The organism is Exiguobacterium sp. EA-TM-5 (assembly GCF_053878415.1).
Genome location: NZ_CM132670.1, coordinates 2104035 through 2214853 on the forward strand (window position 1 = coordinate 2104035; position 110819 = coordinate 2214853).

Annotated in this window: 138 protein-coding genes, 1 pseudogene and 1 other annotated feature (2 of these 140 cut by a window edge); of the genes and pseudogenes, 55 read left to right on the top strand and 84 right to left on the bottom strand. The window is 44.7% G+C overall.

Annotation, left to right across the window (positions count from 1 at the left end; genetic code table 11):
• Positions 1–328, bottom strand: partial view of a hypothetical protein gene (locus tag ACV3PA_RS10990; protein WP_456124724.1) — the 5' portion only. It extends 131 nt beyond the left edge of the window; 328 of the gene's 459 nt are visible here — the first part of the coding sequence; its start codon is at positions 326–328; the stop codon falls past the left edge of the window.
• A gap of 27 nt (positions 329–355) precedes the next feature.
• Positions 356–484 carry a hypothetical protein gene (locus ACV3PA_RS10995; protein ID WP_456124725.1) on the bottom strand — a complete coding sequence of 43 codons (129 nt, stop codon included), beginning with the start codon at positions 482–484 and terminating at the stop codon, positions 356–358.
• A gap of 133 nt (positions 485–617) precedes the next feature.
• Here ACV3PA_RS10995 and ACV3PA_RS11000 point away from each other — a divergent pair, with 133 nt between their 5' ends.
• The gene (locus ACV3PA_RS11000; RefSeq protein ID WP_456124726.1) at positions 618–1121 is read left to right on the top strand and encodes a DUF2199 domain-containing protein; all 504 of its coding nucleotides are present in this window, start codon (positions 618–620) and stop codon (positions 1119–1121) included.
• Between the two features lie 35 nt (positions 1122–1156).
• Here the strand turns inward: ACV3PA_RS11000 and ACV3PA_RS11005 are convergent, their stop codons facing one another.
• The 21 genes from ACV3PA_RS11005 to ACV3PA_RS11105 form a co-directional block, all read right to left on the bottom strand.
• Positions 1157–1591 carry a hypothetical protein gene (locus tag ACV3PA_RS11005; protein WP_456124727.1) on the bottom strand — a complete coding sequence of 145 codons (435 nt, stop codon included), beginning with the start codon at positions 1589–1591 and terminating at the stop codon, positions 1157–1159.
• 30 nt (positions 1592–1621) lie between these two features.
• Complete coding sequence (locus tag ACV3PA_RS11010) at positions 1622–2374, bottom strand: hypothetical protein (RefSeq protein ID WP_456124728.1); 753 nt, start codon at positions 2372–2374, stop codon at positions 1622–1624.
• 7 nt (positions 2375–2381) lie between these two features.
• Positions 2382–2549, bottom strand: coding sequence for a hypothetical protein (locus ACV3PA_RS11015; protein ID WP_456124729.1), 168 nt, complete (start codon positions 2547–2549; stop codon positions 2382–2384).
• 14 nt (positions 2550–2563) lie between these two features.
• Entirely contained in the window at positions 2564–3568 is a 1005-nt protein-coding gene (locus tag ACV3PA_RS11020) for a DUF2716 domain-containing protein (protein ID WP_456124730.1), read from the bottom strand.
• Between the two features lie 21 nt (positions 3569–3589).
• Positions 3590–3976, bottom strand: coding sequence for a hypothetical protein (locus ACV3PA_RS11025; protein ID WP_456124731.1), 387 nt, complete (start codon positions 3974–3976; stop codon positions 3590–3592).
• Positions 3977–4062: 86 nt separating this feature from the next.
• Complete coding sequence (locus tag ACV3PA_RS11030) at positions 4063–4545, bottom strand: DUF2691 family protein (protein ID WP_456124732.1); 483 nt, start codon at positions 4543–4545, stop codon at positions 4063–4065.
• 22 nt (positions 4546–4567) lie between these two features.
• Positions 4568–5200 carry a hypothetical protein gene (locus tag ACV3PA_RS11035; protein WP_456124733.1) on the bottom strand — a complete coding sequence of 211 codons (633 nt, stop codon included), beginning with the start codon at positions 5198–5200 and terminating at the stop codon, positions 4568–4570.
• Between the two features lie 15 nt (positions 5201–5215).
• Positions 5216–5695, bottom strand: a complete 480-nt coding sequence (locus ACV3PA_RS11040; RefSeq protein ID WP_456124734.1) for a hypothetical protein — start codon at positions 5693–5695, stop codon at positions 5216–5218.
• A gap of 10 nt (positions 5696–5705) precedes the next feature.
• A complete protein-coding gene (locus tag ACV3PA_RS11045) occupies positions 5706–6878 on the bottom strand; it encodes an SMI1/KNR4 family protein (protein WP_456124735.1) in 1173 nt (390 codons plus the stop codon).
• A gap of 51 nt (positions 6879–6929) precedes the next feature.
• On the bottom strand, positions 6930–7412 hold the full coding sequence (locus ACV3PA_RS11050) for a DUF4304 domain-containing protein (RefSeq protein ID WP_456124736.1): 483 nt from the start codon (positions 7410–7412) through the stop codon (positions 6930–6932).
• A gap of 56 nt (positions 7413–7468) precedes the next feature.
• On the bottom strand, positions 7469–8014 hold the full coding sequence (locus ACV3PA_RS11055) for a hypothetical protein (protein ID WP_456124737.1): 546 nt from the start codon (positions 8012–8014) through the stop codon (positions 7469–7471).
• A 133-nt stretch (positions 8015–8147) separates the two neighbouring features.
• Positions 8148–8726 carry a hypothetical protein gene (locus tag ACV3PA_RS11060; protein WP_456124738.1) on the bottom strand — a complete coding sequence of 193 codons (579 nt, stop codon included), beginning with the start codon at positions 8724–8726 and terminating at the stop codon, positions 8148–8150.
• A 1-nt stretch (position 8727) separates the two neighbouring features.
• A complete protein-coding gene (locus tag ACV3PA_RS11065) occupies positions 8728–9450 on the bottom strand; it encodes a DUF2750 domain-containing protein (RefSeq protein WP_456124739.1) in 723 nt (240 codons plus the stop codon).
• 30 nt (positions 9451–9480) lie between these two features.
• Entirely contained in the window at positions 9481–10137 is a 657-nt protein-coding gene (locus ACV3PA_RS11070; RefSeq protein WP_456124740.1) for a hypothetical protein, read from the bottom strand.
• Positions 10138–10166: 29 nt separating this feature from the next.
• Entirely contained in the window at positions 10167–10706 is a 540-nt protein-coding gene (locus tag ACV3PA_RS11075; protein WP_456124741.1) for a hypothetical protein, read from the bottom strand.
• 943 nt (positions 10707–11649) lie between these two features.
• Positions 11650–12432 (bottom strand): ankyrin repeat domain-containing protein, encoded by a 783-nt coding sequence (locus ACV3PA_RS11080; protein ID WP_456124742.1) that lies wholly within the window; start codon positions 12430–12432, stop codon positions 11650–11652.
• Positions 12433–12466: 34 nt separating this feature from the next.
• On the bottom strand, positions 12467–13018 hold the full coding sequence (locus ACV3PA_RS11085) for a hypothetical protein (protein WP_456124743.1): 552 nt from the start codon (positions 13016–13018) through the stop codon (positions 12467–12469).
• A gap of 179 nt (positions 13019–13197) precedes the next feature.
• Positions 13198–13818 (bottom strand): hypothetical protein, encoded by a 621-nt coding sequence (locus ACV3PA_RS11090; protein ID WP_456124744.1) that lies wholly within the window; start codon positions 13816–13818, stop codon positions 13198–13200.
• A gap of 565 nt (positions 13819–14383) precedes the next feature.
• The gene (locus tag ACV3PA_RS11095; protein WP_456124745.1) at positions 14384–14932 is read right to left on the bottom strand and encodes a hypothetical protein; all 549 of its coding nucleotides are present in this window, start codon (positions 14930–14932) and stop codon (positions 14384–14386) included.
• A 98-nt stretch (positions 14933–15030) separates the two neighbouring features.
• Positions 15031–15531 carry a hypothetical protein gene (locus ACV3PA_RS11100; protein WP_456124746.1) on the bottom strand — a complete coding sequence of 167 codons (501 nt, stop codon included), beginning with the start codon at positions 15529–15531 and terminating at the stop codon, positions 15031–15033.
• 47 nt (positions 15532–15578) lie between these two features.
• Positions 15579–15857, bottom strand: a complete 279-nt coding sequence (locus ACV3PA_RS11105; protein ID WP_456124747.1) for a hypothetical protein — start codon at positions 15855–15857, stop codon at positions 15579–15581.
• A gap of 395 nt (positions 15858–16252) precedes the next feature.
• Between ACV3PA_RS11105 and ACV3PA_RS11110 the strand changes: the two genes are divergently transcribed.
• A complete protein-coding gene (locus tag ACV3PA_RS11110; protein WP_294741609.1) occupies positions 16253–16495 on the top strand; it encodes a hypothetical protein in 243 nt (80 codons plus the stop codon).
• A gap of 277 nt (positions 16496–16772) precedes the next feature.
• On the opposite strand, the gene ACV3PA_RS11115 is transcribed toward ACV3PA_RS11110, so the two are convergent.
• Positions 16773–17750 carry a DUF2268 domain-containing putative Zn-dependent protease gene (locus ACV3PA_RS11115; RefSeq protein WP_456124748.1) on the bottom strand — a complete coding sequence of 326 codons (978 nt, stop codon included), beginning with the start codon at positions 17748–17750 and terminating at the stop codon, positions 16773–16775.
• A gap of 386 nt (positions 17751–18136) precedes the next feature.
• On the opposite strand from ACV3PA_RS11115, the gene ACV3PA_RS11120 reads away from it, so the two are divergent.
• Positions 18137–19951, top strand: a complete 1815-nt coding sequence (locus ACV3PA_RS11120; RefSeq protein WP_456124749.1) for a DNA/RNA helicase domain-containing protein — start codon at positions 18137–18139, stop codon at positions 19949–19951.
• 92 nt (positions 19952–20043) lie between these two features.
• Here ACV3PA_RS11120 and ACV3PA_RS11125 read toward each other — a convergent pair whose 3' ends face one another.
• From ACV3PA_RS11125 to ACV3PA_RS11150, 6 genes are all read right to left on the bottom strand, one after another.
• A complete protein-coding gene (locus ACV3PA_RS11125; RefSeq protein ID WP_456124750.1) occupies positions 20044–20892 on the bottom strand; it encodes an HNH endonuclease in 849 nt (282 codons plus the stop codon).
• 72 nt (positions 20893–20964) lie between these two features.
• Entirely contained in the window at positions 20965–21693 is a 729-nt protein-coding gene (locus ACV3PA_RS11130) for a GntR family transcriptional regulator (RefSeq protein ID WP_323679404.1), read from the bottom strand.
• 82 nt (positions 21694–21775) lie between these two features.
• On the bottom strand, positions 21776–23197 hold the full coding sequence (locus ACV3PA_RS11135) for a glycoside hydrolase family 1 protein (RefSeq protein ID WP_456124751.1): 1422 nt from the start codon (positions 23195–23197) through the stop codon (positions 21776–21778).
• Positions 23198–23241: 44 nt separating this feature from the next.
• Complete coding sequence (gene celB, locus ACV3PA_RS11140; protein WP_456124752.1) at positions 23242–24579, bottom strand: PTS cellobiose transporter subunit IIC; 1338 nt, start codon at positions 24577–24579, stop codon at positions 23242–23244.
• 15 nt (positions 24580–24594) lie between these two features.
• A complete protein-coding gene (locus ACV3PA_RS11145; protein WP_456124753.1) occupies positions 24595–24924 on the bottom strand; it encodes a PTS sugar transporter subunit IIA in 330 nt (109 codons plus the stop codon).
• 5 nt (positions 24925–24929) lie between these two features.
• Positions 24930–25226, bottom strand: a complete 297-nt coding sequence (locus tag ACV3PA_RS11150) for a PTS sugar transporter subunit IIB (protein WP_053453284.1) — start codon at positions 25224–25226, stop codon at positions 24930–24932.
• A gap of 147 nt (positions 25227–25373) precedes the next feature.
• Here ACV3PA_RS11150 and ACV3PA_RS11155 point away from each other — a divergent pair, with 147 nt between their 5' ends.
• Entirely contained in the window at positions 25374–27173 is a 1800-nt protein-coding gene (locus ACV3PA_RS11155; RefSeq protein ID WP_456124754.1) for a type I phosphomannose isomerase catalytic subunit, read from the top strand.
• Positions 27174–27536: 363 nt separating this feature from the next.
• Here ACV3PA_RS11155 and ACV3PA_RS11160 read toward each other — a convergent pair whose 3' ends face one another.
• The 4 genes from ACV3PA_RS11160 to ACV3PA_RS11175 form a co-directional block, all read right to left on the bottom strand.
• Positions 27537–27764: a hypothetical protein gene (locus ACV3PA_RS11160; protein WP_456124755.1), complete on the bottom strand. Its 228-nt coding sequence runs from the start codon at positions 27762–27764 to the stop codon at positions 27537–27539.
• Between the two features lie 213 nt (positions 27765–27977).
• The gene (locus ACV3PA_RS11165; protein ID WP_456124756.1) at positions 27978–28529 is read right to left on the bottom strand and encodes a hypothetical protein; all 552 of its coding nucleotides are present in this window, start codon (positions 28527–28529) and stop codon (positions 27978–27980) included.
• Positions 28530–28929: 400 nt separating this feature from the next.
• Complete coding sequence (locus tag ACV3PA_RS11170) at positions 28930–29214, bottom strand: hypothetical protein (protein WP_456124757.1); 285 nt, start codon at positions 29212–29214, stop codon at positions 28930–28932.
• Positions 29211–29513 (bottom strand): DUF2089 family protein, encoded by a 303-nt coding sequence (locus tag ACV3PA_RS11175; RefSeq protein ID WP_456124758.1) that lies wholly within the window; start codon positions 29511–29513, stop codon positions 29211–29213. The genes ACV3PA_RS11170 and ACV3PA_RS11175 overlap by 4 nt, the downstream gene beginning before the upstream one ends.
• Before the next feature lie 187 nt (positions 29514–29700).
• Here ACV3PA_RS11175 and ACV3PA_RS11180 point away from each other — a divergent pair, with 187 nt between their 5' ends.
• The 3 genes from ACV3PA_RS11180 to ACV3PA_RS11190 are packed head-to-tail and all read left to right on the top strand — an operon-like array spanning position 29701 to position 31761.
• Entirely contained in the window at positions 29701–30114 is a 414-nt protein-coding gene (locus ACV3PA_RS11180) for a DUF4064 domain-containing protein (protein ID WP_456124759.1), read from the top strand.
• Between the two features lie 28 nt (positions 30115–30142).
• On the top strand, positions 30143–30832 hold the full coding sequence (locus ACV3PA_RS11185) for an ABC transporter permease (protein WP_456124760.1): 690 nt from the start codon (positions 30143–30145) through the stop codon (positions 30830–30832).
• Positions 30832–31761: an ABC transporter ATP-binding protein gene (locus ACV3PA_RS11190; protein WP_456124761.1), complete on the top strand. Its 930-nt coding sequence runs from the start codon at positions 30832–30834 to the stop codon at positions 31759–31761. Before ACV3PA_RS11185 ends, ACV3PA_RS11190 begins: the two co-directional genes overlap by 1 nt.
• A gap of 224 nt (positions 31762–31985) precedes the next feature.
• On the opposite strand, the gene ACV3PA_RS11195 is transcribed toward ACV3PA_RS11190, so the two are convergent.
• Positions 31986–33671, bottom strand: a complete 1686-nt coding sequence (locus ACV3PA_RS11195) for a GIY-YIG nuclease family protein (protein ID WP_456124762.1) — start codon at positions 33669–33671, stop codon at positions 31986–31988.
• 258 nt (positions 33672–33929) lie between these two features.
• On the opposite strand from ACV3PA_RS11195, the gene ACV3PA_RS11200 reads away from it, so the two are divergent.
• Positions 33930–34148: an ATP-binding protein DrrA1-3 family domain-containing protein gene (locus tag ACV3PA_RS11200; protein ID WP_456124763.1), complete on the top strand. Its 219-nt coding sequence runs from the start codon at positions 33930–33932 to the stop codon at positions 34146–34148.
• Positions 34149–34266: 118 nt separating this feature from the next.
• Here ACV3PA_RS11200 and ACV3PA_RS11205 read toward each other — a convergent pair whose 3' ends face one another.
• Positions 34267–34596, bottom strand: a complete 330-nt coding sequence (locus ACV3PA_RS11205; RefSeq protein ID WP_456124764.1) for a hypothetical protein — start codon at positions 34594–34596, stop codon at positions 34267–34269.
• Positions 34597–34671: 75 nt separating this feature from the next.
• On the opposite strand from ACV3PA_RS11205, the gene ACV3PA_RS11210 reads away from it, so the two are divergent.
• Positions 34672–35247 (top strand): hypothetical protein, encoded by a 576-nt coding sequence (locus tag ACV3PA_RS11210; protein ID WP_456124765.1) that lies wholly within the window; start codon positions 34672–34674, stop codon positions 35245–35247.
• Between the two features lie 107 nt (positions 35248–35354).
• Here the strand turns inward: ACV3PA_RS11210 and ACV3PA_RS11215 are convergent, their stop codons facing one another.
• The 3 genes from ACV3PA_RS11215 to ACV3PA_RS11225 are packed head-to-tail and all read right to left on the bottom strand — an operon-like array spanning position 35355 to position 38282.
• Positions 35355–36314, bottom strand: coding sequence for a FecCD family ABC transporter permease (locus ACV3PA_RS11215; RefSeq protein ID WP_456125966.1), 960 nt, complete (start codon positions 36312–36314; stop codon positions 35355–35357).
• A gap of 5 nt (positions 36315–36319) precedes the next feature.
• A complete protein-coding gene (locus ACV3PA_RS11220; protein ID WP_456124766.1) occupies positions 36320–37303 on the bottom strand; it encodes a FecCD family ABC transporter permease in 984 nt (327 codons plus the stop codon).
• 58 nt (positions 37304–37361) lie between these two features.
• Positions 37362–38282, bottom strand: coding sequence for an ABC transporter substrate-binding protein (locus tag ACV3PA_RS11225; protein WP_456124767.1), 921 nt, complete (start codon positions 38280–38282; stop codon positions 37362–37364).
• 182 nt (positions 38283–38464) lie between these two features.
• On the opposite strand from ACV3PA_RS11225, the gene ACV3PA_RS11230 reads away from it, so the two are divergent.
• Both ACV3PA_RS11230 and ACV3PA_RS11235 read left to right on the top strand, forming a co-directional pair.
• Complete coding sequence (locus ACV3PA_RS11230) at positions 38465–39211, top strand: arylamine N-acetyltransferase family protein (RefSeq protein ID WP_456124768.1); 747 nt, start codon at positions 38465–38467, stop codon at positions 39209–39211.
• 1 nt (position 39212) lies between these two features.
• Positions 39213–39683 carry an NUDIX hydrolase gene (locus ACV3PA_RS11235; RefSeq protein ID WP_456124769.1) on the top strand — a complete coding sequence of 157 codons (471 nt, stop codon included), beginning with the start codon at positions 39213–39215 and terminating at the stop codon, positions 39681–39683.
• A 41-nt stretch (positions 39684–39724) separates the two neighbouring features.
• Here ACV3PA_RS11235 and ACV3PA_RS11240 read toward each other — a convergent pair whose 3' ends face one another.
• From ACV3PA_RS11240 to ACV3PA_RS11255, 4 genes are all read right to left on the bottom strand, one after another.
• Positions 39725–40429, bottom strand: a complete 705-nt coding sequence (locus tag ACV3PA_RS11240; RefSeq protein ID WP_035408116.1) for a DUF554 domain-containing protein — start codon at positions 40427–40429, stop codon at positions 39725–39727.
• 16 nt (positions 40430–40445) lie between these two features.
• On the bottom strand, positions 40446–41378 hold the full coding sequence (locus ACV3PA_RS11245) for a DMT family transporter (protein ID WP_456124770.1): 933 nt from the start codon (positions 41376–41378) through the stop codon (positions 40446–40448).
• Positions 41378–42046 carry a GntR family transcriptional regulator gene (locus tag ACV3PA_RS11250; RefSeq protein ID WP_456124771.1) on the bottom strand — a complete coding sequence of 223 codons (669 nt, stop codon included), beginning with the start codon at positions 42044–42046 and terminating at the stop codon, positions 41378–41380. The genes ACV3PA_RS11245 and ACV3PA_RS11250 overlap by 1 nt, the downstream gene beginning before the upstream one ends.
• 81 nt (positions 42047–42127) lie before the next feature.
• On the bottom strand, positions 42128–42898 hold the full coding sequence (locus ACV3PA_RS11255; protein ID WP_456124772.1) for a CPBP family intramembrane glutamic endopeptidase: 771 nt from the start codon (positions 42896–42898) through the stop codon (positions 42128–42130).
• A gap of 159 nt (positions 42899–43057) precedes the next feature.
• Between ACV3PA_RS11255 and ACV3PA_RS11260 the strand changes: the two genes are divergently transcribed.
• Both ACV3PA_RS11260 and ACV3PA_RS11265 read left to right on the top strand, forming a co-directional pair.
• Complete coding sequence (locus tag ACV3PA_RS11260; RefSeq protein ID WP_456124773.1) at positions 43058–43381, top strand: PadR family transcriptional regulator; 324 nt, start codon at positions 43058–43060, stop codon at positions 43379–43381.
• Between the two features lies 1 nt (position 43382).
• A complete protein-coding gene (locus ACV3PA_RS11265; RefSeq protein ID WP_456124774.1) occupies positions 43383–44129 on the top strand; it encodes a hypothetical protein in 747 nt (248 codons plus the stop codon).
• A 415-nt stretch (positions 44130–44544) separates the two neighbouring features.
• Here the strand turns inward: ACV3PA_RS11265 and ACV3PA_RS11270 are convergent, their stop codons facing one another.
• The 3 genes from ACV3PA_RS11270 to ACV3PA_RS11280 form a co-directional block, all read right to left on the bottom strand.
• The gene (locus ACV3PA_RS11270) at positions 44545–44772 is read right to left on the bottom strand and encodes a helix-turn-helix transcriptional regulator (RefSeq protein ID WP_456125967.1); all 228 of its coding nucleotides are present in this window, start codon (positions 44770–44772) and stop codon (positions 44545–44547) included.
• A 160-nt stretch (positions 44773–44932) separates the two neighbouring features.
• Entirely contained in the window at positions 44933–45505 is a 573-nt protein-coding gene (locus ACV3PA_RS11275; protein WP_456124775.1) for a GNAT family N-acetyltransferase, read from the bottom strand.
• Positions 45506–45520: 15 nt separating this feature from the next.
• Positions 45521–46756 (bottom strand): MDR family MFS transporter, encoded by a 1236-nt coding sequence (locus ACV3PA_RS11280; protein WP_456124776.1) that lies wholly within the window; start codon positions 46754–46756, stop codon positions 45521–45523.
• 102 nt (positions 46757–46858) lie between these two features.
• Between ACV3PA_RS11280 and ACV3PA_RS11285 the strand changes: the two genes are divergently transcribed.
• Complete coding sequence (locus tag ACV3PA_RS11285) at positions 46859–48490, top strand: ABC transporter substrate-binding protein (RefSeq protein ID WP_456124777.1); 1632 nt, start codon at positions 46859–46861, stop codon at positions 48488–48490.
• A 139-nt stretch (positions 48491–48629) separates the two neighbouring features.
• Entirely contained in the window at positions 48630–49769 is a 1140-nt protein-coding gene (locus ACV3PA_RS11290; RefSeq protein ID WP_456124778.1) for a globin domain-containing protein, read from the top strand.
• A gap of 49 nt (positions 49770–49818) precedes the next feature.
• On the opposite strand, the gene ACV3PA_RS11295 is transcribed toward ACV3PA_RS11290, so the two are convergent.
• Positions 49819–50559 (bottom strand): sugar nucleotide-binding protein, encoded by a 741-nt coding sequence (locus tag ACV3PA_RS11295; protein WP_456124779.1) that lies wholly within the window; start codon positions 50557–50559, stop codon positions 49819–49821.
• A gap of 398 nt (positions 50560–50957) precedes the next feature.
• Positions 50958–52157, bottom strand: a complete 1200-nt coding sequence (locus ACV3PA_RS11300; protein ID WP_456124780.1) for an MFS transporter — start codon at positions 52155–52157, stop codon at positions 50958–50960.
• Positions 52158–52331: 174 nt separating this feature from the next.
• Here ACV3PA_RS11300 and ACV3PA_RS11305 point away from each other — a divergent pair, with 174 nt between their 5' ends.
• Positions 52332–52649, top strand: a complete 318-nt coding sequence (locus ACV3PA_RS11305) for a hypothetical protein (protein ID WP_023468204.1) — start codon at positions 52332–52334, stop codon at positions 52647–52649.
• 46 nt (positions 52650–52695) lie between these two features.
• Here the strand turns inward: ACV3PA_RS11305 and ACV3PA_RS11310 are convergent, their stop codons facing one another.
• The 3 genes from ACV3PA_RS11310 to ACV3PA_RS11320 form a co-directional block, all read right to left on the bottom strand.
• A complete protein-coding gene (locus ACV3PA_RS11310; protein ID WP_456124781.1) occupies positions 52696–53631 on the bottom strand; it encodes a cation diffusion facilitator family transporter in 936 nt (311 codons plus the stop codon).
• Between the two features lie 75 nt (positions 53632–53706).
• A complete protein-coding gene (locus ACV3PA_RS11315) occupies positions 53707–54327 on the bottom strand; it encodes a class I SAM-dependent methyltransferase (protein ID WP_456124782.1) in 621 nt (206 codons plus the stop codon).
• Positions 54328–54443: 116 nt separating this feature from the next.
• Positions 54444–55349 (bottom strand): methyl-accepting chemotaxis protein, encoded by a 906-nt coding sequence (locus ACV3PA_RS11320; RefSeq protein WP_456124783.1) that lies wholly within the window; start codon positions 55347–55349, stop codon positions 54444–54446.
• Between the two features lie 339 nt (positions 55350–55688).
• Here ACV3PA_RS11320 and ACV3PA_RS11325 point away from each other — a divergent pair, with 339 nt between their 5' ends.
• On the top strand, positions 55689–56264 hold the full coding sequence (locus ACV3PA_RS11325; protein ID WP_456124784.1) for a hypothetical protein: 576 nt from the start codon (positions 55689–55691) through the stop codon (positions 56262–56264).
• 25 nt (positions 56265–56289) lie between these two features.
• Here the strand turns inward: ACV3PA_RS11325 and ACV3PA_RS11330 are convergent, their stop codons facing one another.
• On the bottom strand, positions 56290–56484 hold the full coding sequence (locus ACV3PA_RS11330) for a hypothetical protein (RefSeq protein WP_456124785.1): 195 nt from the start codon (positions 56482–56484) through the stop codon (positions 56290–56292).
• Positions 56485–56935: 451 nt separating this feature from the next.
• Between ACV3PA_RS11330 and ACV3PA_RS11335 the strand changes: the two genes are divergently transcribed.
• From ACV3PA_RS11335 to ACV3PA_RS11345, 3 genes are read left to right on the top strand one after another with little or no spacing between them, the layout of a single operon-like run.
• On the top strand, positions 56936–58915 hold the full coding sequence (locus ACV3PA_RS11335; protein ID WP_456124786.1) for a hypothetical protein: 1980 nt from the start codon (positions 56936–56938) through the stop codon (positions 58913–58915).
• Between the two features lie 12 nt (positions 58916–58927).
• Positions 58928–59788 (top strand): ABC transporter ATP-binding protein, encoded by an 861-nt coding sequence (locus ACV3PA_RS11340; protein ID WP_456124787.1) that lies wholly within the window; start codon positions 58928–58930, stop codon positions 59786–59788.
• Positions 59785–60405, top strand: a complete 621-nt coding sequence (locus ACV3PA_RS11345) for a hypothetical protein (RefSeq protein ID WP_456124788.1) — start codon at positions 59785–59787, stop codon at positions 60403–60405. The genes ACV3PA_RS11340 and ACV3PA_RS11345 overlap by 4 nt, the downstream gene beginning before the upstream one ends.
• Before the next feature lie 85 nt (positions 60406–60490).
• Here the strand turns inward: ACV3PA_RS11345 and ACV3PA_RS11350 are convergent, their stop codons facing one another.
• The 4 genes from ACV3PA_RS11350 to ACV3PA_RS11365 form a co-directional block, all read right to left on the bottom strand.
• The gene (locus ACV3PA_RS11350; protein WP_456124789.1) at positions 60491–60739 is read right to left on the bottom strand and encodes a hypothetical protein; all 249 of its coding nucleotides are present in this window, start codon (positions 60737–60739) and stop codon (positions 60491–60493) included.
• Between the two features lie 35 nt (positions 60740–60774).
• Positions 60775–60951, bottom strand: coding sequence for a hypothetical protein (locus tag ACV3PA_RS11355; protein ID WP_456124790.1), 177 nt, complete (start codon positions 60949–60951; stop codon positions 60775–60777).
• A 37-nt stretch (positions 60952–60988) separates the two neighbouring features.
• A complete protein-coding gene (locus tag ACV3PA_RS11360) occupies positions 60989–61330 on the bottom strand; it encodes a DUF3139 domain-containing protein (protein ID WP_456124791.1) in 342 nt (113 codons plus the stop codon).
• A gap of 505 nt (positions 61331–61835) precedes the next feature.
• Positions 61836–62585, bottom strand: a complete 750-nt coding sequence (locus tag ACV3PA_RS11365; protein WP_456124792.1) for an SDR family NAD(P)-dependent oxidoreductase — start codon at positions 62583–62585, stop codon at positions 61836–61838.
• A gap of 82 nt (positions 62586–62667) precedes the next feature.
• On the opposite strand from ACV3PA_RS11365, the gene ACV3PA_RS11370 reads away from it, so the two are divergent.
• Positions 62668–63075, top strand: coding sequence for a MerR family transcriptional regulator (locus tag ACV3PA_RS11370; RefSeq protein ID WP_456124793.1), 408 nt, complete (start codon positions 62668–62670; stop codon positions 63073–63075).
• Here ACV3PA_RS11370 and ACV3PA_RS11375 read toward each other — a convergent pair.
• Positions 63045–64118 carry a threonine aldolase family protein gene (locus ACV3PA_RS11375; protein WP_456124794.1) on the bottom strand — a complete coding sequence of 358 codons (1074 nt, stop codon included), beginning with the start codon at positions 64116–64118 and terminating at the stop codon, positions 63045–63047. The two genes, ACV3PA_RS11370 and ACV3PA_RS11375, sit on opposite strands and share 31 nt — an antisense overlap.
• A gap of 124 nt (positions 64119–64242) precedes the next feature.
• Here ACV3PA_RS11375 and ACV3PA_RS11380 point away from each other — a divergent pair, with 124 nt between their 5' ends.
• Positions 64243–64920 (top strand): hypothetical protein, encoded by a 678-nt coding sequence (locus ACV3PA_RS11380; protein ID WP_456124795.1) that lies wholly within the window; start codon positions 64243–64245, stop codon positions 64918–64920.
• A gap of 198 nt (positions 64921–65118) precedes the next feature.
• A complete protein-coding gene (locus ACV3PA_RS11385; RefSeq protein WP_456124796.1) occupies positions 65119–65412 on the top strand; it encodes a hypothetical protein in 294 nt (97 codons plus the stop codon).
• Between the two features lie 53 nt (positions 65413–65465).
• On the opposite strand, the gene ACV3PA_RS11390 is transcribed toward ACV3PA_RS11385, so the two are convergent.
• The 5 genes from ACV3PA_RS11390 to ACV3PA_RS11410 form a co-directional block, all read right to left on the bottom strand.
• Positions 65466–65999 carry an Imm64 family immunity protein gene (locus ACV3PA_RS11390; RefSeq protein WP_456124797.1) on the bottom strand — a complete coding sequence of 178 codons (534 nt, stop codon included), beginning with the start codon at positions 65997–65999 and terminating at the stop codon, positions 65466–65468.
• A gap of 27 nt (positions 66000–66026) precedes the next feature.
• On the bottom strand, positions 66027–67163 hold the full coding sequence (locus ACV3PA_RS11395; protein ID WP_456124798.1) for a GGDEF domain-containing protein: 1137 nt from the start codon (positions 67161–67163) through the stop codon (positions 66027–66029).
• Between the two features lie 134 nt (positions 67164–67297).
• Positions 67298–67576, bottom strand: a complete 279-nt coding sequence (locus ACV3PA_RS11400) for a phage holin (RefSeq protein WP_456124799.1) — start codon at positions 67574–67576, stop codon at positions 67298–67300.
• Positions 67546–68181 (bottom strand): M15 family metallopeptidase, encoded by a 636-nt coding sequence (locus tag ACV3PA_RS11405; protein ID WP_456124800.1) that lies wholly within the window; start codon positions 68179–68181, stop codon positions 67546–67548. Before ACV3PA_RS11405 ends, ACV3PA_RS11400 begins: the two co-directional genes overlap by 31 nt.
• On the bottom strand, positions 68181–68936 hold the full coding sequence (locus tag ACV3PA_RS11410; RefSeq protein ID WP_456124801.1) for a helix-turn-helix domain-containing protein: 756 nt from the start codon (positions 68934–68936) through the stop codon (positions 68181–68183). Before ACV3PA_RS11410 ends, ACV3PA_RS11405 begins: the two co-directional genes overlap by 1 nt.
• Positions 68937–69024: 88 nt before the next feature.
• Here ACV3PA_RS11410 and ACV3PA_RS11415 point away from each other — a divergent pair, with 88 nt between their 5' ends.
• Positions 69025–69522: a DinB family protein gene (locus ACV3PA_RS11415; protein WP_456124802.1), complete on the top strand. Its 498-nt coding sequence runs from the start codon at positions 69025–69027 to the stop codon at positions 69520–69522.
• Positions 69523–69558: 36 nt separating this feature from the next.
• On the opposite strand, the gene ACV3PA_RS11420 is transcribed toward ACV3PA_RS11415, so the two are convergent.
• Both ACV3PA_RS11420 and ACV3PA_RS11425 read right to left on the bottom strand, forming a co-directional pair.
• On the bottom strand, positions 69559–70044 hold the full coding sequence (locus ACV3PA_RS11420) for an NUDIX hydrolase (RefSeq protein WP_456124803.1): 486 nt from the start codon (positions 70042–70044) through the stop codon (positions 69559–69561).
• A complete protein-coding gene (locus tag ACV3PA_RS11425) occupies positions 70044–70571 on the bottom strand; it encodes a DUF402 domain-containing protein (protein WP_456124804.1) in 528 nt (175 codons plus the stop codon). The genes ACV3PA_RS11420 and ACV3PA_RS11425 overlap by 1 nt, the downstream gene beginning before the upstream one ends.
• Before the next feature lie 157 nt (positions 70572–70728).
• On the opposite strand from ACV3PA_RS11425, the gene ACV3PA_RS11430 reads away from it, so the two are divergent.
• Both ACV3PA_RS11430 and ACV3PA_RS11435 read left to right on the top strand, forming a co-directional pair.
• Positions 70729–71838 carry a GGDEF domain-containing protein gene (locus ACV3PA_RS11430; protein WP_456124805.1) on the top strand — a complete coding sequence of 370 codons (1110 nt, stop codon included), beginning with the start codon at positions 70729–70731 and terminating at the stop codon, positions 71836–71838.
• Between the two features lie 82 nt (positions 71839–71920).
• Positions 71921–72169 carry a hypothetical protein gene (locus ACV3PA_RS11435; protein WP_456124806.1) on the top strand — a complete coding sequence of 83 codons (249 nt, stop codon included), beginning with the start codon at positions 71921–71923 and terminating at the stop codon, positions 72167–72169.
• Between the two features lie 48 nt (positions 72170–72217).
• Here the strand turns inward: ACV3PA_RS11435 and ACV3PA_RS11440 are convergent, their stop codons facing one another.
• From ACV3PA_RS11440 to ACV3PA_RS11450, 3 genes are read right to left on the bottom strand one after another with little or no spacing between them, the layout of a single operon-like run.
• A complete protein-coding gene (locus ACV3PA_RS11440; protein WP_456124807.1) occupies positions 72218–72904 on the bottom strand; it encodes a polysaccharide deacetylase family protein in 687 nt (228 codons plus the stop codon).
• Between the two features lie 15 nt (positions 72905–72919).
• Positions 72920–74047 carry an MGDG synthase family glycosyltransferase gene (locus ACV3PA_RS11445; RefSeq protein ID WP_456124808.1) on the bottom strand — a complete coding sequence of 376 codons (1128 nt, stop codon included), beginning with the start codon at positions 74045–74047 and terminating at the stop codon, positions 72920–72922.
• A gap of 52 nt (positions 74048–74099) precedes the next feature.
• The gene (locus ACV3PA_RS11450; protein WP_456124809.1) at positions 74100–74729 is read right to left on the bottom strand and encodes a DedA family protein; all 630 of its coding nucleotides are present in this window, start codon (positions 74727–74729) and stop codon (positions 74100–74102) included.
• A 215-nt stretch (positions 74730–74944) separates the two neighbouring features.
• On the opposite strand from ACV3PA_RS11450, the gene ACV3PA_RS11455 reads away from it, so the two are divergent.
• The 5 genes from ACV3PA_RS11455 to ACV3PA_RS11475 all read left to right on the top strand — a co-directional run bounded on the left by ACV3PA_RS11455 (position 74945) and on the right by ACV3PA_RS11475 (position 77048).
• On the top strand, positions 74945–75226 hold the full coding sequence (locus ACV3PA_RS11455; protein WP_456124810.1) for a hypothetical protein: 282 nt from the start codon (positions 74945–74947) through the stop codon (positions 75224–75226).
• Positions 75227–75241: 15 nt separating this feature from the next.
• Positions 75242–75487, top strand: coding sequence for a GNAT family N-acetyltransferase (locus ACV3PA_RS11460; RefSeq protein ID WP_456125968.1), 246 nt, complete (start codon positions 75242–75244; stop codon positions 75485–75487).
• A 25-nt stretch (positions 75488–75512) separates the two neighbouring features.
• Positions 75513–76316 carry a hypothetical protein gene (locus ACV3PA_RS11465; protein WP_456124811.1) on the top strand — a complete coding sequence of 268 codons (804 nt, stop codon included), beginning with the start codon at positions 75513–75515 and terminating at the stop codon, positions 76314–76316.
• Positions 76317–76329: 13 nt separating this feature from the next.
• On the top strand, positions 76330–76677 hold the full coding sequence (locus tag ACV3PA_RS11470; protein WP_456124812.1) for a hypothetical protein: 348 nt from the start codon (positions 76330–76332) through the stop codon (positions 76675–76677).
• Between the two features lie 89 nt (positions 76678–76766).
• Positions 76767–77048: a hypothetical protein gene (locus tag ACV3PA_RS11475; protein ID WP_456124813.1), complete on the top strand. Its 282-nt coding sequence runs from the start codon at positions 76767–76769 to the stop codon at positions 77046–77048.
• Positions 77049–77105: 57 nt separating this feature from the next.
• Here the strand turns inward: ACV3PA_RS11475 and ACV3PA_RS11480 are convergent, their stop codons facing one another.
• Both ACV3PA_RS11480 and ACV3PA_RS11485 read right to left on the bottom strand, forming a co-directional pair.
• On the bottom strand, positions 77106–77288 hold the full coding sequence (locus ACV3PA_RS11480) for a hypothetical protein (RefSeq protein ID WP_456124814.1): 183 nt from the start codon (positions 77286–77288) through the stop codon (positions 77106–77108).
• 128 nt (positions 77289–77416) lie between these two features.
• Positions 77417–78052, bottom strand: a complete 636-nt coding sequence (locus ACV3PA_RS11485) for an NAD(P)-dependent oxidoreductase (RefSeq protein WP_456124815.1) — start codon at positions 78050–78052, stop codon at positions 77417–77419.
• A gap of 162 nt (positions 78053–78214) precedes the next feature.
• On the opposite strand from ACV3PA_RS11485, the gene ACV3PA_RS11490 reads away from it, so the two are divergent.
• The 3 genes from ACV3PA_RS11490 to ACV3PA_RS11500 all read left to right on the top strand — a co-directional run bounded on the left by ACV3PA_RS11490 (position 78215) and on the right by ACV3PA_RS11500 (position 79418).
• On the top strand, positions 78215–78646 hold the full coding sequence (locus tag ACV3PA_RS11490; protein WP_456124816.1) for an Rrf2 family transcriptional regulator: 432 nt from the start codon (positions 78215–78217) through the stop codon (positions 78644–78646).
• Between the two features lie 93 nt (positions 78647–78739).
• Positions 78740–78949: a helix-turn-helix transcriptional regulator gene (locus tag ACV3PA_RS11495; RefSeq protein ID WP_394679510.1), complete on the top strand. Its 210-nt coding sequence runs from the start codon at positions 78740–78742 to the stop codon at positions 78947–78949.
• Positions 78942–79418, top strand: a complete 477-nt coding sequence (locus tag ACV3PA_RS11500; protein WP_456124817.1) for a DUF6773 family protein — start codon at positions 78942–78944, stop codon at positions 79416–79418. Before ACV3PA_RS11495 ends, ACV3PA_RS11500 begins: the two co-directional genes overlap by 8 nt.
• Before the next feature lie 53 nt (positions 79419–79471).
• On the opposite strand, the gene ACV3PA_RS11505 is transcribed toward ACV3PA_RS11500, so the two are convergent.
• The 3 genes from ACV3PA_RS11505 to arr all read right to left on the bottom strand — a co-directional run bounded on the left by ACV3PA_RS11505 (position 79472) and on the right by arr (position 80677).
• Positions 79472–79648 (bottom strand): hypothetical protein, encoded by a 177-nt coding sequence (locus ACV3PA_RS11505; protein ID WP_456124818.1) that lies wholly within the window; start codon positions 79646–79648, stop codon positions 79472–79474.
• 104 nt (positions 79649–79752) lie between these two features.
• Positions 79753–80283: a hypothetical protein gene (locus ACV3PA_RS11510; RefSeq protein WP_456124819.1), complete on the bottom strand. Its 531-nt coding sequence runs from the start codon at positions 80281–80283 to the stop codon at positions 79753–79755.
• Positions 80276–80677 carry an NAD(+)--rifampin ADP-ribosyltransferase gene (gene arr / locus ACV3PA_RS11515; RefSeq protein ID WP_456124820.1) on the bottom strand — a complete coding sequence of 134 codons (402 nt, stop codon included), beginning with the start codon at positions 80675–80677 and terminating at the stop codon, positions 80276–80278. Before arr ends, ACV3PA_RS11510 begins: the two co-directional genes overlap by 8 nt.
• Positions 80678–80876: 199 nt before the next feature.
• Here arr and ACV3PA_RS11520 point away from each other — a divergent pair, with 199 nt between their 5' ends.
• From ACV3PA_RS11520 to ACV3PA_RS11545, 6 genes are all read left to right on the top strand, one after another.
• Positions 80877–81407, top strand: a complete 531-nt coding sequence (locus ACV3PA_RS11520; protein WP_456124821.1) for a hypothetical protein — start codon at positions 80877–80879, stop codon at positions 81405–81407.
• A 153-nt stretch (positions 81408–81560) separates the two neighbouring features.
• Positions 81561–81980, top strand: coding sequence for a MarR family winged helix-turn-helix transcriptional regulator (locus ACV3PA_RS11525; RefSeq protein WP_456124822.1), 420 nt, complete (start codon positions 81561–81563; stop codon positions 81978–81980).
• Between the two features lie 19 nt (positions 81981–81999).
• Positions 82000–82422, top strand: a complete 423-nt coding sequence (locus tag ACV3PA_RS11530; protein ID WP_456124823.1) for a MarR family winged helix-turn-helix transcriptional regulator — start codon at positions 82000–82002, stop codon at positions 82420–82422.
• Positions 82423–82507: 85 nt separating this feature from the next.
• A complete protein-coding gene (locus ACV3PA_RS11535; protein ID WP_456124824.1) occupies positions 82508–83284 on the top strand; it encodes a hypothetical protein in 777 nt (258 codons plus the stop codon).
• 213 nt (positions 83285–83497) lie between these two features.
• Complete coding sequence (locus ACV3PA_RS11540) at positions 83498–84028, top strand: PH domain-containing protein (RefSeq protein WP_456124825.1); 531 nt, start codon at positions 83498–83500, stop codon at positions 84026–84028.
• The gene (locus ACV3PA_RS11545) at positions 83997–85451 is read left to right on the top strand and encodes a PH domain-containing protein (protein WP_456124826.1); all 1455 of its coding nucleotides are present in this window, start codon (positions 83997–83999) and stop codon (positions 85449–85451) included. Before ACV3PA_RS11540 ends, ACV3PA_RS11545 begins: the two co-directional genes overlap by 32 nt.
• A 65-nt stretch (positions 85452–85516) precedes the next feature.
• Here ACV3PA_RS11545 and ACV3PA_RS11550 read toward each other — a convergent pair whose 3' ends face one another.
• The 4 genes from ACV3PA_RS11550 to ACV3PA_RS11565 form a co-directional block, all read right to left on the bottom strand.
• Complete coding sequence (locus ACV3PA_RS11550) at positions 85517–86506, bottom strand: DUF2268 domain-containing putative Zn-dependent protease (RefSeq protein ID WP_456124827.1); 990 nt, start codon at positions 86504–86506, stop codon at positions 85517–85519.
• A 148-nt stretch (positions 86507–86654) separates the two neighbouring features.
• Complete coding sequence (locus ACV3PA_RS11555; RefSeq protein ID WP_456124828.1) at positions 86655–87446, bottom strand: ABC transporter permease; 792 nt, start codon at positions 87444–87446, stop codon at positions 86655–86657.
• A complete protein-coding gene (locus ACV3PA_RS11560; RefSeq protein ID WP_456124829.1) occupies positions 87443–88237 on the bottom strand; it encodes an ABC transporter permease in 795 nt (264 codons plus the stop codon). The genes ACV3PA_RS11555 and ACV3PA_RS11560 overlap by 4 nt, the downstream gene beginning before the upstream one ends.
• Complete coding sequence (locus ACV3PA_RS11565; protein WP_456124830.1) at positions 88234–89238, bottom strand: ABC transporter ATP-binding protein; 1005 nt, start codon at positions 89236–89238, stop codon at positions 88234–88236. The genes ACV3PA_RS11560 and ACV3PA_RS11565 overlap by 4 nt, the downstream gene beginning before the upstream one ends.
• Positions 89239–89380: 142 nt before the next feature.
• On the opposite strand from ACV3PA_RS11565, the gene ACV3PA_RS11570 reads away from it, so the two are divergent.
• From ACV3PA_RS11570 to ACV3PA_RS11580, 3 genes are all read left to right on the top strand, one after another.
• Complete coding sequence (locus ACV3PA_RS11570; protein WP_456124831.1) at positions 89381–89764, top strand: hypothetical protein; 384 nt, start codon at positions 89381–89383, stop codon at positions 89762–89764.
• Positions 89765–89921: 157 nt separating this feature from the next.
• Complete coding sequence (locus tag ACV3PA_RS11575; RefSeq protein WP_456124832.1) at positions 89922–91007, top strand: GGDEF domain-containing protein; 1086 nt, start codon at positions 89922–89924, stop codon at positions 91005–91007.
• A 66-nt stretch (positions 91008–91073) separates the two neighbouring features.
• Positions 91074–91685 carry a YdeI/OmpD-associated family protein gene (locus ACV3PA_RS11580; protein ID WP_456124833.1) on the top strand — a complete coding sequence of 204 codons (612 nt, stop codon included), beginning with the start codon at positions 91074–91076 and terminating at the stop codon, positions 91683–91685.
• On the opposite strand, the gene ACV3PA_RS11585 is transcribed toward ACV3PA_RS11580, so the two are convergent.
• Entirely contained in the window at positions 91674–92564 is an 891-nt protein-coding gene (locus ACV3PA_RS11585; RefSeq protein WP_456124834.1) for an ABC transporter ATP-binding protein, read from the bottom strand. The two genes, ACV3PA_RS11580 and ACV3PA_RS11585, sit on opposite strands and share 12 nt — an antisense overlap.
• 1 nt (position 92565) lies before the next feature.
• Positions 92566–93249 carry an ABC transporter permease subunit gene (locus ACV3PA_RS11590; protein WP_456124835.1) on the bottom strand — a complete coding sequence of 228 codons (684 nt, stop codon included), beginning with the start codon at positions 93247–93249 and terminating at the stop codon, positions 92566–92568.
• 249 nt (positions 93250–93498) lie between these two features.
• Here ACV3PA_RS11590 and ACV3PA_RS11595 point away from each other — a divergent pair, with 249 nt between their 5' ends.
• From ACV3PA_RS11595 to ACV3PA_RS11610, 4 genes are all read left to right on the top strand, one after another.
• The gene (locus ACV3PA_RS11595; RefSeq protein WP_456124836.1) at positions 93499–94359 is read left to right on the top strand and encodes an alpha/beta fold hydrolase; all 861 of its coding nucleotides are present in this window, start codon (positions 93499–93501) and stop codon (positions 94357–94359) included.
• Between the two features lie 43 nt (positions 94360–94402).
• On the top strand, positions 94403–94789 hold the full coding sequence (locus ACV3PA_RS11600) for a hypothetical protein (RefSeq protein WP_456124837.1): 387 nt from the start codon (positions 94403–94405) through the stop codon (positions 94787–94789).
• Between the two features lie 163 nt (positions 94790–94952).
• Positions 94953–95615 (top strand): type 1 glutamine amidotransferase domain-containing protein, encoded by a 663-nt coding sequence (locus tag ACV3PA_RS11605; RefSeq protein ID WP_456124838.1) that lies wholly within the window; start codon positions 94953–94955, stop codon positions 95613–95615.
• A 53-nt stretch (positions 95616–95668) separates the two neighbouring features.
• A complete protein-coding gene (locus tag ACV3PA_RS11610) occupies positions 95669–95956 on the top strand; it encodes a putative quinol monooxygenase (RefSeq protein ID WP_456124839.1) in 288 nt (95 codons plus the stop codon).
• A gap of 70 nt (positions 95957–96026) precedes the next feature.
• On the opposite strand, the gene ACV3PA_RS11615 is transcribed toward ACV3PA_RS11610, so the two are convergent.
• From ACV3PA_RS11615 to ACV3PA_RS11630, 4 genes are all read right to left on the bottom strand, one after another.
• Positions 96027–96881, bottom strand: a complete 855-nt coding sequence (locus ACV3PA_RS11615) for a LysR family transcriptional regulator (protein ID WP_456124840.1) — start codon at positions 96879–96881, stop codon at positions 96027–96029.
• Positions 96882–96977: 96 nt separating this feature from the next.
• On the bottom strand, positions 96978–98210 hold the full coding sequence (locus ACV3PA_RS11620) for a chloride channel protein (protein ID WP_456124841.1): 1233 nt from the start codon (positions 98208–98210) through the stop codon (positions 96978–96980).
• Complete coding sequence (locus ACV3PA_RS11625; RefSeq protein WP_410503079.1) at positions 98207–98557, bottom strand: potassium channel family protein; 351 nt, start codon at positions 98555–98557, stop codon at positions 98207–98209. The genes ACV3PA_RS11620 and ACV3PA_RS11625 overlap by 4 nt, the downstream gene beginning before the upstream one ends.
• A gap of 21 nt (positions 98558–98578) precedes the next feature.
• Complete coding sequence (locus tag ACV3PA_RS11630) at positions 98579–99562, bottom strand: DUF389 domain-containing protein (protein ID WP_456124842.1); 984 nt, start codon at positions 99560–99562, stop codon at positions 98579–98581.
• 279 nt (positions 99563–99841) lie between these two features.
• Here ACV3PA_RS11630 and ACV3PA_RS11635 point away from each other — a divergent pair, with 279 nt between their 5' ends.
• On the top strand, positions 99842–100189 hold the full coding sequence (locus tag ACV3PA_RS11635) for a hypothetical protein (RefSeq protein ID WP_456124843.1): 348 nt from the start codon (positions 99842–99844) through the stop codon (positions 100187–100189).
• A gap of 74 nt (positions 100190–100263) precedes the next feature.
• Here ACV3PA_RS11635 and ACV3PA_RS11640 read toward each other — a convergent pair whose 3' ends face one another.
• Complete coding sequence (locus tag ACV3PA_RS11640; protein WP_456124844.1) at positions 100264–101295, bottom strand: zinc-binding dehydrogenase; 1032 nt, start codon at positions 101293–101295, stop codon at positions 100264–100266.
• Between the two features lie 175 nt (positions 101296–101470).
• On the opposite strand from ACV3PA_RS11640, the gene ACV3PA_RS11645 reads away from it, so the two are divergent.
• Together ACV3PA_RS11645 and ACV3PA_RS11650 are read left to right on the top strand one after the other, a co-directional pair.
• Positions 101471–102544: a peptidyl-alpha-hydroxyglycine alpha-amidating lyase family protein gene (locus tag ACV3PA_RS11645; RefSeq protein WP_456124845.1), complete on the top strand. Its 1074-nt coding sequence runs from the start codon at positions 101471–101473 to the stop codon at positions 102542–102544.
• 111 nt (positions 102545–102655) lie between these two features.
• Complete coding sequence (locus ACV3PA_RS11650) at positions 102656–103093, top strand: hypothetical protein (RefSeq protein WP_456124846.1); 438 nt, start codon at positions 102656–102658, stop codon at positions 103091–103093.
• 46 nt (positions 103094–103139) lie between these two features.
• On the opposite strand, the gene ACV3PA_RS11655 is transcribed toward ACV3PA_RS11650, so the two are convergent.
• The gene (locus tag ACV3PA_RS11655) at positions 103140–103619 is read right to left on the bottom strand and encodes a hypothetical protein (RefSeq protein WP_456124847.1); all 480 of its coding nucleotides are present in this window, start codon (positions 103617–103619) and stop codon (positions 103140–103142) included.
• 203 nt (positions 103620–103822) lie between these two features.
• Positions 103823–104078, top strand: a binding site (T-box leader).
• Between the two features lie 63 nt (positions 104079–104141).
• Here ACV3PA_RS11655 and ACV3PA_RS11660 point away from each other — a divergent pair.
• The 5 genes and pseudogenes from ACV3PA_RS11660 to ACV3PA_RS11680 all read left to right on the top strand — a co-directional run.
• Positions 104142–105368: an MFS transporter gene (locus ACV3PA_RS11660; RefSeq protein WP_456124848.1), complete on the top strand. Its 1227-nt coding sequence runs from the start codon at positions 104142–104144 to the stop codon at positions 105366–105368.
• Between the two features lie 15 nt (positions 105369–105383).
• Positions 105384–105905, top strand: coding sequence for a GNAT family N-acetyltransferase (locus ACV3PA_RS11665; protein ID WP_456124849.1), 522 nt, complete (start codon positions 105384–105386; stop codon positions 105903–105905).
• Between the two features lie 207 nt (positions 105906–106112).
• Complete coding sequence (locus tag ACV3PA_RS11670; protein WP_456124850.1) at positions 106113–109331, top strand: ABC transporter permease; 3219 nt, start codon at positions 106113–106115, stop codon at positions 109329–109331.
• Between the two features lie 140 nt (positions 109332–109471).
• Positions 109472–110364, top strand: a pseudogene (locus ACV3PA_RS11675) (DMT family transporter).
• 28 nt (positions 110365–110392) lie between these two features.
• Positions 110393–110819, top strand: the 5' portion of a protein-coding gene (locus ACV3PA_RS11680) for a DUF7878 domain-containing protein (protein WP_456124851.1). It continues 44 nt past the right edge of the window; only the first 427 of its 471 coding nucleotides appear in the window; its start codon is at positions 110393–110395; its stop codon lies off the right edge, out of view.

Genomic DNA, 110819 nt, shown 5'->3' on the forward strand with positions numbered 1-110819 from the left:
CTTTTGTCACACGAATGACTGGAACGATACGTTCTTTTTTGAAAAACCATCCTTTGACCATTTTCCGCTCAAACGTTAGGAGATTCGTAAACGATATGAAATAAAAATCGTTTACTGCCGCATACCAATACGTTTCGTCCAGCAGACGCTCAAGTTCGCTCGCATCGTTCACTTGAACGCTATATAAAGGACTGCTCTTATCTGGTTGAATCTTTGTATAGCATAAGTTTTCCTTCTGAAAAAACGGCTCCACCTCTTCATTGGTAAAACCACCACCGAACGTAACAAATAACGGAAAGCGATTCAGACGCATCAAAAAATGCTTCAAGACTCGATTTGAGTCCCCCTGATAGTCTCATTTCTCTTCATTCGGAATACAGCCCATTGAATAAATCGACTTAATAGAACCTGGTTGATCAATGTCGAGATAACGCTCTTTGATCACTTTTGCATGATTTTGATGTTCTTCGATGTAGATGTGCACGTTAATCCCCTCACTTTCGTTGGATTGTCACGGTCGTGTCAGGATTGTTAGTAAATTGATGCTAGACTATAGTTATGGTCTTTACTTATATTCGACCGCAAGCCATACATAACTCCACTTAGAGGTGATTTTGATGAAACGACTTATGCCGTGCACCATCTGTGGCGAAGGCCACGAAGAACTCCCGACCGAGTATGAAACGCTCGGACCGGTTTACTATGAACAAATGTCTGAGAAAGAAAAAGCGACAAAAAGTGAGATGCACGACTTGTGGTGTGTGCTAGAACTGGATGGTCCGCATTACTTCGTAAAGGGAATTCTTGAACTTCCGATTGCTGGACAAGACGAACCCTTCTGGTGGATCACATGGGTGAGCCTGAGCCCAGACAACTTCGCTCGATTCAACGAGGAGAAACGTCAACGGATTGAAGAGCCGATGTTCGGTTGGTTCTCAAGCGATTTACCGGCTTATCCAGATACCGTTAACTTAAAAGTGATGGTCCATGACGAAGGACCTGATCAACTTCCCTTCTTTGAGCTCGAGCCGACGGATCACCCTTTGTCGATCGAATTCTATTCTGAGATGACACTTGCACAAGTCCATACCATTGCAGATATCGTCTACGCACAAGAGTGAATCATCTAAAACGAAGCCGCTGTGATCAGCGGTTTTTAGTTTTTACTCTGTTTCGTGATTAAAATATGGGTTCTTTCAGGAATCTCAATATCTTCTAACTGATCAAGTTCTAAAGATAGTGTCATACTTTTTACTTTTGGATAGTACTCTTCCCCAATCCAACACGTATACAGTTCGAACGATTCACCCTCATCTAAGAACTCGTTCATGAGCGTAAACAGATAACGTAGCTTTTCCTTTGACTCCATTGAAACTAAGGAATCAAAAGGTTCAATGATCTCGATTCCCCAGTGACTTGAAATTTCATACACATACCATTTATGAAAATGTCTCGTTTTCACTTCATACAGACAGTCTTCATCTGCAAAACACGGTCCTATATAGAAGGGAAGTGCTTCATCTTCATCGTCCAAATTAAGATACTTTTCAGGAATTTGTCTCTCCATACAAATATATGACGCTAAGCTCATTATGCTTCCTCCTTATGTGTGATGTTTCCATCATTTTTTTAAAAATGTCTCTATATCGTCCATCTTTCCAAAATGCGCAATTTTTCCATTCGTACAAAAGTGATCGAGCATGCCAAATCGATCCGTTGCATCACGGGTCACGATGAAGTTGTATGCCATCATTAACGAGAATTCAGATATGAAGTGCTCAAGCGTTTGCTTTGAGGGACGCGAAGACTTCCCTGTCCTCACTTCTTTTCGATTCAGCAAGTATATCAGATGGTCTTCAAATACCGCTTGCCAATTGGTATCGTGCAATGTCATCACGTGAATCGAATCATCATTTTCTAAGACACCTCGACCACAAAAGACAACCTCGACCGGAAACATGGCGCGTGGTAAGATCGCATCGAAAAAATTGTCATATTCTGTACCTGATTCATCAAGCTCCTCATATGCGACTCCATACATCGAGACACAATCGTTCATGACCCGGACGATTCCTTGTCCTTGTTTTTGGATGATGAGCGTCACTTCTGCTTGAGTCTCCATTTCCTGCTGTTCGATGACAAGATGTTCGAGAAATCTGTCAAGCTGCGCGGCGTCGGTCATGATGAAATGGGACTGGACCGTCCAATCCGAAAAATCGCCGATGTTTGGATTCTGCTTGAGTGGTCGTTCTAGTAACTTTACTTCAAACGGATGCGAATGTTGACTTATTTGAAGACGAACGAGTTCTTGCCAATCGTCGCGTGGTAGCAGTTCCCGGAACACATCGATCCATTCGTCTCGTTGAAATCGCATTCTATTCTTATTTTCCATCTTTAATCTGACCTTCTAGTTTGCTACAGAGGTAGCCCACGATATGTTCATGCGTCGTCCGTTCTTCGAGATCATCATTGTCGACTAATTCATTGATTGTCTCCGAGATGACCTGCCATAATGCCGTTCCTTGATACTGGTCGTATGGTGTTCTCACTTTCTATCCTCCTTTTATCCTCTTAGAATTTCATTCATAAAAATCTCTGTTCCTTGGAACGCAGAGATCATGTCTTCTCCAAACAACGTGATACTCCCCTCCCACGGATGACCGAGATATCCCCAGCGGAAGTCGCGAGCGATGAAAAAGGAATAATCGCCATCTGGAACGGCTGGAATCATCCAGTCTCCTTCTTCATTTCGAAGAAACGGACGTCTTGGGTCAATCCAATATCCTTGATGATTCCAATCGAGTGCCATAACGCGTTCTCCGTCAACGGTCAGCTCAGTCAGAATACGTTTTAGCTCCCGCTCGATCTCTTCTCTTTTCTCATAATCCACTTCGTATGTAATGAACGGACTTGGGGCATGGAAGGATGGAAAAACCGTCGTACTAGGCGAGAATTGAAATTGTTGATCGATGACGTGCCATATCTTCTTATCCTCCGCTTGCGTCACCGGAATCCAGCTCCACGGTTTCCCCTCACCAATCAGATCAAATGCTGCTCCTTCAGGATACAGAACGGTGTACACTTCTCCTTCTTGTACTGCAATTTTTGGTTCGTCTTGTATATCGCGTGCTTTCATTTCTTCAAAGATCAGTGCGACTGCTGCCTCGACATCAAGGACATAGTAAAAGATATTTGTCGTACCACTACCAATATCTCCTCCTTCGCAGTATCCGTTCCCCATATGAAGTAGACCATCATTGATTACTTCTTCCATCATGTGACGTCGCTCGAGCGCTGCTTCTTCTTGACCTTTCTCATAAGAAAACTGAACGACCAGTCCCGTATAATCTGTCTCGTTCAGCTCGCGATAGCCTTGACGTTCAAACGCTTCGACCAGCCGCAATATCTGTACACCTAATCGTTTGAAGCGAGAAATGCGCATCTGTTTTACGTCTTCTGCTTTCACCCATGCTCCAACGATTCCTTCGTGCTGCACGATGATGCGTCCCTCGGTATAGATTGTTTGGTAGAGCATAACGGAGCCGTTTTGTTTTATTAGTTGGATCATGATTGGTTTCGCTCCCTTCCATCACAATGCGTGCAAGTCATGATCTTCTATGTAACCTAAAAACGACTCTTGCAATTCACCGTCTGTCTCTACAGTCTCGACCGGATCTCCTGTTCCGTCGACTCGGACAAGTGCCAATTTCGCTTCAAGCTCAGATCCACTTAGTCCTGAACTCCCATCGATGATGCCAAATACATGGGAAACCGTATCGATGATCGTCTGTTCAATCATCTGTCTCATCCGTTTTTGATCCGCTTCGCTCAACTGCTGGTAAAACGCGATACAGGCAGTATAGGCATTAACACTTGGATCGACTTCTTCTTCGTAGATGTCCTTATAGTCCGCCATACCTTCTTTAACAACCGTTCGATAAACTGCTTGAACGAATTCTTCCAACTCTTGATTCATGATTTTCTCTCCTTCATTAATACCCAGCAGTTCATCCCTCTTGTCTTAAACGCTGAGCGTTTACATCTGTTCGTCAGAACTACTTCTTATTCTGACCATACCGACAAACGGGTGCGAGGATCATTGTCATCGGTCACCCACTCGATTCCGGTATATCCACGTTTTACGGCGTTCTCATAGAACGCTTCGGATACGTGCTGTTCCTTACAATAGATATCGACGTATGTACAGTCATAAATCAATATCGCGATGTGACAATTGCTTTCCTGAAACCATTTATAAGTCATTCCCACTTCTTCAGTCTGACCACTTTGAAATGCAAACAATTCAGCAAAGATCAGGTAATTGCTAGGACCCCTTAGCCATTTCGCTAGTTCACGTCCTGTCACGTTCTGATCGACCGAAAACTCTTCTAAACTGTCATACAACTCCCCGTCCATGGTTTGGATTGGAAAATCAAAATTACGAAGAAACCAATCATACGCTTTCATTTCAATCGCACTTAATATGTCGAGTAAGATACGCCCCGGTTCATTCGGGATTTCAAATGACACACCACGCAGACTCATCGAATCCCCTCTTTCTACCTTGTCATAAGAAGGATGCCGTATGAAAACACTGTAGTTCCTGTTCTTCACTCGAACTTCCCCACGTGCAGACGGCGTAACCTTGTGCTGTCAATGTCGTAACCATCTCGACAACTGGTACGTCTCCCCTTTCTGTTAAGCCGATATCGAGCACCTGCGTTAGTAATTCCTGACAATGTAATGGTCGATCATGATTCGCACAAATAATGGTATACCTAGATGGAGAATCACTAATCATTTCAATGGTTCTCGAAAGCTGTTCGAGACCAAATTCAGCGATCTCAACGTAATATGGTTCTTCTCCGACTTGGATCGGCACTTCTATTCGGGAGGTGAAGCCATCGAGCTTCTCTTCTTGTTCGAGCAAACGCCACAGCTTGTAATATTCAAAGATCCTTTTGGACTGGAACTCATTTCCGACACACACTACTACATAAAAGCGATACGTGCTCAGCGCATACTTTTGCGTTAGCTCGTTACGGAACATCTCACTACTGATTTGTTTGAATTGGACGATTTCTTCTGGAAACAAGAGCATCTCACCGACTACACACAGACAGCAAATTGATGAACTCGCATCCGTCAGACAAGGGAAAATACGTGTCGCATCGCTGTGCTCTTCAAGATACGTTTTCATGGAGCATCTCCTTTTTCATTCCCACTGACACGTCACGCTTTGATTGGTTTCAAATCGTAGATGTACGAGTTCATTTGTTTTGAGATTAGACAGTTTCATCGAACTTTGAGCTTCATTCGTATAAGGCAATTCGAATCTGACACCTTCGATTTTTTTCAGTAAAAAGGATGCCCAGTGTCGATTGTATTCATTCTCGGACAGAACATCCCATAACGCATCCTCACAATGATTTTCCTGGTAGATATACAATTTCATGACCGTATTCTCTGCTATCAAATGTAACCCTGCGAATATAGAAGGGTTTGGAATTCGCGGTTTCTGAATAACCAAGGTATAGCCCTCTTTCAGAAGACGAGCCAAATGTTCGCGGTTATCCGGAATTTCCTCTTCGATGACGGAAGCCGGCAGTTCTCTGATGCGGATCGGCAATCCCACCTCATATTCAAAAGGGTCTTCGAGTGCGAGCAAGTCTTCACGGGAATAGATTATTTTCATGAGATTATCCTCACATTCTTTTATGGAGTGCTTTCAGATTACACGCGCGCCACGCATCACGGACGATATCTTGGAAAGTCGTTGCCTTCGGTTTGAGTTTCAACGTTCTATAGTCGAAGCGATAGACGGCTTCGTCCGGACGCTCTTTCAATACCGCATAGTATTCGTCCTGTTTAAACGACGAGCCAAAAAAGAAGTACTTGTCACGGATCGCATCGAACTCGATTAACGCGTATTCATCGAGACTGTCCGAGAGATTGCCTTGGATCTCATGCGATAACCCGTTCCAACTCGTCAACGGAATACCGTTTAAGTTCAACTCTTCGTCAAAACTTACACCGTTACAAACCCGCAAAATATTTTTATACCACTCTGGAATCGCGAAATGATCGGTCTCGAATGCTTGGATGCGGGCTTCTAGACAAGGACTCTCCACGGACACTTGATAGTTTTGAATGGAGGATGAATAATCATACAAATACAGCTTGTGCCCCACCTTCTCATCTTCGATTGGAATACTGTATTTCAAGGATTTTTGATCGTTCACATAAAATAGTCGCATCGCCTGAAGGATATTCGTAAGAAAAACATCGTCTGGTAGAGCAGTGTTCTGATGATTCAGTCGTGGAACTTCGACGTCTTCCAGCGATACTTCTTCCTCGTCATCGTTTTCTTCAAAAGCCTCATGTTCTCCGAGGACGATCGCAATCCCTGTCTCGTTCTCGTCTTCTCGTCGGACGAGGACTTCATAGTGTCCATCCCCCGTTAACTGAACGGCGACACCGAACGGAAACAGGAAGATCTCGTCTTCCATCATTTCATCTGAGATTGCGATATAGAACGGGTCGATTTCTTCGTCGAACTCTAGCGTATTTCGAATCTCCCAATCGATGGCTTCCCGTCTCCCGTAATCCGCTGTGTTCATGACGACGAGCTGCGCTGAATCGACGACGACTAGATCGGATAACGGTTCGAAATCCGATGGAGCCATCTCCGTTTTTTCGTTCACTGTTAGGTAAAGCAAATTGATTGATTCGTACTCATCTTCGTCATAGAAGACCGTCCAAATCGAACCTTGTTCAACTGGAATTGTCACGTTGTATTCTACATCCGGCTCAAGGAAAGCCGGATCCGAGACGATCAGATTCCCTGTGTGACTTGTAAACGTCCCTAGCTTTTTCATGGTGCACCATTCTTTCTTACAGATTTCCATCATACCGGAACGGATAGTCGCTCATTCTTTCTCTTCATCAAACGATTGATAGAGCGCTCTCTGCCATGCGACAGTTCTCTTCATCCAACTCGGATCCTCGATGTTCAGGTAGGTTAATGCGTCTTTCGCCAAGTCCTCATGTTCTTGTTTTGTCGTTAGCCCATTCATCACGAAAGATTTTCCATCACCGTCAGGCGTTTCAACTAAATCAGCTCCGACGACAAACCGTTCTTCTGCTTTTAAATCAGATACTTTCACTTTATTTGGGAGAATCGTGTCCCCTTCAAAATCGACATAACCAGTCAATGGGACGATACTCGTTTCCATATAAAAATCTTCACTGTATTTCGTTATATAGATCATCAAGATTTCCTGAAAGGAGTCTTGTTTACGTCTAAAATGAGGATAGCTTCCTTTGAATCCATGTGCTCGTAAGTACGGCACCATGATCGTTTTCATCGCTTGTATCATCATCTGCCGATTTCCGAGAGTAATTAATCCCACGCGTTTCCGCCCTTTCTAAACAGCTGAGGTCATTGCATTGTTGTAACTCAACCCTTTTATTCTTGTTGCATCCGCCACTCCATGAATCCGGTGGTTTGCTCTTGCTCGAAACGAATCCAATCCGTTAAGGTTTGATTCATCTTCTGCCATTCGTTGATACATTCCGATTTCAAAACCGCATCTTCGAGTTGCTCGATTAACAACCAAGCCTCTGTTAAGGTTGCTGCATCCTCTTTTATTTCTCCTAAATACAAGTCTTCATCGAGATGATGGAAAGAATACCAAAGTCCATACAAATGATGATCAATCATCGTCTCGATCGCTAACTGCTCCCGTCTTCCCCCTCGCGTAATCGCTTCTTGTAAGTAGATGTAACGGTCATCTTCATCAATGAAAAGACCATACCAGCGATACAGTCGGACGTCATCCGGCAACTCTTTTATCCACTTCTTCAAAGTCGGTTTTAGAAGACGTTCTTTTAGCGGATGAATCAAGAGGAACGAAGCGTCTGTCTCTCCTTCACAGGTAGATAATAACCAACTCACAAACGTCCGCTGTCGCTCGAAGTTCCACGTATTCGCTTCTTCAATGAATCTATCCATATGTACTAACCACTTTTTGCGTAAGCCACGATTTTTGGCAAGAAGAGCGGTGTGAAGACTTGGTAGATCAGAAACGATAGGGTCTTGTAATAACTTATCCAGAAGCGACATGTTTCATCTCCTTTTAAAAATGTCATTGCTCCACTTTCATTTGTTGTCTCGTTTTTCGAAGATGAAACCATAATAGTATTCCTGTGCCTATCGAAAGAACCGGGAAAAGATACGGGATGTATGATTCCTGCTGATGAATCACGTGCATGAAAAAGTAACTAACGAAGCAGACAATTCGAAGCCATGTAGGAAGATAACCTTTACCGAGAAAAGCTAAAAGCATCAAAGGAATACCCATTCCAAATACTACAATTGGTAAGACAGAGAACGGTGTCACGAACTGAAACAGACCAAGTCCCATAAGGATATAGGCGAACCAGGACGTCCGTCGTCGAAACTTCTCGCGTTCCTTTCGTCCAGGTTGTATCCCGTAAATATCATCCTGCTTGTATCCTTCCGCTTGTTTCTCGGCAATTAGTTCCTCCATCCGTCGTTTCGCTTGACGCCTCGTCGAGTACTGTTCTTCCTTCTCATCTCTGACATCTTGATCCAACTTCCATTGCTCGGTGACACCGTGATGGATCTGGATTTTTCGACCATCACGATACAAGTACCAAAAGTACGTAATGCCATCCACCTGTTTTCTGAGTGTCTGAATCATGTTAACCCTCCAGATCTGCTAGGACATCTTCTGGATCCAGCTCAAGTCCGACGAGCTCCGGTCCCCAATCCAAGCCACAATACAGTCCGTCGTTAATCATGTTCGGTAACCAGCCATTCATGTACAAATCCAGGTCTAAGCGAATCAGATGATAGTTCGCCCATTCCTTCGTTTGCAGTGCTTTTGCCGCCGCTTCCGTCGAAAAGAATAATAGGACGTCCGTTTCCTCTTGATTCGACGGACAGTACACCCAGCCCGATTGTTCAAACTTCGATAGACCATAGACAGCGCCCGTCTCAAGAACTGTCTGTAAGAAGTCTTCTGCTTGTTCCGCACTCTGCTCCATTTGTTGGTCCTTTTCTACGAACGCATTCAACGTCGGTGCTACCGGGAATAGTTCTTGTTCTTCGTGGTCCCACAAGACGATCGTCTCTGTGTCCGGAAGTTGATATCCGAGTTCGTCACCCGTTCCGTCCGCCGCAATCCGCAAGAACCCTTCTGGATACTCTTCTGCATCTGTCAAATTGACACGAACGAGATCATCCCACGTCCACTTGATATACTGCTCGTCCTTGATCGGATGAAACTCCCATTCTCCGACATTAAACTTGTTTTCGTGCTTGTACCGGTTTCGTAGTTCTTTTGGTAGATCGAAGCCGAGTGCTGTCTCTACCTCTTGTAGTCTCTCTTCTGTAACGCCAGGTAATCCGATTTGATATGTCATTTTATATAACTCCTTTGATCTTCAATTGAATTATTCGAAGGTATTTAGTTCATGATCGATCTGATAATCCGTTGGTAAAATCGCTGTTAGCTGATCGACATTTTGAAAGGCATTTCCATTCGAAAACCACATGAAACCGAGCGCATCATGCGACGGAAGGATGAACGGTAATCCATCACGTGTATCAACTACATGCGTGTATTTCGCTTTTTTAAAGATCCATCTCCTAGAAGTCTTCAACTCAAACGTAGGTCGAGCGAATGTGATGAGGAACGTTTCACTATAAGCAGCCCGAAAGAAAGACTCTTTTAATACGAAATGTAAATCATCCACACTCAACACTTCGATACAACAGTAAAAACTGGTGCGTCGCTGATCGCCTTCGTACCGTTGATGTTCGTGGCATACGAATGGTCGCGATTTCAAACGGTCTAAGAGATCCATCTCATCTTCCATCTTCTCATCAAAATTTGTTGTAATATATACAGGAAATTGATTGAAGCGAACTAACGTGTCATACAATACCTTCTCTGTCAATTCACTTGTAAAGCTACCTATTGTATGGTCATAACACATGGTTTCGTAGATAGTTTGCAGTTGACTAAGCACATTAATTTCATATATCCGAAGCTTTCGCTGAATATATTTTGTCTGAAAGCCTTGTTCAAAGATTGTCAGCTCGTTCATCCTGTCCCTCCTACCTGTGTCGTCATTGCTCAATTTTTTCGGTTAAAGTTTTTTCCTGCCGGACAGAGCCCGGTCAAGCGTCTGCCATAATGAACCTTTGCCTGCCCGATTCGGATCTTCGTCACGCCATACTGTTCCTTAAAATAATCAATGACGGGTTCGACGATCTGAGATGGTTCGAGGACATGAAGGACAAATTCGATTGCCTCTGGACCATAATCATCTTCAAAGAAATAACCGTTGCCGATTTGAAAAAGAAATCCGTTGAAGTCTTCTTCAATGTTCGAACGATGTTCACTAATGAGATCATATTCCTTATCCTGACAAAAGATCTCGACGACAACTTCTTTGTAATCCACTTCTTGAACGACGGAGTATCCGTCTTGTTCTTTTTCAGCTACGAGCTCCCGAATATAGGCATCCAGATTAAAAAAGCGCGAGAACTTCTGCTCGCTCATTGGTTCTTTTAAGTGCTCTCCCATGATGCCGTGAAATATGTAAAGTATCCGTCCATCCTTTTCGAACAACCAAAAATGATTCTGACCATTAATCTGTTTGATGAGTTGCATGACCTTCCTCCCATATTTATAGTTCCGCGAACCTTTTTCTATTTAGCTGCGATTCACTGTATTAGCATTCGTAAACGTTGCATTTTGAAACCGAACCACTTGAATCGCCTGCTCTTCTAATTCTTCGATCTCAAGATGACCATTAATTTCACCGCAGTAGGTTTCTAAATGCTCTATGTAATTTATTTTTTCTCATTTCATGACATAAAAGAAATGCTCTTTTAAAAAATCATCGTCTACCATATATTATATGTTTTATGATACATTTTTGGAATTTTTTATTTAAATATCGATATAATATCTGTCTTCAATTTAGTAAAGAAAATGTTTTATGAATAAATGGTGTTTATCTTCGGGAGGAACACTACTATGTGCTTGATGTGATTAGGAACCCGATACTTTCTGAGTATATCTCCGTATTGAATCTCTTCAAATGTCGTGGCTCTTTTGCGTGAAGAAGGTCGTTTCACATGAATTTACTGGAACAACAAAAGATGACTCCGGTCAAATACCGAAGCCATCTTATAGTAACGTAAAAAAATAAAGGTATTATTATTAGCGTGTCCAATCGTTAGGCAGCATTCACATGTAACGATTTTGTTTGAAGTACTTTCCTTCGATCCATGTCCATACCCGATGTCCTAAGTAAACATCAATTATGCCAATGATTAACGCAACGACAATCATGAGAATACCACTCATATCAAAAGCGATTATAGGGTATAAAATTGTAAATACTACACTCAAAAGAATAGGAATCGTGATCCCCATCCAAACAGCATTAAATACTATTGCCTTCCACACTCAAATCATTCCTTTACTTAGTAATAAATTGCTTAAGTTTAGCATGTGATAAACAGAAGAGGTGAAGTATGTGTCGTTCTCTAATAGTCCAAACGCTTGAACTCAATATATCGTTAAGAGAAGAGGACCTACGAATCCATCAAAGCATTCCATCGAAGAGTTTGAGAATTTTTTTATTTTTATATTCCTTCGCATAATCAATGGCCGTTTTTCCATTGGCATCCTGATGATTCGGATTTGCTCCATGTTGTAGTAATTCGTGAACGACCTTATCGTGATCATAACTAACTGCTAACATCAGCGGCGTCGCGTGACTATCAAACGGGTTTTCAGCTTCCACTTCCGCCTGTCCCTCAATCAGTGCTGTTACGGCTTTTACATGTCCTTCTCCTGCTGCAGTGTGTAACGGTGTGAATCCATGTACCGTGCGTAGATTCACATCTGCCCCGGCTTGAAGTAAGACGTTGATACACTTCACCTTATTTTCTTGTGCCGCATAGTGGAGTGGCGCGTATCCATCTCCACCCCCATCGAATCGATTGATGTATTGTGTTTCGCGAGCGAGCGCCTTAAGGATTTTTGAATTGCCAGTTTTACTCGCAATCACGTGCAACGCATTATACCCACCCGTATCGATCTCAAATGATACTCCTTGCTGAATGATTTCAATCGCAATATCCGTTTGATTATCGAGTAGCGCGATATGTAAGGGTGAGAACCCCTCGCGATTCTGTTTTTCAAGATCTGCGCCGCTCTCAATCAAGAGCCGGACAATTTCCAGATATCCTTCTTGGATTGCCCAGTGTAGCGGACTGTATCCTTCCCCATCCAGCAAATCGATGTCCGCCCCGTCTTTGATCGCTTTTCGAACCTTCTTTAAATCTCCTTGGAAAGCATGGTCATTCAATGCATACCTCGACACGCTTACTCCTCCTTTTAAAACTTATATTCAGCGCTTAGTGTATATTCGATTTTAACGTATATATGTGATTGTCTTTCGGTTGGATTACAATTTTTTTATCGTATAACGCTCCAACCTCGTGAACGGATTGGTTGTCATCGTCATCCACTTCGTCCCATTCCTGTTCTTCTACGTAATAGCTGACCATAAATGCATCCGCATTAAACCATCCGGTCAAGTAGTCAGGCAAAGTCTCTTGAAACGGCTGCAACGCCTTATACTCAAACGGAAACGGTGTCTCATTCGGATTGAGCGAATGCACGTATACGGCATCTAGCGCAGCGTCCTGTTGCGAAATTTCCATCCAAATCTGAAATGGTTGATTCCATTCATGTAGCCTAGCATTCAATTTCATCATTAGATCAAATGACGCTTGAAGGTGAAGCTTTCTGTACCGTATAGATTCATTTCCACGTCCATAAAAATCAAGATGGGTATGCCAAAAATCGAACCAACTATCGTCGCTAAAGTCTAAATTGTGCGTCTCGAATAATGGCTCTTTTTTTAAGTTGCGGAAGTATCTTTTTTTACCTCTGAATTTTTTCATATAAGTGCTCTCCTTTATTCTTAAATTCAAATTCTATCGAATCAATTTTCTAATCTAATGAGACATACGAAAAGAACGTATCCAATTCAATGTCGAAATGGATATGCTCCTCTGTAATCCAATCTTTTCATAACCTGTTTTCTTAAAGGGGGTGATTCGCTCACTTATTCATAGAGTGATTATTTTTCTGTTCCTTCTAACTCTAAAATTATCTCTCGTATAGCTGGGAGTGAGTGGTCGAGGTCGACCCAAACTTGAAAATCATGTTCAAAGTAAACCTTTTCTCTTCTCATTTTTTCGAACGAGTTTTTATTATCAAATTCAATCATCCAGTCCATATTTTTATGAATGTCATCGATTTCATCGACTTCTCCGGCATCCATGTACATCTGGACTTCTTCAAGTGATGAGTTGAGAAGCGCTTCATATTCTTTACTCGCCTCACCAAAACGGCTTTTTACCATTTCAAAAATAGACGGATATTTTCTAAGCGCCTTATTAGAATCAAAATGAGCTTGATTATACCATGTCCAAATCAGCGACCATTTACTTACGAGCTCATCGATTAGATAGTGCCCCATATCAATATCCATTTTGTCGAATTTGAAATGGCATGCATGTGATCCATAGTTAGAGAGTATATCCATGATGACTACGGAGTGATTCACCGTTTCAGGATGTTCAAAAAATAAAATCCCTCTTTCGAATTGGCTTGAAAATTCTTCAATCGATTGGATTCGTCCATCCCGACCTTTGAATTTCAGCTCAAACTTATCAATTTTTAAAACTTGATCATTCACGTAGTTAAAACCTCCATAGTTGGTAAACTGGATCGAATTAATCAATGATCAAATCAATCCCTTTTTTAGATCTATCTTACGTTCTCGAATCACTTTCTTCTTCACTTGAATCGTATTCCTGTTCATTCCATAGACGTTCAAATTGCCTGTTCTACTCGCAACCACGTACAACGCATTGTATCCATCCGAATCAATCTCAAAAGATACTCCATGGTGAATGATTTCAATGGCAATCTCCATTTGATTATCTAAAAGCGCGATATGTAAGAGTGAGAATCTTTCGCGCTTCTGTTTTTTTCAAGATCAGCACCGCTCTCAATCAAAAGCCGGACAATATCCATAAACCCTTTTTGGATCGCTCAGTGAAGCGGGCTGTTTCCTTCCTCATCCAGCAAATCAATGTCCGCCCCGTCTTTGATCGTTGTTCGAACTTTCTTTAGCTCCTCTTGAAAACATGATCATTTAATGCATACTTGGACCTATGCAATGTTTCTTCTAATAGTTATCAAAAAGCGATATCGCCTTATTTAGACCTGCTTCAGCTTATTCTTTTGCTAACGATGTCTTACTTTGAACTGGTTGTTTCGTCTGAAGCAGGTTGACCTACTGTAAGAATCGTCTTATAGATTTCTTCAAAAATGTTCTCTTTTTCTTGTTGGTCTGGTTTCGGGTTATGTATGCCATATTCCCAACTCCTCTCGACTTTTCCCTTTCCATAATAGACCCCTGTGATATAGCTATTGCTACCGGTCTCGATTTCATCTTTATATGATACCTCTGGATTAACGAAAGGCGCATACGATTTTTTACTACCGATGAAGAAAAAAGGAACTCCGGATTTTTTGTAGACAGTCGCATACTCTTTTTCAGACGCTGCTTGTAAGTGCTGCTTGTCTATGAATACCGCATCAAACTTTTGTAGATTACCTTTTAAATCAGTCAGTGATATCTTCTCGACTTTAGGTTCAGTCGTGACTGTCGGAAAACGTCCTACAACAGCAACGTTTAGATCAATTTTTTCATGGATTGGCTTATTCTGAAATTCGCTATGTTCGCTACATGCGGAGAGAAAAATACTTCCGAATAGGAACGAGCCAATTAAGGCTTTATTCATTCCACTCTACGTCTCCTTTATTCAAGCAACTATACAACATCTCGCTTGATTGATTTTAATCTACAAAAAAGAATGCCTATATAGACATTCTTAGTGATTCAAGACCATTTTTCTTCAGCATCCATCCAACAATTGTTTTTTAAATCAAGAGAGTCATCACTATCGTGCAAAGTAAAGTACGATGGAAGATCTAGTGACGCTCCACCAGCTTTTTCCCAACATCTTTTGAACCACTGTGCAAAAACGTTTTGTTCTTTTGAAATTAATATTTCTTCATTTTGCTCATGAAAATCAAAAAAAGTATCGAGTTGATTGTCGTTCATTTGATGATATTCGACTTCTTGTAATACATCTTCGCTCCCAGCAAAAACAGTTGAATCGTTTCCTTCGTTAAATACTTCATTTGCTTCGTTATCCATTGAGAACATGATGACCGAAAGTTCAAATCTAGTCGGTTCAATGAATGCTGTGAAGTCCAGTACTTCGATGTCCTTTGAGAACGGATAAGAAAAGATTTTCTTGAGTTGGTCCACCACTAAACCTGACTGCTTTTCAAGATGGACCTCAATTGAATCAATATAGTTTTCGACTGTAAACACGATAAGTACCTCCAAGCATGAATTTATCAATTTATGTTATTTATTCGTCAGCTTTGCTTAATGTTTTCACTATGTTTCTCTTGAAGTCGTCTCTCTAGAACTAATACGTATATTACAGCAATCAATACTCCTATTATTCCTGGCAAAACTGCAACGATGGGATCCTTCAAATATGCGAATGGAATTAAATACGTAAACAACATCTTGATTCCATATGAAACCAACAAAGATGTCAGTAAAACTAAGGTTGTAGTTCGCTTTTCAATATTCCCAAAAAATTGACGTCTTTGTTTCTCTATCTTATGTATACCGAGCCAAGATAACATCTTCAAATCTCCTTTGTTCGTAGCTAATACTCGACCACCATCACTCTACCATACGACCTTCTATTTGTATTAAAAAGTAAGTTTATTTTAATGATTTTTACCAAAAACTCTTGTCATTATAAAAAGGATGCATAAGGGGATAATGAAATCTGACGCGTTAAGTAACCGAAAAAGAATTTTTTTACGGTGTTTGTTCAAAAAATTTTCTTTTTTGCACAAAAATTTCGACTGGCAATAGGCAGAAATTTATTTCAAATTAGCATCAATAAATTTCTAATACAATAGATAGGAAGACAGACGTCTAGAAGTAAAACATACACTTTTAATTGTTTTAACATCACTCTATTTTTTGTATACTAATAATGGAATTTATACAAATAAAAGGAGGTCTTTTCTTGAGAGCAAAACTCGGCTGGATTTCTATCGGATTAATGATTCTTACTTTCTTGGTACTTTTTACATTCCCGATCAACGGGTTTTGGGGCGACGCCATTCTCATTGGTGGTCTGGTCCTTGCATTATTAGCTGCTATCTTTAGTAATAGAGGTATAGGCAAAGTGTTAGCCTTTATTTTAATGACAGTTCTTTTAATTTTGTTTGTACTATCCGTTTTGAATTTTTTAGGGATATTCGCATAAAATCGTATAGTTCAAACAGGATGTCGAATGTCTATCCTTTTACAAAGATATGACTGTCTAAAAAGAACGTTCCCTCCTAGAATATATGCAAGAGAGAAAACGTTCTTATATATTCAGTAGATCGTCACGCAACCATTTCATCACAACTTTATCTGACCGTACTCTCTTCACATCCCCCATTATATCTTCGATTGCTTTTGGAGTTTTGACCTTTTAGGATCAAAGTGTTTACTATCCACTGCAAAAGTCAGTTTTTTAGAAATCCACCTTCCCATCTTTACTCAAGAGCCGACTTAAATTTTCCTTCATGAATGACATCTGAAACGGGTGTTAATGAAAACTCTTGCAGTGTCTGCTCAGATTTTTTTTGTCGGAAATCTGCCATTAACTCCGTTCCTAAGCTGTAAATTGTCAATCGAGGAATCTCCTTCGCTTCATTTCCAATGCTAAGTTCTTCGTAGCTTAAGGAGTTGTTCTTGACCTGTTCGAGTATCTTCTTTTTATCGCTGGAAGCTATCTTCTCCGTTTCTATAGGGGGCGCTTTAGGATAAAGTACTTGCGCAAACACCTCCGCTTTACCTTCGAATATGAGATAGTCGATAGAACTTGGTTGTCTGATTTCAGGATGTTCGTTCACTACGGAATGATTATACTCATGTGCGATGACGTACTTTAATATCTCATGCGTATACTCTTCGCCTAACATAATCACCATACTACCATCGCTCATCGCAAAACCCATCAGTCCGCTCGTCGCCTTTGCGGCGTATCGATGCTCTTCCGACAATGGTAGCATTAAGATGATCTTATCTTTACCAGGAAGGTGGTCAGCTGATTTTCGGAGTGCCTCATGAACAGATTTCATATTTTCTTTCTCTTCATCCATCAAACGTTTCGTCAATTTTTTTAAATCGCTCAAATAGGAAGTGGCGGTAAACACGTCATTGAACCCCTTAAAATCAAGAAAGATATCCTGCTCTTTCTGAATGCGATCCAGTTCCCGACGGACGGTTTTATCGAAGATTCGCTGTATATCCTCGTCTGTGACATTTGTGTCCTTCATCTTTTTCTGAACTTTTGTGATGTAGTCGATATAGGCTGGGTACAGTGTAATGATTTTTGCATGCTGGTCCTTCGCTAGTTCCACTTCTCGAATAGTGGACTTTGGTTTCTCAGCCGGCTGCGTCGGTTGGGATGTACACCCTGATACAAAACAGATGAGTATTGAAAAAAAGAACGCTATACATATTCTCAAAAATATTTACCTCCTTAAATATAGATTTACTAGGATTGTTCTCTAATCGTTCTGACGCTCGTCAAGAAAATTCACATTTATGTCATAGAAGCATCATCGTACCAAGATCAATTCACGTATTTTTACTTTCAGATCGTGCATTAAACATCATGAAGAAGTGATATCTCATTTTAGTAAGTAGCGGAATGTTTCTCCATTAGTAAAACCCCTTATTATTGAAATGATTTTATCGTATAATGCTTATAAAAGGATTATATAGATTTATTTTCCATATTTCTATAAAAAAATAAGCTAGGGTTCATTAATATCTTCGATTCATCAGGTCGATAGCTATTTTTAATGAACTATTGGTTTTTCTTAATTTAAATCGATTTGGAGTGATAAGTATGACAGTTGGATGGAGTGGTACGATTCAAGAGTTTTTACATACCGATCAACATCAGTTCTCGCAAGCCTTACAGCATTCCATTCCAGATGCTTCAGATAGTCAATTACGCGCTTGGATCGATACGTACCAGTGTCTCGTTGACTTATTTCAAGAAGTACCTGAGCTGAATGCGCAACTCTTATTTGAATACCAACTATTTCGTGGTGGTGGTCGGCGACCTGATATTGTGCTCCTCGTTAATGATCAAGTCCTTATTATCGAATGTAAAAGCTATCATCAAATCTCGGATGGGGAATGCATCCAGACCTCTCTTTACGTTCGCGACTTGGAGCACTATCATTCTGCCATTCAACTGCAACCCGTAACTGTCTCAGGTATATTACTTTTAACAAAGGACAATCGTAATCATGTCCATTTTCATGAATCCTTTAATATTTTCATCGCAGCAAAATATGGCTTATTAAAAATCCTGAGACGGTTAGCAGCCAAACAGCAGTCACCCGTCTTAAGTATCCATGATATGTTACAAGGCTACTATTCTCCATCCCCCTCGATGCTTGAAGCAGCTAGTGCAATTATGAAAAACGAACCGTTACCCCGTGTTCGTGCACTAGATAGTAGTAATTTTGAAGCGATTCTTCACACCCTTCAGCAGATTATTCAGCAAGCTAAGGCTCATGATGAGCATCACCTTGTTCTTGTTACAGGGGAACCCGGCGCAGGTAAAACGTATTTAGGATTACTTTTAGCTCACGAGCATGAGAAGGCCGTATACCTTTCAGGAAATGGACCACTGGTTGATGTACTGCAGCATTCCCTTCAAAACAGTACGTTTGTTCAGCGCTTATACAATTACAAGATGGACTATATCAAACACGGTCGTGTTCCACATGAACAGATTATAATCTTTGATGAAGCACAACGTGCTTGGGATCAAAATCAAGTGAATACATCTTTTGAACGTTCTCCCTATCCAGCACCGAATATGAGCGAACCAGATATCATTATGGAAATCGCGACAAAAAATAAAAAGTGGAGTGTGACGATTGGATTAGTTGGGGAAGGGCAGGAAATTTATAGAGGAGAAGAAGGTGGTATTGCATTATGGAATCATGCGTTAGAAAACAAAAATGTCATCGTTCATGGTAAGTACGAAGCGGCAACTTTTAGACATGCACTGCACGTACGAACAACAGAGACATTACACCTCGATACATCCTTGCGTACACATGCTGCGCAAACCTACAGTCAGTTTGTCATTCAATTTATTCAAGGAGAGATAAAAGCGGCAGCTCGTCTTCTTGAAAATCTTGATTCTTCTCGCTTCCACCTTCGGATTACACGTCATTTAGAAAAAGCGAAGTATGTAGCGCGTCATCTCTATTCAGATGACTCTAAAACGGTCGGTGTCGTATGCGCAGGTGGAGCGGATCATCAAAAACAAATACCGGTCTTACCTAGAAATGAGCGGTACGAACGTCCTTCTAAAATCGCACAATATTTTACCGTTCCTACGTCTGACTATTACTGTAAAACATTACAGTATTCGATTACCGAATTTCAGTCGCAAGGTCTTGAATTAGATTTTGCCATTTTAGAATGGGATAACGATTTTTATTTACAAAATGGAAGCTGGACTGGAAAGCATTTTCAACGATCTGTTAAAGATCCTCTTCAAATTAAGCGCAATGCCTATCGTGTCAATTTGACGAGAGGGCGAGATGGATTGATTATTTATATTCCTGAAAAACCTGAATTAGAAGAAACATGGCATACCCTTAAACACGTGTTACGTATTCAAGAACTGTTATAGTACTAACAAAAAAGTCTTCATCTTGTACAGATGCAGACTTTTTTGATGAAATTTAGGTGTCCTTCAGTTTATCCCTTTCGTTTAAAATGATCTTAATACATTCGTCTGAATCGAAAAGAATTTTCCTTTACATCAATTTTATCTATTAATTTCTGATTATACGTACTACCATCTATTCCGCGATGAATGCGAGCATGACAGTTTGGACAAATTGCTGCGACATGTTCAGGATGATCAGGGCCACCATCCGATAATTTATACATATGATGCACTTCAAGTGATGATCCGGAACTCGCTTCAAATGGTTCGGGTTGTTCACATGCTTCGCATATTCCTGCTGCTCTCTTTCGTGCATATACTTTAATCGCTTCTGATCGTTTTCTGACCTTTATTTGTTTGACTTGAATCGACTCATCTCCTGTCGACGTATCTTGAAGAGCTAATGTTTTTAAATTTTCAAGCGAATCTTCAATTGTTATACTACTCTCCACATGACGTTCCGACTCGAGCTGATCCTGCTTCATAATCGTAGCTGATTCAAAAATAAATTGGATGATCTCCCGTTTATGACCGTCACGATCGAGCGCTTGCTTCAGTTCATAATCAACTAACGTTAGCTGATCATCAAATCGATATAAACCATTTTGCTCCCGATGAAAAAGTAAAACATCTTTTGAATGATTGACATGATCACGTATCGCTTTATTCCCCATTGTAAATGTTTGATCGCCAACTTGACCTTCACCACTGTACATAAACAGCGTCTTGTCTTCATTCCAACCGTCCGAATATCCATACTGTGTACCGCTTGACCCCGAAAAGATAAAAATAATGGATTCTTTCGCTGAAGCACTAATGCCACGTTGTCGGTTTCCTCCAAACTGATCGTGTATTTCAGCACGTTTATAGTGCTTTCCTGGAATAAATGAAATGGATAACATAGACTCTCTCCCTTATTTTAAAAGTCTAAAATTTTAATCTTTATAATTTGATCTCAAACAGATTAGATCTTATCATCTGCCGATATGGACAGACGTAAAGACGAATTTATCATAACGGTGTCTTGAGAACGAATACTCGAACGGTTTCCCATTACCGAGGAATACGACTTGTTCCACTTCGATGACGGGATCGGTCTCTTCATTCCCCAGATATTCATGATCCCATTGATTCGGCTTGTCTGCTCGAATCATCTTATGCGAGCTCGTGATCGTGTAACCGAGTTCTTCTTGGATATACCGGTAAATCGAACTGTCAAGGACTTCTCGCGTCACTCCGGTAATCAATGAAGACGGCATAAACGTGTGTTCGATCACGTATGGTTCGTCGTCAACATATCGAACACGCCGTATCTCATAGACAGGATCCGTTTTCTCGATCATCAGATGGCGCGCGACCTCGGCTTCCGGAAAACGAACCTCAAACTGAAGCACTTCACTTCTGACAGCCCGCTCCCCGAGCAGCTTCGTCAATCCTTGTGACTCTTTGTTTAACACATTGATTCTTCCTTGGGAAAAGCTTGACGGTAAAATGAACGTTCCTTGCCCCCGTTGACGATAGATGATCCCCTCGAGTACGAGGATTTCTAGAGCACGCTTCATCGTCATCCGGCTGACTTCAAACTCTTCTGCAAGTTGAATCTCGTCTGGCATCGCTTCTTCCACATTGTATCCGCCATTAAGAATCCGTTCTCGTAATTCATCTGCAATTTTTTCATACTTTGGTTTCTTTTTATTAGACATGACAACACCCCATGTATAGACATATACATATAATATAACAAAAAATGAGGATCAGGGCTAGATATACCCCGATCCTCATTTTTTATTTTATGAATCCATTTTGTTCGATGAGATGCTTGAACCAGTGACCACTCTTTTTCACCGTACGCGTTTGATTCGTCAAATCGACACCAACAAAACCATATCGGTTCTTATAGGCATTACTCCACGACCAATTGTCCATGAAAGTCCAAAGGTGATACCCTTTGACGTTCGATCCTTCCTCTAGAGCTTGATGCACCCATTTCAGATGTTCCGCGATGAAATCAATCCGGTAATCATCCTGGATACTACCGTCCGCGTCTCGGTAGCGTTCTTCTCCTTCCACTCCCATCCCGTTTTCTGAAATGAAACACTCGATGTTTCCATAATTCTCACGTAAGTTCGTCAGGATGTCATATACACCCTTTTCGTAGATTTCCCAACCACGATGCCGATTCATCTTGCGTCCCGGCATCTCATAATAATCGAAAAGATGCTCTGGCATGAACGGTGATTTCGGATTCGGAAGATGTTCTTTTACCTTGATACGTCTCGGCTGGTAGTAGTTAATGCCAAGCACATCGACTGTATACATGGCGATTTTCTGCCTGTCCGTCTCATGCATTTCCGGGAGGGCATCCTGCTCGTCTAACAGTTCGATTAATTCGGGCGGGAATGTACCTAAAACAGATGGATCCAAGAAGGAACGATTGAACAGGATATCCGCAAGATGCGCCGCTTGTCGATCTGCTTCATTTTGACTTCTCGGATAAGACGGTGTCAGATTGAGAATGATCCCGATTTTCCCTGTTTGTTGTGTATCTCTGTATGCTTCGATTGCAAGGGTGCTTGATAGAATTGAGTGATAAGCGACTTGGACTGCTCGCTTAAAGTCTACGACGTTCGGATAATGAAAATCGTACAAGTAGCCCCCCTCGACCGGGACGATTGGTTCGTTATGGGTAAACCATTTTCCGACACGGTCTCCAAAGAGTTCAAAGCAGGTTTTGGCATAAGCAACATAATGCATCACGACTTCCCTGCTTTCCCATCCTCCTTTTTCTTGTAAGGCAAGCGGCATATCGAAATGATATAAATTGACGAACGGTTCGATCCCTGCTTCAATCAACTCGTCAATTACACGATTGTAGAAATCGACCGCTTCCGGATTGATGTTTCCTTCTCCCGTTGGAAATAGACGGGACCAAGAAATCGATAGTCGAAATGAATTGTGCCCGAGATCCTTCATTAAAGCGATATCTTGTTTGTACTGATGATAAAAGTCAGATGCTACCGAAGCGCTGATACCATCAAAAAAGCGGTTCGGTTCGACCTCGTACCAGTGATCCCAAATGTTCGGTCCTTTTCCACCTTCATAGGCGGCTCCTTCCATTTGAGTCGCAGAGGCAGCTGTCCCCCACCAGAAATCCGTCGGAAAATCATACTTTTTAATCGTAGTCGTCTTGTTCTCTATCTGATTCATTATTAGCACATCCTATCTCTTATTTTTCACTCATCCGGTAACCGTTATCCGATCTGTTGGTTTTTCTCTTGTGTAGTATTCGCTTCTTCCCGTTCTTTCTTCATATTCAATCGATCAATGAAGACGAGGAACGGGAACCAGACTGCCATGATGATTGCAAAGTTGACTAATTGTAGTAGCCCTCCGGCTAGCGAATTCGTTGCCATCATCCCACTGATGAACATCGGGACGGTCCAAGGTACAGCAACACCAGTCGGAGGTGGAACGATCCCCGTTGACATTGCGAAGTACGTCACCGTCACCGTAATCAGTGGTGCGACGATCCATGGAATCATGATCAATGGATTCATGACGATTGGTAGTCCAAAGATCATCGGTTCATTGACGTTGAAAATACCAGGTCCGATTGACAGCTTTCCAATTTGCTTCATCTGTTTCGATCGCATGAATAACAAGATGGCGACCACGACAGCAAGCGTTGACCCAGAACCACCGATTCCAACCGTATAGATCTCGATGAATTGTTTACTGATGATGTTCGGAATTTCTCCGTTCGACGTGTACGCATTCAAGTTTTCAAGGGACAAAGTATTCCAAATCGGATCCATGACCGAGTTGACGATGACTTGTCCGTGCAATCCGAAAAACCAGAACAGTTGAACAAAGAAGATAGCGATTAACGTCGGGAAGAGTCCGTTCCCTAGATTCACAAGTGGTTTTTGAACAAGATTGAAGATGAGATCATGTAAGTTCGTATCTAACAGTGAAGTGACGGCAATGTTAATGCCGAGGAATACGGTGAGCGTAAGTAATGCCGGGACAAGGGCAGAGAACGATTTGGCGACAGCTGTCGGCACACCGGCAGGCATTTTGATCGTCCAGTTTTTTTGAACGATGAAGCGATAAATCTCTCCTGCTAGGAATCCCGTGATCATGGCTAAGAACATGCCCTTTGCGCCAAGACGGTCGAGTGGGATGACGTTGCCTACTGGATCGGCGACATTTTCGACTGAGACAAAGAAAGGAGTAAGTAATAAAAACGAAACAAGTGCGATGACACCACCGAATACAGCTTCGACCTCATAACTTTTAGAAAGATAATAGCCGATACCGAATACGACGAACAATGACATGATGCCCATTGTGGCGGATGGAGCGTTTCCAAGTGATGTCTTAAAGGCATCTAGAACACCCGGGGACATGAACTTATCAAGGAACGGTAAATTCGCGACGACAACAATCAAGGAACCAAACATCGTAATCGGAAAAGCAAGCATGAATGCATCACGTAATGTCTGTAAGTAACGACTATTGTTCAAAAATGCCGCCATCGGCATCAAAAAACGACTTAGCAGATCAAACCACTTACTATTCTCAGTCATTTCAAACACTCCTTATTATTTTTTGGAAAACTTATGTTCCATGAGTTCGATGAGTCCGGTCGTTAAATCAAGCATCGTCTGCGTCGACATGAGGTGATCTTCAGCATGTAATAACAGTAAGGAAAGTGTGGTTGGTTCACCGCTTGCTTCTTTCTGAACCTGACTAAAGTGCACTTGGTGCGCTTCTTGCAATTGAGATCGCGCATTTGATAACAAAAGTTCGAAGTCTTCGAATGTGCCATCTTTGTACACTTCGATTGCTTCACGAATCGTACTTCTTGCATTTCCACTGTGTAGGATCATCGTGAATGCGATTTGTTCCATCGTCTGTTCATTTGTCTGCATATCGTTCACCCCATTAACTTCACAGCTTGTTCGTAAGCTGCTTTTCCGTCCGCCATCCCATATGCCATCATATCAATGACTTCGACCGGTTTCTCTGTCGCTTGCTGAAATTTTGATAGTAGAAATCGCATTTGTGGTCCAATCAAGATGACATCCGCACCCTCCATCTCTTTCATTGCCTGATCTTGTCCAACTGCCCAAATCTTAGCTTCTTCCCCGAGTTCTTTCGCATGTTCCTGCATCTTCGACACTAAGATGCTCGTCGACATCCCTGAACTACACGCCAACATGATTTTTTTCATCTAAAATCTCCTCCTTATTTGTAATCGCTTACAACTTTGATTATACGGAATAATCAATCCATGTCTATACTTGATAATTAATTTGTTTATTTTTATTTTATAAAAGTGTAGAGTTGTTTATGAAAATATAATGAAGGAGGAATCAGTATGCCAAAACCAATTTATCTTACGCCGCTATTAAAAGAACGAATGTGGGGCGGACAGAAGCTTCAAGAGTACGGATTTTCGATACCTGAAGAACAACGGATGGGAGAAGTCTGGACAGTAGCGAGTCATCCAAACGGCATGTCTCGCGTCCAGTCAGGTCCAAAGATCGGACTCACCTTAGAAGAATTATGGTCAAATCACCCTGAAATCTTTGGCATGGAGACCGACTCTGATTTTCCACTGTTGTTAAAATGGATTGATGCTGCGGAGGATTTATCCGTTCAAGTACACCCAAGCGACATGGATGCCAAACGTTATGAACAGCAACCATTCGGAAAAAATGAATGCTGGTATATCGTGGACTGTCCGGAAGACGCATCCCTCATATACGGACATTCCTTCTTCTCTCCCTTTGAACTTGATGAAGCCATTCGTCAAGGCACTTTTCTAGAATCCCTTCAGCATGTCCCGATTTCTAAAGGCGATTTTTTCTATGTACCAGCTGGAACAGTACATGCATTAACAAAAGGTTGCGTCGTACTTGAAATCCAGCAAAATTCAGATACAACCTATCGACTATATGATTATGACCGGCCTGATCCAGTGTCTGGAGAGAAGCGGCCACTCCATCTGGCGCAAGCCCGTCGCGTGATTCGTTTCCCCCATTTTCAGTACACAGAGCCTACCGTCATGCTCACTCCTTTTCGTAAGAGATTAACGCAGACACCGGACTTCTTTGTCGAAGAATGGACGATTAGAACGATGTATAAGTTAGATTCAAGCCCTCTATTTCGCATCATCACGGTCATCAAAGGAACGATTGAATTGGATCACGTCCTCCTGTCTGTCGGAGCGACTGCGATTCTTCCAGCAGATAGCACATTTCTCATCAAAGGAAACGGTATCGTCTTGATCACAGGTCCTTCTCTAAAAACGACAACCCTACATCAAATCGGTATCGATCTCGGTGGGACGCAGACTCGTGTCGCTGTTGTCGATCAACATAAAATCATTAAACAGCTATCGTTCCCGACCAATCCAATGGCAGGGCCATCCCAGACGCTATTGAATATTAAGCGCGCAATCCACATTTTTTCAGAAGAATTCGACCTGTCGAAAATCGGAATTGCTGCCCCCGGTCCTCTCGATACAAAAACTGGACTTCTGTTATCTCCACCAAATTTACCAGGATGGGATGAGGTCGACCTAGTAACTCCACTCTCCACTGCCTTCGATTTACCTGTCTCGCTTGAGAACGATGCTAATGCAGCGGCTCTCGGTGAAGCGTTATACGGCGCGGGACGTCACTCTTCATCTGTCTACTATGTTACCGTCAGTACAGGAATCGGCGGAGGTTATGTCTATGAGAAACAACTGATCCGTGGAGCAAATGGATACGCTGGTGAGATTGGCAATACGATTATCGACTCATCGGGTCCACTGCATCCTGTGTTGAACAAAGGTTCTCTCGAAGGATATGCCAGTGGTACAGCACTACAGTCACGCGCCTCAAATCGAGATGTCTCATCCATCGAGCGATTACTCGCCCATCCGCAAGAGCGGGATCGGTTTATTAATCATTTAGCATCTGGACTTGCAAACATCATTCACACGATTGATCCGGAAGTCATCGTTGTTGGAGGAGGTGTTACGGGATCTGCTGATTTATACTGGGAAGCGTTGCTCGAACGTGTTCGCGAACTCGTATATCCGTCCCTTCGTTCAAAGGTCGATATCCGTCTTGCCGAATTGAAAGGACAGGCAGGCGTCATCGGAGCTGCTGCTCTAGATGTAGAGTAAGCAACACATCACTTATTTTATTTAATCAAAGCAAAGAGGGTTAATCATTTCGTCATTGAAATGATTAACCCTCTTCTTTTACGTCCTAATTATTCGAATATGGCTGTTTTCTAGACTAGCGAATTGCTAAAAATGACTTCAGCTCTTTCTCAATCCGTTTTGGGTTTAAGAAAGAACAGATAAATGTTAAATGCCACGAAAAAACTAAGCAGTACCCATAAGACAGAATAGAACGCTGTATTCGGCACGAACAAATAATCTATCAATAGCACGATTAAAAAGAGAATATATCCAACAAAATATACTTTTTTCTTACGCGGATCCATCGTCTCATCTCCTTTATACATATGAGTGTTCTGTCGATTACTTCGTATTTTTAATAATCACTACAGTTAAAACAAGGGACGGGATGAAACAAATCAGTAGATCCGAGAGTGAAATCGAAAGTGAAGTAGGATGAATCAGCATCTCTACCCCTTTAAAAATTGCACCGAGTACAACAAGTAAAGATATGAGAACCGGAACGAAAGTACGCATCCATCTAGGAATACTCAGCCACATCCGTAAGATCTTTTGTGTTTTATCATCCATGTCATTCACCTCTTTTTGAAATTTTACATAAATTAGTATATCATACGTATGATTTTTGTGAAAAAATGTCGAAGTCACGTGTCGATTTCCTTGCTTCTCTAACGTATGAAGGCAGATAAAAGAGACGCTTACACCTTATGCAAGCGTCTCTTTTATCTACCATTTATGCTACATATCAGTGCCGCTTATTGTTCTGCTTAAAAAATTATTGAATTAATTGATTGCACCTTCTGCGCTACAATAAAACTCCAGTGGGATGTTATGTTTGGAAGAAATACCATGTTGAATGAATTCCCCACTGACCGTCACATCGTATGCTCTTCCGCCATCCATCAAAGTAGTAGTATACCCAAGCTGCGTCCATGTCCCCTTACTCGATGAAGATTTTGACGTCATAGACGTGACAGTGTCAAAGACTTGTCTTCCCGCTTCTTCACGAAGTGCGGTATCAAATGTACCAGTGATCGAAATAGCGACTGACGTCCCTTTTGCATGAATCGATTTTGATTTGGAGTAAGCTTCTTTTTCAGAGAAATCGAATGTCGATCCGAACTCTACTTGTACTCGCTGATCAACTAATTTTTGAAAACGTTTCGGTGTCACCCAATCGTTTTCTTTGAAATCCTTTTGTTCGATTAGTTCTAGTTCTGCGTTTTGGTACTTTTTATTTATGGTCTTTAGTATGATCGCATACTGTTCATAATATTGATTTTTTTGTTGTTGCGTCAGCGTCTTTTGTTCTCCACCCGCAGATACCACATACATGAAGGAACTAGTTAAAGTAACACTCAATACTGTTAAGAAAGTCATTATTTTACGGTTCATTTTTTCCACTCACTTTTTTTAGATTATGTAATATATTCTCAAAATACCATGTCATCTGATCATTTCCTATACTTTCACTGTCGGTTTTTCTTATCTTACTCACACTTCAACTTTATAATTATTTTCGAATGGAGATTTATGAATTTATCATGATGTGACTATCTAAGGTCTTTATCTATTCGTAGACTCTGTATTGAAGAAGTTGAAGTCATTTGCTTCTTTTGACAATCATTACTTTACCTGTATGTATGCTTTGATCTGCAGTATCTTTCTTTTCTGTTCACTAAAAAAACGACCTCTTTTAAGATCGTCTTTTTATAGAAAATATGTATGCTTCCCATCATAATGTATCGTGCACACGCATCCGCTCTAGTTCTTTTTCTTGCTGCCTTTTAAAAGATTTCCGACCATTTGACCATTCAACTAACAGTACAATCCAACCGAATCCTAAAATTAAAGCATAGGCAAGAAAACTACTGTACCCACCAGTGAGGTATCGCCATGTCATGACGATTGTCAATAGAATTGGCATAATGACGCCAAGATACGGATTATTCCGATTCGATAATAGTTGCTGTAATCCTAATCCGACGGTGATGAATAAAGCAGAAATGATAAAGTTCATTCGTTGTTACCCCTCTCAAGTCGATATTTTTCGATTATTTTTTTTGCATCCTCAATCGTAATGCGATCCTCAATTGCCATTTGTTTAATATATGTAATGAACGGTTCACTCTCGATTTTCTCATTCACTACGATTTTCTGAATGATGCGATCGACGCGAATCCGGACTGTGGGATAGGAGACATCATAATGTTTTGCTAGCTCCTTCAAGGAACCTGAACTTACGATGAATTTTTTCACAAATTCCACTTCTTCCAATTCTAGAGATAAAATCCAATCCGGGACATCATCTTTCTTCATTTACCATTTCCCTCCCATGTATTCACAATACCACTTACTTAAATAAAGTTAAAGTATTTTTGATATTAATTAAACATTTAACCAATAAATAATTAAAATATATTCATTTTTTCACTTGTCATGGCGATTCAAGTCATGGTAGTTTAGGAATGTCAAATAGTAAATATAAGGAAAAGGAGTGTTTTACTTGAAAAGAACAACAGAGTACATATTTGCTGTCATCGGTATCGTTTTGTTTGGATCATTGTGTTTAGGAGGTTTCCTGTTATCTGGATCGATTGCTGATCACGCTGGGATGAAGGACTTGGTCGATCAATTCATTCGTGACGAGAACATCACGGACGTCACGGCTTCTCAAATCCTCACATCCTTCCAACAATTCTTCTTGTACCTCGGTGCCGTCTCGCTGTTATGTACATTAGGAGGCATCCTCTCCATCGTCCGAATTCGCAAAAGCGGTTCCGCTGGAAAGCTGTTGATCATTACGGCGATTCTCGGAGGAATCTTCACTTTACTCGCTGGACTTTTCGGTTCAATCGCTTACTTAATTGCCGGTATCACGAACGTGTCAAAGAACAAGAAGCTAGCGCGACAATATTAATCTTACTTAGAGAAAGGTGCGTCTACATATGTTTGCCATTACGCTTCGCGAATTCAAATCACTTTTTCAAAGCATCCGTGCCATCCTGATCATCATCGTCTTGTTCGGGGTTACGATTGGTTCTGCTAAACTCGTCAGCCAGTTCAAAGGACAACTCAGTGATCTCGGTTTAGGTAACAATGCGTATATTATCGGGTTGATGTTACTTCTGTTCTTAGCTGCTCCCTTATTCGTGACGAGCATCTCCCACAGCAGCGTCAATAAAGAGATTGAGTCGAAGACGATTCGTTTTCTTGCGACGAAAACGTCCCGTGAAAACATCATTTTCGGTAAGTTTTTAGGCAACGTATCCTTTTGGGTCCTTTGTCTGACAGTTTCACTCTTATTGATCGTTCCGTTTTCAAAGTCATTTCATTTCATCGATTTAATTCAAAGCATCATCTTCGTCTCATATTTCATCGGATTGTCGCTGTTTCTTTCAACAATCGTCAGTAATTCCTCGATGACGATGTTCGTCGGAATCTTCATCTCGATCGCGCTACCGGTCATCGGAATGTGGAGTCTTTTTTCTAAAAATGTCATCGTCGATACGATCTCTTACCTGACACCGTATTACTACTACACGCAAGAAAATACGGCCTACACCTACCTTGTCTTGATTCATATCGCTGTTTTCGTTTTGACGAGTCTGATTATCTTTAAAAGGAGAGATCTCTGATGATAGCCCTTCGTGCAACCAATTTAACAAAACAATACGGCAACAAGACCGTCGTCAACCAACTGAATCTCGAGATCGAGCAAGGGGCTATCTTCGGATTCCTCGGTCAAAATGGCGCCGGTAAATCAACGTTCATCAATATGATCACGGGACTGGTTCGCCCGACGTCCGGGACGTTTGAGTTACTTGGAGCAACGAATGATTCCTTAAAAGACGTCCGGGCTCGCATTGGTGTCCTACCGGATTATTCAACTTTCTATGAGAATTTCACAGCACTTGATCACTTGAAGTATTTCAGTAAAGTCCTTTGTCTGAAAACAACGACGGATGAGTTAAAACAAGTCCTCCGTGAAGTACAACTCGAAGACGCGATCGATATGAAAACGAAGAACTACTCGTTCGGGATGAAAAAAAAGCTCGGCATCGCCCAAGCTTTAATCAATCGACCGGATATCTTGTTTTTAGATGAACCGACCTCTGGCGTCGATGCCAACTCGATTCTCGGGATTCATACCTTGATTCGCAAAATCGCAGCAGATGGAACGACAATTTTTCTAACGTCTCATAACTTGGACGAGGTCGAAAAATTGTGTACGGAAATCGCGATCATGCAGAATGGATCGATTCAGACGCAAGGCACGATGGAGGAGTTACGGGAACAGCATCAGAACAACATTACCGTTCACGTCAAACATGCGTTGCTCGACAATGAGATGCAACTACACTTGCAGTCCAAGTTATCGACGCTTGCGAAAGACGTCAATGTCTCCCCTACTCAGTCAACGTTCATCGTCCAAAGCGAACAGGATATTGCGCCGATCAATGCTTATCTTGTCTCACAACAGATCCATGTCTATCGACTTGAGGTAGAGGAAGCGTCCTTAGAAGAAATCTTCTTGAATCTAGGTACAGAAATCCGCTCGCCATAAAGCTGAGTAACTTCATTCATTGAGAGCTCAAGAAATCTCTGAATACATTAGCAAGGATTTAAATTATTCAACTAAGAGCGAATTTAAAAAATAGGCTACCTGACACCGTATTTTCCCGATGTCAGGTAGCCTATTATTAATGATATTAAGTTATGGATTTATTATTTTGCTGACCATGACGATTATCATTCTAAGTCGTTCGCTACGGACTGCTATTTTAGTAATTAATTTAAAATAGTCGCATTCACTTCGACTTCATCTTTTTCGAAGGACATACTATCAGTAGGCATAATTCCCTCTTCATCCATTTCAATGCTTCTAAAGTACTCTTGTGCAACCATCGATGTCTTGAACTCAGCAGTCGGATCAATTGTTTCGACTAAGGTTTGTAATTCTTCAACTGTTGTTACGAAAAACTCTTTACGTAAATTTACTTTATTAAATCGCTTGGCCGTCAATTCTTGATGAAGTTGATACTCTAACCCAACTGCATCATCTGAGAAAATCATTGCATGTACATCAAATTTAAATGGCACAGAGGCGTCTCCCAGTTCGTCGACTCGATCTTGTGGGTTCATACGTCTTGTCATACCCACCTTGAATACCTGTTGACCGAACGATCCTAGATTCGAGATGACATAAACGTAACCAGCCTTGCCGTTCGCTCTCTTTAAAATTTCTTCTTTTTGCTCTAAGATGTTATTTTGTTGTTGTAAAAGTTCTTCAACGCGTGACTGCAGTTGAGCAATAATGTCAGGGTTATTTTCGCTTATCAGAAGCTCGTTCGTTCGTTGTAATTCTACATCGAATTTTGCCTCTTCTGATTCTAATTTTTTCTTTTGTGCTTCTAGTTCTTTACGTTCTGCAGCTTCTTGACGCATTTGCTCTCGTATTAGACGCTGTTCTTCTTTTTCTTGTTCACGCTTAACATAGTATTGGTACTCGACATCTACCGCTTCAATGAATAATGGCTCTAGTTCTGCCAGGAATTTAGAGATTGTAGGTGAAATGGAAGCATTGCCGTTAGTTGAAATCGCTAAATATTTCCGAATTAGAGCTTTCGCATTACCAATAGCCTCTTCATGCTTAGCATATGAGAGAGTATAGAGAATATTTTGCAACTCTGCTTGTAAACCAATCACCATCAGCTGATAAATAGCTTGATTCGCTTTCGTTTTGTAGCGATCTTTGTATCTGTCTAACAGTGTAGCTATCTCTTTTTTGATTTTATTAATCTGTTTACGTAATTCTTTTGAATTCATAGAATGGTAATCTAGCTCTACCAAACTCTTCATGATGCTTTCTTCATCATAACCTGCCAATAGCAGATCTAACTCATTCGGAAGATCTTCTTCATTGAACAACTTAGGAAATATATTAATTAAGTTGCGAATACCATTGAACTCCGTATTCAATTTTGAAAGCTTTGTACTTTGAGATTTAATATTTTTGCTTAACTTTTCATTTTCAACCGCTAAAACATCACGTTCTTCCGCGAACTTTTGGAGCTCGGCGATTTTCTCTTGATTGTCTGATATGATTTCGTCGATAATTCGTTTTCCTTCAGATTCAAAATCAGAACGGATTTGCTTTATGTATTGTGTTTTACTTTCTTCAAAGATGACTTCAGAATTCGAAATGTTGTTTTGGATATCTTTCCGTTTGATATCTAGCGTATCTAATTCTGTTTTTAATGAAGTGATTTCTTCTTGTAAGTTAGCGGTTTCGGAAATCTGAGATCTTAGTTTTTCAGACTTGATATAGTAGTGACGACCAAACAATAATATGATACCTATCATTGAAGTTATACCGAACGTTATAACACCAGTTAAAATCAACAAGATTATTAGCCACCCAGTAAAATACCAAGGAACTTTTGCCTTCATTCCTCCAGATTTATCTTTCTCCATACATATCAACCTCTTCCTCCATAATATTTGTTGAACTCGTTTCACTCACTGACTAAAACCAACATCATATATTAAACACCTCACATTTCAACTTTCTCATAGTATGTAAATATTTACAAACAATTAAGTTTAAAACGAAATATCAATAAATGTGCAATCGTAAAAAACCTGGACTGAGCATTAGATTTCAGGCACTTTAATTATCAATCATACAAATGAAATGATTCAGACACTAAGGCACGGATTGATGAGTTCCGTGTGCAGCACTGGAAGAATATCACCGTTCAGGTCAAACATGCGTTACTCGACAACGTCTCCCCTACTCAGTCAACGTTCATCGTTAAAAATGAACAGGATATTGCGACGATCAATTCTTATCTTGTCTCACAACAGATTCATGTCTATCGTCTCGAGGTAGAGGAAGCTTCCTTAGAAGAAATCTTCTTGAATCTAGGTACAGAAAGTCGCTCGGCATAAACATTCTCCTCGAATCGATCCACTATGAATTAAAAATTAGGCTTCCTAGCATCGTGAATAGACGGTGGTAGGAAGCCTAATTTAGATAGCTTATTTCTATTTTATATAAGATGTTCCTTTAAGGACCCGTACCACAGGATACAGCATACTTTTCCTCGTTGACCTTCTTCGAATAACAGATAAAGGGCGTGCCTCCCGTTTCACTTTTCCAATCATACCAAAACATGTTGTAACGTTCCGTCACTGGATCTTGTTCCGTAATGATCGCAAAGTAGTTTTGATAGTAATAGCCTTGTTTGTAGAGTTCGTGTCTAAGAGCACCTCTAGGCGTAGCATCCGTAAACAGAATGGGTGAAAGGACCGGCATGAGTAATACAATGAGGGCTATAACACCTAAAAAGAGTGCCAATACTTTCGTTTTCCTTTTTTTAGAATTCGATTTACTCATTTTTATACCCTTTCCTTTTTTGGCTTTTTTTGTTATATAATAACATGAATCAAACAACAGAAAGAGGTCACGATAGTGAAAAAAACTATTTTTTCATCCCTCTCTTTAGGTGTCATTCTATATGCTGGTTTCTTATGGAGTAATGCGATTGCCGATTCGAATGTTTCCCAAGAAAAATCCAAGAGTACCATCACAGAGGAACAAGCCTTCAATTTTTTCACTACAGTTCTTGAGCAACAAAAAACGGATTTCTTAAACAATACACCGTTAGCACATAGTAACCTTTCAAAGTTATCTAAAGGGGACGAAGCTGTATTGATTTTTCTGTCCACTACAGAAGTGGATAAAATTCAGCTGAATTCATTCAAATACAAAATTTCTGATGTCAAAGTCTATTCAGAAAACCAAAAAAATTATGCTGAAGCGTATGTTTCACGAACTTTCAATTTCGGAAAAAGTGGTCTTGAAACGGGTTTAGGTGATCAAATGATACTTGAAATTCCATCAAATGTTGCCGATCAAAACACACCAATCTCTTCGAGTAAATTAACCATTACATCTAATAACAATCCTAATAACGTTTCTGTCGACGACTTTTTAGAAAAGTATAAAGAAGAAGTAGAAAAATCAAACCAGCTTGAAGCCAAATAAATATAGAAAGATGTCGTCATGATTCGTCAGGTGCATACTTCTTTCCTTTCATAAAAAATGGAGTCCTTCGCGTAATCGCTAGGACTCCATTTTTGGTAGATCGAATATCATGCCGTCCGCTCTCTCCGTAAGAGATATAGGAAATACGGCACACCGATGATTGCTGTGATCAATCCGGCTGGTACTTCAAGCGGCGGATGAATCCCCCGACCGAGCGCATCCGCGACAACGAGTAACCCGCCACCGAGCAACATCGCCATCGGTAACACAACGAGATGCTTATGACCGACGAGACGCCGCGCCATATGTGGGGCAATCAGACCGATGAAGCCAATCGCACCGACCGTCGCGACGGCAACACCAGCTAGAGTGACTGCGAGCGCCAAGAAGACGTGCCGCGTCCGCTGGATCGGTAACCCGAGACCGATACTGACTTCTTCACTCAGTGACAAGACATCGAGTTGTCGATGGCGATAGAAGAGGATCGCACCAATCACAACGAGTACAGGCGCTAAGATCAACACTTCCTGCCACCCTTTCCCGAACAGACTCCCGGCGAGCCAGACGAGTGAATCGTTCGTCTGCAGTGGAAACTTGATCAACAAGTATTCCGTCCCGGAAGCACAGATTGCACTGACCGCGATCCCGAGCAACGCAAACGAACTACGGGAGACGTTCCCACCCCGCTCAAGCATCATCAAGGCAACCATGACGAGCGCCGCACCAATGAAAGCAGCGATTGGCGTTAATAGGAGCGGACCATCCGGCACGAGAGCGATCGTCAAGACGGCAAACAGTGATGCTCCGTTCGTCACACCAATCACGTCCGGAGAAATCAATGGATTACGGATGACACTCTGTAAGATGACTCCTGCTAGGGCGAAACTCGCACCTGCTAAAAAGGCAAGAACGGTTCGCGGCAGGCGGTAGTTTTGGACGATGAAAGCATCCTTCCCACCAAAGAACGACTGCCATAGTTCCGATAACGATAATTGAATCGAGCCGACCGACAGTAAAGCAAAACTCGCGCAGAACACGAGGACAGCGACAATCAGGATCCGACGCATTTCTCTCATCGTAATCCCCCTTTTATCTGACGTCGTGCCAGAACAAGGAAGAATGGTGCGCCGAGTAGCGATGTCACGATGCCGACCGGTGACTCATACGGATAGGCGATGAACCGCGCGAGTACATCGGCATACGTCAACAGAAGTCCACCGATGACGGCAGATACCGGTAAGACGATCCGGTAATCTTCACCGACGAGTCGCCGCGTGATGTGCGGAACCATTAATCCGATGAAGCCGATCGCTCCAGCGACGGCAACGGTGACGCCTGCGAGTAAGACGACGCTGATTCCGGCAAGCAGGCGAATCCGCGTCACTTTTTGACCGAGACCGACCGCGACGTCTTGTCCGAGTTGGAAGACAGCGAGCGATTTCGCAAGACTCGCAGCAAGCATCAATCCGGCAAGCGACCACGGTAAGACGATTCGTAGTTCGAGCCAGCTCGCGTCACTGAGCGAACCGGACAGCCAGTACAAGACGTTCGTGATCCGGTCGTTGAACAGAATTAAGCCTTTCGTCAGCGACGTCAGTAAGAGATGGATCGCCATCCCGACGAGGGCGAGTTTCAACGCCGTCATCCCGCGAACGGAGGCGAACGAAAAGACAAGCACTCCGCCGACTAAGGCGCCAGCAAAAGCAAAATAAATCAGATTTGCTGTTCCGAGCGACGGAAAGACAAGCAGACTGACGACAACGAGAAACGATGCGCCAGCGTTGACCCCGAACACTTGTGGCGAGGCGAGTGGGTTTCGTGTCACGGCTTGCATGATCGCCCCCGCGACGGCAAGATTCGCTCCGAGCAACAATCCGAGTAAGAGCCGTGGTAAGCGCAGATTCGTCAGGACGAGTCCCGCTTTTGATGTCGTGCCACTGATCCACTCTTGGACTAAGTGAATCGGATTCATCTGTGTGATGCCAAAGAACAAGCTACTATAAACTGCTAAGCAGCCGAGTAATAGGAGTACGAAGATCAGACGTTTCCGCTGCACCGGATGTTTCCCCTTTCATCAAGACGAAAAGCCAGATTGCTCCGGCTTTTGTCGTTCGTTATTTCTGTTGTAGTAATTGAATCGCTTCGTCGATGATCTGTTCTGCAGCGTCAAGACCACGGTAGCGTGTCCAAAGGTCACGATTGACTTCGTAGACTTCTCCGTTCTTGACCGCAGTGATCTGATTCCAGAGCGGATTGTTTTTCCACTCCTTCAGCAGTTTCGGATCGGCTTCCGCCATGAAGATGACGTCCGGATCCCATTTGACCATCTGCTCTAACGTGATCGTCACAGTCGGTTCTGCTGTTTTCGTAACAGCGTTCTCGATCCCGATCTTCTCGAGCAATTCACCGTCAAACGACGTCTCACCGTGTGCTGTCAGTGAATCAGCGCGGAAGACACCGACCATGACTTTACGGTCATCTTTTGGATCAACTTTTTTCTTCGCTGCCTCTAACCGCTCTTCATGCAGAGCAAGACGATCGTCCATCTGTTTTGTTTTACCGACCGCTTCCGCAATTGTCTTGAACGAATCGATGTTCTCTTCGTACGTTGCATTGCGACTCTTCAGGATGATCGTCGGTGCAATATCCTGTAATTGTTTATAAATCCCTTTGTGACGATTGAAGTCACCGATAATTAAATCTGGCTGCAAAGAACTGATCACCTCAAGGTTCGGTTGTTGGCGTGTACCGACTTCCGTGAACGAGATATCTTTTCCGAGTAGTCCGGAAACATCGGTCTTGTTTTCTTGTGCGATCCCGACTGGTGTTATGCCGAGTTCGTCTAGTGCATCAACGAATGAGAATTCGAGCGCGACGACCTTTTTCGGCTGTTCCGGCACCTTCGTTTTTCCTGCTTCGTGCGTGATCGTCCGCGTCTTTTGATCTGTTTGTTCTGCTTGACCCGAGCATGCTGCAAGCATCAAACTGCTCAACACGAGGAGCGTCAACGCCGTCATCCAAGTTTTCCGTCTCATGGTGAGACCTCCTTTAATTCGTGATTCGACATTGAGAATCATTCTTAATTAATCCTGTATCAGCATATCAAAGATTTTCCATCAGCGAAAGGGCAATCTTTATTTTCAGATAATATGGACGAATCTCTGCATTTTCTGAAGCACTATGGGATAATCAGGTAGTGAATAAAGGAGGACTAGAGATGAATTGGATGAAAGACTTGGCTCATCGCATCGAATATCCACTCGAGACGATTACGTTTGATCAGTTACCGAGCTTACTGGAAGCCTTCGCCTACCATTTACCGTTTGAGAATACGACCGTGCTTGAGAAACGCATGCGTCCGTTTACCGCTGAGCGTTTCATCGAAACATTCTTGACGGAGCGACGCGGCGGTGTCTGTTATGACTTGAATGGACTGCTACATCGTGTCCTTCTAGAACTGAATTGTCCCGTCCGACTCGTGCAAGCGACCGTCTATGATCAGAAATCAGCAGCCTGGTCAGCGACGGGTCCGACACACGTTGCAATCATTTGGGATGAGACACATCTGCTTGATACCGGCTTCGGCGTCAATTTACCACTCGTTCCGGTTCCATTGAGTGGGGAGACGGTTCATTCCGCAAGCGGTAGTTACCGAATTGGCAAAGGTGATGTTCTTGAAATGCTACGGGCGGGACAAGAAGACTTTGCGACCGGTTACCGGTTCGATCGAGAGACACCCATAACAACAGATGACTTATCGAAGATGGAACAGATCATCCAGCAGAGCGACGCTTCCCCGTTCAACAAAGGTCGTCTCGTTGCGATGCGGACGCCAAGCGGACAAAAGACGTTGACCGAACGGACGTTACGAATCGAAGACACGACGACGACCGAGTTACCGGTCGCAGGACCCGCTCAATTCGAGATCTTATATAACACACACTTTTTAGAACGGGAGCGATAAAATGGATCGTTATACACTTTGTTTAATCCGTCACGCGGACAGTTTTTTGCTCGTCAATCGACAAAAGCGACCGGCGATGGGCATGTGGAACGGAGTCGGCGGTAAGATCGAACCGGGCGAGACACCGGAAGCCGCTGTCATCCGTGAGACGTTCGAAGAGACCGGCATCTCGTTAGATTCGGTGACACCAAAAGGCATCGTCCGCCTACACGGGGAAGAGACGTCCGGGATGTATCTCTATCTCGCTGATCTACAAAACCGTCCGTTTGCGACACCGGTCATGACGGTCGAAGGCATCCTCGATTGGAAATCGCTCGACTGGATCTTAAACGACGATAACATGGGCATCATCAGCAATCTCCGGCATTACTTACCAATCGCTCTATCAACAGATCAACCGTTATTGCACGACTTCCATTACGATGGACATATGATCACTGCATACGAGACACACGAATTGATGGAGACATAACACAACATCCCCGCTCGTCCTTTCGGACAAGTGGGGATGTTTTATGAGAACAAATGAAGACCGGTGACGATGACCGCAACGATGACGATTCCTGGTAACAAGTTCGCAACACGTATCTTCGTAATGCCAGCGAGATTGAGACCGATTGCTGCAATCATTACCCCACCCGTCGCTGTCATCTCGAGGATGAATTCCTGCAGTGCGGCGTCCGGAATGAATTTTGTGATCGCAACGGCACTCAGTGCAATCGCCCCTTGATAGAGAAAGACGGGAATCGCTGAGAACATGACACCGATTCCAAGCGTTGAACTGAGGACAAGTGCCGTAAAGCCGTCAATCAATCCTTTCGTATAAAGGACGTCGTGATCTTGACGTAGTCCACCGTCGAGGGCTCCTAACACTCCCATTGCGCCGATGACGAAGATCAACGTCGCTGTCACGAACCCTTCCGCGATGTTCGACGGACGCCCGCGACTGATCTTACGTTCGAGCCACGCCCCCATCCGGTCGAGTTTCTCATCGAGGCGGAACCACTCCCCGATCGCACCACCAAGGACGAGACTACCGATGACAATCAAAAAGTTCGTACTTTTCATCCCCATTTGCATCCCGAGCACGACAACAGCAAGTCCAATCGCTTGCAAGACAGTCTCCTTCATGCGTTCCGGAATCCGGTGGAACATCAATCCGAGCAATGTCCCGATGATGATCAGGACGGTATTGACGAGTGTACCTGTTAAAACCATCTGACAGCCTACTTTCTCAATTGATTTTTCGTTTGGCGGAACGAACGACGGTTCGCTCTGCCTGATTCAAGCTATGCAGCGTCATCCCGAGCATGACGAGGATGATACCGAGTGTCGCGAGTCCTGTCGGCAGTGCCGCATGGAGGAATAGAATCTCCCCAAGAACGGTAAAGACGATTTCAAACGACTGGGTCGCTTCAATCGCTGCTAACCGAACCGGATCCGTCCGGACGAGCGATGTCGCGTAGAAGAAGAGCGACGTTGCGATGACCCCGGAGAACAACGCGACGAATCCGGACTGAGTAACTTGACTGACACTCGGTAAGCCGACCTGTATGTAAGCAATCACGGAGAGAACGATCCAAAACGGTAGACTGGCGAGCGTCATTCCGAGAATCCGTTCAAACACGTCGAGCTCGTCCCCGTAGCGTTCCATCATCTTCCGGTTCCCAAGCGGATAAGCGATCGCCGCGACGAGGACCGGTAAGGCACCGAACAGAAGTGACTGCAGCGAGAGGCTTCCCGCGACCGATAGTTGCATAACGACGACACCAAGGACGATCAAAACGGAATATTTCAGTGCCGACCACGGAATCCGTTGGTTAAATAGCGGTGCGAGCAGCGGCCCCGCTAAAATCGTCAACTGCCACGTCCCAGCGATCAACCAGCCTGGTGCATGATCGGCAGCAAGACAAATGCTGCCGTAGAACAGCCCGAAGCCGATTGTTCCGTACAATAACCAAAAGCCGAAATCGGCTCGAAGTGCTTGGAAGACACGTCCAATCCCCCTGCGCATCATAACGATGACGATAAAGAACGGCAACATCAGGAAGAAGCGAAGCGACGCACTGTAAATCCAGTGACCACCTGCCCCTTGCATCGATTGATTGAGAATGAACGTAACAGCGAAGAACATCGCTGCGAGCATGCCGTAGAGAATCGGTCGCATCAGCTCTCCTCCTTAAGTGTCGAGACAAGTAAACCTCCGAGTCCGTTCCAGTTGTGTTCTGTCACCTGAACGAGCTGTTCGACATCCCGTTCTTCACAGGCGGTCAAAATCGCGGCATGATCATTGATTGATTGACGCCCGAGTCGATCAAACTGAGCGTATTCGAGCCGGCGGATCAACGGTGTCAACCGGCGGATCGTCTCTCGTAGTTGATCGTTCTGACTGCGTTTTACGAAAACATCGTGAAAGGCATCGTCAAGCGCAAGCGCCGTCTCGGTATCCTGCTGATCAATTGCCGTCGTGAATTGTTGATGAATTGACTTTAGACTCGATAGATCGTCTTTCGTCAGCATTGGTCCTGCAAGTCGTGCCGCTAGCCCATGCAGTGTCGCGATGATTGGATAGGTTTGCTGAGCTTGTTCAGCATCGAGTTCAGTCACGATTGTCCGTGAGCCCCGTTTGGCAAAAATCAATCCCTCCTCTTCAAGTCGTTTCAAGGCTTCGCGGACCGGTGTCCGGCTGACGCCAAACGCTTCCGCGAGTGCTTGATCGTTCACCTTCTCGCCTGGGGCAAGACGTAAGGTGATGATATGATGTTGCAGGCGCCGATACACTTCCTCACTTAAAGGAAGTCGTGAAATGGATAAGTCATCAATTGTAGGTTTCATATAAGTAATATATTACATATTAATCATTGATACTAGCTTTATCGAAATAAAAACTCTCCATCAGAGGATGGAGAGTACTAATTATATGTTACGCGGATTCATCGGTCCCTTCAAATGACGGAGGTCATGTCGTTTCAATAAGATCAGTTGAATGATGATCGCGATGAGGAGATAGACTTGCGCCAAAAGAGCAGTGATACCTAAGTTGACGTTAACGACATCCGCAGCAATGCTCGCGAAATCCCATAAGGCATGAAAAATGATCAAGGGCCATAGATTATTCAGTTTCAGTGCGAGAATGGCAAAGAAAACACCAAAGACAAACGTGTTCGCGAGTTGAAATAACATCGCTGTTGGTGGAATCAAGGCAATTAAATTGAGCAGATGGAAAGATGAGAACAGGAGCGAACTGATGAAGACAGCACGATAAGGATGTTCATTCGGTCGGAGGTACCGTAAAATGATGCCCCGAAACAATACTTCTTCATTAAAGCCGACGAATAAGGTCGTCAAGAATACGATGCCGATGAGTTGAAGCGCCGATGATGAGATCGAGGTAGTAAACAACGCGTTGACGATCAGCCCGACTTGAAAGAGAACGATCAACAATAATGGAATGTACCAGACGAGACCCCTTGTTTGCAGTCTCGAAAACCCAACGGAAGCAAATGTGGCATGACGACGAATGTACCAGACGAGGAAGATAGCTGTTAAGACTTCACCGAAAATGGCGATACGTAACAACTCAGGCTCACCATAACGAATGCCGAAACCAAACGCAGAAACAGCCATGACGATACCCATGATGACGAAGGTGACGATGGCTGACACAATGGTGTTTCGCTTATCCACGATCAGGACCTCTTTTTTATACACACGCGACGTTTCTTCTGTATCATTGTTTTACCTTTTTTTCGAGAAAATAAATCTTTTTTCTACCACTACCTTGCAATACAAAATAGCTTAGCGTATCATTACCTTGTAATACCAAGTAGCGAAAGGAAGATGCGGATGTCATCGACGCAAATGTTAAAAGGAATCCTCGACGGCTGCTTACTCGCACTGATTGCGGAAGAAGAGATTTATGGCTATGAACTGGCGACGAAACTCAAAGCATACGGTTTCGCTGACATCAGCGAAGGAACGATTTACCCTTTATTAATCCGGATGCAAAAACTCGGATGGATCGAATCAACCTCACGCGTTTCCCCCTCAGGACCAAAACGAAAGTACTATTCAATCACTACGAGCGGTGTTGAAGAACTCACCGCCTTCAAGCAAAGATGGCACCACCTTTCGACGAGTGTCGAAAGCATTTTAAAGGAGGACGAATGAGATGACCCTATCGACGGAATCAACACGATTTTTGGAAGACTTAAAGGTATACCTACTTGCTTCCGGTAAAAATGAACAGGCAACGAATGAGATCGTCACCGAACTCGAAGATCATCTGATCGAAGCGGAAGCAGACGGAAAATCGGTTCGTGCGATCACTGGTGACAGTCCCGCCGACTACATCCAGTCGATTTCTAAAGAGATGGCGTTCGATCCAAAAGAAGCATTTTGGATCGTCTTGCAAGTCTTTCTCGGCGCATCGAGTTTTCTTTATCTCCAAAACCTCTTGAATGGTACAACGACGTTCAGCATCTTGCTCGTCGGTGGCTTTCTACTAATTAGCACCGTTTACCTGACGACCTTAGCGTTTCTCTTCCGTCAAGATGCTTTACGTGATGGCGCGCGCCCTCGTATCATGCGTTACGGGATTCATGGTAGCATTCATTTTCTGCTAATCATCGGATTATTGATCGTTAACGGACTTATCGATTCGCCAAAGATCACGTTATCTCCAAGCGTCGGCCGGATGATTGGTGCCCTATTGATTCTCTGGATTCTCGTCTCAGCATGGAAGACGAAAACATGGATTTTACCGATTGCGTTGCTCGTCTTTTTCGTGCCCCAACTGTTACTTCTTTCCTTGTTTGATTTGTCAGAGATCACTGCTGTGCTCGTTAGTTATGTTTTGACCTCTATTACGATTGCAGTAACTTTTATCCGTTCATCCAAAAACAGCCAGACAGATTAATCATTTAATCCTTAAGTAGAAAATAAGACAAAGCAGCGACGTTCTCCTACATTGAGAACGTCGCTGCTTTGTCTTATGACTTTTAAAGTGTAACGAGTATCGTACATTATTTTGGTTATATCAATGATTCATACTCGTCTTTTTAATGTAAAAATCACACTACCTAAAATAATGAAAGTGAGAGGAATCAGTAATCCTAATGTATTTCGATAATCGACAAACGTCAGGGGAGCGTAACTCCGATGGTAGGTTTCTAATAGTAACCAACCAATCGGAAAAATCGGAAAGGTGTATGTATAAGCACTAGAAATAATCCGTCTACCCCGTTCATCTTTTCCTTCCTCACCAAATATGAATGTCAACGATACAAACAAGCTCAATAGAAAAATCGGCATTACAACTAAGTTGATGATTATCATTTTTCCTCTTCCTCTCGGTCATATTGAAATACTTCATTGATGTCTTGACCAAACAAATAAGCAATCTCAAATGCCAGAATCAATGAGGGACTATAGCGATTTCCCTCTAAGGAAATGATGGTTTGTCTACTGACTCCGACCTTCTCGGCTAATTCTTTTTGCGACCATCCTTTTTCAGCTCTTAAGACAGCTAGTCGATTCTTGATGTTCCCCCCACTCTTGATTCCCAAGTCCTCTCTCCTCTCATCAAAAAATTAATCATTCCCATAAATAGACAGTAAAGTTTTTTTGACTTAAAGTAAAGTTTTTTTTACATTGTAGACAAAATAAACAGCGAAGTTCTCGGTTTAAGAGAAAATCGCTGATTACTTGCTTTGTATTTTATTACGTATTTTTTATTCCTTGTCCTACTTCATACCGCTCGCGTGTCCAGTTGTAAACGCGACTGATCACGGTTCGTCCGTCAATCCGTTCTAAGACGAATGGTCGGTCAAGAACATGCGTAAATCCTAATTTTTCGACGACACGGCGTGATTGATCGTTGAAATCAAAGTGTCCGCACCAGACGATATCGATTGGTAACTCACGGAAGATGAAATCAAGCATCGCTTCGACGATCTCCGGCATCCGTCCATCTCCCCAGTAGTCAGGAGCGAGGACATAACCAATCTCGACTTGACGGTCATGCGTGATCGACTCATCCGGGCGACGATTAAAGTGAAAACCGAAGCTCCCGATTACTTCACCGGTTGTCTTATCCGTCACGGCATACTCGCCGGGCGACCCTTGAAAAATTCCGATAACTTCGCGACTCTCGTCAACTGACACGTGTGGTGCCCAGCCTGCCTTCGGTCCGACATTTGGATCCTTTGCGTAAGCATACAGTGCTTCAGCATCATCTTCTTGCCAGCGGCGCAATAAGTGTCGTGGTGTTTCTAGTGTATCTGGTAAATTCATGTCGATTCCCCCTTATTAAGATACGTTTCGCTGTCGCTCGACGGATTCCTTCACGAACAGACTCGTGTAGACCAATCCGAAGCCTGTCAACAGGATCAGTCCGAGATAGACACTCATCATCGACGGGATCAAGAATGTCCCGACTAAAATCGTCGACCGTGAGAGCAGGTCGGCTCCAGCAAACGACGTTCCCGCGAATGCTGAGTACGCCCCGCGTTGATCCGCCGGCATCATGTTCGCTTTTTGTGTGTTCAAGACCGGTGAGTAGAGTAACTCGCCAATCGTTGCGATAAAGATGAAGACCATCAGTGCCGTCATGCTGTTGGCACTCGTTACGACGAGGTAGCCGATCGAATAAAGAAGTAGACCTGCTGCAAGCGTTCGCCGTGGCGATAATCGTTTCGCAAGTCGCTGGACGATGAACGTCAATGTGACGACGAGTAACGTATTTTCAATGTTGATGATACTCATCATTCGGACTCCATTGATTGACCAACCGGCAAATGCGAGCGGTTCGAACGAATCGGCGAGGCGGACAGCGACGTAGCTCCCCATCGAAAACTCAGCCGCTAAGATACACATTGAACCGAAGACGACTCTGACGAACGGACGATCTTGCCAAGCAAGTTGATAACTGTTGAAGATATCGCTGAGAACGCCACGAAGCTTTTGGCGCTGCCACGTCTTTGGTGTGTCTTCGAGAAATAGGTAGTAAGCGATCGGTAAGACGGACGACGTAAAGCTTAAAATCCAGAACAAGAGTAATTGGTTGCTGACGTAGAGCCAGCCACCGAGCGCCGTTCCGATGGCGATCGAGAGATTGATCAGCCAGTAGTCGAGCGCGTAAACGGCTTGTCGGTTTTCCTTCGTCGTCGCATCGATGATGATTGCGCTCATCGCCGGGCGACCAAGGTTACTCGTCACCGAGAAGACAGCGTAAATGACCATGAACAGCAACATCCAGTCGATCGTCAACGAGATCGTCATCGTGATGAACGTCAATGCTGTTAACGTCGATGTTGTGACAAGCAATCGTTTACGGGAAAAACGGTCAGCGAGATATCCGCCGAGTAGATTGGTGATGAAGCTGACGAAGACCATCGCGATCAAAAACGCACCAGCAACGACTTCATTGAATGCCTTGACGAACAAGAGGGCCATGAACGGCATAATCGAAAACGAGACAGCCCGGTTGAAAAACGATGTGATGAGACGTACTTTAATTGGTTTCGGTATTTCTTTCCATTTCATATTGTCACCTTCCATTCTCTACCTGTATCATAAACAAGACAATACATAAGAAAAATGGACGTCATTCAAAAAAGATGTCCCCTTTTAAGGAGGATGAACGAGATGGATGCTTATCTTTTTATGTTATGGAAGACTTGCCGAAATGGACACTATTCAATCGCGACACTCGCTGACGCCATCCATTTAAGTCCTAAACAAACAAAACGATATCTCAATAAATGGCAGGTTGAAGGCTGGATTGACTATACGAGTGGTCGTGGTCGAGGTAATTTAAGTGAACTTGTCTGGTTACGCCACGTCGAACGGGAGTATGCGAAACTGATGTTAGAGCGGATCGACCGTGACTCAATCGAATCAGTAACGGAGGAATTGACGTGGGACTGGTCACCGGCGCAAGCAGGACGGTTCATGCGCCAACTCGAGCGAAAGTTCGGCTATACGCAAACGACGTCGGATGCGTTATTGATTCCGCGAAAGCGGAACTTCCTGACGACACACCCATTAGAAGCAGCAGACATCCATAGCGCTCACCTTGTCCAAAACGTCTTTAACCGCTTGTTTACGATCGACGCTGACGGCAATATCCAGGGCGAACTGGCACATCACTATGTCTGGAACGGTCCGACGCTCAGTCTCTTCTTACGCAAGGATGTGCGGTTTCATGACGGTTCGCTCCTGACGAGTAAGGAAGTAACGAAGAGCCTGCGTGCTTTAATCGCTTATCCTGCTTATGCCTATTCCTATCGGTACGTGAAACACATCGTCTCAAACGGTCCGTACCGGGTCGATCTCACACTTGACCAGCGTCGGAGTTCGATTTTGCCGCAACTTGCCTCACTTCATACGAGCATCATCAAGGACGGTATCGGTACGGGACCGTTCCAACTCGCGCAACATGACGATAAAAAAACCGTTCTAACGGCATTTCCGAATTACTTTGGGATCCGTGCTCTTCTCGACCGGATTGAGTTCATCCAGATGCCGGAGCAATACGACCCGGTCTACCGGACATCGGCATCTGACTCCAGTCCGATTGATACGATTGCAACGCAATCCGGCTTTGGACTCGTCTTTCTCCATCCGCGTGTCGGCGGACCATTCGAATCGGTAGCAGCGCGACATTATATCCATCGTCTCGTTGCAGAAATCCGTGGTAACATCCATGCGTTTGAGGAACGCGCACAACCGAACGACTGTGGTTTTCTCGAGTCCTATAGTCAACCGTATACTGTCCCGGACGGTCCCGCTGTTTTATTCACGCAACCGATTCGAATCAAGATGACCGATTTCACGGACAAAGTAACACGTTGGCTCTGCGGACGGTTCGATCAAGACGGAATTCCGTACGAGTTCGTCGAGGTCGGATTTAAAGAGAGTATTACGGAGTTTCATGCGTACGACACGATCGATCTCGCTGTCCATGCTGAAGTGTTCGAGCGAAATCTACCGTTCGCCTTCTATCAGTTCATGACGAATACGTTCTCACCGCCAATCCGACTATTTCAGCAGATGCCAGAAATGCTGAAATGGATCGAACAATACGACAAGACACCGTTCGAAAACTGGCTCCCGATTCACCAAGCGATCGAGCGTTACTTGATCGACGAATCGTATTTCATTCCGTTTTATCACGATACAAGGCTAATTCCATATCCGATCGAACTGCAAAATATCACGATTGATTCATTCGGTTATTTTGATTTCTCAAAGCTCTGGATATCCAATCAATCGTGACGAATCCTTGTCGAAAATTTGACCTGCTTGTGACAAAACGCACGATGTCTATTAATCTAGTATTTTAAATGTTGTATTAAAATGGCGAGTACGAAATACTAAGACTGTCTTCATTACTTAGCGAAAAGGAAGTGGTCTTATGTTATCAACCTATACCATTCAAATCGTCCAATCGACGGTACCGGTCCTTGCGGCTCACGGCGCAGCAATCACGAAAGTCTTCTATCAGCGACTGTTCCTGGCTCACCCTGAACTGAAACACATCTTCAATCAATCGAATCAACGGAGCGATCGACAATCACAAGCACTTGCGACGGCTGTTTATGCCGCTGCTTCTCACATCGATCGACTCGAGACGTTAAAACCGGTATTGTTACCGGTTCTGCATAAACACCGTAGTCTACAAATCAAGCCGGAGATGTATCCACTCGTCGGTCAAGAATTACTCGGAGCGATGCAAGACGTTTTAGGTGAAGCAGCGACGCCGGAGATTTTGCAAGCGTGGGGTGAAGCGTACGGTGAGATTGCCGATTTGTTCATCGCACTCGAAGCTGAACTATACGCGCAGGACGAACAGGCGAAAGGCTTTTCCGGTTATCAGTCTGTCGAAATCTCTGATATCGAGGAACAAGCAGAGGGAATTCGCTCGCTGACTTTCAAAACGGACGGTCCGCTTCCTGATTATCGAGCAGGCCAATACATCACGGTACGGATTCAAGATCAAGACGGCTTATGGCACAACCGTCAATACAGTCTGACGACGGCATCGAACACGACGACCTATACAATTGGCGTCAAACGAGAAGGCATCGTCTCGGACTACTTACATGCAGCTCGAATCGGTGACACGGTGTTGATCAGTGCGCCAGCAGGTGCCTTCACGCTTGATGCATCAGCTGAACCCGTCGTTTTGATTGCTGGCGGGATCGGGATTACACCAATGCTTGCAATGGCAGACGAAGCATTAGCTGCCGGACGACGCGTGACGTTACATCACGCCGTCCAAGATGAACGCAATCGTCCGTTTAACGAACAACTCGTCTTACTCGAGCAACGTGGCGCACGCATCGTTCGTTACGCGGAACACCAAGCGACGGATCAAGCAGGTCGCTTACCGAAAGACGTCATTGCAAGCATCACGGATGCGACATACGTCTGTGGTCCAGAAGCAATGATTCAATATGTCATTGAGCACTTCACGGCGTCACCAGATAAACTTCATTACGAAATATTCGGACCAGCGCTCGCTTTTGCAGCGGAAACACCGGTAAAACAGTAAAAAACATCCCGCTCTCTTTGACATGCGTCAAGAAGAGCGGGATGTATAATTAGAGTGGCAATCGTTCTGACAATGGACGGACCAAGACAACGTCCGTAGCCATCCGGTTATCGCGGCGCGGTTCGTCGACTGGATCAATCGTCCAGTTTTTCGCATGGAGTGTATTTAAAGCATTCGCTAAATCATACATCGAATAACGTTCGTTACCGTTCAACTGATAGAGCCCTGCTTCTTGTTCAAGTAAAATCGTAACGAGCGCTTCTGCCGTGTCTTCGAGCAATGAACTCGACGGATACCAGTTTCGACTTGCTTGAATAACGCCATGCTGCTTCATTTCGTTCGTAAAGAAGTCGACCATGTTGTTCGACCCTGCCTCCGTCCCGATCTGCCAACCGATTCGGACGATTTTCGCTTGTGGATCGATTGCTTGGATCGCTTGTTCGCAAGCAATCTTATACGCACCATACTCATCGGTCGCGTCTGGCACTGCGTCTTTTTCGATCGGTGCTGATACGTCATCAGAGAAAACAGACACCGTACTCGTGAAGAAGAATGGGATCTTATACTCTTGGCACAAGCGGACAAGCGCTTCCGTCCAACTGACGGACCCCATCCCGATATGTAAGAAATAATCCGGTCGTTCTGTCTCTAAAAATGTCCGCATCGCAGATTCATCAGTCGTTGAGACTTTCGTCCGGTCCCACGCGACCGTCTTGATGTCGTGTTTTGCTAAAACGTCCGCAACGACGGGTGCTACCGTCCCGTTCATGCCTGTAATGATTGCTTTCATTGTAATTTATCCCCCTTTTTTTCGACTAAAAATAGTGAAATCGTTTACTACTTCAGTTTACACATGAACCGTTCATTTAACGAATTTTTGGCCATCCTTTCACATCCATACGAACTAACGTAGTATTCATTACCGAAAATGAACCAAAAAAAACGCCTGCCGTCCGATCTAAAATCGGTAGGCAAGCGCGTTGTATACGTTCGTCATTACTCCGAAACGCCTTCCGTTTCCATTCGGCGCCACAGTACATTCAAGAAGACCGTCATCCCACTGATCGGAATCAAAAACAATAACGCCGTGATCCATAAACTCTCCATCGACTCCACTCCTCATCGTTCATTTCTATCTTTAGTTTACAAAAGTGCGAAACCGCTTACCTCCACCTCAAGGCGGATATTTCATCCGGCCTTGTCCTGTCGTGCCTCCGTGAAGGACACGGTACGATGAATGAGTAACCAGATAGCTGTCATCACGAGACCACTTACGGCAAACAGTAGAAAAACGAACGAGATACTAAAGAGCGACGTCAAGTACGATGATAATCCGTAACAGAGTGCGGAACATGCTGTCGATGCTGCAACCATCGCTGTCCGGACCCGTCCGAGCAAGTGCGCAGGTGTCGAGCGTTGTAACAAGGTCGAGAACGGTATCCCGAACAGTGTCAGCGCCATGCCGAGTAACACGAATCCGCCAATCGCAAGTGGAACGGACGAGACATAAGCAACGATTGCAATCGCGAGTCCTTGGAGTACGACGGCGACGCGAAACAGCTTATCCTGTCTGATCGAGACGACCCACTTGCCGTATAGGAGCGACATCGTGATTCCCCCGATTACCGTCGCTAGCTCAAGTGCGGAAAAGGTTTGTGCAGTCCCCGATAAGACGTCCTTGGCGTATGGCGCAAGTAAGGTGTTCATCGGTGTGATCATCCAGTTCGCGAGGATCGCACAACCCAAAATCCATTTCAAGCGACTGTCGTAAACGACGTGGCGAATTCCTTCGAGTAACGCTTCGCGGTACGATCCGTGACGTGCTCCTTCAGCAACCTGTCCCGTCATGTGTTGGACGAGTAACCAGGCGACGAGATGCAGTCCAAGATCGAGCCATAAGATACTCGCAATCGAGAAATGAGCAACCATCATCCCACCGAGTAAGAATCCACTTAACGTCCCGATTCGTTCGATTGTTGCAAGATAAGCATTTGCTTGCGGCAATTGGTCATCTTCGACTAAATCAACGACCCACGTGAAGACGGCGTTTCCACCAACGATTTGCAGAATCGTCTGAACGACGAGCAACCCGAGTAACCACGGTAGAACGACCTCCGTCAGTCCGATTCCCGCTAACGCAATACCAAGCGCTAGCAACCGAATGAGTAACGACGTTTGATACAACGATGCACTGACGAAACGGTCAATCCACGGTCCAACAAACGTCGAGACGAGAAAACGAATCAGAAAAACACCTGTCGCGAGCAACGCGACACCGGAAGCACTGATCTCTTCTGCACTCAGCCAGTAAATCGCGATATAGACAAAACTCGTTCCGACGGTCGATAACAAATCCGAGACATACATAAAACGAAACGCACGTGACATGACTCTCTTTTCCTTTCTTAAAACGACTTCTTGTTCATCTTACAATTTTTCTCAATTGTTGCCCATTCTTTTTTCGTCATCATATCGTCATCGTCTGTTAAGGCATTCTTACCCGTCTGTAACAGAGCCGACATGTTCATTCGCTATACTGAAACCCAAGGGAGGTGAAGATCCATGAAAACGCAAACGCGTTATGACTATGAAACCGAACAGGAACAGGTCGACGTCCCATCCGAGGCACGTCTAGGCTACTACTTTCTATTGATCGTCCTGCCGCTTGGTCTCGCACATCTTGTCCAGTCGCTTGCTCCTTCGCCGGATCAACACCACTCGTCCGTATTGACGGGTTTGACGTTCTTATCTATCGTCTTTTTCATGTACTTAGGTAACCGAGCTGCTGGAAATGCCAAAACGACCTTTTTCGGATACTCGATGTTCTTGAGTATCAGTCTGTTCGCGACGCTGTTTCTACCAACGGTGCCGATCATTTAAGCATAAGCAAACGAGCGCACGTCCGACTTGGACATGCGCTCGTTTTTTAATGCGTATGCGATTCGTGTTTGCCGTCACAGTATAACGTATCACCATGCGCGTGTTGATCCGTCTCGACCTGGATTGTCGCATGAGTGATACCGACATGTTTTAAATCGTGATCGATTTGTTCACGAATCGATTCCGACTCGCTGACGGTCATGTCTTCTTTGACGACGACGTGACACGATAACGCGTTATAACCACTCGTGATCGACCAGATGTGTAGATCATGCAGTCCGAGAACCGCTTCATTCGTCTGAATCGTCGCGACGACTTCATCAATATCGACGTCGCTCGGCGTCCCTTCCATCAAGACGTGAACCGACGCCTTCGTCACGTAATAGCCGCTCCGTAAAACGAGGATCGCAACGATGACACTCGCGAGCGGATCCGCCCATCCCCAACCGAAGAACATGATCAGAAGAGCCGCCGCAATCGCTCCAACTGACCCAAGCATGTCGCTTAAGACGTGTAGATACGCACCGCGCATGTTGAGGTTATGTTCATGTCCACCGCCACGTGTCATGATCCAAGCGACCAAGATATTAACGAGCAAGCCAAGAACACTGATGATCAGCATTCCGGTCGTTGCGACGACCGGTGGATCGATAAAGCGCTGGATGGCTTCAATAAAAATATAGAGAGCGATGACGATCAGTGTCACACCGTTTATGATGGCGGCTAAGATTTCAAAGCGTTTTGAACCGAACGTCTTGTTCGCATCCGGCGCTTGACTCGAGAACTGGAATGCTAACAGGGCAATTGCGAGTGATATTGAATCACTTAACATATGACCAGCGTCTGATAACAACGCCAAACTGTTCGTCCAAATTCCGCCGATGACTTCGACAATCATGAACGCGGTGATGATCAGGAACGATAAGAGCAGTACCTTTTTATTGTCCGTATGATGATGGTGGTGATGATGATCATGTGCCATGACGTTGCCTCCTTTAACCGTTCATTCAAACGTCTATTTGAATTATAACGTGTATCGTCTTTAGGGTCAACGGGCTCATCCTTTATATCCTACAAGCGCTACCGTATGAAACGACCGAATGATCGGTCCTCTTATTAATACGACCTCTTTGAAACCGACTTGTTCAGCAAGGGGAATGAATTCCTGTTCGATTCGTGTTTGAAGATCTAGCCACTCAATTCCCGCTTTTCCATCACAGTATGTTAAAACGAATCGCCCGCCTGGTCGTAAAGCGCGATGCAGCTCTTGTAATGTTTGATCGACGGATTCCCAAAAATAGATCGTATGAATGCTAAAAATCCCGTCAACCGTCTCGTGGAGTAATTTTAAATGATTCACATCGGCTTGCTGAATCGTTGCTCGGTTTGCTTCAATCGCTTGCCGATTACGAAAAGTTGCTGACCGGACCATCGTCTTTGACAGATCGAGACCTGTGACGTGCTTCGCATCTTTTTGCGAAAGCAAATAGGCAATGGCATGTCCAGCTCCTGTACCGAGTTCTAGAAATGCTTCCCCTGCCTGAACGTCAAGTATGTCGATCGTCCATTTCATTTCTTCCTGATGTTGCCGGACCATGATTTCACCAATTGACGCTCCAATGATTCCCCGTGGTTTCGCATATTGTTGATCGATGAATCCATTCCACAATCGCTTCATTTTTATCCTCCTGACTATCTACTTCCGATGACTCTATTATCATTCCCTAGATCATTCAACACTATCAAAAAAGCAATGTGATTCCCTCACATTGCTGAAATACCGCTGTAATTGTATTAAATGAACGACCGGAAGTCTTCCGTTTGTTGCTCGAGTTGCTGTGCGACCTCTTCAATCGCTGTAAAGCGTTGCATCGTTTCTTTTACGGTAGCAAGGCTCGACTCGACTTCTAGATGGGACGCTTCAATCTTTTTCATCATCGCCATGATTTGACGGTTCATCGTTTCCGTATTCGTACGTACTTCGACGACTGCGCTACCGACTAAATCCGATAAGTTTTTCACTTCGCTTGCGACGACCGTAAAGCCTTTGCCATGTTCTCCAGCACGCGCTGCTTCGATTGCCGCGTTCAACGACAACAGATTCGTCCGGGCTGCAATCTCTTTGATTGTATCGGCTATTTTTGTAATCTCGATCGCTTGGTCATATAACGTTTCGAACGTCTGCTGGTTTTCAGCGGTTTCACTGGCAATCGTGTGCATCGTCTCTTGAAGTTGGTTGCCCTCTTTCGATCCTTGAATCGACTGCAGATTCAGTCCTTCAGCAAGCGACTGGAAACTTTTCGCATATCCTTGTACACGATCAATCCGATCCGTGATGTTACTTGCGATCTTGACGACACCGACGACCTCTTCTCCTTCAAAAATCGGCATGTACGTTGCTTCCAGCCACAAGACGTCACCCCGGGCATCGACTCGTTTGATTTTATCCGCCGTACTGAAGCCTGAAAACAGGCGTGTCCAAAATTCCTGGTACTCACGGCTGTTCGCGAATTCCGGTGTACAAAACGCATGGTGCTGTAAACCAATCATCTCGTCCCGCTTATATTTCATCGTTTTTGCAAATAAGTCATTGACGTCGACGACACGTCGTTGGCGATCAAAACAGATCATCGCAACGTTTGCTTCAAGGCTTGATAAGATCGCTGGTGAGAGTAAACGTCTCGGTAAGGTTTCATTCATGATGTCATTAACTCCTTCTATATATCATTCATGTTCTATGACAGTTTCATGCAAGAACAATCTGTATCTATCTATCGTCATCAATTGACCTTTTTTACAGTTGAACCAGCGATTGTTCCTGTTGATTTTTCGCCAAAACGAGGTGACGGCAGCCAAATAGATAGTAGCTGCTAAAATTGATAATGTAGTAATACTATATTTATAAGGAGAAAATAAAATTTGCTTTTTAGTACGACAAGTAAAGAACCTAGACCGCTCGACTCATCCAATGGTCCAATTGCGAAGAAGCAGGTAAACTGTAGTGTGTCAAAGAAGATAATATCATCGGAGGTGGTTAGCGTGGATTATGAAAAAGCGTCTCATAAGTTCCAACATCGTAAGCAACAGTTGACGTTTAAAAAAGAGACGGTCATCGAACGCGTATGCCGGCGCTATAACGCAACAGAAATTCCGAAAGACGACATCATGGATTTAGTGAATGACGATCAACTTGAATATGATGCCATCTTCTGTTGCCTAAAGATTGACGATGCAGCCGTCTTGGATTCGCTTTTCACGCCTAAGGAACTAGACGATTTCGAGTGGGAGATTCAAGATAACAAAAGGAGAAACCGACGTTACCGAAATAATAATCAGAAAGAAGCAGACTACATTCAATTGCTTCTTGATGAGATGGAAGGACGCCGGATCGATATCGTCTTAGAGAGTCTCGACGACATTTATATCACTGGTTTCTTAGTCCGGAATCAATCAGAAGTAATCGGATCTTATTTATTCAGTCTCGTCGGCGGTGCATATTTTGCTGATCCTGACGTAAAAGACCTCGTTATTCGTGCCAGAGAGCTGACGGAAGAAGAAGTCGAAGAATCATATCGTGATTACCTTGAAGATTTAGTCCGGTGGAGCCACATCTAAAAAGAACGATTGACTTCAGATGAAATCAATCGTTCTTTGTTTGAGCTTCGATTTTCTCGTTCCGAGCAGCCTCAAAGTTGCGATAAATCGTGAATCCTACTGTTGCTATTAGAAAAATTATTCCATAACCGAGTTCCCAGTCAAAGCCGAAATACAAGATCGATGACGTGATGACGACGATCAAGATTAACCGAATGCTCGATAAATGATACTTACTCATGATTTTCCTCCTTTTCTTCCTCCACCGAAGTAGATGTACGTCACGAATAGAATCAACATCCACGTAAAGACCGCGAATATGATTTTAAATAAACCGTCAGGCAGTATTTTTGAGATGTATAACATGGTCATTAAGATCGAGAACGTCAAATGATTATTCCTCATTTGCGTAGAGAGCTTTTCCCAGTGAAGTAGGACGAGTAACACAGCGACAGGTGCGAGAAGTGCTGTGAGGAAGAAAAAAGGAACGTTCCTCATATAAAATGGTGTAGTATCCTTTTCTTTTACCAATAGAATCCTCTCCTTACATATGTATAAATTACCATAAACAATACACTTATTCCTATTATTACATCAATATGCCATCATGAGATGAGAGTCATTTACTTCGTGCTACTTATCCTATTTATATGATTAGTGTACTATTTCCACATTTCGAAAGAGGTGTCCCTATGCAAGATCTCATTCTCAAACAACTCCTCACCTTTTATTGGGTGCGGATGGTGAAAAGTCCATTCTATATCTGTACGCTGCTCTTGTTTCCATTCTGCATGATCATGAAAATATTCGTTGATATTCACGAAGACTATGTCTATATGGATTATTCCGGATTAGTGAACGGCATAGTGATCCCGGTACAAGGAATGATGCTCCTAATTTCTGTTTATCTGTATCGTACGGTGTCGGATGAAGTCCATTATCGCCACAGTATACTTCTCCCGAATATTGTTCAAATACAGTACCAACGGATCATCGCTCTTCTCATCAATCACGCCGCATTTCTAGTTACGACAATCTCCACCGGATTAATCATGCTTCTGTTTTATTTTCATACTCAACATATCCCTTGGTCGAGCTTTCAGATTAGTTTGCTCAGTCATGCACTCACGTTCTATTTCTTTCCCCTCTTCCTCGCTGCCTTATGGGGAATCAACTGCGCTTTACTATTTGGAAAACGAAAATCTGGATTGCTTGTTCTCTTCCTCGTTTGGATTTTGATTGGTCCTTTGAATACAGAATTTTTCTCCGACTATTTTTATGCGGGTGGTCTGTCCGATATTCGGAGCCTTCTCTTCATCGGTCCGCTTCAACCCGGGTCCATTTATGCTCAACTAACTGGATTCGTGGAGAACGATGCTCTTTTGCTAAAGAACGGGTTACATGTTCTGTTTCAGTGTGTCGTGTCACTATTTCTGATAGGAAAATGGAATCCGCGAACAGCGAATCGTATGACGACGACAGTCACGTCCTTGGTCTTATGCAGTCTTCTTATAATGCTCTCTCCGCTCGCATTAGCAAATGATCAACTTGTATTCGATCGTAGCCTAGATGATCACCTCTCAACACGACAGATTAAGTCATCTTCCGATCACTTCTCGAATCACGATCTGGATTTCACCATACAGAAGATGAATATAAACATCACACGACAGACGAATCATCTTTTCGCTGTCGTGACCCTACTGATTCATCCGCAAGATACAACGTCGATCCGTTTATCCCTATGGCACGAGTATCCTATTCAATATGTCGAGGTCGACAATAAACATGTACCTTTTGAACGACAAGGCGACTTTCTCTCTTTCAAAACGAATGCATCGATTTCTTCTCAAACGGTTAAGATTGGCTATCAGATACAAAACAGCGCCTTTTTCCCAATCACAAGCGATACCTGGTATTTGCCCGCTTCCTTGAATTGGTATCCGGTTCGTCAGGCAGATCCGATTAACCGGGTCGGCGTCGAGACGCTTGATTTAATTAGAGATCGGCACACAGACGTGGACGTTACAATCGAAGGTGATCTCCCAAGCGATCTTGTGACGAATTTGGAAAAAGCGGGTCGCTCCCTGAGCGGTCGAGTAGCAGGAGTAACATTGATGCGCGGCGGTCTTCAGGTTCATCGACTGAAAGACAAGCAACTCATCACGGACAGTTCATGGTCGGAACCGAATACATATTGGTCACCCGTCTATAAAACCTTATTACAAGTCGATCGCATCATAGCACGTGCGTTTCACAAAGAGGCTGTTTTTCCAAAGAAAATCATCTTGATTTCTCCAAACATGGAACGTAACAGCTACCGTGATGACTCCCACTTGCTCCTACAAGTAGGCACAACACTTCGATTAGATAAAGTGCTCGATGAAGTCATCTCCGCCTACATCCCAAGCTTACTCTGGTCAAACACTTCAAGTGACATCCAGACTCATCCAAAATGGCGCGTATTCAATGCGGCACTTGCCAATTGGGTACAAACAAAGATGGATATGGAAGCGACCGACATCGATCCGTTCTTCTTACAACAATCAAACCTAGAGATGGACCAAATCGAAAAATGGATCAAAGACTACACCGATCTCAATCATGACAAACAACTGAAATTACTTAAAACATGGTATGTCGAATTGAATCATTCGACGTCCACTCATTAGGAGGAGAATCATTTGATCGAATTGAAGCAGATCACGAAATCCTATCGAAAAAAAACCGTCCTTGATGATGTATCGCTTAAAATCGAAGGCATTTATGGTTTACTCGGTCCAAATGGTGCTGGTAAAACGACATTAATGAAGATTTTATGCGGATTGACCTCTTTAACAAAAGGTGATATTCAGATCAATGGAAAATCCGTCGTGAAAAGAAAGCATGCAGATGTATCACGTCAAGTCGGTTTCTTACCGCAGGACTTTAATATCTATCCAGAATTGACAGCAAAAGATGTCCTTCTTCATTTGGCTTTACTCCAAGGGATTCCAGGTGAAACGGAACGACGCAAACGGGTCGAGGAAGTCCTTCAACGGGTGAATCTTCTGGAACAGGCTGATACATATATGAGAGAACTTTCAGGAGGCATGCGTCGACGTGTCGGAATCGCACAGCTACTCTTAAGAAAACCGCAAATCCTAATTTTCGATGAGCCAACTGCAGGACTCGATATCGAGGAGCGCATCCGCTTCCGAAATCTCTTACGTGAACTCGGTGAAGATCATACCATCGTAATCTCATCCCATATCGTCGAGGATATCGAGTTCTTATGCACAAAAATCGGAATCCTTCGCCAAGGAAGTATTCAATTCGAAGGTACGCCGAAAGAACTTAAATTAAAAGCGAATGGATACCTGATGCGGACAATCATTCCGACAGAGTGCCTATCGTCTTGGATGAAAGATGACCGTGTCGTACACCTCATCGAACATGGCAATCAGGTTGAAGTCCGATACCTAGAGGAAGTCACCGAATCATCTTCGGATGTGGAACCACGACTAATCGATGGCTATCTAAAAATCATGCGAGGTGTGAAATGAGCATGCTGTTCCTAATCAAGCATCTCTTTTCGTTCGATTGGAAACTTCACAAAACAGCAATCTTGCTTCCGGTTTTCATGTTCTTCATCTTATTGGTTCATATTTCGACAGCTTCGACTGCATCCAGTTTGCGCGTTTTGCAGACAGCTTTTCTTCCTTGGATTGCTTGGACAATCATCCTCCATTTACAACCAATATTTGATGAAGGCGCTCGCGATACCCTGCTGCCTCATTACCGGAAATGGATCTTCCTCGATATTTTGCGGTATACTGTTGTTTTTCTCAGCATGTATATCGTCTTGATCGGAATGATTCTTCGTCATGGTGATTCATTATCACCCATCGTTTACATTCATCATGTATCGATCTTCTTATTTTTCTTGTTCTTCGGGATGGCATTGATCTGGCTGACAAAAAACTTCGAGTTCGCCCTTTCTATCCTGTTGATGTATACCTTGCTCGAAATCGTCACGAAAGGGCAGTTCATGCCCTGGCCACATGTGTTTCAGTTTGAAACTTTTGAATTCGATCCGCTTTTTGTTTCAAAGATTGGAACTACCTTCATCTTAGCGATTTTTTTCATGATGATGGGATTGTTTCAAATGTACCGTCGATGACTCCTCCCTCATGCTTCATTCGTATTCATCATAATAAAAATCGAGTCCATTCATTTAGTTCATGAATGGACTCGATTGTTGTCGCTTAACATTCATCTTTCATGTTCAATGACTCTGCCGATCGAATTGTAATCTGTTTTGTAGCATCGTCGATGGAAATGACACAATCCCATGTTGGTTTTAACTGAAGGACATCATTATGATCCAACCACAAGACCGCACTCAGTTCGATGAAGTCCCCCATCACGACCATTTTTCGCACTCTCTCATCAATCACAGCATACAGTTCATCATCTAAGTTAATTTTCCAGCCGAAAAATTCACTGACGCTCATTCTTTATCTCTCCCCCTCATCATACGTTCTCTACATCATTCCGCCGTAGAAAACGTAATCTTCCATTTCTTCCGTGCAATCAATACAACGATCAACGAAGCCAACAAAGATATTTTAAGCGTCGTATCATCGATTACATGTAGCCCGTAATGAAGTGAAAAGAGCGTCATAAGTAGGAGGACGACGAGTCCTAAGAACATCATGTTTTTCATTTGATCACCTCTTTTCCAATAGTCATTCGGTTTGCTGTCAATCCTCTGAAATATACCGTCCTTCTTGTTTGTTCGTAATTTGTTCGCCGTCTTTGAATCCCGTGACTTTAAAGCGATGAGATCCCGATCGATATATCTCATATTCATTTTCCGGTTCATCTTGGAACACGACCCGCGCAATGAATTCACCAGTGCTGGTATCGTATCGAATTTCCTTGTTCTTCACATATGTCATGTAATTCTGTTGCTTCAGAAAGAGATTGATTTCCTGAGTGACTTCTTGTTTTTCATCATAGCAAAACGACTTATAGGCTGAAGCACCGATGATGCCCACTCCTAGAATCAATAATATCGTAATCCATATATAGGTTCGTTTCATTCCATCACTCCTGCGATTCGTTTTTGGACATTTCCCTTGTTTTTAAATTCTCAATATGTTTAAACTAATACAAGAATACAAAAAAAGGAAGTCATTTATGATAAAAAAATCCATAACATACTTTTTAATCTCATTTATGATGATTGTTTTAATCTTGAATCTATTAAATGGTCGCGTGATCGAAAATGAACGATTAACGTTAGCCGTAAACATCGCTATAGTGTTGATGGCGTTATTCTTTATCAGCTTGAGGTTCTTAAAAAGAAAGCGTAAATAGAATATTAAGTAGTATGTAAAGGTGATCAAATCGTGGGACAATTTATGATTTTCGGTGCACTGATGAATCTTCTGATCATTGGCGCAGTCGTCTATGTCATATGGAAGTTAGCTAAGTAACTCTTTAAAAAATAAGTGATAGATGTACTTTTTTCGTTTACTACATATGGATTAATGCTTACATAAAGAAAGTCCCTTTCTCATTCGAAAAAGGGACTTTCTTTAATTGTTACCCCGCGTAATTAAACAATGGACCACGCAATTCGAACTCATACGTTTCGCCGTCGACGATGCCGACGATCGCGTCACTCTCAATCAACTGATGCAGGAAGTCTGCCATCTCAGCCGCTGTATGGTATTTCTTGACGTTCTTGCTGTAGTCAAATCCGGCTTCCCCGCGCGAACGATCCGCGAACTCTGTCTCAGTCGCAGCCGGTGCAAGCACTTTCGCACGGAGTTTCGCGCCGCCTTTTTGTAATTCTTGTGCGAGACCTTCTGTGTAGGCACTGACATAGAACTTCGTCGCACAATACGTGACCGCATTCGGAACAATCCGGTAGCCACCAGCTGACGAGATGTTAACGAGTGTCGTTCCTTCGACGTCATAGTGATCGCGGACGAACAGACTTGAGAGGATCGTCAATGCCTCGATGTTCAAGCGGAGCATCTTCTCGATTTTCCCGAGATCGATGTCTTGGACGAGATCAAAATCACCGAATCCGGCATTGTTAATCCATGTCTCGATGTCGAGTTCCTTCAGTCCTTCGTATAAATCATGAACGTTTTGGTTATCAGCGAGATCGACCGACTTGAGGATGACATCACTGTCTGGCGAAATCTGTTTGACTTCATCCCGAAGTTTTTCGAGCTCCGACGTCCGGCGTGCGACGAGGACGAGTGATTTCCCTTTTCCTGCGAGTAGTTTTGCCGTCTCATATCCAATTCCTGAACTTGCTCCTGTAATGACCGTGTACTTCATCTAGCATATCCCCTTTGCGATTTGGTATAGTGAGAGTCTATTCCTTAGAGTGAACTCTAAGTCAAGCAGAAAGGTGAGATTCATGTATACAATTTCTGAAATCAGTCGGCTGACCGATACGAGTGCCCATACGATCCGCTATTACGAAAAAGAAGGACTGCTGTTTCCGAAACGTCAAAATGGTCAACGTCGATACGACGACCAAGACGTGACGTGGCTTCGCTTCGTTCTTCGCTTACGCGAAACACATATGCCGATCGAGCAGATCCGTTCTTATGTGTCGCTGTTCCTTGCCCACGGAGAGCAGGATACGACACGAGAACGCCTCGCGTTACTTGAAGCACACCATGCGAACGTCGTAGCGCAACTCGCTGCCTTACAAGAAACGGAGCGAATGATCGCAGAAAAAGTCGACACCTATCGTCGCCTCCATCCTACAATTCCCGCTCCTGACGTCGTTCAACCCTCTGAGAATGCCTCCGTCAATTGACGGAATAACGTCTCCCGTTCTGCATGTGTTACGGCCAAGAAGTTATCACCGATGTTGACTTCCGTTGCGCACCCCTTCTCTTTCTCGACAAGGTAACCAGCGATCCCAACTTTTCCATGCGACTGAATCTCAATTAAATTTTCCTCGACGACTGCTTTTTCCGCCTCGAAGTACAGATGAAACATGTTCGAGACGGGCTCTACTGGACGCGTCGAGATGCCCGGAATCGCGTTTAGCCTACTCGCTAGCTCTTTTGCGACTGCATGGTACTCCGCCATGCGGTCTTTTCGTTGTTCATAATAATAGTCAGCGGATAGGATATACGGATAAAGACTGATCAAATCACCACCGTAGCGTCGTTTCCAAATCCGTGCCTCTTTACAAAACGTTTCCGGTCCAGCTAAGATCGCTCCTGCGACGCCGCCTAACCCCTTATAAAAAGAGATATAGACACTATCAAACAACTGCGCGATCTCTTTCGCTGACGCCTCGTAGTAAGGTAAGACCTCGAGTAAACGGGCACCGTCCAAGTGTAGACGGATTCCTTGTTCTCGTGCATACGTACAGATCACTTCGAGTTCCTCACGTGTCGGAAGCAATCCGCCGAGTTCGCGTTGCGGCAGTTCGAGTAATAGACAACTGACAGCTGGCAAAGCTTTGACGTCGTCAAAGGTCATCAAACGATCGGCTTTACCAACCAATATAGGTTGAATTCCGTGTAATTTCTTTAAGCCGTCTTGTTCGTGAATCTCAAGGTGACAGAGCGGATGATAGGCGACGTGACGATTGTCTTGTTCATCCGACCAAATGCGCAGTGCAATTTGCTGCGCCATCGTACCGCTCGGGAAAAAGACCGCATCGTCGTGTCCGAGCAAATCTGCCATCTTCCGTTCGAACGTTTTGATTAATTCCCCGTTGCCATAGATATCACTTGGTTGATCAGCGTCAATCGCTTGTAAGGCTTCCTGTAAAATACCCACTGTTCGGTTTCCATGTCCGTCTAATCTTCTTGTTGTCGCTTGGTAACTCGATCGTAAATCCATCTTTCTCATTCCTTTCTGAAATAATGACTATTTTTTGAAAAAATCAAAATATTCTTTTTCTACTTTTGCTATACTGTGTAGCGAAAGTCTGTCAATCTCACTCATCAAAGGAGGTGCCCCTATCGTGCGAACGATTCGCGCTCGCCTATTCATTCTCATTCCACTCGTCTGTTTAGTACTACTTACCGTGCAACACTTCGTCCCGTCACTTTATACGTCACTGCTCGGACAATTTGATCCGGCAACGAATATGTCTTGTATTGATCGCTGTGGTTCGAAGGAATCAATCCTTGATACGGTCGAGGAAGGAACGTCTTACGGCGAGAGCACTGTCACGATGAGCGAAGTTAATCCTCCCGCCGAATGGTTTCGGACTGGTTTTAATTCTTCGGTGACAGCACCTCCTTATCTTCTCATCTTGTGTCTCGTTCTCCTGTTTTGTAGCTGGTTTTTTTGGCACTATCTCCAGTGGATGCGTCGCCCGCGTATCGATGTCTCGGGGTATGTCCTTTCACCACGTTTTCCGATTTTCACCTATGAGACAAAAGACATGCCTGCAGATTCAATCCGAAAACAAATCATTTACTTTAATGAGCAACTTCCGCTCTCCTTACAACGTCGGACATCTGAAACCGTAACGGAATGGTTCGATCGGATTGCTTTCCCGTCACCTGTCGATCCACTTTATTTTGAAGTCCGGTACGGTAAAGTCCCAGTCATCTCGATCCATCAATTTACCTTTTTCGTCCAAGCGATGGAGCATTATTTACGGAAACGCCAATTTCATTCATCTCTTTCTTGAATCTTACCGTCCTGCTTTTCGAAGCTTGGCGGTTTTATTGTGAATAAAGACATCCTTGCTCCTGAAAAAAGATTTTAAAAGGCTTTAAAGATTGAATTGACTTTTTTTCAAAAACAAACGATTAGTTGCCAGAAAACTGGGTAATATAGACTATAGTAGAGAAAAAATCTTTCAACTTGGAGAGTGAGGTGAGAGAAGATGATTAGTGCACAAGAAGCCTACTACATTAAAAAAGAACTGAATGAAAAATTCGTAGACCCTCGGATTTCATGTGATTTTTCCATCTTTTCACTTGAACCGTTTCAACTTCTCTTGCACGTACAAGAAGATGTCGATGAACTCAGTACCGAAACGAGGTATGGCTTAAGTCGTAAAATTCGTTCTCAGCTTACACAACTCGATGCACGTGTCGGTGGTGAACCGGTCAGGACGGTTTATATCATCTCGGCACCCCTCATATCTGATCGATCGTATTGCGTCATCTTACAATGAACATTAAAACACCCCGTATGAGAAGTAGACTCTCACGCGGGGTATTTTAATGTTCATCGATTCGTTAAGCCATCGATTTTCCAAGCGTTCTTCAAAAAAACTTGTTGCTTCGACCAATAAACGATCGCATACTCTCGGTTAATGTGTTCGCGTTCTATTATCGAATGCTCGATTTCTGCGTCAAAATCACAAAAGGCATACAAAGCGTTCGACCTGTCAGAGAACTTTCGCATATCTTCCATAAAAATCGTCTCTTGCTGATCGAGTGACCACGAACTCAGGTTCTCCTCTTGAAAACCGAATAGAAAACCAAAGCAGTCTTGCTCTTTCTCAATCGTCATTCGAACAGGTAGCTTCGTTAACCCATGATACTCAGGCAGAACGAGTAAGGCGTTCCCGTAATGATGACTCAGCAAGGGACGCCAGTCCTTCACCTGACCGTCTTGCTCGATCCAATTTGCTCCGTCTGTATCCATCGCGTAACTGAACTTTAGACATTGTATGTCTCTATGAAAAGTATCCAAGACTGTTCGAACAGCCACTTCCATGTCGTGCGTTTTTTCAAAGACAAATCCTAGATGTATCATTTCATTTTCATTCCTATCTGATATACATTACCCTGCCATATCACCAATCTGATTGCGTCCATTCTCTTTTGCCCGGTACAATGCTTGATCGGCTAGATCAATGACTTCCTTTTCCGTTGTCTCCGCTTCCGGTATAAGCGACGTCAGGCCAAGACTGACACTGACTCGGCAAAGCGGTTCATACCGTTCATGTGTGATGTTTAAGTCGAGAATGTCCTGACGAATCCGCTCCGCAATATGACGTGCATCTTCTGCTCCACGCGACAATAAGACTGTGAATTCCTCACCACCGTACCGTGCGACTTGTCCGTAACGTGCTTGACGCTTTAAGACGCGGGCGACTTCCTTCAAGCATTCATCACCTTTTAAATGACCATACGTATCATTATACGACTTAAAAGCATCCACATCGATCAAAATCAGGGAAAGTGGTGTCTGTTGGTGTTTTGCTTCTTCGAGAAGTTGCTCCAATCGTTCATCAAACGCGCGCCGATTCGGAATGCCCGTCAAGGCGTCATGCAGGGAACGGTGAATCAAGGCTTGTTTACTGCGCTCCATCCGAAATGTCTGAATGAAGGCAATCAAGACAAGAATAGCGACGCTTGCGACGACAACGATGACCCACTTCGCAGCACTCGATGCTTGTTCGGAACGATTCGTTGCTTCGGAGATAATCCGGTTGACGTCCGTCCGTAAACGTGCATCGATTGGACGAAATGTCTCGATGTATCGCATCCCCTGATACCGTTTTGCCTCAGCTGCTGCTTGATCCCCACTTCGAGCAAGTGCCAATTGTGTATCATAGAATCGCGTCGCCGTCTCAATCCGTGGGATGGCCTCTGTCCGGACGAGTTTTCGCATAATCGGGTGATTCTCATCGAGTTGATTGAGTCGCGTGACCGTTTGATCAAGCCGATCAATCGTCCGCTCATACTGGGCTAAATCTGCCTCATTCGGTGAGAGGATGTAACTGCGGACGACCAGTTCAAGATTCAGTAACGCCGGAAACAACTCTGCTGCCTCCGTTGAGATGGGAATCGCTTCGTTTAAGATGCGAGCATTCTCTCGTTCGATTTTTAGGAAAGCCTGATAACTCCAGACGCTTGTAAATAAAAGCGCACAGAGTGCTACAAACAAATACCGTTGCAACGTTGACCATTTCACAAAAAGACCGACCTTTCTTTCTCTATCTACTTGACTAAAGTCTATCCCGTATATCGGTATCTTGAAATCAAACTGTTAGTCGTTTGTATGAAATAATGCCCGTTGCCGACACATTCCAAACGCTTCCAGCCTACTCAATCGGTTAAGGATGTGTTTTCCAGCTGTTCCTGTTCCTGTGCCTGTCTCCGTCTCAGTGACCGTTCTGTCACGTCATTGTTCTTCCACCAAGCCACGAGCAGACCGATTAGTCCAACCAGACCCGTTACGAATCGCTCGACGTCAGTGGACGAAATTGGTAAGGCCGTAAACCCGAGCGTCGGTAAGAGTAACTCAAGAAACACATAGAGCGGGATCAAGAGGCGAATCCATGCTTGAACACGAATCATGGCGACACCGGGAAGAGACGCTGCCATGTTTGCGGACCGACGATCCCGTCTACCGCAAGCCGACATGTCTGTTGAAACGCTTGAACAGCATTCGTCAATCGGGCATCAAACACTCCTGTTACCGTTAGATCTAATCGTTTTTCAATTGCCCGCACGAGTTCCGGGGCTTGGATTCGTTCGCGAAGATAATGTCCTGGTTTTGGGACATGATGCCGCGCAAGACTGACATGATCATACAGTTCGAAGTGTGGATAATCAGGAAAACGGGACCACTCACCTCCCCAGTTCATTCCGCGCCGCTTCATCGCCGCAACGATTCTTCGGAGTCGAGCATCTGGTGGAGAGAGGAACATTGCTCCATCCTGATAAAGAAAGACGTCGATTGCAACACCAAAATTATGGTTTGATTGACCACCGCGTGCTTGTGTGACGATTGGTCCTGGCGTCGTCCGTCCTTTCGCATATAATGCATTTTGTTCCGCAATGCTCCGAAAGCTTTGCGCAATGCCGAGCTTGATCCCTTGCGGATAGAGTTCTCGAATCACGTCACGCGCAATTCGAACGACTGTCGGATGCATGCCGGGAACGGTTAGTTTTTGGTTCGCGCGTCGCAGTACTTCTTTTAGTTGCATCAAGCTCCCTCCTTTGTCAACGCGTGTAACAATTCAGCGATTTCAGCATCATCAGGAATGACTTGCTGCTCTTGTTGTTTCGCCTCGTAAGCGCGTTGTGCTACTTTTTCTTGTTCAACCCAATTTGGTAGTTGAAATAATGAAGTTCCTTTCCGTGTTCGATGAGATGTTTGTTTTGGACGTTTAGTCGCGGATCCGGTCGCGAGACGCTTGACGACTTGTTCGATGTATCCGAAGTGACGACTGTTCGCACGAGCTGCTTCTTCAATTGCGTACTGAATTCGCTCGATTGGGTGCACCGACGCAAGCTGTAGCAAATCCTGTTCGATTCGTGGTGTCGCCTTACCGAGATTCGTCTCGTACTGCTGCACCAGTTCCATTTTTAAAGACGTTTTCTTCAAGACTTCTTCTTCGGAGTCAACTGACACCTCGGAGGCAGTCGTCTCTTGACTCGCCGGGGGTGTACTCTCAACACGAGGCAGGACACGGTAGGCATTTGATGTCTGTCCTCCGTGTTTCGTGAAACGTTCGACTTTTTCAATTCGTCCGCTCGTAATCAAGGACTGGATACACGACTTAACCGTCGATTTGCTGCACGGGACAGCATCGGCAATCGTCTGATAGGACGGAAACGCTTGACCGTCCTGACCGCTGAAACTTTCGAGAATCAGGTAAATCACCTTTTCATGAACGGACGCAAATGCCGTCCCGCTCCGTAAGAGCGTATGGGGAACCGGAAGATAAGGGGCTTGCATGGTGATTCCTCCTTTCTAGGAAAGATGACAGGAAGAAGTGACTGTTTGTTCGAAAAGAATAAAGAATAGTTTTTTGAGGAGGGACACGATGAACGATCCATTCACGTTTTATTTGCAGGAGCTCGATCGCTACAGTCCGGACGAGTTGATCCATCACATCGATCACGACACATGGTCAATCAGTCAAATGTACGATCACTTGATCGTCGTCAGTCATGAATATTTAGATGAAGTCGAGGCGTGCCAATTCGCACCCGTGACCACGTCCGGAAAGTCTCCGTTCGGTGAACGATTATATACTGCCGGTGCGTTTCCAGCGACTCCAATCCGATTACCGGATGCGATGAATGCACCACCTGACGAGACGGATCAAGTCGAGCGATTACGTACGCGCTGGCTAAAGCTGATGGATCGTCACGCTGCGCTTGTAACAATCGCTCAGTCGACACCATCTGATCAAAAAACGCAACATGGTGGAATGGGTTGGTTGAACGCAGCTGAGTGGTATGCGCTCGTTTCGTACCATCTCGCGCATCATCAGCATCAAAAACGACGACTCGATGCTTCGTTAGCGAATCGAACATGAAAAAAAGCGCTCTCCGCATACGAAGAGCGCTTCGATTCATTTCAAGACGTGCCAGTTCGTAAATCGTCGGGCTTCGAGATCGAGTTGTTGTTCCTCAATCCAGCGAAATGCTTCGAGCACGAGCGGTGACGCGTTATCGATCGAAACGTCACTTGCCTTGACCCAGCGCGCACCAAGCGAATCTTGTCCGACGAATTGATCCGGGATACCAAGCGCACCACCCGTCTGCCTCACGAGATAAAAAACAGCGATGTGATGGACTTCGTCGAATTCCCGCCAGTCCCACGGGAGCTTGAAATCAGCGACGCCGAGTTGACGATCGAGCGCCACTTCGAACCCTGTCTCTTCCGTAAACTCACGGCGCATTGCTTCAGCGAGCGTCTCCCCTTCTTCTAAACTGCCTCCTGGTAAATCATAGCGGTTAATATACGGTCCCCCATTCTTATCGATGACGAGTAAAGTATCGTCCTTCATCAATAAGCCATACACGCCAAACGCGCGATGACAACGAATCGTCTTCATTAGTCATTCCTCCCTGTATTCATCTTCAGGACGGTCGGGATGAACGTATCTAAAAAACCGTCAAATGGAAACTGTTTCTGCGCGATACGTTGTTGTAAATCAAGCAACGACGCACGAGTTTGTTCGACCAATTCGACCGGGTAGTGATACAACTGCTGATTCTCTAAAAATTCGTCTTCATCGACGACCGTCCATGCTCCGTCTCGATAGACGAGATCGAGGTCAAGATCGATGAACGACAAGACATCTCCTTGAAGAACTGGTGGGAGACAGATATTGCAGTAATAAGTCACCTCTCCCTTTCTCTCTAGATCAAGACCAACCGTGAAATCTGCATCAAGCGGATAAAATTCAAGACTATAGTTATCGTATGTAAAGATTGCATCCCGTCGATGATGATGGAGTGTCCGTCCTGGCGTATTTGCGACGAGGAGATACGTCTCCGTCTGCTTGAGGACTGTTCCTTCCCATGAGTAATGCGGACGTCCGTCATATTTTTTTGCCTGAATCGTTAGCTTTGATTTCAACTTCATCCCTCCCGTTAGAGCTCTCTAATTTTACCAAATGATTTCATAGGAGCAAGTCTTTACCTGAATCTTTAAAATTTTGAGACTCCTGCGTTGACATCCTTTGCCAAACTGCTATCGTGAAAGTATCACCATCACACTCAAGGCTGTGGAACCGATGTTCATTGCCGAGTTGTTATTGAATGCTTGTATCGCCTTCACCGGCTTTTATTTGATCGCTAAAATCATCTATAGTCAACGTCTCGCCTCAAGCAGCTTAAAATCACTTATCGTCGGTCTTGCAACAGGACTGCTCGGAGTGCTCTTGATGTTTAAAGGCATTGCCGTCAACGATTCGTTGCGGATGGACTTACGTCATTTACCACTCGTCTTACTCGCCTTTTACGGTGTTCGCTCCCCACTCGTCATCGCGACATTAATCATCGCTTGCTCTCGCTTTTACTTCGGTTGGACGCCGCAAGCGGTCGTCGCTTTTCTTGCCGTCCTTGGTATCAGTACTGGTATGTATTTCATCCATAAGCTTTTGCTCCACCGACCCTTTATGCAAAACCTCATTATGAACGTTTGGGCCTTGTTCATGATCTCAATAGCGGTTTCGATTAATCTTGGCTTTAGTGACGCAGCACTTCGTTTACTCGCTTCGACGTGGTCGATCGGCCTTGCTGTCGGAATCTTATCGAGTCTGTTGACGATCGACTTTCAGTTGCTCAATGAACAAGTTCAGCGCTATAAACAATCGGCGGAACTCGATCACTTAACGGGACTATATAATCGACGCGTCTGGGATGAGCGGACGGCGATGTTAGAGACAGAAGGACGTTGCTATAATGTGCTCGCGCTCGACATCGATCACTTTAAGCATGTCAACGATACATACGGGCATGCGAACGGTGATCTCGTCTTACAACAGTTCGCGCGGATTTTGCAGGAAGAGACGCGTCCGCACGATATTACAGCTCGAATTGGTGGTGAGGAATTCATGATTCTCGTCTATGATTTGACGCCGTCTAAAGTCACGAAGGTCGCGAACCGAATCCGAGAGCGAATCGCGAACACACGCTTTCAGCTCGACGGTTTCCCTGCCATCTCGATCACAGCGTCCGTTGGCATCGCCCATGGGAAACATGTCGCTATCCAGCGAATGAATATTTTAGCGGATGAAGCGCTCTATGCTGCAAAGGAACAAGGTCGAAACCGTGTCATTCTGTATGAAGATAATGCCGAGGCAGCGATGACGACACATGACCGTGAACCGGTCCGTTCGTAAAAAGTAGCTAGAGCTAGACATATCTGATTGTTCGGTACGGTATGTCTCAAGAGATTCCATACTATCCATAAGGAGTGAAGCAATGAAATCCGATTTTGAGTTCATGACGACGTCAGAAACGATCCTATTCGTCAGTTCCTTTTTCATGTGGTTGTATATCGGTCGTCACTTCGTCATGATTACGACGTTCGACGAACTGTTTTTAACGCAATCTTGGTGGTTACTTCTTCCGATCATCACCTTCATTCTATTTTTACGCTCGTTCGTCGTGCGACGTTTGATTCAGCATCATAGCCAAGAAGATGATCACGATGTCTCACGTGAGGCGTGACCGTCAACGTAAAGAGAGGACCTACCGGATTCATGGTAGGTCCTCTCTTTACGCTTGATCGATTCGACGGAACTGTAAGCCGCGCGCTTTCCACTCCGGTAACAGTTCTTTCAGCGCCGCAATCGTCTGGACGGGTGCTTGAGGGTCTGCGCCGAACGTATCCCCGTTATCGTGTAACAAGATGATATCTCCCTCAGCCACATTTGACAGTAGCCGTTTGATTTTTGCTGATCCACCCTCTAACTTCCAATCCTCCGCCATCTTCGACCAGAGAATCATTTTGTATGAGGGAGGACAGAGGACGTCGCCCGCATTGAGTGCCCCCCATGGTGGACGATAGACCGTCGGCCGTTCACCGGTGATCCGTTCAATGATCGCTGCCGTCCGCTTGATTCCTTCTCGGACCGTCGACGGTCGCATCGACCAGTTCGGACGATGGACATAGTTGTGAATCCCGAGTTGATGACCTTCCTCATGGATCCGGCGAATGATGTCCGGATGTGCCTCCGCTTTATGACCCACGACGAAAAACGTCGCTTGAATACCTTCTTCTTGTAAAAGGTCCAGTAATTCCGCCGTATAGACAGGATCTGGACCATCATCGAACGTCAAGGCGACGTATCGTGAATCAAGTGACTTCGTGACGCGCCATCCAAAGACGCGCGACGCCATATACGGAACGACCGTATAGGCAAGGGTAGCGAGAACTCCCGCTGTGACAAGACGTGACCGCATCTGCATGATTCTCCTTTATCCGTTTACTTGACGTCGGTTGCCTTCAAGGCAACCCGCAATTCGTTCTTCAAAAAATCGCCGATCGGCAATGACTTGCTCACTTTGATACTGTGAGATTGCTTGATGCCATTGGTGCATGACGTCCGGATTCTCAAGCGTCCGCCGAATGACGTCAGCAAGTGTATCCGTTTGATCAAACGAGAACGCAAGTCCTTTATCTAATAAATAGGTGCGGTTGATCTCTTCTTGTCCTGGTAGGACGTGCTGCATGAAAAGCGGTACCCGTTTTTCGAATGCTTCACTGACCGTTACACCACCAGGCTTCGTGACGATCGCATCCATCCGTTCATACAACTGATTCATCTCATCGCGTGAATCGATATAGGCGAGTGGATGGATGTGCGCATGTTGCCGTGATGACAATCGTTTATATAACGAGCGATTATTGCCACATAAGACGTAAAAATCAGCTTCCGCACAATGCTCGATTTGCGTCAGCAACGTCTCCAGTTGGCCCAGTCCACCGTTTCCGCCAGCGACGAGAATTTGTTTGCGGGACTGGGACGACCGGATGATTGATCCGCCGCGGATTGCCGGGTGAACCGCAATTCCCGTCACGAACAAACGCTCTTCTGGAACGGCGTGTTGCTTCAGCAACTCTTGCTTGGCTTCCGTATTTGGTAACAAGTGATACTCGATATGCGTCTTGCCCCAGACCCGACTGACGAACAGATCCGTATACGCATTAATGACCGGTACGTCACAAAGGTTTCGTTCCTTCAATTGATTCAACAGATAGGACGGAAACGCATGCGTACAGATGATGACATCCGGCTGTTCCGTCCGAATGATCCGTAACATTTGTTGTTGAAAATAATGCGACGTCCATCCTGTCGATTTTTCGTTACTCGAGCGTCCCGCGATATGTCGATGATAAAAACGACTGTAGCCGTTTGAGAAATGGCGAATCCAGTTCAGATAAAACTTCGACGTCACCCATTCCGCGAACGGACTGATCGTACTGAGCAACTCTACTTCCTTGACTTCAACGCCAGGTCCCTGCAATCGTTCTGCGATGGCTTCAGCGACAAGGTGATGACCGGATCGCATCCTTAAAAAAGGAAAGATCACTATTTTTTGCATCGTCTGTCCACTCCTTCAAACTATCCGATGATTCTCCAAAAAGAAGTATCACTTAGTTTTCTTTTCCCGCCTGGTTTTTTCCTGAAACGACACGTTTTTCAAGTCGCTTACGTTTGAGCCATTTCACGAGGACACCTAAGAGGAAGAGCACAAGTAAGGCAAATCCGAAATAAGGCACGACTTCCGGTTTGATATGAAACGTCTTGCCGGCAAAGTGTCCGAGTAAAACAAAAGGAACGACCCATAGCGCGGATCCAAGTGCCGACACCCAGAAGTATCGACCAAACGGAATCCGTTTCATCCCCGCAAAATAAGGATTGATTTGTCGCACCCCTGGAATATAGAGACCTGCGATGATCGTCCGGTTGATTCGTCCCATGTAGCCATTTGAGACCCGCTCCCAGCGTTCCTTCGTCAATCCGATGAACCGACCGTACCGTAAGACGGTCGGTCCAAAAAAACGTCCTGCTGCATACGCCGTTAACATCCCGACGAATGTGCCCCCGTACGCGGTCAAGATCGAATAGATCAATCGCTCTTCGTTCTGACCACTTAAGATACCGATCAAGACGAGTAGTGATTCTTCCGGTGCCGGAATCCCAACGATGCCAAAAAATAAAAAAATGAAAATAACGCCATATCCATAGGCATCGAGGTACTGATTGACCGTATCCATATTCATGTTGTCACGTCCTCTACTGCTGTCTCGTTGTACTATTTCACCCGCTACTGAAACTATGTATTCGTTTCTGTTGATTCATTTCCTTTTTCAGAAAAATTATAACCTATTTCGAGTGAAAATTGACCTGTTCTTTCATCTCTTCTCGTGACAGTTCTCATTTTTTAGGAGATGATGAATAGACTAAAGTATAACAAAAGAACAGGAGGAGAAAAACAGTGAAAGAGAACGAACAACTAACGATTCAACGACTCTCGTCCGAGAGCATTCCGCTGGTCAACGATGCTAACGACGCGTTCCCGATCATCGGACGCATCGTTCCACAATTCTCCGGTACCGCGTGGTCCTACACGGAGGAACTCTATGAAACAGCTACTGAAACCCGTTTTCCGGACGATCGACTCGACTGGACGACGTATATCGAAAACGAGAACCGAATTGTTCTGCTCTCCTTTTCCGGTACTTCTTGCATCGGACAGATTCGTCTCGTTCGTGACTGAAACCGTTTTGCCTATATCGAGAATATCGCTGTCAAACAAGCGTTTCGTAAACATGGCGTCGGACACCAACTGCTCGCCGCTGCGACGAACTGGGCACAACAGCACGAGTTGATCGGTCTGTCACTTGAAGCACAAGATGATAATTTGATTGCTTGCCGCTTTTACGTGCGAGAAGGCTTTGTACTTGGTGGTGCCGATAGCCTCAAACAACATGCCAATCCACAAATCAATCTAACGCTATATTGGTACAAATTATTCTGAACGTCAGCCAGAAAGGATTTGTTTCATGTTGTCTATCGTAAAGAACAGTTTCATTACTACGATCTTATTTGCTTTCTTTTATACACTCATTGCCGGACTGGAGATGGGGAATCCGTCGAAATACAGCACTTCGCTCACAGATTTTTTCATAATTGGTTTGCTGTATAGTGGTCCAGTCATCCTGATTGGCGCATTTCTGACGGATGGTCTTCCACGCATCCTGTTCCGTTCAAGCGTTTCGTTCGTACAACGAATCATCCTCAACCAAGTCGGTGCTCTATTTGCCAGTGTCGTCCTCTATCTGCTGATGCAGCCCGATCATTTTTCGTTCTATTTCGTCTTGTTCTGTTCTGGTGTAGCGCTGATCTATCTCATCGTATCGGAGTCGGCGCGGAAGTATCCATCGCTCATCCCGTATCTGTTCGGCTGGTTCGGTCGGATCGCCCTTAGCTTCTTTTTATTTCTTAACTTGTTTGGGTCGATGACGACGATGGTGCCTTTTTTATCCCACACGGTGCAGTTGGTCAATGAGTATTTGGACGCTGTTGTGCTTGTATTCGTCAGCGGTATCGTGATGGCTGACGTTCTCTTATCTATCCGCTTCGCGAAGCGTTCGCTACCGTGGACGACGCATCTACTTGTTCATCAAGGGACCGTCTTTGTGTTCGCCGGCACGTCCCTTTTGTTCACCTCACTCCCTTCGTCACTGTTTATCGGAAACGCAGTCGCTGCTTTTTTATACGTGATGGTGACCCGTCTATTCATCGTCATGAAAACCGGAAAGGAGGAGCACCATGATCCGTCTGTCATTTCGCCTTCTGATGACTAATTGGATTTTTCTGATGCTTTATCAACATCTTCCGTACTCGCCACGACTCATGCCAGATACGGACGTCGGGTATTATCAAGGTATCTTTGAGACGTTGCTGTCGTTTGCGATCATCATCACGATCGGTGGCATCTTGACGGACGCGATTCGCTACTTCGGATTCCGCTCCCTTCCACTATCTTGGTCGACGCATCTGTTCCTGAATCAAGGCATCGCCTTACTACTTGGTGGGATCTTATTAATCGTATTCGACAGTCTGTTTCAAGCGCTTCTTTTTCAAGCGATTGCAAGTAGCGCCGCTTTCCTCTACTTTTTGATGACGCGATTGACGTTATTATATAAAGAAGAACGGTCTGTTTGAAATCAGACACTTTCTTACATTTTTGTTAGGTATGAAAGACGATCTAGGCTCTATACTGAATGTATCGCTCATTAAAGGAGACATGCTGCATGTTTCGTCAAAAATCAATTCTGTACTTACTGATTTTCTTGTCCTTCGGTTTCGCCTTCGATACGGTCACTGGATCGTCTCTCATTCCGTTCGTCGAACCCCTTCATCTCTTGATTGCCTCACTTGCGTTGACGATCACGACCGCCTGTTTAACCCTGTTCTTTCTGTTCTACCAAGGCGTTCGTCCGCACCTTGAATTACTGATCGTCCTCCCCTTTTTGATTTTGACGAGCGGCATCACGTTCCTCTTCGTCTTCTTAAGTGCAACGACGGTCATTTAACGTTACTAAAAGCCCGTCTCCTTCGAGGAAGCGGGCTTTTGGGTCGGAATATGTACTTCATGGTTTAGCGTGAAGATCCAGCAAAGGATCAGTTTCACTCGGCCAACTGATCTGTCCCGCATAATGATCCTCAATCGTTGCGACCGGTTCCGAATGTTCGAAACGAGACGGTTGCGTCGATGTCGTACAGACGATCAAGACGGCTAACAGACTGATGATACTAAAGCATCGTCGCATCATAGTTTAAACTCCTTTAATTGTTTCTCCCTTCATTTTAGTTGAACACCATTACTGCGCCATCCGTCCTCCGCTGTATCTCGTACTCCGTCCATCAAAAAAGACCGACTGCGTAAGTCGGTCTGACACTGTCATCCTTGTTCGCCAACTACCGAGAACCGTTCGTTGAGGTGCTTCGCGTTTTCAATCTCATCCAACACAGCAATCGCGTAATCTGCATAGCTGATATAACTCTCGCCTTTCGCGTTCAGAATCATCTGCTCGCCACCGACTGTATACGCTCCTGTTCGCTGACCGCTAGGATCAAAGAATCCAGCTGGACTGAGATATGTCCACGTCACGTCTTGCTGTCCTTGCAGTTCGATCAAGTTTTTCCCCATGTTCGATGCTGTCGGATAATAGGCTTCCGGGAAATCCGGTGTTTCCATGACGCGTGTCGAGTGACTCTCGTCAACGAATAGGCTTCCGGCACCACCGACGACGAATAGTCGTGTCTTGCTTCCTGCTAGCAAATTGATCAAATGACGACCGACTTCGATGTGTTTTGTTTCCTCACCTGGTGCAGCATTAAACGCATTGACAACAACCTCAAATCCGTTCAAATCATCTTTCGTCAGTGCTAAGACATCCCGTTCAAGAATCGTAACATCTGCCGTCACTTTTGCCGCATTGCGGACGATCGCCGTAACGTCATGTCCTCGATCAATCGCTTCTTGTAAAATCAATTGCCCTGCTTTTCCTGTTGCGCCGATGATTCCAATATTCATGATGATTCCTCCTTTTGATATGTAACTAATTTGATTACATGTAACCAATATTGTTACAAATAAATTATTTGTCAACTTCGATGCTCTTATTCCCCGTTTCTTGCCAAATGAAAGATACGACGTATAATGAGAGAACAATGTTTTATAAAGGAGGGTCATCCGTTGGCCATCAGTACACGTTTTTCCGTCGGCATCCACATTCTCTCGTTGATCGCGACTGACGAGAAGATGACGTCCGACTTGATTGCCGGTAGTGTCAATACGAATCCGGTCGTCATTCGTAAGATCATGGGGATGTTGAAGAAAGCCGACTTGATCGAAGTTCGCCCGGGTGTTGCTGGAGCACGACTCGCTCGTCCGTTATCTCGCATCACACTGCTTGATGTCTACCACGCCGTCGCTGTCGTTCCGGATAAGGAACTGTTCGGCGTTCATACAACACCAAATCCAGATTGTCTGGTCGGACGAAACATCCAATCGACGGTCAAGCCGATCTTTGAGCTCGCACAATCCACGCTTGAGAAGGTGCTCGCTCACGTCACACTTGATGATATCGTTAGCGAAATCGAACAAAAAGAAGCATCGTCCTCATGAGGGGCGATGCTTCTTTTTGCAATATATACATTGCATATGTCATCTATATATGACATACTAGATGAGGGAATATTTGTAAAGGAGTGGATAGATATGTCTACATCGTTAAGTCCTATGAAGCAACTTCGCATGCAGCAAGGCTTAACACAAGGTCAACTAGCAGAGAAAGTGCATGTCACACGACAAACGATCGCCTTGATCGAAGCGAATAAATTCAATCCTAGTCTTCGACTTTGTCTAGATATTGCACACGCCCTACAAACAGATTTAAATACATTATTTTGGGAGGAACAGCATGAGTAAGTGGTTAGAATTCTTTGGTATTAAAAAGGAAACGGATGAACGCGTTCAACAACAGGATACAAAAGTATTTTTCGAAGCAGGGGTCTTCGTCCTCTGCTTAGCGATACTTGATATCGTCATTCGCGGGATGGTATTAGAGCGTCCGATAGCTGAGTGGGGATTTAGCTTTTTCATAATAGGAGCATATGTTATGTATGGCATCATTCGAATGGCATTCGCTGGAGTATACGATCAAGATATTTATGATGAGAGCTCCTTTAAGAAGAAAATGAAAAAACATACTGTAGAGCATTTGTTGATCAGCTTCTTCTTAGCCATCATCACGACGGTTCATGATGGTGTGCCACATGACCTAATGGGATGGATGGAGATACCCGTTAAGTTTTGTTGTGCTTTCTTAGCAATGCAGTTGTTTGAGTGGGTCTTGTCTCGTATCTCACTTCGAAAAATCAAGAAAGAACTTCAATAATACATGAATACATAGTGAAACGCATCGTCCTATACAGGATGATGCGTTTTGCATTACATAAGCCATTGATACAATAGATATCCTCCACCGAGGACGACAAGCACCGCGAGCATCTCAAGTCCGCGCATCCCGTCGTTTTGTCCACGGGGTACGGCACTACCTAAACCCTGATCAACACCATCGCGGAGATGATTCAGTGTTTGTTTCTTTTCTTGTTTAAAGCGAGACATTCGAACGCCCCCTTTTTACATATTATACCACCTTATATTCACCTACAGTATAGTATGCTAAAAAGAATACGTAGTAGTGTTTATTGTAAGTTTAATTCGTTTCCCTATTCATTTCGTAGTAACTCCATATACCCCATCTTTTCAACAGTCAAAACATCCTGCTCGAAGCGTTTGACAGAACGTTTCGATGCTTGGTCCTCTACTAAATTCGGATGACCGAAGCATACATTCAATATCGAATTAAGTTTCTCTGCGTCACCACCGATGAAATAGTGGGACATATATGTGCTGTCTTCTGAAGCAATGACGACGAAGGTCGCCATATCGAGCACCCCTTCGACATTTTCTGCTGACAGGAGTTTATCTTTTGAGAACGCTTCTTTGAAGTCATAACCATCGACAGAGCTAATCTTTCCTTTTAGCAAATCTAGGATTAATTTTCGATACACACAATAGACACCGCGAATCGTATCATATGGTGGAACGAACGGATCTTCCATGATCGTGATCAATCGCTCGTCGTCTCGATCTAGGCGAATGGCATGAAAGTCATCGACTAGTAGCTGATCAATAGCGGTCACGGTCTTTGGCTTGATCGATTCATCGTCCTGTACAGACATTCGTCTTTTAGTCAATGATTGTATCCTTCCCTTCTGCTCGTAACCGCTGAAGCGATGTTTTCATCGTCTCAATCTCTTCGTCCGTATGACGTTCCCACGTACCGAGTTCAGCGATGATTTTCACAGGTTCAGTCGAACGATAGGACCGGGTCGGATTACCAGGGAATCGTTTGTTCGTTAGATTCGGATCATCCTCATACGATCCGAGTGGTTCAACGAGATAAATGTGTTCTGGAGCGTCAGATCGTGCGAGCTCCGCTCCCCACTTTGCTGCATCAAGCGTTGCCGTAAAATAGACATGTTGTAGAGGTTGCTCCCGAAAATTTGAAGCATGTCCCGGCGTCAACACATCTCCGATTTGTAAAGTGACTTTCGTACCATGAAAAAATGGACCTTCGACTATCTTCATACTATTCGCCTCCTGACTTGTATATTCAGTATAGATAGTAGATTCATTGAGGTGTAGTCTGTTTCAAAATGAAATTTCACGGTATACTTATAACAAAGGAAGAGGATTTGTCGTCAGATTGTAACTCGTTTTTTGTCTACACGTCAGGCATGATGGGAATAGTCATTTTACATGTAAGTTAGGAGGTCATCCGTTCAACGTGAAGTTCTTTAAAGCTTTAGCGAAAACCGAAGAGGCTGTCTGGATTCCAGAAGCCGAGTGGCAAACCGTTTGTGAGCAAGAAGGACTGACCGTGCCGAGTCATCCACAAGAACAAATCGTTGGTCTCGCATATAATAACCAGCGTCAAGTCGTTGAAGTCACGCGTAATTTACGTCCACCGGCACTCAGTTATTACGTCACGATTCTTGAACCATCAAATAATCGATCACTCATCTCAAAACGTTCTTTCTTGACCGTTCTTCATGAACGGACCGAGCGCACTTCCCTTACGGAATACGGTACGTTTTGTTTGCTTGAAATCAACGTCCGAGAAGAAGGACTCGGTGAGCGTGGTCTACTTCTTGAATCATTGATCCATGACATCGAAAAAAAGTATACGCACTATGCGATCCGTGGTGATTATGCGACGATCACTTTACAAGGTCGCGTCTCGGATCAATGTTTTACGAAGTACGGATTCCGATTAATGGATTCTTATCTTACGCTATCAAACGGGTTTCCGTCCTAATTAGACCTGACATGTTCAGGTCTTTTTTGTATGGATTCCTCACAATGATGGGAAGTGATGGGTTTCCATTCAAACTAGTAGCACGACATATTTTTAATATGGTATGGTAAAAGTAATTCATCAGCAGTATATTCTATATTTAAGAGGTTCCCCATGACAACAACGACAGAAACATATCCCATGGCATGCTGGCAGACGATTTCGACGTATCATAATCAACAAATCAAGCACGTCAACGCATTCTTGAAACATTGGGATCTATCCCATACGAATCTTGAAGTATTGCGTTGCCTACAGACGACCTCATGTACGAGCCAGAAGGAAATCGCTGAACGAATCCAAGTGACCGATGGTACGATTTCACACGGAATCAAACGACTGTTCGAGCGGCAACTGATCACCCGTAAGCGGAAATGGAAGACGAACTATCTTCTGTTGACGGATAAAGGAACAGCCATCCTTCAAGAAGTGTTGCCCGCCTATGAACGTTTTCAACAGCAGCAATTCGCCGCCTTGACGGCTCGACAACAGGAAGAATTAATCCGTTTCTTTGATAAGCTCAATCCCGCATGACAGAAGAGGAGGAAAAAAAATGACCTTCACATTCGAATCTTCGATGCAGCACTGGAACGCCATTCAGCGAATCCACGGCCGTTATTCGAAAGAAGTCAACGATGTACTTAAGCCAAAAGGACTCTCGAAGTCGCAATTCGATTTACTGATGACGTTGTATCATCAGGAGAGTGCTACACAAAAATCACTCGAACGAACGCTTGAGCTCTCAAGTGGTGCCATTTCGCAAACCGTTAAGAAACTACTGGCAGAGCACCTCGTCATCCGCAAACGGATCAATCGAGAAAAGCGGATTCTGTTGACAGAGGATGGCACAGCTCTCGTTCAACAATCAGCGCCTGAGATCGAAGAGATTGACGATCGGTATTTCCGTGCTTTCTCAACAAAAGACCACGAAACGTTTGATCAATTGCTGCATAAGATGCAAAGCAATCATTTTTGATCGTACTTCCGATAACCGCGGACGCTTTTCTATCGAGGTGTCCGCGCTTTTTACATAGAGATACTAAAATGAAGGAGCAACAAAGATGACACATAGAGACGTATTATTAGAACGATTAGACGCAATTGGGCAAACGATTGCACAAACAGATGATGCGCTTATCCTGCTCGGACTCGGTTCTGTCGGTCAAGAACTCGAACGACTCGATGACTATTCGGACTTAGATTTTTTCGTCATCGCAAAACCTGGTAAAAAGGTTCGATTCATCGAACAACTCGACTGGTTAGAAAATGCACACCCTATACACTTTCAATTTCAGAATACGCAGGACGGACATAAAATCATGTTTGACGACGGCATCTATGCCGAATTCGCCATCTTTGAATTAGATGAACTTTCTGAAATCGCATTTTCCGCAGGTCGCATCGTGTGGTGCGATTCTTCCTTCGACGCATTTGAACGCTTAGTCCCGCAACCGCATATCAGTTCGAGCGAACATCCATCAATTGATTACGCCATCCATGAAGCGCTGACGAACCTATATGTCGGGCTCTGTCGCGAAGCACGTGGCGAAACATTATCAGCCTTTCGTTTGATTCAACAATTTGCTGTCGGTCAATTGCTATACGTTCTGTCCTCATTTGAAAAAGAGGAAGCGACATATGTTGATCCGTTTGCTCCAGAACGTCGGATTGAGCAACGTTTTCCAGAAATGGTTAACCGATTCTCAGAGATGATGCCAGGCTATTTACAAAATAAAACAGCTGCACTAGCAATTCTCGATTATATCGAACAGATTCATCCTGTCTCACCTGCCATGTCAACAACGATCCGTTCACTCGCCCGAACAGATACTACCTAAAAAACACGTCCGAATTTCCTAACTTAAAGGAGATTCGGACGTGTTTCGTTTATGATGAATCAACTTCAAAAGAATACTTCATTACAGTTTTGAAAGGAATAATATTCCTGTTATCGATAGGTTTGTTCTCCTATACATGATACCATTATTTTACATTATAATAATGAATCAATGACGTATCTCTACAAAGAGTATAGAAAGGAAGCCATATGAATGTATGAATTAAAAGAACCTACTCAAACTATCTCGAAAGACGCAATCAAAGTATGGCGATTGACCGATGCGTTGGTTTCCACTGCCGTGTTAATCGTATTGATTGGTCTGCTATTCGTCGATACGTACTATCAGTGGTCCAGCTGGATCGGGATCGTTCTCTATGTGTTGATTGCAGTGACGATCATTTCGGCTTTGATTGAGTGCACCGTATTACCTGTCTACCGGCAAAAGACATGGCGTTACGAGATTGATGCTCAGTGCATTCAATTAAAGCATGGTGCCTTCATGCGCAAGCATCTGATCATTCCAATCAATAAAATCTATTTCGTTAAGACATCGCAAGGACCGCTCAGTAAATACTATAATCTTGCAACAGTCAAAATTGGCACGATCGGTTACGTCCATGACATTTCGTCTTTACCACTTGCACAAGCAACGGAAATCACGCAGCGAATCACTGCCTTATCGGACCGTACGTCACGAAAGGAGCGAGCTGATGCGACAGGAACCATCCATGACTTCCTTTAAGCTCCATCCTGCCTGGATTCCGTATCGCTTCGGCAGTGCCACGAAAGAATTCGTTTTCGTCGCTTTCATCATCTCTTTCTTGTTCCGCCGCTTATCCTTACCGCTGTTCTCTTGGTATGGATACACGGTGCTCGGTAGTTTCATTCTCGTGCGTCTAATCGGTCTCGTGTTGCAGTGGAAACACTTTACATATCAACTCGAGGAACAAGAGCTACTGATTGAAAAAGGGGCGTTCATGACAGAGAAAAAGCAGATTCCCTATGAACGGATCCAAGGGATTACGGAATACGAATCGTTGTTTCATCGCGTGACGGGTCTGACGTCACTCGTCATTGAGACCGGTTCGGCGGATTCCGATGCCGACGTTCGTCTTGAGATGCTGTCAATACAAGAAGCAGCACAAATCAAGGAACTGATTGAGTCGATCGTTACACGCCAGCATGATCCTGAGGCACTACCAGAAGTCGCAACGACCATGCTAGTGCCAAATCAAGAACAATACGCGATTCAATTCAAGGAGATTGCGCTGGCTTCGCTGACGTCACTCAGTCCGTTGTTCTTTTTCTTTCTTCTCTACTCTGTTTATCGAGAATTAAGTCGTTTTCTTGAGCTCGATGATATCATCAATTCGATTGTCAGATTCAGTACCCAATCTAACGTCATGCGTGTTTCGATGATTGGAATCTTGATCATCCTTGCTCTCAGTTATGGTGTCTTTCGGAATTATCGCTTATATTCTGGCTTTCGCATTGATGCAGATCAACGCTTGATTCAGATTGAAAAAGGCTGGGAGAGCGTTACGCGCTTCTCGATTCAAAAAGACCGGATTCAAGCCTTGACGATGCGGAGTCGTTTCATCCATCAGTTACTCGGAATCAGTCAAGTCAAGATGATCAGTTCGATTGATCCCGAGCAACAAGACAAAAACACGTCTGCCGTTTTGTTCCCGTTCATCCAGCGTTCAAAAGCGCTCGACTTGATCCCGAAAATGTTACCTGATTTTCAAGTGGTACTTCGGACGCTTACGATTCCTCAACTGGCAATCGTCGTAAAATTATGTCGGACCGTCTTGTTATGGGGTATCGTTCCAATTTGCATATGGTTCATGTTCCCGAGCTTACGTTTTCTTGCCGTGTTGATCTGCTTTGCTATCATCACGTCACAAATCTTGAGTCGCCGCTTCAGTACATATACGATGAGTCCGACATTGCTACACTTCCATCAAGGGGGACTCGCCCCTCTTACGTACTGGATGCGCCGTGATGGCATCGAACGACTCAAGCTGTCCGAGTCTTACGTGCAACAACGTCTTGGTCTTGCAACCGTCACCGTCACCTTACATGCGACTCCAGCAAAGGAAGTACGGATCACGGATGTTCCGATTGAATGGGCGAAGCATTGTCAAAGATGGTATATCGAATGAATCAATCTTGAAGTACAATAAATAGACCTGTCAGCTTCTTTATGCTGACGGGTCTATTTTTGGAATCAAAGAAGATCATTTTTATACTTGTAATCCTTTAAGATCGTTTCCGCGTCTTTAGTCGTCCAATCTGCTATCGATTCTGAAGGATGTTTTTCAAGATATGCGTCCATGATATCTTTACCCAATCGATACATACTCCACAAAGGTACATCCTTATCCTTATTTCCGTCCATGATATCATCTTGCGTTAACTCGCCATTTTTCATTAAACGTAGAACATGCTGTTTCGTCTCTTCTTCTAATGGCTCGACCCATGCTGGTGTCACACCTTTGACGACGCGTTTCGCGAACTGATCCGCCTTCCCTTCAAGGAGGAGTGAATGGATCAGTGGACTGGCTTCATCTTCTAAAGAAGTATCTAGCTTCATTCGATCATATAAAGCAGTGTGGTGATACTCATGGGCTACTGCATAATCCAACATTTTCTTATCGTAGTCAGCAGTAAGGAATAAAACGAAGCAATCTCTAGTTGCTAATCCTGCGACCCCTCCCATGACATCGATACGCTCCATGAATTCCGAGTTAACAGGCACGATGAAAATCGTATTCGTTTGTTTAGGTAATGCCCGATGTGAAGCAGTATAACTTTTCTCAATGATTTTTTTGATCTCTGTATCTTGTTTCATCAGCTCTTTCGTCCGACTCACTAACTGTTCTTTATACTCAGTTGCTTGTAGCATAAAATAACTTTTCAAATATGTTAGATCGAGATTTTGTTGCTCAGCGATTTCATCGATGTAACCTAAGACATGTTTAAGATAACTGTTCGTGTTGTCGTCTGAGTTCCCTGTCTGCATCGCTTCTTCTAAGTACTGATTGTATTGTGTATAGAGCGGAACAATCTTGACCTGATCATCTTGCCCCATCTTGATCGTCTTGTTTTTAATCATTTCGTCATTCGATGAAAAGAAGTTTTCTGCCCTTTCCCAAACGGTACACCCCGATAAGGTAACCAACATCAAACAGAGTAATACGAGCACTCTTTTTTTCAATGAAACCCCTCCCTCAGATTTACGTCTCAATCTTTCATACTGTTATTTAATAACAAAAGTTTCATATTTTATACAAAAAATCTATTTCTAAATCGCTATACACAAAAAGAACCTTGAAGCGTCCTATCACTTCAAGGTTCTTTTTACTTCATGACCCTGTACTCGCAAATGCCTTTAGTCCGAACAACCAGAACCGATAGGCAATCAGACAGGCGATGATCGCGACGAGTGGTGTCGCAAGAGCCATCGCTCCGTACCCTCTTCCTTCAAAGAAATACATTGCTGGATAAAAGGCAGTAAATCCGAACGGGATGATGTAGGTCAAGACGAACATTAATACTTTCGAGTAGATCGTCATCGGATAACGAGCAAAGTCACTCAGACTGAAGACTGCTGAGACGACCGGCAGACTATCGACCATCCAGAACGAGAACGTCGCAAAAAACAAGTTGATCGCGATGTAAAGCAGTCCGCTCGAAAGAACAAGGATGACCAACATCAAAAAATCACCGAAACTCCAGACCATGTTTAACTGCTCTGAGGCAATATAGAGCACTCCACCACCAATCAACAATTGACCAAATCCGTCTTGTTGGACCCGCTCAGCGATGATTTGAAACAGTGGATTGACCGGGCGCATCAATAATCGATCCAGATTACCGGTCCGGATGTATTGCCAGCCGATCGTCCAGAGGTTATCAAAGAAAATATGATGCAAAGCACGTCCTAAGAAGGCGATTCCGTAGATGAATAAGATTTCATAAAAATCCCAACCGTTTAGCGTCTCGATATGCTGAAAGACGACCGACAGGAAAAAGAGTGAGGCGAACTGTTGACCAAAGACCGACAGGACTCCAATCAGAAAATCAATCCGGTATTCCATCATGACCTTAAAATGACTTTTAGCATACAACCAGTAGAGTTTTATGTATCGTTTCATCCGCCGAACACCGTCACTTTCCGAATCGCAAGCGCGAACGTGACACGTAACAAGACAAAGAACCCAATCAACCAACCGATTTGTACGAGTAATGCTTGCAGGATGCCGCTTGCACCGATTTCTCCCGTATAAATGGCGACCGGAACGTAGACGAGCGAAGCGAACGGTAAGTAGAGACTGATCGTTTGAAACCAGTCCGGAAATAACGTCAACGGAACGATTGCTCCAGACATGATCGTGATGACGGCGTCTTGTAAGACGGAAAGTCCCCAAATGTTGACGGTATAAAAGGCGAAGATACCGACGAGTAAATCAATCAGTGTTGCGAGTAAGACGGCAAAAATAACACTGCCGACGAAAGCGAATCCAGTTAGCCACGACTGTGGTCGATCCACACCGATAAACAGGATCGAGACAAGGACGAGTGGCAGGATCGAGCGGAACAAGACCGAGACTTTTGAGCCGATATCTTGCGCGAGTAATTTATCGAGCAAATGATACGGACGCAGCAACTCGATCGCGATTGCCCCTTGTTTAATCATCCGGGCGAGATCGCGTCCAGCACTGCCACGAAACTGATCGATCATCGTCGCGAGAATCGCATAAGTTAGCATTGTCGACAGTGAGATGCCGGAGACGTCCGTTTTATTCGCGTAAACGGCTTGCCAGAAGAAGTAGAGAATGAACAGTCGCATCGTCACGCTGAACATGCTGGCCCAGTACCAAGCGGTGTAGGCAAGATCGACCTTGATTTGTGACCGCATCAACGCGGTATATTTTCGTAGCCTCATGCGCTGATCCCCGCTTGGTACAGTTTTCGGATTAATGTCTCCATCTTCGGTACGGAAACGGAGACGTCCCGGACCGCATACAGGGAGACGATTTCCTTGATGACTTGACCACTCGACAATTCGCGGTCGTCAAACGCGAGCTCATACGTCAGATCATCCGTCGTAAATAAGATCACGCGATGTCTCAACGCCGTAGGTAAAGTAAACGACACCGGTTCTTCGAGTGTAATCCGAAGCGTCCGCTCATGGCTAAATGACTCCTTCAACTGATCGATCGTATCGTCATAGATGATACTCCCGTCGTCAAGGACGATCACTCGATCACAGACTTCCTCGATGTCCTGCATATCGTGCGTCGTCAAGATGACAGTCGTGCCCCAACGGTCACTCATCTCGCGGATGAAGTGACGGATCGTCTCCTTGATCTCGATATCAAGCCCGATCGTCGGTTCGTCGAGATAGACGACTTTTGGTCGATGCAGGAATGCTGCTGCTAATTCACAACGCATCTTTTGACCGAGCGACAGTTGCCGGACCGGTACGTCAAGGAGCGGTGCTAACTCTAGCTTCTCTCGAAACCACGCAAGCGTTTCGTCAAACTCCGTTTTCGGCACTTGATAAATTTCCTTCAGTAGTTCAAACGATTCTTGGACCGGAATGTCCCAGAACAGTTGTGTCCGCTGACCGAAGACGGCACCGATTTGCGACGCGTTCTTGACTCGGTCGGCATGTGGATCAAGTCCAAATACCCGAACGCTTCCCGCATCCGGACGTAAGACACCAGCAAGCATCTTGATCGTCGTTGATTTTCCGGCACCATTGAAGCCGATATAGCCGACGCGCTCTCCCGCTTCAATTGTCAAATCAATTCCTTTGACCGCCTCTTTCGTCCGGTAGGTCCGACGAAACAGTGCCTTGATTGCTCCGCGCAGTCCTGGTTCCCGTTGTAGGATCTGATAGTGTTTCGTCAGTCCCGTTGCTTTGATGGCAAATGGTTGCATGTGTTCTCCCCCTTTTTGTGCAAACGCTTTCTGAAAAAGTAGTATACCAGAAAAACCCAAGATTCTTCCAACTCTTTTGAAAATTTTTCTCGATATTCTGACGAAGTCGCGTAATAATAGATGAAAAAGGAGTGGTCAGACCATGATCTTACGTCATATGACACATCGCCATCACATGAAATCCATTGTGACACGCAGCGGATTGTCGCCAGCATTCCAAATCGATGCACCAGAAGGCTCGATCGCGTTTGAAGTCAATCCACCAAACGATGTCTATCGCACTCATTTCCACCAATTGAAAACAGACTGGGCGGACGGTGACGTCGTAACGCTTGAATTCGACGGGGAGCGAATGCAAGCTGCTGGATTCGAGATTCTACAACCGGAAGAAAATACCCGGAGCCAACAGGCTGAACGATTAGCCGTGCCACTCGGGGAAATCGGCGCCTATGCATTCATTCGTAATTTCGTCTCACTCGATTTTTTAACGGAATCGTCACGTGAACAGGTGTCAGAATATTATTAATTCCAAACATGTATTCTTTTGAATGCTTTTGAAAGATAGGGCAATCTTGATACTTTCAGTCTACTTTTGGGTAAGATTATTTTAGATAAATAAATTTTCACAAAACGAATCATTTTTTTATAGTTATTTTTCGACACTCGCGGAGAGGATCACGAACATGTGGCATACACTAAATCATCTTATCCTTAACATTTCCTTGCTCTTCTTTTTCGTGTTAATTTCGTTATTTTTCTTTAAACGATTCCGATTTCATAACACGCTAGACAGTTGGTTGAAGAAAAATCTATTAGTACTGGTTCTTGCACTAGGTGCTGGCTACTGGGTCATCCTCAATGCCATCACCTATCAGGGATTTCGATTTGATTTATCAATTACATTGATCGTCATTGCCTTCATCTATGGCGGCATCAGTAGCGGCTTCATCACAACACTCGTCTTCGCTGCCCTTCAACTATTTGTCTTTCCGTCAACCGACGTGATGTGGCTCGTTTTGACGTACCTGATCATCAGCATCGTCGTGCTTTATTTACAGAACGAAGCACCTGACCGATTCATCTCGTTTCCAATCATTTTCGGTATCGCACTCATTCTCTGTTTACCATACGTCCATCACGTCCGACCGAATGACGTGACTGCGATATCTATCTTTCTCATCGGCAATGGCTGTGCTGGACTTCTGTTGCATAGCATTCTGCATCAAGTCCGGTGGCACTTCAATCAAGTCCGCATGCATCGCCGTCTCGCTTTGACGGATACGCTGACAGGTCTTGATAATCGGCGCCGTTTGGAAGAAACCGTCCAGCGCTATAAATCACAACAGATGAATTTTTCGATCATGATTATCGACGTCGATCATTTCAAACAGGTCAATGATACATACGGTCACGACCGGGGCGATCATATTTTACGTCAAATCAGTGCCTTGCTTACGTCCTATTGTCCCCCTTCTTGTGTGCTCGGACGATTTGGTGGCGAGGAGTTCATGATGCTGTTGCCGGATCATTCGTTACCGGAGACGCGACGACTTGCAGAACAAATCTGTGAAGCCAGTGCCAAACGGACGTACGAGCTATCCGCAACGGAACCACTTCAAGTAACGCTATCGATTGGTGTGTCTCGACAAACCAACCAACCGTCCGAGACGCATAATTTTCTACAAACGATCCAGCAAGCAGATGCTGCTCTTTATCAAGCGAAAAAGAGTGGTCGAAATTGTGTCTTTCATCATGACCCGTTATGTTGAAAAAAAGTGAAATCCTCCCTCGTATAACGCTAAGGGGGGATTTCACTATGGAATGGAGGAACGAACATGGAGATCACAGACATCTTACGGTTCACTAATCGCGCGGACTTTCGACAGTGGTTATCGGAACACGCGGAACATAAGTCATTTTGCTGGGTGATCCTCAGTCGAAAACAAGCCGGAGATGGTCTTCTCTATCTCGATGCCGTCGAGGAGGCACTTTGCTTCGGCTGGATCGACGGGATTACAAAGAAAACCGAAGACGGTGAACTTGCGCAACGCTTTACACCACGCCGCCCGAACAGTAACTGGACTGAACTCAATAAAGAACGTGTCCGTCGCTTGGAACGTCTCGGTTTGATGCAACCGTCCGGTCGACAAATTTTACCGGACATGTCTCCTGAAGCATTCGTCATTGATGAAGTGATTCAGGCACGTCTACAGGAAGATCCGATCGTCGATGAGAATTTTAACAATTTCCCGGAGCTCTATCGCCGCATCCGGATCGATACGATTCAAAGTGTGCGCAAAGATCCGGTTCTCTACGAAAAACGTCTGCAGACCTTAATTGAAAAAACGAAACTGAATCAGATATACGGTCAATGGAATGATGGAGGTCGTCTATTCGTTGAAAATCATTCGACAACGGAAGTGAGCCTCTTTCCTTCAGACAGCTAAGAAAATCTCTTCTAACGATTGGCGTTCGATGTGTACTTCATACACTTTTATGTCTTGCTTCGCGAGCATGACGAGTAACTCCGGAATATCCTCTTCGGTCGGTAGATTGAGCCGTGTATGTTCATCCGTTTGCGACAATTCATGAACGTCATTCGGAAGATGCGATGGCTCTAGCTGTGGAACAGTTCGAATGCGGATCTGAACTTCCTGCCCGATCGCCTCTTGCAACGATGCAACGGTTCCGCAGCGCACAATTCGTCCCTCTGCCATGATCGCGACGCGGTCACAAATCTTTTCGATTTCGTTTAAGTTATGCGAGGTCAAAAAGATTGTTTTGCCGTCGGCTTTTAACGCGAACAACAGTCGCTGGATATCGATTGCGGACTCTGGATCAAGACCAGATGTCGGTTCGTCTAAAAAAAGCAATTCTGGATTTCCGACGAGTGCTTGTGCGATACTGATTTTCTTCTTCATCCCAAACGAGAAGCTCCCGATTTTCTGACGCTCCGTCCCGCTTAATCCGACCCGACCGAGTAGTTCTAGGACTTCGTTTTTGCTGACGTGGATGCCGGATAAACCTGCCATATATTCAAGAAACGCACGCGCTGTCATCTCATGATAGAGATTTGATGTATCCGGCATGACACCAATCCGGCGTTTGATCGCATCCAGTCGATCAGCAGGTTCACCGAGCAGCGAGACGGTTCCAGCTGATGCTTGCGTGATCCCAGTTAGAATCTGAATCAATGTCGATTTCCCGGCACCATTGCGGCCTAAAAAACCAAAGATTTCTCCCTGCTCGACTGTCAGATTTACCTCGCGTAAGACTTCTTTTGCATCGAACGATTTCGTCAATCCTCTTACTTCAATCGCATTCATATTATAAATCCTTTCGTTTGAGCTTTAAGTAAGCAATCGTCAAGAACAGTCCGCTCCATAACACAGGTAGTAGCAGTTGAATGCCTGAGACGATGACGGCGTGATACGGCAAGATGTATTGAAACGGTACCATGTACCATTTCTCCGAGAACGCTGACCATAAGCCGATGATCGGTACGATGATTCCGAAAAAGATGCCGAGAAACATCGTCAAACCAGGCTTCGTGATCATCGTCGATAAGAAGATATTAAAACTCGTGATGTAGATGATGACAATTAGGATCGTTACATAGTCCATCCAGAACAACTGCTTCGCGTAGAGTGAGACAATCACGAAATTAATCGAAAGCGTTGCACACCAGAAGAACAAAGATCCAAGAAACTTCTCCGCTATGATTCGGAAGCGCGATGTCTTCGTGACGAGTAAACGAATCGTCCGCGTCTCGATTTCACGGTTGATAATGTCATGCGATAGCGCGGAGACAAACAGAAAACCGAAGAATAGAATGAAGAATTTAATGCTTGAAGTATAGACGGACGATTGATTGACTCCAGCGAGCAGTTCCGGATGTCTTGTCAAATAAGACGCTGTAAAGACTGAGCTGATCGTCAGAAAGAGGATCAACAGAATTGCTTTGATGCTTTTAAAGCTACTCGTAAATTCTTGTTTGAGGATCGGAAACATGGTCGACTCCTTTGGACGTATTTTTGATTAACGCAATCGTTCTTTTAGCTTCGTAACAAGGACTCCGAGTCCATATAAAGTAACGACCGTTAAGAGCATCGTGATGATTGTTTCCATTTGAAGTCTCCTTTATGTAAATGACGTATCATCTGTTCTACGCTAGTTCCCGCAGAAAGTTTCCTTATTTTTCAAATCCCGATATTTTCCTTATGGTACAATGAAAGAAACGCTTTCTAAAGGAGTAGTAAGATGAAACGTTACACAATTAACTGTCAGCAGCAAGCGGTTCACATCACGGAATGGGGAACACAAGACCTTCCGACGATCGTTTGCCTGCATGGACTCGGCAGTACAAGTCTCAGCTTCATCGAAATCGCAGAAGCACTCGCAAGCGAATTTCGCATCATCGCGCTCGACTTACCCGGTCACGGAAAAACAGCAGCTTTTACAGATCCTCTACACTATCGTATGAAGCCACTCACAGACTGGATCGATGAGGTCCTAAATATACTCGATGTTCGTCAGTTCTATGCTTTGTCCCACTCATGGGGAAGTGTGCTCTCGCTCTATTATTTGATTGAACATGCTGATCGAGTGCTCGGTACAATTCTGATAGACGGCGGCTATCATAGTAAACGGCTGTACGGGATGTCAGTCGAAGAGGAAGTCGCTTTTTACAAAAATGACTTCGAAGACTCGGTCGCGACATGGGACGAATTTTTAGACGTTGCTGTCTATGCTCCGGATGCGCGTCGCTCCCCTGCTCTTAACAAGGCGGGTTTTGACTTGCTTCGTCTAGAAAACGGACGTTATCACTGGCATGCGCGTGGAGAGACGGCTGCTGCGATTGTACACGCACTTCACTACAATGATGTCCTTGATTTTCTAGCAGATATTCCGGCGTCTCCTATTCAGTTATATGTCGCCACGTTACCGAAGGAACAAGCTCAAATCCGTCAACAGGCAACGAACTTGTTACACGATGTGACGAATGCGACAATCCATCTCGTTCCGGAAACCGGGCATCTACTGCACTGGGATCGTCCCGACGTCATCATCGAGGCGATTCGTCATCATTGGGTGCCTGGAAAAAGATTGTCTTCTGTTTAATAATTGGTTTATTATGGAATTAGAGTAAAAAGGAGGGGTTCATATGCTAAAACGGTTAACGTTCGTTTGTGTAACCTTATGCGTCGCGATCGTCGCCGTGCTCGTCGCAGCACGCCATTCAACAGGCAATACCATCTCGTTTGAGCAGCCGTTATCGGTCTACATGGCGATTGGTCTAATTGTCTTCTTATTCCTACCACCACTCATCCTATCGTTTTTCGAACACCCTGTACTGAAGATTATCAATGTCATCTACCAATCACTGATCGTCTTCAGCTTCGTCGGCTTGGTTCCGGTTGGCTTCTTGATTCCAAATGGTTCTTCAACGATCATCGTCGCTATCCTAGGGACGGTCGCAAGTCTTACCAGTGTCATCGTGACGATGCGAAGTCACTCGATGCTCTCTAACTATTCTTCTGACGTACGTTAATCTATTTTTCAAACTGCTCCCAACGTCATGCTGGGAAGCAGTTTTTATTTTAATCTATAAATTTATTTATCGATACACTCATTTTTATTAATTTGTTTTTTGATTTAAGCGGGCGTATTCTAATCACGTAGCCAATCGGCAAACGAAAAAGGAGGAACACATCATGAGTAAACACATCTTAATGGTCGTCACGAACGCAAAGGAAATGAAGGAAGGTCACGCAACAGGACTTTGGTTATCGGAGTTCGCAGAAGCATACATTGAATTCAAGAACGCAGGATACACAGTAACGGTCGCAAGTCCGAACGGTGGCGAATCACCAATCGACGCACGGAGCCTTGAAGACGAAGTGCCAGCTGAGATCCAAGCAACCGCTCCACTTTTGAAAGAGACACTTGATTTGAAATCCATCGAGGACTTCTCAACGTTCGATGCAATCTTCATGCCAGGCGGACACGGGACAATGTTCGACTTACCACAAAGTGATGCCTTGAACAATGCCCTTCGCACATTGTTTGAAGCGAACAAAACAGTCGCTGCTGTCTGCCACGGACCAGCTGGACTCGTCAGTGCGACACTTTCAAACGGAACGCCACTCGTCGCTGGAAAAACGATCGCAACGTTCACGGATGAAGAAGAACGTGCGACAGGACTTGATGTCTACATGCCATTCTTGCTCGAGACACGCCTTCGCGAACTCGGTGCAAACATCATCACGGCTGATAATTTCACAGAAAACGTCCAAGTCGATGGAAATCTCGTCACGGGTCAAAATCCACAATCCACGATCGCGGTTGCTAAAGCCGTCATTCACACACTCAACTAATCAAAACAAGAGATCCTTTTTCGTAGGGTCTCTTTTCATAGGAGGTTTTATCGATGATTCAATTGATTGCCCGGATCGAAGCACATCCGAATCAAGGCGAACAGCTCGCATCTATCATTGAAGACGTCATCTTACCATCACGCGCAGAGACTGGTTGCCTGACCTATCAGGCACATCGCGCTATTGATGCTCCGAATGTCTTCTACTTTTACGAACAATGGCGAGATCAAGACGCTTTCGATCAGCATGTCGCCTCACCGCATTATCAAGCGTATCGGACGGGTAGTGCCAGTCTCGTCGCTGATCGTTCGCTGACGTTATTACGTGACGTATCGAAGTAAAATATGATTAGTACGAAAAAGTCCAATCCTCTCAGCGTTTGCTTGAGGATTGGACTTTTTTTCATCCTATTCAACTTAATGCCTCAATCACCTGTTGCAAAACCGGATCGTGGCGGGATTCCGTTCGATAGGCAGCGTATAACTGATTCGTCGCGAACCGTTCCGGCGCAATCCGCTGTACGCGTCTAGCGCTGACCGCTGCCTCGACGAGATAGTCTGGTAGAACACTAATGCCATGTCCCGCCTCGATCGCTTTTAGAATCGCGTCGACGTTCGGTAAGATCATCTCCGGTCGGATGCCTGGTCGTTCTCCAAATTGCGTCTGATAGTAACGACGAATGATTGGTAATTCGAGCCCATAACTAATCCAGCGCTGTCGGTCCATCCATTCCTTGAGATCCGTTTCCGGAACGTCGTAGCCAATCGGCGCGATCAAATGAAAGCGTTCATCGCCGATTGGAACGTACTGCACACCCGGTTCGTCGATTCGTTTTGTTGCGATGATAAAGTCGAGCTCGTTTGCAAGCAACCGTTGCAACAACGGTACCGTCAAATCGAAGACCGCCGTAAACTGCGCGACGTCAAGCGGCAATTTCGGCACGATCCCATGCGTGACGAATTCTGTCGGTCCACCGAACTTCAAGACCGGACGGGGTTGTTCCCCTGCTTCGTATTTCATCTCAAGCGATAATGCCTCGAGCCGGTCGATCAATCCGACGACTTGAGTATAGAGGGCTGTTCCTGCGTCCGTCGGAATCATTTGCCGCGGCGCACGGATGAACAAGGATGTCTCGAGTTCTGCCTCGAGCGCCGCGATATGCTGACTGACCGCCGGTTGTGTTAAAAAACGAATTCGTGCAGCTGCCGAGACGGAACGTTGTTGGTACACGTGAATGAAACTCCGATACCATTCAAAATCAATCATGTCTTCTTCTCCTTTGTTAGTCCTCTCCTTAAAGTATAAAAAGACAGTAGACATAAGACAAATAATGATTTAGTTAGTTTGCCATAACAATATTTATCAAACGATTGAAAAGGGAAGATATTTTCCGTAGCGACTCATCAACTGATGAATACCTAGAGATAATAGGATGATAAGTGGAAAGAACTGAAGTGGAAATAAAAATAATAATAAAGTAGCCGTCACTAAAGGTTGGCGCAAGACGACGGTACAACTTGCGGTGACGACGATCGTGATGATGAGACCCGGCATGAACGGACTGAGTGAACTGAGACAAAACGCGATGACGGTACTCGAAAAAATCAACGGAAAGATCTTTCCGCCTCTCCAGCCACAGGAAAAACATAAATGGGTCAATAAACCTTTTCCGATGGCAAGGAGAAACAATGCCCCGATCGACCAGGAAGAGGCTTCTTTTGAAAACTCCAGAATCTCGTGTTCACCTGAAAATAACAGGTACGGTGATATCAGCGAAGCGAGACCAATCGCAAGACCTGCAATTAATGCTAATCTGACAGGATGTGTAACATTGGAAGCGACCTTATCCGTCCATCGTTCCAGCAGTATAAATAAGAGTCCAAAGACGATTCCGACCCCTACTGCAGGCACTATGAACCAAATGACGCCCATGTTCCAGGCGATAGACGGTATTTTAATCGAAAACACCTGTGTATGTGGAAACAGATGCATGATGCCGCGAAAGCACACGAGGGCAATCAGCGTACAGATGCCATAATAGACGATTTTTTGGACTTTCTCCCATTTGGAAGGTGTCTTCTGAATCAGTTCCTCTTCGATTGCTTCCGACACACTGACAAACGGTGCATGAAAAATCGTCGATATCATTGCGGCATACCCTGTCTGCAAAAACGTTAGCCGTTGCGGCTCCGTCATACGTAAGCGGTCACCGATCCAAGTCACCATTCCGCCGAGGATGCTGATCAACGCCGCTTCCGGTCCGAGACTCGCCCCGCAGGTCAGCACGATCCATGCCGCTCCCGCATTTTTCCACAGTGCTCCCCTGTAGGGAACACGTCCCTCAACTTTAAATGATGCCACTGTCTCGTGCATCGTCTTCGGATAATCGCCGATATACTTTTGCACCAAACCGATCCCAAGTCCCCCCAGTAATCCAATCCATACTCCATGATACGGTAGATCAAACACATCAGGTAACACGTGCCAGACGACATGAATCGATCCATTAATACCATTTAAGAAGAGTGCCGCTGTTGTCCCGACAATTGCTCCAAGTAGCAGACAATGGATGAGATGTGTCAGGTGGGACTTCATTTCCGCTCCTCCTTGTTCTTCTTATCCCGATGATATTGTTTTAACGCCATATTGAAGTTGACGATGACCGCACTGAGGACACCGACGCCAAGCATGACATAAACGATCGAAAACAATTTTCCGAACGCCGTCTGTGGAACAAGATCTCCATACCCGACCGTCGCAAGCGTCATGACGGAGAAATAAAAGGCATCGAGAATACTGAACTGTTCAACATTGTGATAGAAGACCGTCCCAATCAAGAAAAGTGCCCCGACCATAATCATCAATGCCTTTTGTTCTTCCTGCTTGAACAGGATACGGATGACATGAAAAAAATTACGGATCAGGATAAAAAACGCGAGCATCGTGTTTCCCCCTTTGTGCCGTCATCGTTGGGTTTGATCGGTAAACAGCTTTTCTAATTGCTCCCGATCCAGTTGATTCAAGTCTGGGATTTGGATGACTGTCAACTTGACGTTCGCCAGACCGTAATCGTCTAATGACTCGCTTAACTGTTCTCGCTCACGTGCATCATATCGCATACCTAATGTCGTGACTGTTAAGCGCCGCCGCTCTTCATCATAACGATGCTCAATCACGAACGTGTCTCGGAATTCCTCATCGACATACCGCTCGAGATTCGTTTGGAGTAGACTTTCCTGACTTAAGACGTACGCTGTATAGAAGCTCGGAATACTGATTAGACAGGCGAAGGCAATCAACGAACGATTAATCCGGCGGGATGACTGGATTTGCAGACTGTTGTCAGACCGTAGAAGCCATTTCACACCTAAAAACGTCGCAATCAAAATAAAGCTACAGTTAATCAAAAATAAATAACTGGCCCCTAGTGCATAGGCTAGATTCTGATTCGCGATCGCGTACCCGATCGTACAGACAGGAGGCATCAAGGCAGTCGCGATCGCAACGCCGGGAACGATGTTGTTCGCACCTTTCTTCCGTAGACCAATCCATCCGGCAAGCCCCCCGGCAAATGCAATCAGAACATCCCAAATCGTCGGGAACGTGCGCGCGATCAGTTCGTCACTTGCTGCCGTCAGCGGAGAAAAAGAGAAATAGATCGTCGATGTCACGAGGCTGATCGTCAACTGAACGATCAAGAGACGCAGTGCTTTCTTAAACAGGGGAATATCCGATAGCCCAAGCGCGATGCCGAGTCCAAGAATCGGATTCATAAGCGGGGAAATCAGCATCGCGCCGATGATGACAGGAATCGAGTTCAGATTTAATCCGATGGAAGCAATGAAAATCGCACACATGAGGATGACAGCGTTACTTGAGCGAACCGTCAGTTCCTGATCGATTTTATTCCTCGTTTCTTGCAAATCATAGACCGATGCCACCATCATGGTTCCACCTTCCCCTCATCATTGAAAAACTAGTTCAAGACAAAGTCATATATTTCTTTTACCCATTTTCTAGTATGTTTGACTTCAACTACGATGATATAATGGTTCAATCTTATACGAATGAAAGGTACAACAATCATGCAAAAATTTCGCGGTAAACGCCGTTATTTTAAAAATCTCGAACATGAATTCAAAAACTATTCTTCCCCAGCCTATATATCTACCGATGAGTGGTTCAATGACTGACATGCGCACCCTGACTTTTATGGACATGGCAACATGAGCCTTCGTAAAGCACACCTTCGGATTGCGCAAAGTGCCTTGCAGGATATGCGACAAAAACTACAGGAAAACCAGATGGAGCACCAGATTTACATGACGATTGCACTCGAGGATGCTGCGCAAGACACATTACATGTCCACACGCAAAATCCAGTCGGAACACCGTTACCACTTGAACGGATTCAGTCGCTTCCACTTTCAACAGATGTTCCAGAATGGATAACGGAGCTCTTTTCGACTCATGCGTATACGTTTCGTCAGACGGAAGAGACATTCACTGACTATACGGAAGACGAACCTGTCACATCGATCGTCACGCTCTATCATATTTTCCCTAACACGTAATCGATGAATTGAAACGTTAACGAGCTATCCTTTCCTTAAGAGGAATCGGATAGCTCGTTTTGTTCTTTTTTCTCTTATGGAATCAAGACGACCTTGCCGAATTTACCGGCTTGTTTGAAATAGGCTTGAGCATCGCGTGCTTCAGCAAGCGGGAACGTCCGGTCGATGACAGGCTGAATCGTTTTCGTTCGAACCGCGTCAAGTAGCTTCTCGTAATCATGGCGATTACCAAGGACTGATCCTTGCAAACGAATATGCTTCAGGTAGAGCGTCCGAAAATCGAGCGACGTCACCTGTCCACCGGATGAACCAGAAATACAGTATGTTCCACCGCGTGTCAACAGATCGAGTCCTTGTTTGAACACGGCATCCCCGACGACGTCGAGAATCGCATCGACCGGACCAATTGCTTCGATCACTTGCTGATCCCAGTCTGGGTCACGGTAAGAGACGACAACTTCTGCTCCGAGTGCTTGCAATTGCTCCTTCAGCTTAAGATCACCGACGAGCGCAACGACTCGAGCACCGAAGACGCGTGCTGCAATCTGGACGTTGAGTGAGCCGACACCCCCACTTGCTCCTGTTACGAGGACAGTCTGCCCTTTTTGTAAGTCTAGTTGCTCGACCATATGCCACGCCGTCAGACCGCTGACCGAGAAGACGGCACTGTCCGTATAGGATTCAAGCGGCATGTTATAACAAAGTTCGAGTCGCCAGCAGACATACTCCGCGTATCCACCGTCATACTCAGAACCGATGAACGATAAGTCTTCGGCACTCTGTTCGTCTTTAATTTCTCCACTCGCCGTGAATGGGAACAAAACGACGTCGCGCCCGATTTCCGATTCTGCGACACCGTCTCCGACCGCGATGATTCGACCGCTAATATCTGAACCGGGAATCCGCGGAAACTGTACGCCTTCTGCTTTCCAGCCCGACTCGTTCTCCGCACCATATGCCCCTTCGCGCATCCAGATTTCCGTATTATTCAAAGCACATGCTTTAATTTCAATCAATACTTCGCCTTGTTTCGGTTGTGGTGTTTCCTGATCGATATAAGCGAGTTGCTCAAGTCCGCCATGCCCCGTGACCGTGACTGCTTTCATGTTTTTGCCCCACTTTCTTTTCTTAATAAATATATGATGTCTCTCTTCTTTACCCATTCAATCTTATTTTAATATCCTGCTTCCGTTACTTCGTGACTCCTGCGCTAGCCTGATACGTGTTCATTTAATAGCTAGATATAATATGTATACGAAATTATGTATGGAGGAATGATTCATGAAAAAACGATTTATTCTAATAGGGACGTTAGCGACCATCACCGTACTCGGTCTTGCCTGGTCTAGAGGCGGTTCGGATCCGGTCATGAAAGAGAACTATCAACCAATCCCGAAAGATACGACATACAGTGGACAGATCACATGGCCGCTGGAAACAAGCGATCGTTCGATTGCCGGTGAAGCAAGTGGCGTCGCCGTCGCTCCAAACGGTGACGTCTACTATTTACATCGAGGAAGTAACGCTTACGGGGATGACACACTGATCAAAGAACCAACATTGATCGTACTTGACGGGAAGACGAAACAAGTGAAGAAACGACTCGGTGCCAGTCTATTCAAGTCACCGCATGGTCTTGAAGTTGATAATCAAAACAACATCTGGATCACCGACATCAGCTTGAATCAAGTGTTCAAGCTTGATCCGTCCGGGAAAGTCTTGCAGACGTTCGGTAACACGTATGGTCCGTTCACGGAAGTCGGTCTGCGCATTCGAAACGTCTTACCGAGCATCCCACTGCAACTAGATGAAAAAACGTTTGCCCGTCCGACAGACGTCACCGTCTTCAAGGACGGCTCGTTCGCCGTGTCTGACGGGTACCGGAACAGTCGCATCGTCATGTTTGATCAAAAAGGAAACGTCAAATGGGAAGTTAATGAACTCGGTACAAAAAACGGACAGTTCAATCTGCCACATGGGATTAGTAGCGACGATGAGATGAATCTCTACGTAGCGGACCGCGATAATGCCCGGGTTCAAGTCTTTGATCGAACTGGCAAACACATTGACACATGGTCATCTAAGGAACTCGGTCGCCCGTACGGAATCGAAGTCGGTCCGAACGAAAAAGTCTACGTCGCTGATGGCGGAAACTATTTAAACGGACAAAAAAAGAACGCGCAAAGCCAAATCGTCATCTTGGACAAACAAGGAAACATCGAGAAACGATTCGGTGCGTGGGGGAAGGATGCGGGACAACTCCGGATCGCACACGATATCACAGTGAGCGCAGACGGAACGATTTATGTTGCGGAATTGTTAAATGAACGATTACAGCAGTTTTCTGAAAAATGATAACTAACGAAATCTCAAAATTTAAGAAATGAATACCCTTTCTTTCGAAAGACTACTCCTCGGTATTTTCTTTATTTTGGTAAAATAAAGAAAATACCGAGGAGGTGTCCCATGAAACGTCGCTTCGTATTAGCCGTCCTATTGATTCTAGTCGTGTGCATCATCGTCTTTGAACCATTCCGTGGCGCACCACCAAATCCAGAAGTCGAGGCGCAAGGAAAGGATGTCCCGACCGTTCAAGGCTCATATTGCTGGGATAGTTTACTCCGTAGTCAATGTGGCGATAAGATTTATCGCAATGGTCTCGATATGGCCAAAGAACAAAAACCAATCAGTGTCTCTGCAGGATCAGTCGTCAGCGTCGAATTATCTGGCAATCCAGAACAAGTTAAGCTGATACAATGGGACGATCAAGAAAAGGAGTCCACAATAACGTTAAAAGATGACCAATTCAAAGCACCGACATCACCAGGTGTTTATGCCTATGAATTGCAATCTCGCTGGAAACAAGGCGACGGACAATTCGGATTCTCGTTAAAAGTTCAGTAAATACAAGAGCCTCCTTGACGCATCATTTCGTCTTGGAGGCTCTATTTCATCCTGTTTGATTGTAAAGTTGCACGATACCGAAGACTGTCAAGATCAGATAGCCTGTCCCGATGAACAGAAAGACTGGACGAATCAATTGATCCTTCGGTTGGCGCGTGATGCCTTCGAAAAAACAACTAACGATGAAACCGAGAACGAGGATTCCACCATACATGAAGAGGAAGGTTATGAGAAGACCACCGACACTTGGAATCGTTAACGAAGGTGCTAACCATATAAGACCACCGACTAATACAGCGAGCACAACTGTCCCCATCACGATTCCAAGAAGTGGATGGATCGTGTTCAGTCGTCGGATCACATCATGACGGTTGACGAGGCGCTCCACTGCTGTCATCGCTGACAAACAGGTCAGTAAAAATAAGATTAAGAAATAGATCGCTTGCTCGACTGGACGGAACGTCGTGAAAAAGACAGCTCCGGTAAGAACAAGGAGTGGAGATATGAAAAAAATCAAACGTTTCATTTCTTTTCCTCCTTTCGTACGACTTTCTTGAAAGTGAACGTGTGACCATAACAATGTACCATACAACCTGTTACATCTTTTACCATTTTTGTTCATTTATCAAATTCTGATACCTATGCACCTTTTTCAATAATTGTAAAAAAATGATAAAAACCCTTTACGGTTTCATTCTGCATATGCTAGGATAAGAAAAATTACATGATATAAACGCGTCGAAGAGAACAGTACGTCATCTCGGCTTTTCCTAGAGAGCTCCGATTGGTGGGAAGGAGTATCAGCCATTGACCGAACCAAGCCTCTGAGCAGCACGGTGGAACCTTTGGGGGATATCGTGACGGGTGCTCCCGTTATCGAGCTCAGGTATTTGCCGTTTGCAAGCGGTCGTACCGATGAAGGCGGAACCGGTGACGGTTTCGCGAACAGGGGTGGCACCACGACACGCACAGTCTCGTCCCCAAGACCAACGTCTTGGAGGTGGGATTTTTTTTATTGGCTGAATCATAATAAAAAGGAGTGTGTCGTATGTCGAATTGGAAATACCCTGGATTGCTGTTACTCGGCGTCGGTGTCTCGAACATCGGGGCTTGGGTCTACTTCATCGCCTTGAATTTGATTGTCCTCGAGCGTACCGGATCAGCGTTCGCTGTCTCCGTTCTCTATATTCTATTGCCAATCTCCGCGTTGTTGACGAGTCTTTGGTCCGGCAGTGTCATTGATCGCATCAATCAGCGTCGTTTGCTCGTGTTGCTCGACGTCTCGCGAGCCGCTCTCGTCTTTTCGCTGACACTGATCGATTCCTTGTTTGTCCTCTACGTGCTCGTTTTTATTCTGAACATCGGCAACACGCTCTTTGAGACATCGTCCTTAATTTACATGACAAAGCTCGTCCCAGAGAACAGTCGCCAACGGTTCAATGCCCTGAAGAACTTCATTCAATCGGCCGGTTTCATTCTCGGACCGTCGATTGCCGGCTTCTTATTTTTGATCGGTTCACCGGAAGCAGCAATCGTATTGAACGCGGGAGCACTATTATTTTCTGCTATCCTCCTGTCCTTCTTGCCGAACGTTCACATTAATTCGAGGGAGAAGATAACTTTCTCACTCCGACTGATTCTCTCAGACTGGAAGGAGACGCTTGTCTTTGCACGGACGCGGCGTTACATTGCGGTCGTCTACACCTTTTACGCTCTCATGATCGTCCTGATGAGCGGACTCGATTCACTCGAAGCCTCGTTTGCGACGATCGTCCTGCAGATGGACGAGAGTAACTACGGTTTTCTTGTGAGTATCGCTGGAGTTGGTATCATCTGTGGCTCTGCCGTCAATGCGATTTTTACGCGTCGATTGACGCCCCGCTTCTTGATTCAGTTCGGAGCATTGATGACGCCGATCGGTTACTTGATTTTTGCCTCGTCGACGTCGTTCCTGACTGCAGCCATCGGCTTTTTCTTGCTAACCTTCGCCTTAGCGTTTGCAAACACTGGCTTCATGACGTTTGCTCAAACACACATCCCCGTCGAATTGATGGGACGATTCCTCAGTAGCATCCACGTCGTACAATCGACTGGTGTCATTCTACTGACTGCCTTGATTGGTTTTTATGCCGAGACATCGATCCGCTTGACGTATACTGTCGCTTCAGTTGGCTTCCTACTGATTGGTGGATTGATTGTCTTCATCGTGCAAGACCGAACGAAACGTCAATATTTTACGACCGAAACCGACGAAACGATTACACTTTCGTCATGAGAAAGGAAACTATTTATGTACCTTATCGGAGAACGGATTTTTCTACGCCCGATTGACGTGACCGATGCGCACGTCTTATTCGACCAAACCCAGGATGAGACATTACGTTACCTGACGGGTACGACGGCGACATTTTCGCTCGAACAGATTGAACAGCATATTCTCTCGATCCAAGCTGATGTGACGCGTCATGATTTTGCAATTTGCCTGACGTCCGGTGAGACGGTCGGCGAGTGCTCGATTCTTGATATCGATTCGGATTCAGGAACGGCTGGCTTTCGAATCTCACTCCGTGCCCTCTCCTTAACAGGTCAAGGATACGGGACAGAAACAATCGCGTGTATCTTCCGATTTTGTTTCGAAGAACTTCAGCTAGTTCAACTTGAACTCGAAGTGTTTTCGCACAATGAACGGGCAATCGCTGCGTATAAGAAGGTCGGTTTTCACATCATTGAAACGATTCCTGACGCTTTACTGTACGATGGCGTTTCGTTTGACGAGATCATCATGCGGAAACGGAATCCACTCGTTGTTTAGAGAGTCAATTCTGATATAGCACCTCCTCCGTGAGGTGCTTTTTCTATTTCTTTAAAACTAATACCCTTAATTAACAGATTTTTTAGTCAATTAACTATCATTTGTATATAATGGAAAAATAAAAAGAAATATATGGATAAAAGAATATCTTATCGAAAGGCATCTTATGCAATGCTCAATTAACAAAATCGAAATGAGGTGGAGAACATGCTGAGATTCATCTGGAATTCCTGGTGGCGTAACAAGGAGCGGTTCATTCTGCTCCTCGTCGGCGTCCTGATCGTCAGTACCGGACTCAGTTATTTAATCGGTACGACACAAGCCAACAACGGAACCGTCGTTGATGAACTACAAAAACGCTGGGGATCGTCGTATGATATCGTCGTCCGTCCAGAAGGCAGTCGGAGCGTGACGGAAGATTTGAATCTGCTCGAGCCGAACTACATGAGTGGACTCGACGGTGGCATCACCCGCAAGCAGTACGAGACAATCAAGCAGATTGCTGATGTTGAGGTCGCAGCGCCCATCGCGATGATTGGAAACTATAATACCTATGCTGAATCGGAGACATACGATTTCAAAAATCAAGGTATCTATAAGATTACGATTCAGGACACGCAAGATACCGGTTTAAAGAAAGAAAAGGAGACGACAACTTCTTTTGTCGGTGCAGGCTGGTTCCCTCCAGAAAGTGATGGATTGAACCGTGATATCAGTCCACAAGCGTTAGGAGAACATCCAATCATCGGTTATGGGAGTTCAACGATGCTTGCCGGGATCGATCCGGAAGCAGAAGCCAAGCTTGTCGGACTTGACAAGGCGACTAAGAAAGCGACCCATAGCCGTTATTTCACGAAGGATGATGTCGTGAACGATTATGGAAATGACGTATGGGGTATTCCATTGATTTTGAATAGTAAGGAGTATGTCAATGCGACACGGACCCTACGTTACGAAAAAGTCGATGTACCAGTCGTCAACGACTCGATGGTCGATACGGTGCGAGGCGTCATGAAAAAAGGTGGTGAATCCTATCTCAAGACACTTCCGGTAGATGATTCGAAGGAATATCGAGTGTCGACTCAACAAGCTAATAAGCAACTCGTTCAGAATATTTTGCAGGATAAATTTCCCGAGAGACCCCCGGGAAGCTTTGAATGGTTATCTCTAAAGCCATCATCTGTTGAGTATCAAACGATTGCTAGTCCTTTTGCGAAACGTTGGCCATTCACTTATCAAGTAACACCTCAAGAAATCTCGAAGAACGTCCTGATCTCAAAACGATCGATGTACCGAAAAGCACGATCCTTTGGTGATACCTCCGTCAACATGGATGCCGTTCCCAAGATGCGCGTGAATTTCATCGGTGTCTTCGATCCGAAAAAATTGAACATCTCGAAGGACCCGTTGACGGAACTACCAATGGAAACCTACTTCCCCGCGAAAGCGCAATGGGTCATGGATAAGAACGAGAAACCGGTCAATCCAGTTCGCGACGTCAAACCGACGAACGATCCATATGACTTCTTGACGAAACCACCATCGATGCTGACGACGCTTGACGCCGCCTTTAAGTTACGCGGGGATAAAGCAATTTCTGCCATCCGTGTCAACGTCAAAGGTGTCGAGGCGATGAATGCGACAAGTGAGAAAAAATTGAAAGCTGTCGCTCAAGAGATTGAGGACAAAACGGGTTTGATCACCGATGTCACACTCGGCTCCTCGCCGCAGCTCGCCTTAACCTACTTGCCTGGATTAAAGGGAGAATCGGCACTCGGATGGGTCCAACAACCGTGGATTAAACTCGGTTCGTCGATGGCAATCTTCCAGGAAGCGAAAGTCGGCATGAGCGGCATCATCTTAAGCGTCATCGCTGTCGCGCTCGTCTATGTCTTTAGTTCGAACATCATCTTACTCTATGCGCGCAAGAAGGAATTCGCGATTTTGCTCTCGCTCGGTTGGCGCCCGCGTCAGCTTTCGAAATTGCTATTCCTAGAAGCAACGTTACTCGGGACACTCGTTGCCTTGATTTCTTGGACGATTCTCGGTTCGTTCTGGCTAACTGCGGATCATCCGATTGCTTTATCACGGATCATTTTAATTGGACTCGCCGGACTATTGATTTATTGGGGTGGTACGCTCGTCCCGATGACGCTCATCCGTCGAATTCAACCGTTCGAGAGTATGCGCTCTGGTGAAGTCTCAAAAGGTCGTCGGTTCGTTCGGGCACAAAGCGTCCTTGGTATGAGCATCAATCAACTCGCAACCTATTGGCAACGGACGATCCTCTCGACGATCGCCATCGCCTTGCCGACGAGTTTGTTCATCTTCTTCTTGTTCATCACCTTCCGACTGAAAGGTGTCTTGTATGCGACGTGGCTCGGTGAATACGTTGCGCTCGAAGTCGGCACGATGCATTACGTTGCGATGGGCGTCGCTTTACTCATCGCCATCCTGACGACGACCGAGATCATGTGGCAAAACGTCAACGAACGGAAGAGTCAGCTCGCGGTCTTGAAAGCAACCGGCTGGCGCAATGGTCAAATCCGGACGCTCGTTTTAAGCGAAGGACTGATGACGGGACTTTTCGCTGGAATCATTGGCTTACTGATTGCCCTTGCGATGATCGGTTTTGTCTACAACCAGTTCCCGACTGGTGAACTTGGTTTCTTAAGCATCATGTTATTGATTCCTGCCATCACTGGAGTTCTTGGTGCCCTCTTACCCGCTCAACGGGCTGTCCGGATTACACCAAACGCTGCGATTGGGAGTGTTGCAACAAATACAAAAACAACCGAACGTCAATTTAAAATTGCCCTCGGTTCAATCGGTACGGTATTAGTCGCAGGTGTAGCAAGTTTGTTCTTCTTTGCAGCAGAAGAGACGACAACGACAACAGTTCAACCAAAAGCTGAACCAACTGTCGTGACGACTGGACAAAAGTTGCAAGATCAACCGAGTGAGCCGGTTCAAAAGAAACAGTCGAAGAAAATAAATAAAGACGTCATCACAGAACTGATGAATAAAGGTCGTCTTCAAACTTATGCTGGTGATAAGAACTTAATGAAAGAACGTGGGTTTATGGTCAGTTCGGCGAAACGTATTCAACTTAAGGATCTTCCGAAAAATAAACAAGCCGTATCCGTCAGACTTGAGATGCAAATAAAGGGTGAAGATTCAGCTGACTCTTATATTGACTATAAACCATCTTCTTTCCCATTAATTGATGGTCAAAAGAAAAGCTACACGCCAGAAGAAACGATCAATCTCAACAAAAAAGCCTATTCAGAAAGCTTAGGTTACTATGCTCCGTTACACTCAAAAATCGATGTCATCTACATCGTACCGAAGACTGAAGATACATTCGTCATGAACGTAAAAACAGGATTCACTGGTTTTCTCTATACCGTTAAAATCAAATTATGATTACTACTTAATCACTGGCTGTCATATGACGGTCAGTGATTTTTCTATTTATAACGAAATTGATTTCTAAACGTTCTACTTTTGGTAAGATAAAATACAGGAAAAGAATTGGAAGTAAAATACTTAAGCGAGGATTTGCTATGACATACTTCATGTATCTATTTTGTTTAATCGTCTGGGGACTGAACTTCATTGCCGTCAAAATCCAAGGTACACCCGTCGCTTTGGAAGTATCCTTGACCTATCGATTAGCGATGACAGCTATTCTATTCATCGTCTTCGCATTGTTCATCAAACGAACGAACAAACCTACCGCGACGGATTTCCCGTTCATCGTCGTGTTCGGTGTCTGTAATTTCGCTCTGAGTTACTTATGTCTCTATTACGCGACGATGTTAAGCTCTGCTGCCATCGTGACCTTGATTTTCTCACTTAAAGTCATACTGACACCGATTGCCTTACGCCTGTTTTTAAAAGAGACGCTCCATGCGCGCGTCTGGATCGGCGGATGTTTTGGTATCATCGGCGTCGGTGTCCTGATTGTTCCGAGCTAAGCAGCATCCATGGACTGACCGATTTGAAAGGTGTCTTGATTGCTCTGGTCGGCACGCTATTGACGGCGATTGGTGACGCCAGTTCAGCTCGGAACGCCAAGCAACGAATTAATCCGGTCTATGCCAATGCGATCGGATTCACTGTCGCGAGTCTAGTGATGGGCGCAATCGTCATGATTCAAGGAACACCACTTTCGCTCCCGACAACCGTTACATATCTTTCTGCCTTACTGTATTTAACCGTGATTGCATCGTTTCTCGCGTGGCTATTTTATTTGAAACTCGTCGAACGGATCGGTGGCGCGAAGAGCGGCTATATGGTAGCACTATTTCCGCTAATTGGCGGTGTTGCTTCAGTATTGATTGGTGAATCGACGCTATCTCTTCCTTTAATCATCGGTTGTCTGTTCAGTTGTGTTGGAGCTTCGATTGCTCTAGGGATTCGCCTGACACGTCAACGAAACAAACTGTATACCTAAAATCAATTCATGAACCGGAGTGATGAACATGTCTTCTCAAATCATATGTACGTATGATTTTTTAAATTCACCGAACGCTATTTCAAATTCTTCAGCAAAGGATATCCCAACGATTCTGTCGATAGAAGCGAGTTTTAAAATCATCATTGATCATGCACTTTATCTCGAAACATCAATATCTATCTTCGAATTTTATAAATCCTTGTATCGGTGGAAAAGACTGGTGACGTCTTCCTTCACTCCTGCCTTTTATTATTATTCGGTGGAATTTGATCACGATGACGAAGGAGCGATCGTATCGATGGTCCCTTCCACCGATCAAGGTCGCATTCAATCGATATGGGGCGACGAACGGATGAACACTGTTTTTCCTCTCAACACCTTAGTGATGTGCTTGTCTGATTTAGAAAGAAGCCTTCGCATTGACCTTGAAACGTACTTCGAGATTAAGCTAG

Excerpts from the sequence above, each read along its gene's own strand:
- ACV3PA_RS11410 (WP_456124801.1), bottom strand. The coding sequence starts at position 68,936 with ATGCAAGCCCCTTATCTTCCGGTTCCCCATACGCTCTTACGGAGCGGG.
- ACV3PA_RS11635 (WP_456124843.1), top strand. The coding sequence starts at position 99,842 with ATGAGCCTTCGTAAAGCACACCTTCGGATTGCGCAAAGTGCCTTGCAG.
- ACV3PA_RS11335 (WP_456124786.1), top strand. The coding sequence starts at position 56,936 with ATGCAAGATCTCATTCTCAAACAACTCCTCACCTTTTATTGGGTGCGG.
- ACV3PA_RS11175 (WP_456124758.1), bottom strand. The coding sequence starts at position 29,513 with ATGAAGAAAGATGATGTCCCGGATTGGATTTTATCTCTAGAATTGGAA.
- ACV3PA_RS11565 (WP_456124830.1), bottom strand. The coding sequence starts at position 89,238 with ATGCAACCATTTGCCATCAAAGCAACGGGACTGACGAAACACTATCAG.
- ACV3PA_RS11525 (WP_456124822.1), top strand. The coding sequence starts at position 81,561 with ATGACAACAACGACAGAAACATATCCCATGGCATGCTGGCAGACGATT.
- ACV3PA_RS11000 (WP_456124726.1), top strand. The coding sequence starts at position 618 with ATGAAACGACTTATGCCGTGCACCATCTGTGGCGAAGGCCACGAAGAA.
- ACV3PA_RS11535 (WP_456124824.1), top strand. The coding sequence starts at position 82,508 with ATGACACATAGAGACGTATTATTAGAACGATTAGACGCAATTGGGCAA.
- ACV3PA_RS11655 (WP_456124847.1), bottom strand. The coding sequence starts at position 103,619 with ATGAAACGTTTGATTTTTTTCATATCTCCACTCCTTGTTCTTACCGGA.
- ACV3PA_RS11560 (WP_456124829.1), bottom strand. The coding sequence starts at position 88,237 with ATGAGGCTACGAAAATATACCGCGTTGATGCGGTCACAAATCAAGGTC.
- ACV3PA_RS11420 (WP_456124803.1), bottom strand. The coding sequence starts at position 70,044 with ATGAAGACGATTCGTTGTCATCGCGCGTTTGGCGTGTATGGCTTATTG.
- ACV3PA_RS11265 (WP_456124774.1), top strand. The coding sequence starts at position 43,383 with ATGACCCTATCGACGGAATCAACACGATTTTTGGAAGACTTAAAGGTA.
- ACV3PA_RS11145 (WP_456124753.1), bottom strand. The coding sequence starts at position 24,924 with ATGCAGACAAATGAACAGACGATGGAACAAATCGCATTCACGATGATC.
- ACV3PA_RS11060 (WP_456124738.1), bottom strand. The coding sequence starts at position 8,726 with ATGATTCAGACACTCAGAAAACAGGTGGATGGCATTACGTACTTTTGG.
- ACV3PA_RS11040 (WP_456124734.1), bottom strand. The coding sequence starts at position 5,695 with ATGAAAATAATCTATTCCCGTGAAGACTTGCTCGCACTCGAAGACCCT.
- ACV3PA_RS11165 (WP_456124756.1), bottom strand. The coding sequence starts at position 28,529 with ATGTATGTGGTATCTGCGGGTGGAGAACAAAAGACGCTGACGCAACAA.
- ACV3PA_RS11650 (WP_456124846.1), top strand. The coding sequence starts at position 102,656 with ATGAAACGTCGCTTCGTATTAGCCGTCCTATTGATTCTAGTCGTGTGC.
- ACV3PA_RS11645 (WP_456124845.1), top strand. The coding sequence starts at position 101,471 with ATGAAAAAACGATTTATTCTAATAGGGACGTTAGCGACCATCACCGTA.
- ACV3PA_RS11035 (WP_456124733.1), bottom strand. The coding sequence starts at position 5,200 with ATGAAAACGTATCTTGAAGAGCACAGCGATGCGACACGTATTTTCCCT.
- ACV3PA_RS11445 (WP_456124808.1), bottom strand. The coding sequence starts at position 74,047 with ATGCAAAAAATAGTGATCTTTCCTTTTTTAAGGATGCGATCCGGTCAT.
- ACV3PA_RS11660 (WP_456124848.1), top strand. The coding sequence starts at position 104,142 with ATGTCGAATTGGAAATACCCTGGATTGCTGTTACTCGGCGTCGGTGTC.
- ACV3PA_RS11670 (WP_456124850.1), top strand. The coding sequence starts at position 106,113 with ATGCTGAGATTCATCTGGAATTCCTGGTGGCGTAACAAGGAGCGGTTC.
- ACV3PA_RS11130 (WP_323679404.1), bottom strand. The coding sequence starts at position 21,693 with ATGTCTAATAAAAAGAAACCAAAGTATGAAAAAATTGCAGATGAATTA.
- ACV3PA_RS11375 (WP_456124794.1), bottom strand. The coding sequence starts at position 64,118 with ATGGATTTACGATCGAGTTACCAAGCGACAACAAGAAGATTAGACGGA.
- ACV3PA_RS11065 (WP_456124739.1), bottom strand. The coding sequence starts at position 9,450 with ATGACATATCAAATCGGATTACCTGGCGTTACAGAAGAGAGACTACAA.
- ACV3PA_RS11315 (WP_456124782.1), bottom strand. The coding sequence starts at position 54,327 with ATGAAGCGATTGTGGAATGGATTCATCGATCAACAATATGCGAAACCA.
- ACV3PA_RS11585 (WP_456124834.1), bottom strand. The coding sequence starts at position 92,564 with ATGAATGCGATTGAAGTAAGAGGATTGACGAAATCGTTCGATGCAAAA.
- ACV3PA_RS11045 (WP_456124735.1), bottom strand. The coding sequence starts at position 6,878 with ATGAAAAAGCTAGGGACGTTTACAAGTCACACAGGGAATCTGATCGTC.
- ACV3PA_RS11290 (WP_456124778.1), top strand. The coding sequence starts at position 48,630 with ATGTTATCAACCTATACCATTCAAATCGTCCAATCGACGGTACCGGTC.
- ACV3PA_RS11595 (WP_456124836.1), top strand. The coding sequence starts at position 93,499 with ATGAAACGTTACACAATTAACTGTCAGCAGCAAGCGGTTCACATCACG.
- ACV3PA_RS11170 (WP_456124757.1), bottom strand. The coding sequence starts at position 29,214 with ATGAACTTTATCATTTCTGCTTTATTCATCACCGTCGGATTAGGATTA.
- ACV3PA_RS11215 (WP_456125966.1), bottom strand. The coding sequence starts at position 36,314 with ATGCGTCGGATCCTGATTGTCGCTGTCCTCGTGTTCTGCGCGAGTTTT.
- ACV3PA_RS11030 (WP_456124732.1), bottom strand. The coding sequence starts at position 4,545 with ATGAGTCTGCGTGGTGTGTCATTTGAAATCCCGAATGAACCGGGGCGT.
- ACV3PA_RS11055 (WP_456124737.1), bottom strand. The coding sequence starts at position 8,014 with ATGGATAGATTCATTGAAGAAGCGAATACGTGGAACTTCGAGCGACAG.
- ACV3PA_RS11555 (WP_456124828.1), bottom strand. The coding sequence starts at position 87,446 with ATGAAACGATACATAAAACTCTACTGGTTGTATGCTAAAAGTCATTTT.
- ACV3PA_RS11275 (WP_456124775.1), bottom strand. The coding sequence starts at position 45,505 with ATGAATTTACCAGATACACTAGAAACACCACGACACTTATTGCGCCGC.
- ACV3PA_RS11430 (WP_456124805.1), top strand. The coding sequence starts at position 70,729 with ATGTTCATTGCCGAGTTGTTATTGAATGCTTGTATCGCCTTCACCGGC.
- ACV3PA_RS11485 (WP_456124815.1), bottom strand. The coding sequence starts at position 78,052 with ATGAATATTGGAATCATCGGCGCAACAGGAAAAGCAGGGCAATTGATT.
- ACV3PA_RS11350 (WP_456124789.1), bottom strand. The coding sequence starts at position 60,739 with ATGAGCGTCAGTGAATTTTTCGGCTGGAAAATTAACTTAGATGATGAA.
- ACV3PA_RS11260 (WP_456124773.1), top strand. The coding sequence starts at position 43,058 with ATGTCATCGACGCAAATGTTAAAAGGAATCCTCGACGGCTGCTTACTC.
- ACV3PA_RS11390 (WP_456124797.1), bottom strand. The coding sequence starts at position 65,999 with ATGATACATCTAGGATTTGTCTTTGAAAAAACGCACGACATGGAAGTG.
- ACV3PA_RS11625 (WP_410503079.1), bottom strand. The coding sequence starts at position 98,557 with ATGCTCGCGTTTTTTATCCTGATCCGTAATTTTTTTCATGTCATCCGT.
- ACV3PA_RS11615 (WP_456124840.1), bottom strand. The coding sequence starts at position 96,881 with ATGATTGATTTTGAATGGTATCGGAGTTTCATTCACGTGTACCAACAA.
- ACV3PA_RS11020 (WP_456124730.1), bottom strand. The coding sequence starts at position 3,568 with ATGATCCAACTAATAAAACAAAACGGCTCCGTTATGCTCTACCAAACA.
- ACV3PA_RS11405 (WP_456124800.1), bottom strand. The coding sequence starts at position 68,181 with ATGCAACTAAAAGAAGTACTGCGACGCGCGAACCAAAAACTAACCGTT.
- ACV3PA_RS11415 (WP_456124802.1), top strand. The coding sequence starts at position 69,025 with ATGAACGATCCATTCACGTTTTATTTGCAGGAGCTCGATCGCTACAGT.
- ACV3PA_RS11530 (WP_456124823.1), top strand. The coding sequence starts at position 82,000 with ATGACCTTCACATTCGAATCTTCGATGCAGCACTGGAACGCCATTCAG.
- ACV3PA_RS11590 (WP_456124835.1), bottom strand. The coding sequence starts at position 93,249 with ATGTTTCCGATCCTCAAACAAGAATTTACGAGTAGCTTTAAAAGCATC.
- ACV3PA_RS11105 (WP_456124747.1), bottom strand. The coding sequence starts at position 15,857 with ATGTTATCTTGGCTCGGTATACATAAGATAGAGAAACAAAGACGTCAA.
- ACV3PA_RS11240 (WP_035408116.1), bottom strand. The coding sequence starts at position 40,429 with ATGGTTTTAACAGGTACACTCGTCAATACCGTCCTGATCATCATCGGG.
- ACV3PA_RS11185 (WP_456124760.1), top strand. The coding sequence starts at position 30,143 with ATGTTTGCCATTACGCTTCGCGAATTCAAATCACTTTTTCAAAGCATC.
- ACV3PA_RS11295 (WP_456124779.1), bottom strand. The coding sequence starts at position 50,559 with ATGAAAGCAATCATTACAGGCATGAACGGGACGGTAGCACCCGTCGTT.
- ACV3PA_RS11630 (WP_456124842.1), bottom strand. The coding sequence starts at position 99,562 with ATGATGGTGGCATCGGTCTATGATTTGCAAGAAACGAGGAATAAAATC.
- ACV3PA_RS11005 (WP_456124727.1), bottom strand. The coding sequence starts at position 1,591 with ATGAGCTTAGCGTCATATATTTGTATGGAGAGACAAATTCCTGAAAAG.
- ACV3PA_RS11665 (WP_456124849.1), top strand. The coding sequence starts at position 105,384 with ATGTACCTTATCGGAGAACGGATTTTTCTACGCCCGATTGACGTGACC.
- ACV3PA_RS11075 (WP_456124741.1), bottom strand. The coding sequence starts at position 10,706 with ATGCAACTCATCAAACAGATTAATGGTCAGAATCATTTTTGGTTGTTC.
- ACV3PA_RS11070 (WP_456124740.1), bottom strand. The coding sequence starts at position 10,137 with ATGAACGAGCTGACAATCTTTGAACAAGGCTTTCAGACAAAATATATT.
- ACV3PA_RS11320 (WP_456124783.1), bottom strand. The coding sequence starts at position 55,349 with ATGAATGAAACCTTACCGAGACGTTTACTCTCACCAGCGATCTTATCA.
- ACV3PA_RS11250 (WP_456124771.1), bottom strand. The coding sequence starts at position 42,046 with ATGAAACCTACAATTGATGACTTATCCATTTCACGACTTCCTTTAAGT.
- ACV3PA_RS11475 (WP_456124813.1), top strand. The coding sequence starts at position 76,767 with ATGTTTCGTCAAAAATCAATTCTGTACTTACTGATTTTCTTGTCCTTC.
- ACV3PA_RS11540 (WP_456124825.1), top strand. The coding sequence starts at position 83,498 with ATGTATGAATTAAAAGAACCTACTCAAACTATCTCGAAAGACGCAATC.
- ACV3PA_RS11495 (WP_394679510.1), top strand. The coding sequence starts at position 78,740 with ATGTCTACATCGTTAAGTCCTATGAAGCAACTTCGCATGCAGCAAGGC.
- ACV3PA_RS11505 (WP_456124818.1), bottom strand. The coding sequence starts at position 79,648 with ATGTCTCGCTTTAAACAAGAAAAGAAACAAACACTGAATCATCTCCGC.
- ACV3PA_RS11575 (WP_456124832.1), top strand. The coding sequence starts at position 89,922 with ATGTGGCATACACTAAATCATCTTATCCTTAACATTTCCTTGCTCTTC.
- ACV3PA_RS11605 (WP_456124838.1), top strand. The coding sequence starts at position 94,953 with ATGAGTAAACACATCTTAATGGTCGTCACGAACGCAAAGGAAATGAAG.
- ACV3PA_RS11480 (WP_456124814.1), bottom strand. The coding sequence starts at position 77,288 with ATGATGCGACGATGCTTTAGTATCATCAGTCTGTTAGCCGTCTTGATC.
- ACV3PA_RS11010 (WP_456124728.1), bottom strand. The coding sequence starts at position 2,374 with ATGCGATTTCAACGAGACGAATGGATCGATGTGTTCCGGGAACTGCTA.
- ACV3PA_RS11400 (WP_456124799.1), bottom strand. The coding sequence starts at position 67,576 with ATGGCAGCGTCTCTTCCCGGTGTCGCCATGATTCGTGTTCAAGCATGG.
- ACV3PA_RS11330 (WP_456124785.1), bottom strand. The coding sequence starts at position 56,484 with ATGAGTAAGTATCATTTATCGAGCATTCGGTTAATCTTGATCGTCGTC.
- ACV3PA_RS11310 (WP_456124781.1), bottom strand. The coding sequence starts at position 53,631 with ATGGCACATGATCATCATCACCACCATCATCATACGGACAATAAAAAG.
- ACV3PA_RS11280 (WP_456124776.1), bottom strand. The coding sequence starts at position 46,756 with ATGAAATGGAAAGAAATACCGAAACCAATTAAAGTACGTCTCATCACA.
- ACV3PA_RS11120 (WP_456124749.1), top strand. The coding sequence starts at position 18,137 with ATGACAGTTGGATGGAGTGGTACGATTCAAGAGTTTTTACATACCGAT.
- ACV3PA_RS11610 (WP_456124839.1), top strand. The coding sequence starts at position 95,669 with ATGATTCAATTGATTGCCCGGATCGAAGCACATCCGAATCAAGGCGAA.
- ACV3PA_RS11025 (WP_456124731.1), bottom strand. The coding sequence starts at position 3,976 with ATGAATCAAGAGTTGGAAGAATTCGTTCAAGCAGTTTATCGAACGGTT.
- ACV3PA_RS11305 (WP_023468204.1), top strand. The coding sequence starts at position 52,332 with ATGAAAACGCAAACGCGTTATGACTATGAAACCGAACAGGAACAGGTC.
- celB (WP_456124752.1), bottom strand. The coding sequence starts at position 24,579 with ATGACTGAGAATAGTAAGTGGTTTGATCTGCTAAGTCGTTTTTTGATG.
- ACV3PA_RS11135 (WP_456124751.1), bottom strand. The coding sequence starts at position 23,197 with ATGAATCAGATAGAGAACAAGACGACTACGATTAAAAAGTATGATTTT.
- ACV3PA_RS11450 (WP_456124809.1), bottom strand. The coding sequence starts at position 74,729 with ATGAATATGGATACGGTCAATCAGTACCTCGATGCCTATGGATATGGC.
- ACV3PA_RS11205 (WP_456124764.1), bottom strand. The coding sequence starts at position 34,596 with ATGAGTAAATCGAATTCTAAAAAAAGGAAAACGAAAGTATTGGCACTC.
- ACV3PA_RS11125 (WP_456124750.1), bottom strand. The coding sequence starts at position 20,892 with ATGTTATCCATTTCATTTATTCCAGGAAAGCACTATAAACGTGCTGAA.
- ACV3PA_RS11360 (WP_456124791.1), bottom strand. The coding sequence starts at position 61,330 with ATGAAACGAACCTATATATGGATTACGATATTATTGATTCTAGGAGTG.
- ACV3PA_RS11095 (WP_456124745.1), bottom strand. The coding sequence starts at position 14,932 with ATGAATAAAGCCTTAATTGGCTCGTTCCTATTCGGAAGTATTTTTCTC.
- ACV3PA_RS11155 (WP_456124754.1), top strand. The coding sequence starts at position 25,374 with ATGCCAAAACCAATTTATCTTACGCCGCTATTAAAAGAACGAATGTGG.
- ACV3PA_RS11345 (WP_456124788.1), top strand. The coding sequence starts at position 59,785 with ATGAGCATGCTGTTCCTAATCAAGCATCTCTTTTCGTTCGATTGGAAA.
- ACV3PA_RS11440 (WP_456124807.1), bottom strand. The coding sequence starts at position 72,904 with ATGCGGTCACGTCTTGTCACAGCGGGAGTTCTCGCTACCCTTGCCTAT.
- ACV3PA_RS11435 (WP_456124806.1), top strand. The coding sequence starts at position 71,921 with ATGAAATCCGATTTTGAGTTCATGACGACGTCAGAAACGATCCTATTC.
- ACV3PA_RS11160 (WP_456124755.1), bottom strand. The coding sequence starts at position 27,764 with ATGGATGATAAAACACAAAAGATCTTACGGATGTGGCTGAGTATTCCT.
- ACV3PA_RS11355 (WP_456124790.1), bottom strand. The coding sequence starts at position 60,951 with ATGAAAAACATGATGTTCTTAGGACTCGTCGTCCTCCTACTTATGACG.
- ACV3PA_RS11190 (WP_456124761.1), top strand. The coding sequence starts at position 30,832 with ATGATAGCCCTTCGTGCAACCAATTTAACAAAACAATACGGCAACAAG.
- ACV3PA_RS11620 (WP_456124841.1), bottom strand. The coding sequence starts at position 98,210 with ATGAAGTCCCACCTGACACATCTCATCCATTGTCTGCTACTTGGAGCA.
- ACV3PA_RS11570 (WP_456124831.1), top strand. The coding sequence starts at position 89,381 with ATGATCTTACGTCATATGACACATCGCCATCACATGAAATCCATTGTG.
- ACV3PA_RS11580 (WP_456124833.1), top strand. The coding sequence starts at position 91,074 with ATGGAGATCACAGACATCTTACGGTTCACTAATCGCGCGGACTTTCGA.
- ACV3PA_RS11230 (WP_456124768.1), top strand. The coding sequence starts at position 38,465 with ATGAATTGGATGAAAGACTTGGCTCATCGCATCGAATATCCACTCGAG.
- ACV3PA_RS11500 (WP_456124817.1), top strand. The coding sequence starts at position 78,942 with ATGAGTAAGTGGTTAGAATTCTTTGGTATTAAAAAGGAAACGGATGAA.
- ACV3PA_RS11150 (WP_053453284.1), bottom strand. The coding sequence starts at position 25,226 with ATGAAAAAAATCATGTTGGCGTGTAGTTCAGGGATGTCGACGAGCATC.
- ACV3PA_RS11370 (WP_456124793.1), top strand. The coding sequence starts at position 62,668 with ATGTATACAATTTCTGAAATCAGTCGGCTGACCGATACGAGTGCCCAT.
- ACV3PA_RS11545 (WP_456124826.1), top strand. The coding sequence starts at position 83,997 with ATGCGACAGGAACCATCCATGACTTCCTTTAAGCTCCATCCTGCCTGG.
- ACV3PA_RS11195 (WP_456124762.1), bottom strand. The coding sequence starts at position 33,671 with ATGGAGAAAGATAAATCTGGAGGAATGAAGGCAAAAGTTCCTTGGTAT.
- ACV3PA_RS11235 (WP_456124769.1), top strand. The coding sequence starts at position 39,213 with ATGGATCGTTATACACTTTGTTTAATCCGTCACGCGGACAGTTTTTTG.
- ACV3PA_RS11385 (WP_456124796.1), top strand. The coding sequence starts at position 65,119 with ATGATTAGTGCACAAGAAGCCTACTACATTAAAAAAGAACTGAATGAA.
- ACV3PA_RS11470 (WP_456124812.1), top strand. The coding sequence starts at position 76,330 with ATGCTTTATCAACATCTTCCGTACTCGCCACGACTCATGCCAGATACG.
- ACV3PA_RS11365 (WP_456124792.1), bottom strand. The coding sequence starts at position 62,585 with ATGAAGTACACGGTCATTACAGGAGCAAGTTCAGGAATTGGATATGAG.
- ACV3PA_RS11225 (WP_456124767.1), bottom strand. The coding sequence starts at position 38,282 with ATGAGACGGAAAACTTGGATGACGGCGTTGACGCTCCTCGTGTTGAGC.
- ACV3PA_RS11640 (WP_456124844.1), bottom strand. The coding sequence starts at position 101,295 with ATGAAAGCAGTCACGGTCACGGGGCATGGCGGACTTGAGCAACTCGCT.
- ACV3PA_RS11600 (WP_456124837.1), top strand. The coding sequence starts at position 94,403 with ATGCTAAAACGGTTAACGTTCGTTTGTGTAACCTTATGCGTCGCGATC.
- arr (WP_456124820.1), bottom strand. The coding sequence starts at position 80,677 with ATGAAGATAGTCGAAGGTCCATTTTTTCATGGTACGAAAGTCACTTTA.
- ACV3PA_RS11285 (WP_456124777.1), top strand. The coding sequence starts at position 46,859 with ATGGATGCTTATCTTTTTATGTTATGGAAGACTTGCCGAAATGGACAC.
- ACV3PA_RS11245 (WP_456124770.1), bottom strand. The coding sequence starts at position 41,378 with ATGCGACCGATTCTCTACGGCATGCTCGCAGCGATGTTCTTCGCTGTT.
- ACV3PA_RS11465 (WP_456124811.1), top strand. The coding sequence starts at position 75,513 with ATGTTGTCTATCGTAAAGAACAGTTTCATTACTACGATCTTATTTGCT.
- ACV3PA_RS11300 (WP_456124780.1), bottom strand. The coding sequence starts at position 52,157 with ATGTCACGTGCGTTTCGTTTTATGTATGTCTCGGATTTGTTATCGACC.
- ACV3PA_RS11085 (WP_456124743.1), bottom strand. The coding sequence starts at position 13,018 with ATGAAAAAATTCAGAGGTAAAAAAAGATACTTCCGCAACTTAAAAAAA.